The following is a 114021-nucleotide window of genomic DNA, read 5'->3' as shown; positions in this document are numbered from 1 at the left end:
AGGGGTGTAGGTGTACTGCCGCAGGTCGGTGGTGTCCGAGACGTAGGGTTTGCCGTCCGACTCGGCGGCCAGCCAGGTGCCGTCGGCGGACCAGCAGCGTTTGGTCTCCTGGCCCGGGTCGCCGACGACCTGCTTGTTGGCCACCACGTCGTAGAGCACGGACTGGCCGTTCTTCCGCTGCACCATCAGCCGGTCGTCGCCCTTCCACCGCATCGGCCGGGCGCCGAAACAACTGATCCCCTCCGCGAGGGTCGTCGCCCCCTTGTCTCCGACGGTGGCGATCAGCAGCACCCCGCTCGCGTTGTCGGTGCTGTCCTGCACCCAGACCACCCGCTTGCCGTCCGGCGAGACGCTGACGGTGTTGGACTCGCAGCGAGAGGCGGCCTCGTGGACGACCTCGTGGACCACCCGGTCCCGCGTCCCGCGGACCTCGTGGATCCGCGATCGGGTGGACGTCTGCTCCAGGTAGTAGCGGGTACCGGCGAGCGCCGACTGCGACTGGCCGGTGGCGGTACTCGCGTCGGGGGAGGGCGTACGGGACGGCTCGACCGGCGGGGCGGTGACTGTGACCGACGGGCCGGCCGGTGCGGGCGCCTGGCTGTTCGGCCGGATCGCCAGCGCGGTCCCGGTCGCGGCGGCCAGTACCACGAGCGCGGCGGCGGAGGTGGCGACGGCCCGCTGGATGCCGAGCCGCCGCGAGGTACGCAGCGCCCGGTCCCGCAGGTCGACCGGGGTGACCTCCTCGGCCAGGTCGGACAGGTCGAGACGCAGTCGGTCCTGGTTCATCGGGCGGTTCCTTCCGTGACGTACAGCTCGGCGAGCTCCGGGGCCACGCTGCGCAGCTTCGCCAGCGCCTTGGAGGTCTGGCTCTTGACGGTGCCGACGGTCACGCCGAGCAGGTCGGCGGCCTCGGATTCGGTGCGGTCCTCGAAGAACCGCAGGACCAGCACGGCCCGTTGCTTGGCGGACAGCCGGGCCAGCGCGGCCCGGAGAGCCAGCCGGAGCGTGGTCTGCTGGGCGTGGTCGGGGGCCGAGTCGCCTCCGCGCGGCTCGGGCATGTCGCCCGGCATCGACTCGGCCACCCGGCGGCGCCGCCACCAGGAGACCTGCAGGTGGTACATGGTCTTCCGGGTGTACGCCTCCGCGTTGCCGGTCTCGTGCAACCGGTTCCAGGCACGGTGGGTACGGGCGAGGGCGGACTGGACGAGATCCTCGGCCAGATGCTGGTCGCCGGTCAGCAGGTAGGCGGATCGCAGTAACGCGGGGGTACGAGTTCGGACGAACAGGTCGAACTCATTCAGGAGAGGGTCCACACGAGCCGGTCCTTGGGGTCAGGTGGTACATCAGCGTGACGCCTTCCGAGACGCCACCTGTGCACGCCATGGTTGCCGCCGCCGGTGACTCTTTCTCGACAGCCCTCGGCCGGACGTCAGCAGTCGAAGACCGACCAGCAGATGTCGTTGCGCAGGCGCTGGTCGTCCAGGACCAGGTCGCGGATCTCCGCCGGGAGCTGGTCGCGCTGCCACCGGCACTCGTCGCGCCCGGCCGCCTCGCCAAGACCGGCGGGTGCCGCCGCGCGTACCGCCTTGATCGCGTACGCGGCGGCACCGAGTTCGTGGGCGGCCACGTGGGCCACGACGGCGGCCTGACCGGCGGCGTACGCGGCGTTGCGTGCCGCCCCGCGCAGGTCCCGGGCCGCACCCATGGCGTGACCGCCCGCCGCACGCGCCTCCATCATCCTGACCTCGCCCCGCACCCAGGCCCGGGCGTGCTCGATCGCCTCGCGTGGGCGGCTGTCCTCCGGCCGGACCGCCTCGAACAGGCCGAGGACGTGCTCGGCGCAGATGGCGGCCCAGAGCGCCAGCAGGTGGTGGTGCTCGTCGGTGAGAGTGCCGCCCCGGCGGATCGTCGTGAACCGGGGATCGCGGACCTTCGGCAGGATCACGACGCGGCCTCCGGCCCGGCGGTGCCCTGGCGCAGGTCGTGGTCCAGAGTGCTCATCAGCCGGGCGACCCGGCTGCCGCCGCCGGTCAGCGGCGGATAGCGGCGGAGCACGTCGACGAGCACCGGCGTGGCGAGCCGTCGGGACCGGTCCACCTGCGAATCCCCGACGGCCTCGTCGCCGCCGGCCTCCAGTTCGGCGACGCGCGCGGCGTTGGCGGCCGCCCGCAGGATGTGACCGACCTGGGTGGCCTTCGCGATGGGGTGCAGGTACGCGGCCGCGGCGGCGTCACCCGCGGCCCGGGCGGCCAGGCGCGCGGCCTCGGTGGGCGCGGACCGGGCGGCCCGGTGCGCGTCGAGGGACGTGACCCGCTGGAGTCTCGTCCGGGCGGCGCCGCGCGCGAACGTCCAGGCCGCGTCGACAGCCGCGCGGGGACGCGGGTCACCGGGAACCGCCCGCTCGTAGACCGGGAGCACGTCCTCCGCGTGCCGGACCGCGTACCGCGCCACCTCGCGCAGCTCGTCCGTCGTCAGGTCGAAGTCCCCGGGCGCTGTCATGTCGCGGGCATCGTATCGGTGATGCTGCGCCGGTACGGGCCCCAGCCGACGAACCGCTCGAACAGCTCGCGCGGGGTCGGCCCGTCCTGCGGGTTGAGGCGGAACAGGTCGTGGGTGGCCTCGTGGTAGAGCCCGGACAGGTAGACGGCCAGGTCGACGGGGTGGTCCGCGTACTCGACCTTGAGCAGCAGGCGGGCCTGCGCGCAGGGCCACGGTCCGCCGCAGGCGCGGCAGAGCCAGAGCGGCCGGATCGGCAGGTGGGCCGGGTGGTCCGGCGGGTAGGGGCGGGTGCTCACCTTCACGCCCGACGCCTGGCGTGCCTTCGTCCGGCTCAGCGGGCGCCGCGCGTCGAGCTGATCAGCACTGTGTGCTTGCGTACCCGGAAGGCGCCCTCGGCGTCGATGCGGGCCTCGATCGCGGCGCGGGCGGCCGCCTCCTGCGCGGCGGGCAGCGGCCCGATCATGCTGGCGACGTACGCGAGGATCGGCTCCGCGGCGGGCACCACCAGCTCGTCCGGGTAGCGCTCGACCGTCACGTCGTCGAAGTGGGCGGCGACCCGGGCCGGTGTCGTCTCGGCGGTCACGTCGTTCCGGTCGTGGAACCGGACAGCCAGGTCGGGGCGCCCGATCACCGCGCCGAGCGTGTTCAGCTCGGCCATGTGGTCGCGGCCGTTCACGGCGACGGCGAGCCGCCCGCCGGGGCGCAGCACCCGGGCGAACTCGCGCAGCGCGGCGTCCGGATCGTCCAGGTGGTAGAGCATGCTGTTGGCGATCACCGCGTCGGCGACGCCGGTGCGGAACGGCAGGTGCGTGGCGTCGCAGCGCAGCACCCGCGCGCCGGGCACCTCGCGCAGCCGCGCGCACATGGCGGGCGAGAAGTCGGTGAGGGTGAGTCGGCCGCGACGGCCGACCCGGCGCCACAGCTCGCCGGTGCCGGCGCCCACCTCCAGCACGTCGCCGGACAGCGGCAGCCGCTCGCCGAGCCAGGCGAACCAGTCCTGCGGGTTGGTGCCGTACGAGTGCAGCGCCATGCGGGCGGTCAGGTTGCCCGTCGTCGTCGCGTACTGGCTCACGGCGCGAGCCGAAGGAGTGGTGGTCATCCGCCGAACTTAGAGGAAGCGGTTCTCCGGGATCCCCGGTATTAAGCGTTGCTAGCTACCGGTACCTAGTGTTACTTTCTACTGGTACTCAGCGACGCTCAATAGCGAGGGAACGAGGACATGGCCAACCAGATGACGGAGATGCTGAAGGGCACCCTCGAAGGCATCGTCCTGGCGATCCTGGCCCGGCGATCCGCGTACGGCTACGAGATCACCGCCTGGCTGCGCGACCGCGGATTCTCGGACATCGCGGAAGGCACCATCTACGCGCTGCTCGTCCGCGTCGAGCAACGCGGTTTCGTGGACGTGGAGAAGGTTCCCTCCGAGAAGGGGCCCCCGCGGAAGGTGTATTCGATCAACGCAAAGGGGCGGGATCAGCTCGCCGAGTTCTGGCGGACGTGGAGCGTCCTCGCGGAACGCATCGACCACCTTCGTGACGACGACGACCGGCACGACGAAGGAGCATGAGCATGGCCGCGAAGTGGATCGAGACGCTCGTCGGATCGCTCGACCAGAAGAAGCAGTACAAGCGGCACATGGCCCGCATGGAGGCCCTGCCGGAACCCCATCGCAGCGCGGCCAAGGCGCTCCAGCGGTACTTCATGTACCAGGGCGGGATCGTCGACGGGAACACACTCGTCGCGATGCTCGGCGACTCCGTGGACCTCTGGGAGCGCGCGGTCGCCGACAACACGCCCGTCCGCGCGATCGTCGGCGACGACCCGGTCGAGTTCGCCGAGACGTTCGTGTCCGCGTACTCCGGGAGGCAGTGGATGGACAAGGAGCGCGAGCGCCTCCGGAAGGCGATCGACGCCGCCGCCGGCAACAGCGGGGAGGAACGCTCATGACCACCGCGACGCGCGAACCCGCCATCCGGGTTCGGGGCATCACCAAGTCCTACAAGGACCTGCACGTGCTGCGGGGCGTCGACCTCGAGGTGACGGCCGGGAGCATCTTCGCTCTGCTCGGCTCGAACGGCGCCGGAAAGACCACGCTCGTGCGGATCCTGTCGACGCTGCTCAAGGCGGACACCGGCACCGCGACCGTCCACGGCTTCGACGTCGCTTCGGTTCCCGCCGAGGTACGCAAGTCGATCAGCCTGACCGGCCAGTTCGCCGCCGTCGACGAAGTGCTCACCGGCCGGGAGAACCTGGTCCTGGTCGCGAAGCTCCGCCACCTGAGGAATCCGGGTGCGGTCGCCGACGACATGCTGGCCCGTTTCTCCCTCACCGACGCCGGGAACCGCCGGGCGGGGACGTACTCGGGCGGCATGCGCCGGCGGCTGGACATCGCGATGAGTCTCGTCGGCAACCCGCCGGTCGTGTTCCTCGACGAGCCGACCACCGGCCTCGACCCGCAGGCCCGCATCGAGGTCTGGCGGACAGTGCGGCAGCTCGCCGAGGACGGCACCACCATCCTGCTCACCACCCAGTACCTCGACGAGGCCGAGCAACTCGCCGACCGGATCGCGATCCTGCACGAGGGAACGATCATCCAGAACGGCACTCTCGCCGAGCTGAAGCGGCTCCTCCCGACCGCGAAGGTCGAGTACGTCGAGAAGCAGCCGACCCTTGAGGACGTCTTCCTCGCCCTCGTGGGCCACACCGCCAGGGCCGCCGACAAGGCAGCCGTGCCCGCAGGAGAGGAATCCCGATGACCATCCACGTCCTCAGCGACACCGGAACCCTCACCGGCCGTTCCCTGCGGCACATCCTCCGCAGCCCGGACACCATCATCACCACGGCGGTCACACCCGTCGCGCTGATGCTGCTCTTCGTGTACGTGCTCGGTGGAGCCATCAACACCGGATCCGGCGAGTCGTACATCAACTACATGCTGCCGGGCATCCTCCTCATCACGATCGCGTCCGGCATCGCCTACACGGCGTACCGCCTGTTCCTCGACATGCAGGGCGGCATCTTCGAGCGCTTCCAGTCGATGCCGAATCCGCGGCCCTCAGTGCTCTGGGCGCATGTCCTGACCTCGCTCGTCGCCAACCTGGCCTCGCTCGTGATCGTCACAGGCGTCGCCCTGATCATGGGATTCCGGACGGGCGCATCGGTGGTCGGCTGGCTCGCCGCAGCCGGCATCCTGATCCTGTTCACCCTCGCCCTGACCTGGGTCGCCGTCATCGCGGGCCTGTCCGCCAAGACCGTCGACGGCGCGAGCGCCTTCAGCTACCCGCTGATCTTCCTGCCCTTCATCAGCTCGGCGTTCGTCCCCACCGACTCGATGCCCGGCCCGGTCGCCTGGTTCGCCGACAACCAGCCGGTGACATCGATCGTGAACACCCTCCGCGCGCTCTTCGCTCAGCAACCCGTCGGCAACGACGTCTGGATCGCGCTCGCCTGGTGCGCCGGCCTGCTCCTGGCCGCCTACGCCGCCGCGACGGCGATCTACCGCACCAAGGTCAGCTAGCCGGCCGTGGGAGCCGGTCACCCGTCACAGGTAGAGGCAGAACGGGTGACCGGCCGGGTCGAGGTGCACCCGGACGTCGTCCTGCGGCTGGAAGTCGGCCAGTGTCGCGCCCACCGACACCGCGTACGCCGAGGCGGCCTCCAGGTCGTCGACCTTGATGTCCAGGTGGGTCATCATCGGCGGGTCGCCGGGCCCGGCGGGCCATACCGGGCGCACGTAGGCCGGCTCGTCCTGGAAGGCCAGCCAGGTGCCGCCGTCCGGCGGAGCCAGCACCACCCAGTCGGACTCGTCCTCGCGACGGGACCAGCCGAGCAGCCGCTCGTAGAACGCGGCCAGGTCCTCTGCGGACGGCGCGTCCAGCACCGTGGTCGTCAGCTTCATCAGCGGTCGCTCAGCCATGCCGCATTCCTACCCGACCCCCGGGACGTTTGCTGGACCGTCCGCGCCAGCTCGGCGGGGTGGCGGTATCGACACCAGTCGGATGCCGCCACCTCGCCGAGCTGGCGACGATCGATCCGACACGAGCGCGGAAAGGGATCGCCCGGTCGTCCGCTCGCGCCATAAGCTGCGCCAATGCTGCTGCGCATGTCGACCCTGCTGCTCCGGACCCTGCGCGAGGACCCGGCCGACGCGGAGGTGCCGAGCCACCGGCTGCTGCTGCGCGCCGGTTACGTCCGCCGGGCCGCGCCGGGCGGCTACACCTGGCTGCCGCTGGGCAAACTCGTGCTGGACCGGATCACCGCGATCGTGCGGGACGAGATGACCGGAATCGGCGACCAGGAGGTGCACTTCCCGGCGCTGCTCCCGGCCGAGCCGTACCGGACCAGCGGGCGGTGGACCGAGTACGGGGACGACATCTTCACGCTCGCCGACCGCAAGGGCGCCGAGCACCTGCTCGCGCCGACCCACGAGGAGCTGGCCGCGCTGCTGGTGAAGGACCTGTTCACCTCGTACCGGGACTTCCCGGTGACGCTGTTCCAGATCCAGACCAAGTTCCGCGACGAGGCCCGGCCCCGGGCCGGTCTGCTGCGCGGGCGCGAGTTCCTGATGAAGGACGCCTACTCGTTCGACCTGGACGAGGCCGGGCTCCAGGCGGCGTACGACCGGCACCGGGCCGCCTACGAGCGCGTCTTCACCCGGCTCGGCCTGGACTTCACCACTGTCCACGCGATGTCCGGCGCGATGGGTGGGTCCGCCTCGGAGGAGTTCCTGGCCGCCACGCCGGTCGGCGAGGACACGTTCGTCGGCTGCACCGCCTGCGACTACGCGGCGAACACCGAGGCGGTGGTGACCCGCGCCCCGGCCGCCGGCGACCCCGACGCGTACCCGCCCGCCGAGGTGCACGACACCCCGGAGACGCCGACCATCGCTGCACTGGTCGAGCTGGCCGAGGCCCGGGAGCTGGGCGGGCGCACCGGCTGGACCGCCGCCGACACGTTGAAGAACGTGGTCCTCACCGTCCGACGGTCCGGCGCCGAACAGGGCGAACCGCTGGTGATCGGCCTGCCCGGCGACCGCGAGGTCGACCTCAAGCGGGTCGAGGCGGTGCTCGCCCCGGCCACAGTGGCGGTCTTCGAGGACTGGGACGCGCACCCGGAGCTGGTCCGCGGCTACATCGGCCCGCAGATCCTGGCCAAGCACGGCATCCGCTACCTGGTCGACCCCCGCGTGGTGCCCGGCACCTCCTGGCTGACCGGCGCGAACGAGCCGGGCCGGCACGCCACCGACGTGGTGTGCGGGCGCGACTTCGTACCGGACGGCACGATCGACGCCGCCGAGGTGCGGCCCGGCGACAGCTGCCCTGCCTGCGCCGACGGCGAGCTGACCATCCGGCGGGGCATCGAGATCGGGCACATCTTCCAGCTCGGACGCCGGTACACCGACGCGTTCGCGGTCGACGTCCTCGGCCCCGAGGGCAAGCCGGTCCGGCCCACGATGGGCTGCTACGGCATCGGCGTGTCCCGGGCGGTCGCCGCAGTGGCCGAGCAGCACCACGACGACCGAGGGCTGGTCTGGCCCGCGGCGGTCGCGCCGTGCGACGTACACCTGATCGCCGCCGGGAAAGGGCCGCAGCTCGATGCGGCGCTCGACCTCGGCGGGCGCCTCGCCGCCGCCGGCCTGCGGGTGCTGGTCGACGACCGCACGCACGTGTCCGCCGGGGTGAAGTTCACCGACGCCGAGCTGATCGGCATCCCGCGCGCCGTCGTGGTCGGCCGCCGCCTGGCCGAGGGGTACGTGGAACTGCGCGACCGGGCCACCGGCGAGCGCACCGAGCTGCCGGTGGAGGCCATCGTGGAGCGCCTGCGCGACGAGGCGGGCGCGACGCGCCGCGACGGGGTGTAGCGAGCGCGCCACCGGGTACCGCAGACGGATCGACCAAAGCGTTCGGAGGCTCTCATGTTCCGCGTCAGTGACGTGATGACCAGGCAGGTGGTCTACCTCTCGGCGGAGACCCCGTTGGACGAGGCGGCCCGGGTGATGAAGGAGTCGGACATCGGCGACGTGGTGGTGACCGACGGCGCCACGCTCGCCGGCATGCTGACCGACCGCGACATCGTGGTCCGGGCGGTGGCCGAGCGTGCCGACCCCGGCACCACCACGATCGGCTCGATCATCACCCGCGAGGTGGTGATGATTGAACAGCACTGCACGGCGAACGAGGCGGCGGCGCTGATGCGCGAGCGCAACATCCGCCGGGTGCTGGTGTGCGACAGCGACCGCAAGCTCGTCGGCATCGTCTCCCTCGGTGACCTCGCCATGCAGCTCGACCCCCACTCGGCGCTCAGCGACATCAGCGAGGCCGCGCCGAACGTGTGAGCGCGGGCTCCGCACGTGCGGCGGGGCCCCGCTCGGCACCGCCGGGTGGCGACGCCCGGCGGCGGATAGCCTCGACCCATGCCCGAGATGCCGACCAAGCTGGCCGAGATCGTCGACGAGTTCGCCGCCGCGCCCCGCGACGTCGTCCTGGAGATGCTGCTGGAGTTCGCGGACGTGATCCCGCCCCTGCCCGAGGGTGTGAACCGGGAGGAACTGGAGCAGGTCCCCGAGTGCCAGACCGCGTTCTTCCTGCGCGCCGAGGTGAACGCGGACAAGACCGTGAGCACTGTGTTCGACTGCCCGCCGGAGGCGCCCACCACCCGGGCGTTCGCCGGCATCCTCGCCGAAGGGCTGGCCGGGGCGAGCGCCGAGGAGGTGCTCGCCGTACCGGACGACCTCTACCAGCGGATGGGCCTGGCGCAGGCGATCAGCCCGCTGCGCGTACGCGGCGGCACCGCCATCCTGGCCCGGCTCAAGCGCCAGGTCCGGGAACAGATCTCCTGACCCGCGGGTTGTCGCTGGTCATGGACATCGAGATCTACGCCGACGTGGTCTGCCCCTGGTGCTGGATCGGCAAGCGCCGGCTGGAACAGGCCCTGGAGTCGTACGACGGCGAGGTGAACGTCCGGTTCCGGCCGTTCCAGCTGGACCCGACTCCGGTCACCGAGCCGAAGCCGCTGCTGGAGGCGCTCGGCGACAAGTTCGGCGGGCGGGACAAGGCCGAGGGCATGGCCGCGCACGTGACGGGCGTCGCCGCGGGCGCGGGCCTGGACCTGCGGTTCGACCGGGCGGTGGCCGCGAACACGTTCGACGCGCACCGGCTGGTGCGTTTCGCCACCGAGCACGGGCGCTCCGCCGAGATGGTCGAGCGGCTCTACCGGGCGCACTTCCACGACGGCGTCGACGTCGGCTCGATCGACGCGCTCGTCACGCTGGCCGGCGAGGCCGGGCTGGACGAGACCGAGGCGCGGCAGTACCTGGAGTCGAACCTGGGCCGCCGGGAGGTCGCCGCCGACCTGAGCACCGCCCACCAGCTCGGCGTCTCCAGCGTGCCGACCTTCGTGCTGGCCGGAAAGTACGCGGTCACCGGCGCCCAGGAGCCGGAGACGCTGCTCGCCGCGCTGCGCGAGGTGGCGCAGCGCGAAGCGGCAGCCTGATGTTTCACGTGGAACAAGATCGATGCGGATGAGGACCTAGGCCGGCCTGGCCAGGTCCTCCACCACCCTCGCCCCGGGCAGCGCGCCGAGCGCCGGCCCGGGCAGGGCGATCTTGCTGTGCCGTACGCCCGAACCGATGATCACGTGCGGCGTGGCGATCACCCGGGAGTCGACGAGGATCGGCCAGTCCGCCGGCAGGCCGATCGGCGTGATGCCGCCGTACTCCATGCCGCTCGACTCGACCGCCTCGGCCATCGGCGCGAAGCTCGCCTTGCGCACTTCGAGCAGCTTGCGGACCACACCGTTGACGTCGGCACGGGTGGTGGCGAGCACGACACAGGCCGCGTACCGGATCTCGCCGCCGCGCTTGCCGGCGACCACCACGCAGTTGGCCGACTCCTCCAGCCCCACCCCGTACGCCTCGCAGAAGGCAGCGGTGTCGGCCAGGTCGGCGTCGATCGGGGCGACCAGTACGTCGTCCACGTCCACCGGGGCCTCGGCCGGCCAATCCTGCAGGGCCGCGGCGACCGGCGGAGCCAGCAGGTCGAGCCGGGTTCGGGCCGGCTCCGTCTTCAGCGTCCCCATCATGCCGCGATCCTCGCACCCGCCCGGCGGATCGACCGGCCGGACCCCGCCCCCGCCCTTCAGTTGGGATTGGTGAGGAACGCGTTCTCCTGCGCGAAGTCCCGGCTCTCGGTCGTGGTGAGCTGCCGGCGGCGCAGCACCTCGGGACGGTTCGCCTCGGCGTCCTCGATGCCGTGCCGGACGCCGACCCGGATCACGCCGTAGAGGAAGACGAAACCGAAGACGTACAGGACCACTGTGGCGACGAAGACCAGCATGCGGTCACCGTAGGCCGGTGCGGACCCGACCGTTTCTCATCTTCCGGCGGTTCCCCCGTACGTGTCCGCGAGGTGGTCGGCCCAGGTCCGGGTGCCGGTCGGCGTGGCGGTCGTGGTGAGGCCGCCCGCGCGCAGCTCCCGTCCGAGCCGGCCGGGGATCCGGACCGGCAGCAGCGGACGGCGTACCCGCCGGGCCGCGAGCCAGGCGCGGGCCGCGTCTTCGTAGCGCAGCACCTCCGGTCCGCCGAAGTCCTCCACCCGGTTCGACGGCCCGGCCAGCAGCAGGACGGCGAGCCGGTCCGCCACCTCACCGGGGTCGACCGGCTGGGCGAGCACGGCCCGGTCCCCGATCACCGGGCCGAGGCGGCTCGCGCCGCTGAGCAGCCCTTCCAGGAACTCCGGGAACTGGGTCGCCCGCAACACGCTCCACGGCACCGGTCCGGCGGCCACGACCTGCTCAGCCGCGAGCTTGTGCCGGTAGTAGCCCAACGGCACCCGGTCGACGCCGACGATCGACACGAAGACCAGGTGACGCACCCCGGCGTGACCGGCCGCCACCGCGAGCCGGCGGGTGCCGAGCACGTCGATGTCGTGGGTGCGCCGCTGCGGCGACGAGGCCAGGTGCAGCACCGCGTCCACCCCGGCGACCGCCTCCGCCAGCCCGGCGCCGGTGGCCAGGTCGGCGGTCACCCACTCGACCCCGTCCCCGGTACGCGGTCCGCGGCTCATCGCGCGCAGCGTGAAGCCCTCGTCCCGCAGCCGCGGCACCGCCACTCGCCCGAGCCGCCCGGTCGCCCCGGTCACCAGCACCCGCATCGCCCACTCCTCCCGCCCACGCGCGACCGCCACACCGCGGCTCCCCGATTGGGACGGAACGCCGACCCGGATCGTGACAGCCGCCCGCCCCCGGCCCCTTTCACCCCGATCCTGCGCCCCCGAGGGCCACCTCGGCCCTGCCCTCCCTTTGTTGACCAAGGAGTTCGTGTCGGACGGAGGCTCGAAAACCGACCCGAACTCCTTGATCAACCGGCAGAGGGTGGGGAGGGGCGGGGGGCGGGCAGGGCGGTCAGGGGGTGGGGCGGAGGACCACCCGGCCGGCCAGCAGCAGGCCCAGCAGGCCGCAGGCGGCTGCCACGGCCAGCGTGGTCGCGAAGCCGGCCGGGCCGGGGGACGCACCGGCGGCCAGGACCGCGCCGGTGAGCGCCAGCACTGTGGCGGCGGCGAGCGAGTCGCCCAGTTGCAGCGCGGAGCTGTTGCGGCCCTGCTCGGCCGGGGCGGACTGCTCCAGGGTGAGCACCGACAGCGACGGATAGAGCAGGCCCATGCCCAGCCCGGCCACCGACCAGCTCAGCACGGCCGGCAGCACCGGCAGTCCGGGCACCAGCGCCGACGCCACGCCCGCCGTACCGATCGTGATGCAGGCCAGCCCGGCCCGGGGCAGCGTCGCCGCCGAGCGGGGTGAGCCGATCCGCCCCTGGATCCACGAGCCGACCGACCAGGACAGCGCCCCGACGGTCAGCACCAGGCCGGCACCGGTGGGCGAGAAACCGCGCTCCCGGGACAGCATCAGCGGGATCACCACCTCGGCGGCCACGAACGCCGCCGACGCCAGCGCGCGCAGGCCGATCACCGTCGGCAGTCCCCGCGCCGCGCGCAGGAACCCGGCCGGCAGCAGGTGCGGCACGCAGACGAACAGCCCGGCCAGCGCCCCGGCGATCAGGGCGGCGGCGAGCACGCCGCGCTGCTGCCCCCCGTAGTGCAGCAGTGCGGCGCTCGCCCCCGCCCCGCAGGCCCAGCCGATCCGGGCCAGGGCACCCGCCGGCGGGCGGGTCGCCACGGTGGCGGTCAGCGCCCGCAGCCCCGGCTGGACCAGCAGCGCCGCCGGGATCGCCACCGCCGGCACCGCGAGGAACACCCACCGCCAGCCCAGATGTTCCACGATCAGTCCGGCCAGGGCCGGTCCGACCAGCGACGGCACCACCCAGGCCGCGGCGAACGCGGCGAAGATCCGCCGCCGCAACTGCTCCGGGTACGCCTGCCCGACGACCACGTAGAGCGCCACCGAGACCAGTCCGGAGCCGAAGCCCTGCACCACCCGCCCGACGACCAGCACCTCCATGGTCGTGGCGGCGCCGGCCACCACGAGCCCGGCGACGAACCAGACGACACCGTGCCACATGGCCGGGCGCGGCCCGCGCGCGTCGCACCAGATGCCGGAGGCGACCATCGCCACCACGCCGGAGGCGAAGGAACCGCCGAACGCCAGCGCGTACAGGCCGAGCCCGTCGAGGCTGCGCGCCACGGTCGGCATGGCGGTGCCCACCGCCAGCGCCTCGAACGCGAGCAGGGACACCAGGGCGACACTGCCCACCGTCATCGCCCGCAGGCGCGGCGACCAGAGGTCGACGGGTGGATCAGCCGGAACGGCGGTGGTGCTGGTCATGGCGTTCAGCCTCGGACCTCACCCCCGGTTGAGGTCAACTGTGGCGCGCGTCTCGTCGGCCGGGAACGGCGGGGCGATGCCCGGAAACTTCTGCCGTCGGGGTGGCATAACGGACGCCGCGCCGGGAAGTCGGGCCGCCGGGACGAGACCGGGAGGCGAGATGGCGTACGGCTGCGACACCTTCAACCGACTGCCCGGCCGTACGACTCGATGACCTCGCTGGGACGGTTCGCCGGCCTCCTGCTGTCGCCGACGGTCGTACCGGAGACCGCCGCGCGTGTCGCGCGTACCGTCGGTTCGGCCCTGCCCACTGATGCCGTGCCGGCCCGGGTCAGCGAGGTGGCGGGCAGCGTCGGTACGGCGGCGGCCCGGCTGGCCCGCCTCACCGGGCTGACCAGCCGCCGCGTGTGGTCGCAGGACGGCCGCCACCACATCGAGGTGCACGGCGTGTGCCAGGACGGCGGCGACCGGCTGGCCCGTCAGGTCGAGGCGGCGCTGGAGTCGATGCCGGGTGTCGCCTGGGCGCGGGTGAACGCGCCGTCGGGCCGGGTGGTGGTGGCGACCGGGGATCCGGCGCCGAAGCTGCGCGACCTGATCGCCACGGTGGCGCGCGTGGAGCAGACCTGCCCGTACGAGCCGGACCCGGAGATCGAACCGCCGCAGCCGCCCGAGGACGGCCCGCGTACCGCGCGGACGTTCGGCGCGCTGCTGTCCGACGTGCTCGGGTTGAGCATCTCCGCTGCCACCCGTGTCCTGCCGCTCACTCCCATTCCCGCCGAGGTGGCCGGTCTGCTCGGCGCTGTCGACCTGCACCCGAAGCTGCACGCGCTGGCCGGTCTGGGCATCCGCGCCGACCCGCGCGCCGAGGTGCTGTTCCCGCTGGCCGAGGCGGTGGTGCAGGGTCTCACCGGCGGCTGGGCGGGCATCGTGCTGGACGGCGCGCAGCGGGTCGTGCAGTGGGGTGAGGGCGCCGCTCAACTGAACGCATGGCGGCGGGCCGAGCCGCACCTGACCGGTGACCCGGAACGGGCTGTGGCCCGGGTGCCCGACGGCGAGCGGCCCTGCCCGGTGCCGGACGGGCAGCCCGAGCGGTACGCCAAGCGGGTGCTTCCGGCCGGCGCGGTCGCCGGGGCGGCGGCGCTGCCGGTGCTGGGGCCGAAGCGCGCAGCCGCGCTGGCGCTGTCCTCGCTGCCGAAGGCGCCCGGCTCCGGCCGGGAGGGGTACGGCGCCCAGCTCGGCCGGATGCTCGCCCGGCGCGGCGTGATCGCGATGGACCGCAGTGTGCTGCGTGAGCTGGACCGGATCGACACGGTGGTGCTCGACGCGGCGGTGCTCGGTTCGGACCGGGGCGTCCTGGCCGATCTCGCGCCGCTGGCCGACGCCGACACCGGGCAGGTCGCCGCGCGCGCGTTCGCGTTGTTCGACCCGGCCGAGCCGGACGCGGTTCGCGCCGCCGAGGGCTGGCGGATCGGCCCGCTGGACCGCCTCGGCGCCGACGATCCCGGCGACACCCCGGACAGCGCCCGGCTGCGCGCCGACGGTGGACGGCTGCTCGGGCTGGCGGAGAACGGCCGGCTCGCCGCCGTACTGCGGGTCGAGCCGGAGCCCGCGCCGGGCGTGGACGCGCTGGCGTCGGCCGCACGGCAGGCGGGCCTGCGGCTCGTGGTCGGCGGCGCGGACGACGGCCGGTACGACTTCGCGGACCTGCTCGTACCCGGTGGTGCCCGGCTCGCCGACGCGGTGCACGACCTGCAACGCGAGGGCGCCGTGGTGATGGTGGTCTCCGGTGAGCGGTCGGCGCTCGCCGCCTCGGACTGCGGCCTCGGCGTGTACGGCCCGGACGACCTGCCGCCGTGGGGCGCGCACCTGCTGGTCGGTGACGACCTGCGGGTACCGGCCCTGCTCGTCGACGCCGCCGGGGTGGCCCGCCGGATGACCGAGCAGAACGTCCGGATCTCGATGGCCGGCAGCGGGCTCGGCGCGCTCGCCGCATTCACCGCCGACCGGCGGCGGCTGCCCCGCCCAACGCTCGCCGCGGTGAACGGCGCGGCGGCGCTCGCGTTCGCGCACGGCGTGTTCCGGGCACACCGGCTGCCGGACCGGACCGGCGCACCGATGCCCGCGCTCACCGCCTGGCACCTGATGCCGGCGCAGACCGTCCTGGACCAGCTCGCCACCGACCCGTCCGGGCTTGCCGAGGACGAGGCGGCCCGTCGCCGGCGCGTCGAGGTCGGCGACGAGCACGGCCCGGCCGGGCTGCTCCGCGCGTTCGTGGAGGAGCTGTCCAACCCGCTCACCCCGGTGCTGGCCGCCGGTGCGGTGCTCTCCGCCGCGTTCGGCTCACTCGTCGACGCGGCACTGGTGGGCGGCGTGGTGGGCGGGTCCGCTCTGGTCGGCGCGGTGCACCAGCGCAACACCGAACGATCGCTCGCCGAGCTGCTGTCCCGCTCGGCGGTCACCGCCCGGGTGCTGCGCGACGGCACCGAGCGGGTGGTGCCCGCCGAGGAACTGGTACGCGGCGACGTGATCACGGTCAGCTCCGGGGACGCCGTACCGGCCGACTGCCGGGTGCTGACGAGCGACGGGCTGGAGGCGGACGAGTCGTCACTGACCGGCGAGTCGCTGCCGGTGGCGAAGAGCCCGGAACCGGTGGTGGCGGCGGCCATCGCCGAACGGCACTCGATGCTGTTCGAGGGCACCACTGTGGCCGCCGGGCACGGCACCGCAGTGGTGGTGGCCACCGGTGCGGAGACCGAGGCCGGGCGGAGCCTCGCCATGGCCCGGCAGGCCCCGCCCGCCAGTGGCGTGGAGGCGCGGCTCGGCAGGCTGACAAGCAGCGCCGTACCCCTTGCGGCCGCCTCGGCGATCGCTGTCGCAGGCGCAGGGCTGCTTCGGGGCGTACCCCTTGCCGAAACGGCGGCGACCGCCGCGAACCTGGCCGTGGCGTCGGTGCCGGAGGGGTTGCCGTTCCTGGTCAGCGCCGCGCAGCTGGCGGCGGCGCGGCGGCTGGCCGAGCACGGCGCCCTGGTCCGCAACCCCCGGACCATCGAGGCGCTGGGGCGCGTCGACGTGCTCTGCTTCGACAAGACCGGCACGCTCACCGAGGGGAAGCTGATGCTGGCCGGCGTGGGTACGGGCGACGGCCGGTACGCCGCGCTGGACGACCTGGACGAGCCGCTGCGGTCGACGCTGGCCGCCGCGGTGCGGGCCACCCCTGCTGCGGCGGATCCGGACGAGTTGCCGCAGCAGACCGACCGGGCGGTACGCCACGGCGCGGACACCGCCGGGGTGGACGAGCGGACCGGAGCGGCGGACTGGACCGCCACGGCCGGGCTGCCGTTCGAGCCGTCCCGCGGCTACAGCGCCGCTGTCGGGCGTGCCGCCGGCGGGCTGCTGCTGAGCGTGAAGGGCGCCCCCGAGTCGGTGCTGCCGCGCTGCGCGTCCCGCCGAACCGCCGAGGGTGACCGGCCGCTCGACGCGGCCGGACGCGAGGAGGTGCAGGCCATGCTGGCCGGGCGGGCCGGTGCCGGGCACCGCATCCTCGCCGTGGCCGAGTGCCAGGTCTCCACCGAGCAGGTGAGCGACGAGCAGGTCGACGGCCTGGTCTTCGTGGGTTTCCTGACGCTCGCCGACGGGGTGCGGGAGAGCGCCCGGCCGGCGGTGGCCCGGATCCGGGCCGCGGGTGTGCACACCGTCATGATCACCGGCGACCACCCGGCGACCGCCGAGGCGATCGCCGCCGCGATCAGCCCGGACGACGGCGGGCAGCGCGTCGTCACGGCCAGCGACCTGGACCGGCTGGACGACGCCGCGCTCGCCGAGCGCCTGATGGCCACCGACGTGGTGGCACGCTGCACGCCCGCCCACAAGGTACGGATCATCCAGGCGTTGCAGCGCCAGGACCGCACCGTCGCGATGACGGGTGACGGCGCCAACGACGCCCCGGCGATCCGGCTCGCCGACGTCGGTATCGCGCTCGGTCAACGCGGCACTCCCGCCGCCCGCGCCGCCGCCGACCTGGTGGTCACCGACGACCGGCTGGAGACGATCATCGCCACGCTCGTCGAGGGACGGGCCATGTGGTCGTCGGTACGGCACGCGCTGAGCATCCTGGTCGGCGGCAACCTCGGCGAGATCGCGTTCAGCGTGCTGACCGCCGCCGCGACCGGCCGGTCCGCCCTCAACGGCCGGCAACTGCTGCTGGTCAACCTGCTCACCGACCTGGCGCCCGCGCTCGCCATCGCGGTCCGGCCGCCCGCCGACGACAGCGCCGACCACCTGCTGCGGGAGGGGCCGGACTCCTCGCTCGGCGTCACCATGACCCGGGAGATCGGGCTGCGCGCGGCGTCGACCACGCTGGGCGCGACCGCCGGCTGGACGATCGCCAGGTGGACCGGCACCCAGCGGCGTGCCAGCACCGTCGCGCTCGCCTCGCTGATCGGCACCCAGCTCGGCCAGACAGTGCTGGCCGGCGGCACCAGCCCCAGCGTGCTCGCCGCCACCGCCGCGTCGGTCGGCGTGCTCGTGGCTGTGGTGCAGACGCCGGGCGTCAGCCAGTTCTTCGGCTGCACCCCGCTCGGCCCGGTGGGCTGGACCATCGCCACCGGGTCGGCACTCGGCGCGACGTTCGCCAACGGTGCGCTGACCAAGCTGGTCGACCGCCTGCCGCAGCCGGGTTCGCATCGGCGACCCGACGCCGGCCAGTCCTAGCGCCAGGTGGCGGCAGCCCGGCGCAGCCGGTCGTTTATCGCTCGGCCCACGCCGGTCTCCGGCACCGGCTCGGCGACGATCTCGGTCACCCCGGCCGCGTCGAGCCGGTGCAGCGCGTCGAACAGGCGCGCCGCCGCCGCCGTCACGTCGCCGTCGGGCGACAGGACCTCCACCGCCGCCCAGTCGCCGTCCGCCGGTGGCTCCCGGAAGGCCAGGAAGCCCCGCCGGCCGCCGCCGGGCTCGGCCGCCGCGCCCAACCGCAACGGGGTACGCGGGGCGTAGTGCGCGGCGAGCGTCCCGGGCGCGACCGGCTGGCCGGAGCTGCCCTGGCGCACCTCGACCGGGCCGACCGCCTCGACGAGCGCCTCGACCGGCAGCGCGCCCAGCCGCAGCACCACCGGCCGCTCACCGCGCGCGTCCACGATCGTCGACTCGATCCCGCATCGGGTGGGCCCGCCGTCGAGCACCACGTCCACCGCGCCGCCCAGCCCGGCCACCACGTGCTCGGCCCGGGTGGGGCTGAGCTGGCCGAACCGGTTCGCGCTCGGCGCCGCCACCGGCACTCCGGCGGCGGCGATCAGCGCCCGCGCCGACGGCTCGTCCGGTACGCGTACCGCCATGGTGTCCAGACCGGAGGTGACGATCGGCGGGATGATCTCCGGACGGTCCACGATCAGGGTGAGCGGGCCGGGCCAGAACCGCTTCGCCAGCTCGGCCACCGCCGCGGGCACCTCGCCCACCAGCGCGGCCAGGTCGGCGGCGTCGGCCAGGTGGCTGATCAGCGGGTCGAAGCTGGGCCGCGCCTTCGCCTCGAAGATCCGCGCCGCGGCCCGGGCGTCGAGCGCGTTGGCGCCCAGCCCGTAAACCGTCTCGGTGGGAAAGGCGACCAGCCCGCCGGCACGCAGGACGGCGGCTGCCTCGTCGATGCCGCGCTCGGCCGGCAGGACGCGCGGGGATCCGATGCTCACGCTTCCGACGCTAGTCTGCCCGGTTCGCCGTCCCGGCAAGACCCTGCCGTCACGTGGTGGGGCCGTCAGTCGCGTGGGTCGGTGGCGGGTTCCGTGTCGGGGAGCGTGGGCGCGTCGGTGGGGTAGAGGCCGGCGGCGAAGCCGTACACCTGGTCGCCGGCGCGGGGGATCTGCGCGAACCGCCGGGCCAGCGCCTGCACCTCCGCCCAGAACTCGCGGACGTCCTCGATCGGGATGCGCGCGTGCACGAGCGTGCACCGCAACTCGTCGGCGGCGTGCGCGGCCGCCGCTTCGGCTGCCGCCTCGGCGAGCCCGTTGATCCGGGACACCACCTGCTTGTCCTCGGCCCGGCTGAGCGCGCCGACGTAGTAGGTGCGGGCCACCCGCCCGTAGAACCGCTCCTCGATGGCGCGTACCCGGCGGGTCCGCACCACGCGCAGCAGACCGGCGTCGACCAGTTGGTTCACGTGGTACGCCACGCTGCTCTTCGGCCGGTCGACGGCGCGGGCCATCTCGTTGACAGTGGCGGCGCGCTCCAGGAGCAGTTCGAGCAGCGTGCTCCGCAGCGGGTCGGCGAGCGCACGCAACTGCTCCGGAGCGGTGACCACGAGCAGGTCGTCGAGGTCGTAGTCCGGGATTCGCTCATTGACCGACATTTCTCGACCGTTCTAAGATTCTGGTTCGTTCGACAACTCTGGTCTGACAACTCAGGAGTGTAGTGATGGCCGAGATCGTGCTCTTCCACCACATTCAAGGGCTCACGGACGGCGTCCGCGCGCTCGCCGGCTCCCTGCGGTCCGGTGGCCACACAGTCCACGCCCCCGACCTCTTCGACGGCGAACGGCCGGCCACCATCTCCGACGGCGCCGCGCTGATCAAGCGGATCGGCGGCGACGTCCTCGACCGGCGCGCCGACGCGCTCGTCGCCGGCCTGCCCGCCGGCCTCGTCTACGCGGGCGTCTCCTGGGGCGCCGCCATCGCCCAGCGGCTCGCCCAGACCCGGGCCGGCGCCCGGGCCGCCCTGCTCTACGAGGCCTGCCTGCCGGTGACCGGCGAGTGGGCGATCGGCCCGTGGCCCGACGGGGTGGCGGTGCAGGTGCACGGCATGGAGCGCGACCCGTTCTTCGGGCTCGAAGGCGACGTCGACGCCGCGCGCGAGCTGGTGTCGATCGTCGGTCCCGAGCGCGGCGAGCTGTACGTCTACCCCGGCGACCGGCACCTGTTCACCGACAGTTCGCTGCCCTCGTACGACGCCGAGGCCACAGCGCTGGTGGTGAGCCGCAGCCGCGAGCTGCTCGACCGGCTCGGTTGACGCCTACTCGTCACCGCGCAGCCGCGCCAACGCGGCCGCGTACTCGGCGTCGGTCAGCACTCCACGCTCGTACTGCCTGGTCAGCGCGTGGATGTCGCGCCGCTGCGTGGCGCTCGGAGCGGGCCGCCGGATCTGCCCCGGCGGGTCCAAATGGTCGGTGCGGACCGGATCCGGCGCCGGGCTCGCCGCCGCGCGCTGCTCCGGGGGTCGGGCGTTGCGATGGCACTCCCGCAGGTTCGCGAGGATCTCGTCGTAGTGCTCCGGCCAGGTGACCAGCCGGGTCAGCTCCAGGCGGAACGGCCGGACGACGGCGCCGGACTGGATCGGCGTCTGCACCGGCTCGCCGTCGATCCGCTCGATGACGATCGCGTCGCGTCCCACGTCCAGGCCCACGATCGAACCCGTACCGCTGTGTATCTCCGCAACCGACGCCCACGGCACTGTGGTCGTGCGGAGCAGCGAGCGCGAGCGTACGCCGACAGGGCTCACCCAGACGCCGAGCATCGCGCGGCGGACCGCGACGGCGAGGCCGACGGCGTTCCACACGCCGAGGAACACCGCATCCCGTCCCGGCATCCTGCCGCTTCTGACCTCGAACACGAGGAGCACGAAGAAGCCGACCGCCAGCACCGCCACGACCATGAAGCCGGAGGTGGTCAGGTCCAGCGAGTACGGGCGCCGCCACACCGTCATGCGGCCAGAGTGACCGATCGTGTCCAGCGGTTCCGCGCGGAGTCAACGACCTCTCGCCAACTTCACGACCTCGGCGAGGCTCGCGACCCGGTCGCACTCGTCGTCGGTCAACGTGTTGATGAGTGCCTTGGCGGCCTGGGCCTGGGGAGTCGTGGGCAGGGCGCCGGCCAGCAGGTCCGGCAGGACCAGCTCGTAGCCGACCCGCGCCCGGGTGAGTAGCGGTGGCGGCTGCGGGTCACCGCCGTGGCGACGCGCAGCGCGTGCTCGTTGCCGGGCGGCACGTGCGGGCGGTCGCGCTCCCGGGCGCCGAACCGCATCCGGTGGCGGAACTCGCACGTCTCGCACGTCGCCGGTCCGGCGGTCAGCCGTGCCCCGCAGTCGGGACAGGTCAGCCGGTCCACCGCGCCGTCCACGGTCCGCCAGTCGTACGCCCCGGGGTCGTCGACGACGAGCCAGGCCAGCTCGCTCTCCTCGGGCGAGCCCGGCGCCACGTCCAGCTCACCGCGCAGCCGCGCCCAGGCGTCCCGGATCTCGTCCTCCAGGCGCGCCACCGCGGCCGCCAGCGCCGGGCTACGCCACGGTCCGGCCACTGTCGACCCGCTACCGGTACTGTGCGATCTGGATCAGGTTGCCGCAGGTGTCGTCGAACACCGCCGTGGTCACCGGGCCCATGTCGACCGGCTCCTGGGTGAACAGCACGCCGAGGCCCCGCAGCCGGTCGTGCTCGGCGGCCACGTCGTCCACCGCGAACTGCGTCAGCGGTATCCCGTCGCCCGCGAGCGCCTCCTTGAACGCCTTGGCGGCCGGGTGCGCGTCGGGTTCCAGCAGCAGCTCCACGCCGTCCGGGGCGTCCGGCGAGACCACAGTCAGCCACCGGTACTCCCCGGTCGGCACGTCTGTCTTCTTCACGAAGCCCAGCACCTCGGTGTAGAAGCGCAGTGCCTTGTCCTGGTCGTCGACGTACACGCTGGTGAGGTTGATTCTCATGGGTTCTCCTGGGTGGGTGCGTCGGACCTGAGCCATCGCTCGGTGATGGACCGCAGCGGCCGGGTGTCGAGGTGGTGGAACTTGTAGCGACCCTGCCGCCGCGTGACGATCAGGCCGGCGGCCTCCAGGACGTCGAGGTGCTGGGAGATCGCCTGCCGGGACGAGCCGACCTGGTGCTTGGTGGCCAGCCGGCCGCAGATCTCGAACAGGGTCTGACCGTCGCGCTCGGTCAGCTCGTCGAGGATCAGGCGGCGGGTGGGATCGGCCAGCGCCTGGTACAGATCGCCCACGTCACCCACCATATGCAAGTAACAGCTTGCCTATCAAGAGGCTGTCTGCCAACGGAGGACGTCATGCCCGGATTCATCCTCACCGGCGCTCCCGGCTCCGGTAAGACCGCGATCCTGCGCCACCTGGAGGTCGACGGCCATCCCGTCGTGGAGGAGGCGGCGACCGACGTGATCGCGCTGCACCAGGCGCTCGGCCGGCCCGAACCGTGGCGGGAGCCGGACTTCGCCGAGCGGGTGCTGGCTCTCCAGCGGAGGCGTCGGCGCCGAGCCGAAGCGCACGCCGGGGAGATCATCTTCCACGACCGCTCACCCGTCTGCACGCTCGCGCTGTGCCGCCACCTGGGGTCGACGCCGCCGTCCGCCCTGCTGGACGAGGTCGAGCGCCTGACGACGGAACGCCGCCACTACGAGCGGACCGTCTTCTTCGTACGGAATCAGGGCTTCGTCGAGGCGACCGCCGCCCGCCGGATCAGCTTCGAGGAGTCGCTCGTCTTCGAGCGCGTCCACGAACTGACGTACCGCGACGCGGGATTCGACCTCGTCGAGGTGCCCGCGGGACCGCTCGCGACGCGGGTGGCCGCGATAAAGCAGGCGGTCGATCGTCTGCGCGCCGCTAGGGTGCGGACATGACGTTCCGCGTTGTCTCGCCGCCACCGGTCACCCGGTAACGACGCCGTTCACCGAACCCGGCTTTCGATCCAGAGCCCGGGTGCGTTCGCGGTGCCCGGGCGGCGACGACAACGGAGAATCCCGTGCGCAGAAATCTGCCCCCGACCGTGGGGCGAGGAACCCTGTACATCCTCCTGGCGGCGATCGCCTGGGGCACCGGCGGCGCCGCGGCGGCCGTCCTCTACGACACCAGCGGGTTGGGCCCCGTCGCCGTCTCCGTCTGGCGGTTCGCGGGCGGCGTCCTGCTGCTCGCCGCCGGACACCTGACACGTCGGCGACCATCCTCGCGTATCCGGGTCGTCAGCACCCGGCTGCGCCACAGGTGGCGGCAGGTCGTAACGACAGGCGTAGGTCTCGCCGTCTACCAGACGGCGTACTTCGCCGCAGTGGGGTACGCCGGTCTGGCCGTCGCCACCATGGTCACCCTGGGCGCCGGGCCGGTCCTCATCGCCCTCGGTTCACGCCTGGCCCTCGGCGAGCGACTCGGCCGATCCGGCGGAGTCACAGTCGTGACAGCACTCGTCGGCCTGGTCCTGCTGCTGGGCGGTGGTAGCGCCGGCAGCGCCCCGGCGCCGCTGCTGGGATTGGCCTGCGCGCTGCTGTCCGCGGCCGGGTACGCAGCCGTCACCCTGCTCAACCGGAAGCTCGGCCGAGACGGCGGCTGGCACACTCCGCTGCTGGGCGGATTCGCCGTCGGAATGATCTGCCTGCTTCCGCTGGCCCTGCTCGAAGGGATCCTGCCCACAGCCGGTGACACCCGTCAGACAGTGGGCCTGCTCGCCTTCCTCGCCGTGGCGCCCACCGCCGTGGCGTACACCCTGTTCTTCGCCGGGTTGGCCTCGGTCCGGGCGACCACCGCGTCGGTCATCGCGCTCGTGGAGCCGGTGACGGCGGCGCTCATCGCGGTGCTCCTGCTCGACGAACGGCTCACAGTGACCGCCGTTCTCGGGTCGATCGTGCTGCTCGCCGCGGTGGTCACGCTGATGCTCGGCGAACCCGGGCCGGCGCCGTCGTCGACTGCGGCGCTCAGGGACCGTGACGCCGACATGCGGAACCGCCGCCGGCCTCGACGAGCGAGGGCCGGCGGCGGTGTGGCGACGCGCCGTCCGGGGTGACGGATCAGCCGGCGAGCTGGCGCCGCACCGAGTCGGTGTCCATCAGGTACGACATGAACTTGAACTTGACGTCCTGGACCCCCTCCTGGGCGTTCTGGAGAACCTGTTCCACGCGTTCGGCCGCGACGGGCACGAGATCGTCTTCGTCTTCGACTGCCGGCTCGCCGACCAGTCCTCTACGAGCGGGATGCCGTCGGTGAGATACGCGACGACGCGGGCACGAAGGTGATGTGGCGGCCGCTGAACAGCTTCGACGCAGGGAGTCCGCTCTACCCCGTCGGCCTCGCCGAGCTGCTTCGCGGAGAAACCCGTTGTCGTAGGTAGTGCCGCCCGCCCACCATGGCCGCTGTGAGCCGAAGCCTCCGAACAGACCCCCGTTCGCGCCAGGCACTCCGGCGCGCGCCCCGGCTCGACCGGCTGCGGATCCACGTTCACGCACCGCGATCCGGATTCGCGCACCCGGCAAGCGGGCAAGACGTGCGCGACGTGCTGGAGACCCTCGGGCCCTGGGCGTGGTACGGGTTACGCGGCATCGAGCTGCGACAGAGGGAGGATTTCCGGCCCGGATTCGTCGTCTACGGCAGAACCAGGGTGCCGGGCGAGATCGTTCTCTACGAGCAACCGCTACCGGAGGCCGCGTCGATGCGGGACTTCATGCGGTTCGACGTACTGCTGCACGAGCTAGGGCATCACGTGCTCCAACACCGCAGCCGGAAGGTCGGCCGGGTGCAACGCCGATCAGATCATGAACGGTTCGCCGAGGCTTTCGTTGATCGATGGAAGCCGACTGCCGAGGCGGCACGCGATACAGCAGCATCGACAGACGCTGATGATCCGGCGAAATGATGTGGTGGAGCCCAGGGGACTCGAACCCCTAACCCCTGCCTTGCAAAGGCAGTGCTCTGCCAGTTGAGCTAGGGCCCCGTGACGGCGTTCAGCGCAGGTCGGGCGCCGTGGTCGCCTCGTGCCACAGGGCGCGCTCGTCGTTGGAGGCCTTGACCTTCTTGGCCACGACGGCGGCCACACCGACGATGCCGGCCAGGATCAGGAGCTTCTTGAACATGTGCTTGACCCCTCGCGCTCGACTGTCGTCGGACGATGTGCGGTGGGGCTAGCTGGAATCGAACCAGCGACCTCAGAGTTATCAGCTCTGCGCTCTAACCGACTGAGCTATAGCCCCGCGTAGCGACGAGCTAGGTTAACCCATCGCCTCCACCGCGCCCAAATCGGGGGTCCGTGGTGGGAAGCACCCGCGCCACCTCGAACCTACCCGGACGCACGACGCCGGGGCGACCGCTTTACGCGGTGCCCCGGCGCCGGTCGATCAGTCCCGCTCGGCGAGCGTCAGCTCGATCCCGCCGACCAGGTCGGCGCAGACGTTGTAGACGAACGCGCTGAGCGTGGCCAGCGCGGTGAACAGCACGACGTTCACCAGGCCGATCAGCGCCGACGTCAGGATCACGCCCTTGGCGGTGATCCGGAAGCCGCCGCCACCCTGGCCGCCGCCGGCGTTCACCAGGTCGGTGAGGCTGTCGTTGACGCTCTTGAACACACCCATGGCGTCCAGCGCCAGGTAGAGCACCGACGTCGCCACGACGACCACGATGAAGAGCACCACTGACACCGCGAAGGCGAACTTCATCACCGACCACGGGTCGATCCGCTTCAGGTTCAGCCGGGCCCGTCGCGGTCCGCGCGACGCGGCCGAGCTGACCGAGGTACGCGCGGCGCGTACCGCCTCACCCACGCGCGCGGCGCCGACGGCTGCCGCGCCGCTGATGCCCGGCGGTAGGCCGCCGCCGTTGGCGGGCCGGGCCTGGGCGCTCGCGGCGCCGCTCGGGCGCGAGCCGTCGGGCGACGTCTTCGGGGCGGTGCCCAGGCCGGCACCGATCCGCGGCTGCGTGCCGGTCGTCCCGGTGGAGGCCCGGCCGGCGGCCGACGGGGTCTTGATCGGCTGGGTGCTCGTGGCGTTCGCGGGCTTGGCGGCCGGAGCGGCCAGACCGTCGGCCGATGTCGGCGCGTCGACCTTGGTCTCGGCCGAGTCCCGGGAACCGGAGTCCTCGGCCGGCTTGTCCGGAGGCGGGGCCATGCCGGGAGCCCGGGTGAACTTCGGGGCAGGCGCGTCGGCGGGAACCGTGGCCCGGCCCACAGCCGCGCGGCCGGTCGCTGGTGTGCCGCCCTGCGCGGCCTCCTCCTCGACCGGAGTGGCCGAGGTCCCCTTGTTCCCCGACTTCGCCTGTGTCTCCGTCATCAACTAGTCCTGTTCGTCAGGCTCGTCGGCATTGCGAGCAATCGCCACGATAGTCACGCCGTCCGGGAGGTCCATCAGCTTGACCCCCATTGTGTTCCGGTCACGCGTACGGCGTACAGGCTTCACCGGAGTCCGGATGACGCCGCCGTTGCTCGTGATGGCGAACAGCTCGTCCTCCGGATCGATCACGACCGCGCCGACCAGGCCACCGCGTCGCTCGGTGATCTTCGCGGTCAGCACGCCCTTACCTCCCCGGCCCTGGACCGGGTATTCCTCGATCGGGGTACGTTTCGCGTAACCCCCGTTCGTCGCGACCAGAACGTCCAGACCCTCTCGCACCACCTCGACGGCGAGCAACTCGTCCTCGCCGCTGAAGCGCATGCCGATCACACCGGAGGTGGCCCGGCCCATCGGACGCAGCGCCTCGTCGGTGGCGTTGAAGCGGATCGCCTGGGCGTTCTTCGACACGAGCAGCAGGTCGTCCTCCGGAGCGACCAGTACCGCACCGACCAGCTCGTCCTCATCGCGCAAGTTGATCGCGATGATGCCGCCGGAACGGTTGGAGTCGAACTCCTCGAGCCGCGTCTTCTTCACCAGGCCGTTCTTCGTGGCCAGTACCAGGTAGGGGGCCACCTGGTAGTTCGGGATTTCAATGATCTGCGCGATCTGCTCGTCGGGCTGGAACGCGAGCAGGTTGGCCACGTGCTGGCCCTTGGCCACCCTACTGGCCTCGGGAAGCTCGTACGCCTTCGCCCGGTAGACCCGACCCTTGTTCGTGAAGAACAGGATCCAGTCGTGGGTAGAGCATACGAAGAAGTGGCTGACGATGTCGTCCTGGCGGAGCGTCGCCCCGCTGACGCCCTTCCCGCCACGCCGCTGCGACCGGTAGAGATCGACCTTGGTCCGCTTCGCGTATCCGGTGCGGGTGATCGTCACCACCACGTCCTCGCGGGCGATGAGGTCCTCCATCGAGACCTCGCCGTCGAACGGGACGATCTTCGTACGCCGGTCGTCGCCCCACTTCGCGACGATCTCGCCCAGTTCCTCCGAGACGATCCGCCGCTGCCGCTCCGGCTTGGCCAGGATGTCCTTGAGGTCGGCGATCTCCACTTCGAGCTTCGCCAGGTCGTCCAGGATCCGCTGCCGCTCCAGGGCGGCCAGCCGGCGCAGCTGCATGTCCAGGATCGCGGTCGCCTGGACCTCGTCGATGTCCAGCAGCCGGATCAGGCCCTGCCGTGCGTCCTCCACAGTGGGCGAGCGCCGGATCAGGGCGATCACCTCGTCCAGCGCGTCCAGCGCCTTGGACAGGCCGCGCAGGATGTGCGCCCGCTCCTCGGCCTTGCGCAGCCGGAACGCGGTCCGCCGCCGGATCACCTCGATCTGGTGCTCGACGTAGTAGCGGATGAACTGGGCCAGGTTCAGCGTGCGCGGCACGCCGTCGACGAGCGCCAGCATGTTGGCGCCGAACGTCTCCTGGAGCTGGGTGTGCTTGTAGAGGTTGTTCAGCACCACCTTGGCGACCGCGTCGCGCTTGAGCACGAGCACGATCCGCATGCCGGTACGCCCGGAGGACTCGTCGCGGATGTCGGCGATGCCGGCGAGCTTGCCCTCCTTGATCAGCTCGGCGATGCGCTCGGCGAGGTTGTCCGGGTTGACCTGGTACGGCAGCTCGCTGACCACGAGCGCCGGCCGGCCCCGCTTGTCCTCCTCGACCTCGACCACGGCGCGCATGCGGATCGAGCCGCGCCCGGTCCGGTACGCGTCCTGGATGCCCGCCTGACCGACGATCAGGCCGTGGGTCGGGAAGTCCGGACCCTTGACGATCTCCAGGAGGGCTTCCAGCGTGGTGGCCTCGTCGGCCTCCGGGTGCTCCAGGCACCACTGCACGGCCGCGCCGATCTCGCGCAGGTTGTGCGGCGGGATCTTGGTGGCCATGCCGACCGCGATGCCCTCGGAGCCGTTGATCAGCAGGTTCGGGATACGCGACGGCAGGATGGTGGGCTCCTTGGCCCGGCCGTCGTAGTTGTCCTGGAGGTCGACGGTGTCCTCGTCGATGTCCCGCAGCATCTCCATCGCCAGCGGGTCGAGCTTGCACTCGGTGTTGTGGCTGACGAAACCGTCGGAGACGAACGAGTGGTCCTCGGTGTCCACCCGGATGCTGTAGACCGGCTGCACACCGGCGTCGGTGACGTCGGTCACCTCGGCGTAGTAGAAGCGGCCGTCGACGAGCGGTTCGACCACGTCGAGGATGCCCGGCTCGGTGATCCGGGCGGCGATCTCGTCGCGGTCCCGCTCCCAGCGCTCGATCCGGTCCACGTTGTGCCGGCGCAGCCAGTCACGCTCGGTCCAGCGGCTCGCGCCGTGCTCGCGGACGAAGTCACCGACGAACGGCACGTGATCGCCGGAGAGCGCGGTGCTGCTCGCCGGCACCTGGGCCAGCTCGGATTCCAGCTTGGCCTGCTTGCGGCCGAGGAATCCGACGTGAGCGGCGAAGATCCGGGCGTCCCGCCGGTTGGTGACGACGACCTTGATCTCGCCGTTGTCGTACCGGCACTGCCGGCTGACCACGCCGAACTCCAGCAGCAGTTGCTGCACCTCGCGGGCCAGCCGCTCGCTGCGGGTCGAGTAGGAGACCTGGATCGTGTGGCGGGGCAGCAGCGACGACGAGCCGTCGCCCTCGAACAACGCCTGGAGGAAGGCCCGCTTGACCGCGGCCGGTCCGCGCCAGACGAACTCCGGCACGAACTTGTCGGCGCTCCGCGCGCCCACCATCTCGCCGAGTACGCTCGCCCGCAGTGCGGCGAGGTTCTGTACATCGAGTTCGTGCAGCGTGCTGCCGGAGTCGATGACCCGCTCGGCGACGTACCGGGGGCCGCCGACCGCGAGGTCATAGGCGGTGAGGACCCGGACGAAGAACTCCCGGTCCACGTTGTTGAAGCCGGCCCGCTGCTCGGACACCCACCCCTCGGACACGAACGCGCCCGCGAACACGGCTGCCTCGACGTGCTCCAGCATCGGGTAGCCGATCTCGTCCGGCACGGTGCGCTGGAGGGCCACCCGGTCGCCCGGGGCGATCTCGGCAAGCAGCTTCCACAGCAGGGTCGGCACACCGGCCACGTTCACCAGGCAGAGCACCGGGTGGTTGTGGGTGCCGGTCAGCTCGTACCCCTCACGGGTGCGCAGCCGCAGCGTGGGGTGCTCGCCGGAGTGGAAGAACCTGCTGGCACGGACCAGGTCGCCGTTGCGGTCACGGACCTTGAGGTCGACGTCGGTCTCGCTGCTCGGCGCGGCGTCCGGCACGACGTCGCCGATCCGGACGGTGCCGTCGACGGTACGAACCCGGACATCTGCCGCAAGGCAGTACCTCATGGCCGCAGCCGGATCATTTCCCGGCGAGCCGAAGTTGCCGTTGCCGTCGACCAGCGGGTAGCGCAGCGACCACGGCTGCGCCATCCGGACCAGCGCGTCGTAGATGGCCGAGTCGCCGTGCGGGTGGAACTGGCCCATCACGTCGCCGACGACACGGGAGCACTTCACGTACCCGCGGTCCGGCCGGTAGCCGGAGTCGAACATGGCGTAGAGGATCTTGCGGTGGACCGGCTTGAGCCCGTCCCGGACGTCCGGCAGGGCCCGCCCGACGATGACGCTCATCGCGTAGTCGAGGTACGAGCGCTGCATCTCGACCTCGAGGCCGACCGGCTCGATCCGGTCGTGCTGGACGACCGCCGCCAGTGGTTCCGGGGTCTCCGGCTCGTTCGGGGTGGACTCGGGAGTATCGGTCACTGTTAACCCTTATCAGACTCAGAGTCGTGGTCTCGCTGTGGATAACGGCTGTGGAAAGCGGCCAGACTGTGGATAACTCTGTGGACCGCCGGGCCGGCCGGTGGATCGCCGGCCGACCCGGGCGCGTCCGTCAGATGTCCAGGAACCGCACGTCCTTGGCGTTGCGCTGGATGAACGACCGGCGAGCCTCGACGTCCTCACCCATCAGGACGCTGAACAGCTCGTCCGCGGTGGCGGCGTCGTCGAGCGTGACCTGGCGCAGCGTACGCGTGGCCGGGTTCATCGTGGTCTCCCACAGCTCGGGGTAGTTCATCTCGCCGAGACCCTTGAACCGCTGGATGTCGTCCGGGCGGGCGTTGGGCTTCTTCTGCTGGCGCAGTGCGATCAGCCCGTCGCGTTCCCGGTCCGAGTACGCGTACTGGGCGTCGTCGCCCTTCTTGTTCCACTTGATCTTGTAGAGCGGCGGGGCGGCCAGGTAGACGTGCCCCAGCTCGACCAGCGGCCGCATGAACCGGAACAGCAGCGTGAGCAGCAGCGTCTGGATGTGCTGGCCGTCGACGTCGGCGTCGGCCATCAGCACGATCTTGTGGTAGCGCAGCTTCTCGATGTCGAAGTCGTCGTGGATGCCGGTGCCGAGCGCGGTGATCAGCGCCTGCACCTCGTTGTTCTTCAGCACCCGGTCGATCCGGGCCTTCTCCACGTTGAGGATCTTGCCGCGGATCGGCAGGATCGCCTGCGTACGCGGGTCGCGGCCCTGCTTGGCCGAACCGCCGGCCGAGTCGCCCTCGACGATGAAGACCTCGGACTCGCGCGGGTCGGTGGACTGGCAGTCGGCCAGCTTGCCGGGCATCGAGCCGGACTCCAGCAGCGACTTGCGCCGGGCGAGCTTGCGCGCCTGCTGGGCGGCGATCCGGGCCCGGGCCGCCTGGGAGGCCTTCTGGATGATGATCTTCGCCTCGGCCGGGTTGCGGTCGAACCAGTCGACGAGCGACTCGTTGCAGACCCGCTGCACGAAGCCCTTGACCGGGGTGTTGCCCAGCTTGGTCTTGGTCTGACCCTCGAACTGCGGGTCGGTGAGCTTGACCGAGATGATCGCGGCCAGGCCCTCGCGGATGTCCTCACCGGAGAGGCGCTCGTCGCCCTTGAGCAGCTTCTTCTCGGCGCCGTAGCGGTTGACGACGCTCGTCAGCGCGGCCCGGAAGCCCTCCTCGTGGGTGCCGCCCTCGTGGGTGTTGATGTTGTTGGCGAAGGTGTAGACCGACTCGCCGTACGACTCGTTCCACTGCATGGCGATCTCAACCGACATGCCCGTCTCCTCGGCGCCGAACTCGACCACCGTCTTGTGGATCGGGCTCTTGGAGGCGTTGAGGTGCCGGACGAAGTCGGCGATGCCGCCCTCGTAGTGGAAGGTGACCTCGCGGGTCTTGCCGTCCTCGTCCTCCGGCACCCGCTCGTCGAGCAGGTGGATGGTGAGACCCCGGGTGAGGAAGGCCATCTCCTGGAGGCGACGGTAGATCGTGTGGAAGTCGAAGTCGACGGTCTCGAAGACGTCCGGGTCGGGCCAGAAGGAGACAGCCGAACCGGTGCGGTCGGTCGCCTCGCCCTTCTCCAGCGGCGTCGGCTTGGAGTGGTGGTACTGCTGGCGCCAGACGAAGCCGTCCTTGTGGATCTCCACAGCCATCCTGGTGGACAGCGCGTTCACCACGGAGACGCCGACGCCGTGCAGGCCGCCGGAGACGGCGTACGCCTTGCCGTCGAACTTGCCGCCCGCGTGCAGCACGGTCAGGGCGACCTCGACACCCGGCTTCTTCAGCTTGGGGTGCAGGTCGACCGGGAAGCCACGGCCGTTGTCGGTCACCCGGACACCGCCGTCGGCCAGCAGCACCACGTCGATGGTGTCGCAGTGCCCGGCCAGCGCCTCGTCCACCGCGTTGTCGACGACCTCCCACACCAGGTGGTGCAGACCGCGCTCGCCGGTGGACCCGATGTACATACCGGGCCGCTTCCGGACCGCTTCCAGGCCTTCGAGAACGGTGATGGACTCGGCACCGTACTTCTTGTTGTCCTCCGCTGCCACGCTCGGCCACTTTCTCGCACCGGCCGCGCGTGGGCGCGGGGCGCGGGTTCGGCGGACAGGACGCGACGTCGGCGCGCATGGACCGCCCCTGGGATCGCCAGGCTCGGATCATGTACGCCGGGCGCCGCGGTTGCCCGCGGATCGCGATCGGCTCGGACCCGATGCGGGACTATGATCGAGGGCTCATGCGGGCCCCTGTCCGTCGCTCCGTCTCGGGTCTTTCGTCTCGCCCTCAATCTTACTGTGCGGAGCCGACCAAACCGCCACTCGGCACCCTCTCCGAGGCGGCTGAGAATGCCGTAGCCGGACGAACCGCGTTGCCCACGACTCCCCCTACACGCCATTGGGGCGGTACCGCGCCACCGGCCACCGTGAGCCACGACGGTCATCCGACCGGTGATCGGCGGCTGCCCCGACCGGGGGTCGCGGCCGGGCCCGGCGTGCCGTAGCTTTTGCGGCGCCGCCGTTGCGGTCTTGATCTTTCGCGCCCGGAACCGGGACGATCGTCGGAGATGGTCCGAAAACGCTTGGTGAGAGGTGACGCCAGATGGGGCTGGACAACGTCGCGGTGCACTGGCCGCGGACCGGCCGCTTCTACGATCCGGTCGCGCCGGCTGAGTTCGTGGACTTCGGCGAGATCGTGGACATGCCCCGAATCTCCGCGCCGACCGCGGCGCTCGCCGAGCTGATCGCGAAGACCGGCACGGTACGCGCGACCGCGTACACCGAATTGGTCGATTTGATCCTCGGGCTGGAGAATGTGCTCTACGCCACGGAGAACGCGGTCGAGGACGAGGACCCGGTGATCGACCCGGACGGCTGCTCCTGGATCGCCGAGGGCGTGGAGAAGTTCGTCGCACGGCACCGGCCGTACGGCGAGCCGGTCACGTTCGAGTCGGTGAGCGAGGTGCTGCGCGCGCTGCTCGGCGACGGGCGGCTGGCCGAGCAGCAGCTCCGCTGGCTCGACAGCCGGCTCGACCGGCTGCGGGACGAGAGCGGCGATCCGCCGCAGTGGAACTTCACCTGCGCCGAGCTGAGCGTGCTGGCGGCCTTCTACCGGCGCTGCGCGGAGCGGGGCTTCGCGGTCTACGCCGACGCCTGACCGGGCGCCGCAGCGCCCGAAGAAGACGTGGCCTGGTTGGCTGCCGCGATCACCTCGGTCAGCGCCGCGTGCAGGTGCCGCAGGTCGGCCAGCGGCAGGCCGAGGCGCTGCACGATGGCCGGCGGGATCCGCTCGGCCTGCGCCCGCAGCGCCTGCCCCTCGGCGGTGAGCGAGACGGCCAGGCTGCGCTCGTCGGCGGCGTCGCGTTCCCGCCGGATGTAGCCGGCCGCCTCCAGCCGCTTGAGCAGCGGGGACAGCGTGCCCGGGTCGAGCTGGAGCAGCCGGCTCAGATCCCGGCCGGACAGCGGCGCGTGCTGCCAGAGCGCCAGCATCACCAGGTATTGCGGATGAGTGAGCCCCATCGGCTCCAGCAGCGGCCGGTAGACAGCGACGACGCTCCGGGCGGCGACTGAGAGCGCGAAGCAGACCTGCTGCTCCAGCGCCAGGGGGTCCTCCTCGATGCCGCCGGTCACCCGCGTCCTCCTCGTCGTCGTTGCGATCCTAGCAACGATTGGTGTACCAATGGTTTGCACCAAACAGAGAGGCGGCGGGATGAGCGACGACGAGCAGGTGGGCGACGCCTCCGGCAAGGGTGGCCGTCTGCTGGGCTGGGTGTTCCGCAACCTCGCCGGCCCGTCCCAGGTGCAGGGCGCGGTGCAGGGCGGCTCGAAGCTGGCCCGCGACGCGTGGAAGGAAGACCTGGAGCGCCGCAAGCAGTGGAGCCGCGAGCAGCGCGAACTCAAGCGCGCCCGGCGGGAGGCGCGGCGTTCGGGCGGTGTCGGTCAGCCGTAGGTGTCGCGAGGGCCGCGCCCGCGTACCCGTCGGGGACCGCGCGCCCACGACGGCGCCGCCGGCCCGTGGATGTGCAGCTTGCGCACCACGTTGTGGCCGACCTCCCGGGCGATCTGCTGCAACAGCGAGCCCGCCAGCAGGCGCAACTGGGTCGCCCACGCCGTCGAACGCGCCTCCACGGTCAGCTCGCCGTCCTCCAGCTTGACCGGGCGACTGTGCTGCGCGACCTCCGGGCCGACCACCTTCTCCCACGCGCCGAACACGGTCGCCTCGGCGGCCGGCTGCTGCCAGCCGCGCGCCTTCATCAGCTTGTCCAGCACCGCGCCGAGCGGCTGCGGATCGCGCGGGTCCGGCCCCGGGCCGGAGTAGCCACGCAGCCGCTTCTCGCCGTCGCCGCGGACCGTGCCGCGCCGTCGCGGGGCCGCCGCCTGCCGCCGGGCCTTCGCCGCGTCGAGCACCGCCCGCGCCAGCTCCGGCCCGGCCGTGCCCTCCGGCAGCTTCGCGGCCGGCTCGCCGTCCGCGGGCTTCCCCGGGGTACGCGCGTCGCGTCCCGGCCCGAGCCGCGCGGGCGGGAGCTGCACCTCGTCATCCGGCACGTCGCACCGTCCCCTCGCCCACCGCATACCGGGTGCCGCGCAGCGTCGCCGGCACGTCGTCGTCCACCGCACAGGTGACCAGGAGCTGGCTCGCGCCGCCGACCAGCTCGGCCAGCCGCTCCCGCCGGCCGGTGTCCAGCTCGGCGAAGACGTCGTCGAGCACCAGCACCGGCTCGATCCCGTCGGCGCGCAGCAGGTCGTAACCGGCCAGCCGCAACGCCAGCGCGTACGACCAGGACTCGCCGTGGCTCGCGTACCCCTTCGCGGGCAGCGGGCCGAGCGTCAGCGCCAGGTCGTCGCGGTGCGGGCCGACGAGCGTGGTGCCGCGCTCGATCTCGGCGGCGCGGTTCGCGGTGAGCGCGGCGGCGAGCGCCTCCGCCAGCGCCGCGCGGTCGGCGCCGGGTTCGGGCAGCTCGACCGAGGGCCGGTACGCGATGCCCGCCGCGCCGCGGCCGGCCGCCACCGCGTCGTACGCCTTCGCCACGTGCGGGGTCAGCGCGGCCACCAGCTCCAGGCGGCCGGCGAGCAGGTCCGCGCCGTGCTGCGCCAGATGCGCGTCCCACACGGCCAGCGTCGACAGGTCACCGCCGCGTGTGCCGCCGGTCTTCCGAGCGAGGTACGACGTACGCAGCAGCGCGTTGCGTTGCTTGACCACGCGTTCGTAGTCGGCGCGGACACCGGCATAGCGGGGCTGGCGGGTGACCAGCAGGTCGTCCAGGTAGCGGCGGCGTTCAGCCGGGTCGCCGCGGACCAGTTCCAGGTCCTCCGGCGCGAACAGCACCAGGCGCAGCGCGCCGAGCACGTCCCGGGCGCGGCGGGCCGGGGACCGGCCGAGCCGGGCCCGGTTGGCCTTGCCCGGGACGATCTCCAGCTCGACCAGCAGCTCCCGGCCCTCGTGCACCACGGCGCAACGGATCACCGCCGAGGCGGCGCCCATCCGAACCAGCGGGGCGTCGGTGGCGACCCGGTGCGAATCCAGGGTCGCCACGTAGCCGAGCGCCTCGACCAGGTTGGTCTTGCCGACGCCGTTGGCGCCGACGAGCACGTTCGGACCCGGCTCCAGGTCGACGCCGACGCGCTCGTACGAGCGGAAGTCGACCAGTTCGAGCCGGCGGACGTACACAGCCTGTGGATACCGGTCAGCGCTTGTGGACGGCGTGGCCGCCGAACTGCTGGCGCAGCGCGGCGACGGCCTTCATCGCGGGCGAGTCGTCCTGCCGGGAGGCGAACCGGGCGAAGAGCGACGCGGTGATGACGTTGAGCGGTACGGCGAGCCGGACCGCCTCGTCCACGGTCCAGCGGCCCTCGCCGGTGTCCTCGGTGTAGCCGCTCAGCTCGGCCAGTTCCGGGTCCTCGTCGAGTGCCCGGTCCAGCAGGTCGAGCAGCCAGGAGCGCACGACGGTGCCCTCGCGCCACGACTTGAACACGCCGGGGACGTTCGTCACCAGCTCCGAGGCCGCAAGCAGCTCGTAGCCCTCGGCGTAGGCGTGCATCAGGCCGTACTCGATGCCGTTGTGCACCATCTTGGCGTAGTGGCCGGCGCCGACCGGGCCGGCGTGCACGAAGCCGAACTCGCCCTCGGGCTTGAGCGACTCGAAGATCGGCATGAGGCGCTCGACGTGCTCCTGCGCGCCGCCGACCATCAGCGCGTACCCGTTCTGCCGGCCCCAGACGCCGCCGGAGACGCCGACGTCGATGTAGCCGATGCCCTGCTCGTTCAGCCGCTCGGCGCGCGGGGCGTCGTCGCTGAACCGGGAGTTGCCGCCGTCGATGATGATGTCGCCCTCGCCGAGCACACCGGCGAGCTCGTCGATGGTGGCGTCGGTGACGCCGGCGGGGACCATGACCCAGACCGCGCGGGGCGACTGGAGCTTCTCGGCAAGCTCGGCCAGGCTCGCGGCGTCGCTGATCTCCGGGTTGTGGTCGTAGCCGACCACCTCGTGCCCGGCGGCGCGCAACCGCTCCCGCATGTTGCCGCCCATGCGGCCGAGTCCTACCAGGCCGAGCTGCATCTGCTCCTACCTCCGTACGTCAGGGTCGTGCTGCCTGCGATCAGCGGGACACGCGGATCGGCATGATGAGGTACCGGTACCCCGGGATGACCTCGCCATCCTCGCCTGCCGGGGAGATGACCGCGGGCTTGAACGCGTCGACGAACCGGAGCAGGGCGTGCTGCGCGCCCAGGTTGGCCAGGCCGTCGATGAGGTACTGCGGGTTGAACCCGATGGTCAGCGGCTCGCCGCTGAAGGTGGCCTCCATGGCCTCGCTGGCCCGTGCCTCCTCGGTGCCGCCCGCCTCGACCACGAGACCGTCGGCGCTGAAGCTGAGCAGCACCGGGGTGGTGCGCTCGGCGACCAGCGCGACGCGCTTGACCACCTCGATGAGCGCGGCGACGGCGACGCGGGCCTCGGCGTTGTGGTCGGCCGGGAACAGCGAGCGCACCGGCGGGTAGTTGGCGCCGTCGAGCAGGCGGCTGGTGGTCCGGCGGGTGCCACCGGAGAAACCGATCATGCCCTCACCGGCGCCGCCGGAGGACAGCGCCATGGTGACGTGGCCACCGAGTGGGCCGAGCGCCTTCGCGGTGTCGTGCAGCGTACGGGCCGGCACCAGCGCGTTGAGGCTGATCTCCGGGTCGTCCGGGTTCCACTCCATCTCGCGCAGCGCGAGGCGGTAGCGGTCGGTCGCCAGCATGGCCATCGTGCTGCCGCTCAGCTCGATCCGTACGCCGGTCATCATCGGCAGCGTCTCGTCGCGGCCCGCGGCGACAGCCACCTGGGCCACGGCGGAGGCGAAGGCGGCGGCGTCGACGGTGCCCGCGCTCTCCGGCATCTCCGGCAGCGTCGGGTAGTCCTCCACCGGCATGGTGGGCAGCGTGAACCGGGCGCTGCCGCAGACCAGTTCGAGGTGGGCGCCGACGGCGGCGATGTCCACCGGCTTGGCCGGCAGGGCCTTGGTGATCTCGGCGAGCAGGCGGCCGGAGACCAGGGCGGCGCCGTCCGCGTCACCCTGCACCTCGACCGTCACCTGGCTGGAGACCTCGTAGTCGAAGCCGGAGACCTGCAGGTTGCCGTCGGTGACGCGGAGCATCACCCCGGCCAGCACCGGTACGGAGGGTCGGTTGGGCAGGCTCTTGGCGGTCCACGCGACCGCCTCGGCGAGCGCGTCGCGCTCCACTCGGAACTTCATCAATGCCTCCGCGTCGACGTCAGCGACAACTCTCTCATGCCGACCGCTGCCACCCGTCCCGCCCGACCGTGCGGGTACCCATCGCACCTTAAGGCGCTGGGACATCGGCTGTGCGCCCGACCCCGTGGATCCAGGTGCCCCGGGCGACTGCCGACGGCAGTGCTCCGGCCCGATCCACAGGAAGTCCAACGGTGATGATTGGTTTTTGTTGTTTAGAAGAGATAACTCATCGTCTTCATCGCACCTGTGCAAACTGTGGAGAACCGGCGTCCGCGCAGGTCAGACACGTTATCCACCGGTGGTTTGGCTGTGGAGAACCAGGGGTAAAACTCGTGTCCCGGTCCACAGCCCTCGCCGGCCGCCGGGTTTTCCACGGCTGTCCACCGGTTGTCCACCGGTAATCCACCGGTTTTCTCCCCAGCGCTGTGGACAACGCCGACAGGGTCGAGAGCCGTCATCCCCAGAACCTTCAACAGCTCGCCCACAGGCAGACCGTCGTCTGGGGATGACGACTGCGTTGTCCCCAGGCATCCACAGCGTCGTCCCCAGGAGTTGTCCACAGTCTGTGGGTAACCGGCCGGGTGCAAAGCGTGGTTGTCCACTGCCTGTGACACAGGGGCTGTGGACAACGGGTACGAGCTGTGGACGAGCACACGACAGATCCTGGGCCCTCCACCGGGTCGAGGGTCAACCGATCCCCGCTGTCGGCTACTTGCCACCCGCCCGAGCCCGTCGCGTCGGCGCCGAAATGGTCACCTTGGTCACCCCGCCCCTCCCGCGATTCCGCCCGCCTCGCCCCGCCCTGCACGTGTCGACCATGAAGTTGGCGGCATCTGGCGTCCGGTTTGTCGCCGCTAACCTCATGATCGACGCGAACGGTCGGCCGGTGAGGGTGGGGACCGGTGGCTGCGTTCAGGTCACGCGTGAGGTGTGACGTTCAGCTCTGGCGAGATCTTGGTAGGAAACGGCCCCTATGAGGGCGCCAAGCTTCCAAGATCTGCGGGGACGTCCGCGGCGGGAGCGGTGAGGGAAAGAGGCAGCGCGAGCAGAGAGACGGTCAGGTGTTCTGCTTGATGCGGTTCGTCAGCTCGGCGATCTGGTTGTAGAGCGAGCGCCGCTCCGCCATCTGCTGGCGGATCTTGCGGTCCGCGTGCATCACCGTCGTGTGGTCCCGGCCGCCGAACGCCTGCCCGATTCGGGGCAGCGACAGGTCGGTCAGCTCGCGGCACAGGTACATGGCCACCTGACGCGCGTTCACCAGCACCCGGGAGCGGGAGTGGCCGCGCAGGTCCTCCAGGCTCACGCCGAAGTAGTCGGCCGTGGACACCATGATCTGGTCCGCGGTGATCTCCGGGCCGGCGCCGTCCGGGATGAAGTCCCGCAGCACCTCCTCGGCCAGCGACAGCTCGACCGAGGATCGGGTGAGGCTGGCGAAGGCGGTGACCCGGATCAGCGCCCCCTCCAGTTCGCGGATCGAGTTCGACACCCGGGACGCGATGAACTCCAGCACGTCCGGCGGGGCGAACAGCCGCTCCTGCGCCGCCTTCTTCTGCAGGATCGCGATCCGCGTCTCCAGGTCCGGCGGCTGGATGTCGGCGAGCAGACCCCACTCGAACCGCGTACGCAGCCGGTCCTCCAGCGTCGCCAGCTGCTTCGGCGAGCGGTCGGACGTGATCACGATCTGCTTGTTGGCGTTGTGCAGGGTGTTGAAGGTGTGGAAGAACTCCTCCTGCGTCCGCTCCCGGTTCTCCAGGAACTGGATGTCGTCGATCAGGAGGATGTCCACGTCCCGGTAGCGGCGCTGGAACGCGCTCGTCTTGTCGTCGCGCAGCGAGTTGATGAAGTCGTTCGTGAACTCCTCGGTCGAGACGTACCGGACCGAGCGCGCGTTGCCGAGCGTCGTGGCGTAGTGCCCGATGGCGTGCAGCAGGTGGGTCTTGCCCAGCCCGGAGCTGCCGTAGATGAACAGCGGGTTGTACGCCTTCGCCGGCGACTCGGCCACCGCCACGCTCGCGGCGTGCGCGAACCGGTTGGACGAGCCGATGACGAAAGTTTCGAACATGTACTTCGGGTTGAGCCGGTTACCGCCGCTCTCCGTACCGCCGGGGAGCCTGCGATCGGCCTGGCCGCCGCCGCCCGGACGGTGGTGGTCGGCGCCACCCCGGCCGGGGCCGTTGTCGGTGGCGCCGTCGCGCGGCAGGCCGCGCATCGGCGCGGGGTCGGCGGGCGGACTCTCCCGGTATCGGGGCTCGTATCCGCCGGCGTCGGGCACGGGCGGCTCGATGCGGGTGCGCTCGTCGAAGGCGCGGCGCTCGGGCGCGGTGCGTACCGGCTCGGCGAACGCAGCGCTGAAGAGCGTGTCCTGCGCGTCCCGGCCGGCCGGAATGAGGTGCGGGCGGCCGCCGCCGTCGGCGGTCCGCTGGCGCGGCGCCGGCTCGTCGAGCGGCTGCTCCGGGCGCGGTTCGGCGTACCCGGCCTCGGCGTACCCGGGTTCCGGGCGCGGCGACGGGAAGGCGGACGCGGGCTGGTCGAAGCCGGGCAGCGGGGCGGCGGCGTCGTGCTCGGGCAGCGGCTCCGGGCCGCTGCGGTAGACAGTGCCGGCCGGGCGGGCGCTCGGGTCGTCGGAGACCCGCACGGTGACGGCCACCTGGATCGGCCGGCCGAGCCGGCGGCTCAACGCCTCGGTGATGGCCGGGCGGAGCCGGGACTCGATCACGTCCCGGGTGAAGGCGTCCGGCACCGAGAGCAGCGCCGTGTCCTCGACGATCGCCCGCAGCCGGGTGAGCCGGAGGTACGCCCGTTGCTGCGCGGAGATGATCTCGTCGGCGAGTTCGTCGGTGGTCGCCGTCCACACCGCGGCAAGGTCGGTCGCTCCGGTCACCGTCGTGCCACCCCCTCGCCTGCTCCTTCTCACGCCCGCCCGGACGGCTGACCGGTCGTCATCCACAAGTTATCCACAGCCTGTGTACCGACCGATTGTGGCCGCCCACCGGACGCGGGTCGGACCTGCCCCCCTCGATCCGGGGAGGCGTTGAAGCGGGTTCACCGTGCCGAACGATTCAACAGCGTGTCCGGTCTTGCCGATCGGCGACAAACCCCGGACCCCCGACGCCGACCGCAATCGCGCACGCTAACAGCGCGGACCCCACAGCATCAACCGGCGACACCCTGACGACCTTGGCAACATCAGTGAAAACCGCCCCTTCGGTCGCGCTTGCGCGCAGGTCGGACGCCCGAGTGTGACGTTTGACGGTCATTGCGCCCCTGCGTAGGCTGGAGCGGCTGCTCTCTCGCCCTCTGCTAGGGTGATTGATGCTTGCTGTCCGTGGCTGTCACCCCGCATCGCCGGGGAGCGTGTCGCGGCAGCGCCGATCGGAGGTCACCGACAGGTGATCTGGACCAGCACACGACCCCGGGCGATCCGCCGCGCGGGGCGTACGACAACGGAGAGCCTGACGTGAGCAAGCGCACCTACCAGCCGAACAACCGCCGGCGCGCGAAGACCCACGGCTTCCGGCTGCGCATGCGCACCCGTGCCGGCCGCGCCATCATCTCGACCCGTCGCTCCAAGGGCCGCGCCCGCCTGTCGGCCTGACGCCGACAGGTCCGGTCCGGGGACGTGGGCAGTCGTGCTGGCCGCCGCGCAACGACTGCGGCGCAGTAACGACTTCGCCGCAGCGGTTCGCGGTGGCCGACGCGTCGGCCGTGGCGCCGTCGTGGTCCACCTGACCCTCCCCGAGCCGATCGGCACCACCGCGACACTCTCGCCGGAGCCGGCGCGAAGCCTCGGTGCGGAGACCTCCGCACCGAGCCGCGCCGGCTTCGTCGTGTCCAAGGCCGTCGGCGGCGCTGTGGTCCGCAACAAGGTCCGCCGCCGGCTCCGGCATCTGGTCCGCGAGCGGCTGGGCGAGCTGCCCGCCGGCACCACCCTCGTGGTACGCGCGCTGCCTGCGGCCGCCGACGCGACGTACGCCCGGCTCGGGGCCGACCTGGACGCGGCCATCGCCGCCGCACGGGCCCCCCGGGGACGGCGGTCGCGGTGACCGGCCCGACGACGACTCCGTCGCCCACAACCGGTGCCCGCATGCTGCTGGCACCCATCATCGCGTACCGTCGGTGGATAAGTCCGGCACTGCCGGCCCGCTGCCGGTTCTACCCGTCGTGCAGTGCCTACGCCGTCGAGGCGGTGTCCCGGCACGGTGCGCTGCGGGGAGCCTGGCTGACGGTCCGTCGGCTGTCGCGCTGCCACCCCTTCCACCCTGGTGGACACGACCCGGTTCCGGAGCCGGGCGACCGCCGCCGTTCCGACGTGACTGGAGCCTGAGTGTTTAGTCTCGACTGGATCTACTACGCGATCTCGTGGATCCTGCTGACCTGGCACTCGGCCTGGGACGCCATCGGAGTTCCGGTCGGGGCCGTGATCGGTACGAACTGGGCCTGGATCCTCGCCATCGTCTTCCTGGTGGTGACGGTCCGGGTGATCCTGTTCCCGGTCTTCGTCAAGCAGATCAAGTCGCAGCGTGCCATGCAGGCGCTCCAGCCGAAGGTCAAGGAGCTCCAGGAGAAGCACAAGGGTGACCGGGAGACGCTCCAGAAGGAGATGATGGAGCTCTATCGGAAGGAAAAGGCCAACCCGCTCATGGGCTGCCTTCCGATGTTCCTCCAGATCCCGGTCTTCCTGGGCCTGTTCCACACGCTGCGCCGCCTCAGCCCCGACAACCAGGGCAAGACCCTGTACGGCTGGACCGTCGACCAGTTCAACAGCGCCTCCAACGCGACGCTGTTCACCGCGCCGATCTCCGGCAAGTTCGGCTCCACCGCTGACGAGCTGAGCCGGCTCGGAGCGAGCACCGGCACGGTCAAGGTGGTCGCCGGCATCCTGGTGATCATCATGATCGCCACCACCTACCTGACCAGCCGTCAGATGATCCTCAAGACCGGGTGGGCCGAGGACCCGCAGCAGCGCATGGTGCAGCGGCTGATGCTCTACGGCATCCCGCTGTCGCTGCTGATCTCGGGTGCGATCTTCCCGATCGGTGTGATCATCTACTGGGTCACCAACAACCTCTTCACGCTCGGCCAGCAGCAGTGGGTGCTGCGGAAGTTCCCGCCGCCGCCGACCGCGAAGAGCACCAGCGCCGCCAAGAGCACCTCCGGCAAGGGCCCCGTGCAGCCGGCCAAGGCCGGTGGCCTGTTCGGCCGCAAGGCGGCCCAGCCGCCGGCGAAGGCTCCGGCCGTCGCGCCGAAGGTGGCCGGCCCGAAGCCTGGCGCCAAGCCGGTCAACCCGAAGAAGGGTGGCAGCAAGCCCGCCAAGCGACAGGGCTGAGCCCACAGGGCCACCGTCGCGACGTCGGCGGTGGCCCGTTCCGGCCGCGTGCTGCCATCCGAGGAGTCGGCGCCGGGCCGGAATCGCCGCGCGGAGCGCGGACACGGGCGAAACTGGCCCGTACAGACGTGCCCGAGGGCACCCGGCGAACCTCCCGCCGGCCCCGGGAGACCAGCGGACCCCCGACGGTCCGGCCGAGCGAGTACGGAGATGAGACCCGTGACCGAGACCAGCATCCCCAGCGCCGACCAGTCCCTGGACGAGGAGACCCCCGTTACCGCCGCCACCGAGACCGAGGACGCCGTGGGCGAGGCCCGGGAGAAGAAGGCCCCGGCCGACAGCGACCTGTTCCGGCAGAGCGAGATCGCCGCCGACTACGTCGAGGGACTGCTGGACATCCTCGACTACGACGGCGACATCGACGAGCTGGTCTCCGGCGGCCGCCCCGTCGTCGAGGTCGTCGGCGGCCGGCTCCAGAACCTGGTCGGCCAGCGCGGCGCGACCCTGGAGGCGCTCCAGGAGCTGACCCGGCTGGCCGTGTTCCGTCAGACCGGCACCCCGAGCCGGCTGCTGCTCGACGTCGGCGGCTACCGGGCCGCCCGGCGCAAGGAATTGGCCGCCGTGGCGAAGAACGCGGTCGAGAAGGTCAAGGAGCACGGCGAGCCGGTGCGCCTGGAGCCGATGTCCGCGTTCGAGCGCAAGTGCGTGCACGACGTGGTGAACGCGATGAGCGGGGTGGAGAGCGAGTCCGAGGGCGTCGAGCCCAACCGCCGCATCGTCGTCCGGCCGGTGGCGGACTGAGGTCTGTGATCTCCGACGAGACGACGGCAGGAGCCGTGACCGGCCCGGGCGGTACGCCGCCCGGGCCGTCGGCTGCGCGCCCCGACAACACAGTCGACCCGGTCTTCTCCGATGACGACGGGCCGGCCGACCCGGCGTACCCGGGAAGGGCCGTGACCGACCCCGGCGAGCCCGCCTTCTCCGGCGAGCCGGCGGTGGTGACCGGGATCGAGCCCGCCGACCCGGCGGTGGACGTGACACCCGCCTTCTCCGGCGAGCAGGCGGCGGACGTGACGCCGGCCGACCCGGCCGCGGTGGCCGACCCGGTCTTCGCGGAGCCGTCGGCGGACGCACCGTCCCTCGTGGACGGTGACGACGTCCCCGACCCGGCGACGGCGACGCTGCCGCCCGAGCTGGCGGAGGCCGCCCGCGCGTTGTTCGATGACCGGCTCGACCTGGCCGCCGCGTACGCCGAACTACTCGCCACCGACGGCGTGGTCCGCGGCCTGATCGGCCCCCGCGAGACGCCGCGCCTCTGGGAGCGGCACCTGCTCAACTGTGCGGTGGTGGCGGAGCGGATCCCGGAGGGCGCCAGCGTGATCGACGTCGGCTCCGGTGCCGGGCTGCCCGGTCTGGTGCTGGCGATCGCGCGTCCCGACCTCACCGTGACGCTCGTCGAGCCGCTGGCCCGGCGGACCGCCTTCCTGATCGAGGCGGTACAGCGTCTCGGCCTGACCCGGGACGTCCGTGTGTTCCGTGGGCGGGCCGAGGAGGCGGCGGCCGGCTCGCGTGACCGGGAACCACTGAGCGCCGACATCGTGACTGCCCGCGCGGTGGCGCCGCTGGACCGGCTCGCCTCCTGGTGCCTGCCGCTCGTGGCCCCCGGCGGACGGCTGGTCGCGCTCAAGGGCGCCTCGGCGGCCGACGAGATCACCGAGCACACCGAGGCCGTGATCCGCCTCGGCGGCGCGACCCCGGAACTGCACCGCTGCGGCGAAGGGGTGATCGACCCCCCGGCGACTGTGGTCGAGGTGGTCCGGGAGCGCGTGATCAACCCGCGCCGTCCGAAGAAGCCGAAGCGGTCGCGTGGCGGTCGCCGCCGCGGCGACCGCTGAGCCGGTACGCCATTCCGCACGCCCGATCCGGTCGTTGGACCGGTGGGCGTGACGCGATCGATCGCAACCCGACATGGACCCACCGCGCCCGTCGGCCGTAGGCTGACCGCGCGTCGATAGTGTGGAACGGCGGTGCCGGGCGGCACCCGAACCTGACGGTTCCCGCCGAACCGACGGCGCCGTGCGAGGCGCGGACGCGATTCGACGGGTGCGGACCGACCATCCGGAGCGGGTAGGGATGACAGGTGCATGACGACGGCAGGTACGACGATCCACGGTTGACCGGACCAGGAGGCGAGCCCTCCGCCGACCCCGTTTCACGTGAAACCAACTACCAGGAGTGGACGGTGAACGAGCCCGGCGAACCGTCCTCCCCGTACCCGGCTCAGCCGTCCAAGCGACGGGAGCCGTCGGCCGGCGGGCCCGTGCGGCCCGTGTCGTCCGTGCCGGCGAACGTACCGCCGGCCCGCGACCCGCTCGACCCGGCCGACGGTCCGGTGAACGCACCGACTCCGCGCCCGCCCGCGGTGCGGGCGAACGCCGCGGTACCCACCCGCTACGAACCCCAGCCGCCCGTCTCGGCCGTGCCGTTCCAGGCCGTCCCCGAGGTCACAGCGGCGCCGTCCGACACGCCACAAGCGGACGGGTACGGGGACGAGGTAGACGCCAGCACGTACGTTTCACGTGAAACCCCGACGCGCGAAGAGGATGATCCACCGTTGGCTATGGAGGCGATGCGCGCCGTGCAGATCCTGAATCCCAGTGGCGAGGTCACCATGCCGCGCCCCGACCGGACCCGGGTGATGTGCGTCGCCAACCAGAAGGGCGGCGTGGGTAAGACGACCACCACCGTGAACCTCGCAGTGGCACTCGCGCTGCACGGCAATCGGGTGCTCGTGGTCGACCTTGATCCCCAGGGCAACGCCTCCACCGGTCTGAACGTGCCGCACCACACGGGCGTGCCCGACGTGTACGACTGCCTGATCGACAGTGTGCCGCTGGAGGAGGTGGCCCAGGCGGTCGAGGGCATCCCGAACCTGTGGTGCGTACCGGCCACGATCGACCTGGCCGGCGCCGAGATCGAGCTGGTTTCGGTGGTGGCCCGGGAGTCGCGCCTGGCGCGGGCCATCGCCGCGTACCCCGGCCACTTCGACTACGTCTTCATAGACTGTCCGCCGTCGCTCGGCCTGCTCACAGTCAACGCGCTCGTGGCCGCGCAGGAGGTGCTGATCCCGATCCAGTGCGAGTACTACGCACTGGAGGGCCTCAACCAGCTGATCAACAACATCAACCTGGTTCGTCAGCACCTCAACCCGAAGCTCGAGGTCTCCACGATCCTGCTCACCATGTACGACAGGCGTACCCGGCTGGCTGACGCGGTGGAGCAGGACGTCCGGAACCACTTCGGCGACAAGGTGCTCCAGGCCGTCATCCCCCGCAACGTGCGTGTCTCCGAGGCACCGAGCTACGGCCAGTCGGTGATGACCTACGATCCCGGTTCGCGGGGGGCCACGAGTTACTTCGAGGCCGCCCAGGAGATCGCGGAGCGAGGCGTCAAGGAGCCGGTGAGCCGGAATGCGTAGTGCGGAGATGTCGCTGGGAGGCGTCGCATGAAGAACCGTCCCCGCGGCGGACTGGGCCGAGGGCTCGGCGCCCTCATCCCCACCGGACCGGTACCGGGCGCCGAACCGGCTGCCACCGAACCGGAATCGTCGGCCACTGCCGCGTCGCCGTCGGCTCCGGTCGCCGGCGCGACCGCCGCCATCACCGGCGGCGTCGGGAGCACCCCGCCTCCGGCCGTCGAGCCCGAGCCCCAGCTGAGCCCGGTGCCCGGCGCCCGCTTCGCGGAGATCCCGGTCGACGCGATCGTGCCGAACCCGAAGCAGCCCCGGCACGTCTTCGACGAGGAGGCGCTGGAGGAACTGAAGACCTCGATCCAGGAGGTCGGCTTCCTCCAGCCGATCGTGGTCCGCCAGCTCGACCCCGAGAAGTTCGAACTTGTGATGGGTGAGCGGCGCTGGCGTGCCGCCCAGGCGGTCGGCCGGGAGACCATCCCCGCCATCGTCCGGGACACCAAGGACGACGCGATGCTCCGGGACGCGCTCCTGGAGAACATCCACCGCGCCAACCTCAACCCGCTCGAAGAGGCGGCGGCGTACCAGCAACTCCTTGAGGAGTTCGGTGCCACGCACGAGGAACTGGCCCGGCGGATCGGCCGCAGCCGCCCGCAGATCTCCAACACCATCAGGCTGATGAACCTGCCACCCGCCGTGCAGCGCCGGGTCGCCGCCGGTGTCCTCTCCGCCGGCCACGCCCGGGCACTGCTCAGCCTGGACAACGCCGAGGCGCAGGAGGCACTCGCCGAGCGGATCGTTCGCGAGGGCATCACGGTCCGCGGCGCCGAGGAACTGGTGCACCTGGCGCTCGCCGAGGAGCCGGCGAAGACGGCCGCCGCCAAGCGCCGGCCGAAGCCGCACGCCCCGGCGCTCACCGATCTCGCGGACCGTCTCTCGGACCGGTTCGACACCCGGGTGAAGGTCGACATCGGCCGCAGCAAGGGCAAGATCACGATCGAGTTCGCCACCGTCGACGACCTGGAGCGGATCGTCGGCATCATCGGCGTGGGCGAGGACGGGCAGCCCGAGGCGTAGCCCTTTTCTCCGGTGTCGATCCGGCCGCATCCCGACGAGGGGATGCGGCCGGATCTGTGTCCGGGTCGGTTCGGTGCCGTTCGTCGGGCATAGCGGTTCGTTGGGTCACGGCTACTCGGTCGACGGGGACCGGCCCCTCCGAAGCCGATGCCGTCTCCGACGAGGGGCTGGGCCGTCTGGTGCCGGTGGTGCTCACCGATGCCCTAGCGTCCTTCCGCGCTGATGCGGTCGAAGCGGGAGCATCCTGGGTCGCACCGGCTGTTGGGCTGTCGTGCCTCGCCCGTCGTTTCACGTGAAACGGGGGCAGGCGACTGGGTGGTGGCGGTGAATCTGCTATCCGCGTTACTGATCGGCGGCAGGGCCGCGCGTCCGAGCGCTGGAGGGCTGAGTACGCGAGGGCCGAGTGCGCAAAGGTTCCGAAAGAGCCGCCGTTCGGCGTTGACGAGTCGGTGCGCGCCCACTCCGCTGGTCTGGCAGGAGGGCTGGCGGCGACGGCTCAGACGGAATCCGTTGCTTGGTGACTCGCTCGTTCCGCGTGACACACTCGTCTAGCCGCCGGCTGGTGCCGCCCACCGATCGCACGCACGCGAACCGGTTATCCGCCGGAAAGCCATTCGGGCTGCCGGGCTGCCGGGCCGTCGGGCTGCCGGGCTGCCGAGCCGCCCTGCCCGGGCCAGCGTGCCGCGGCGTGCCCCGGACCGGCGTGCCGACTGTCCCGGGCGGCAAGCCCTGAGCTAGGGCAAGGGCGATCGGAGGATGACCATGCTGACGGGCCAGAGGGTTGAGCACACCCGGCCGTGACGACCGCGCAAGAGCCGTCCTGCCGACCCCCTATCCGATCATCCGGGCGCCCGCGTAGGGCACGCCGCCGCAGCGCCTGTGAGCGATCCAGGCGCATTGAGCCGCGCCCCGCCGAACCGGGGAGCACCTGAGCGAGGGTCGCTGAGCCGAGCAGTGCCGAACCGAACACTGCCGAACCGGGGAGTGTCGAACCGGCGAGCGGCCGAGCCGGGAGCGCCGAGCCGGGAGCGCCAGTCGCGAGGAGCCCGGCCAGCGGGCCGAGCTGTGCGGCCCGGCTCAGCATCCCTGGGCCGGATGATGCTGACTCGTTCGCGCCGCCGTCGATGACCCGGGATCGCTCTCCGGGGCGGCCAGGTGGTCGCACGCCTCCAGGGTGGTGGCGAGCCCGATCAGCGATCGAGCGGCAAACCCGAGGCCCGGCAAACCCGAGGCCCGGCAAACCCGAGGCCCGTGCGGCCAGCTCGGGATCGGCCTGTCGGCTCAGACGCGCCTGCTGTTTCACGTGAAACGCGGCGACCGACCCGACCCTCATCCGATCGAGTCCCGGCTGTGCCGGGTACAAGCGATGCGGCGCGGCGCCGGCCACAAGTCGAGCGGTGGTCGGCGCGGCTCGGTATCCGCGCGGCCCGGCGCGCTCCCAACGAACAACCGCCGGATGGCTTGCCTCGCGACTCACCTGTCGCCGTCGCCCGGAGGCGCCTCGTTCGATCCGAGGACCAGTCACGGAACAAGGCCAGTCGACGCCAGCGAGCCGAGCGACCGCGCCGAGATGCGGGCCGACGCATCCGCCGTTTCACGTGAAACACGCACGAGAAGAAGCCGTCGGCACCCGGTGCGGATCGGTCACCGGATCGTTGGAAGAACGGGCCCAGACGCACCCCGAGTTATCCACAGCGGTTGTCCACAGGCACTCCCCGTTTCACGTGAAACAAAGCGAGGAAACCCTTGCTGAGCAGTGCATGACGCGCTGTGCTGGTGATCTCGGCAGCCTGTGGACAACGCGGTGGACAACCGGTGGGCGGCCAGTGGAACAGGTAGGGACAGGCGTCGCCAACTCGGTTAGGGTCAGCGTCGTGCCGGACACCCCTCCCTCAGTTCCCGACTTCACCCAGTGGCCGTCCTTCCCCTTCGAGGGCGATCTCCGCGTCAAGCAACTCGACGAGCCCGTACCGTTCGAACCTCCCCGCCGCGGCGAGGCGGACCGGGAGTGCACCGCCTGCAACGCGCCCGACGAGGCGTACATCTGGGTCGGTGAGCGGTGGCGCGTCCGCGCCATGGACCGGCCCACCGGCCTGCCGATGGTCCTGATCCTTGAGTCCCGTTCCCACCTGGATCTGGGCGACCTGCCGAACCTGCTCGCCGCCGAACTGGGCGTGATGACCGTCCGCCTGGAGCGGGCCGTCCGCTCGCTCGACGGGGTGGCCCGCGTCCACGTGAACCGGTGGGGCGACGGCTCGGCGCACCTGCACCTGTGGTTCCTGGCCCGGCCGTACGGTCGACTGCAGCTGCGGGGCACGTTCCTGTCGCTGTGGGACTCGATCCTGCCCCCGATCTCCGAGGAGAAGTGGCGGGAGAACCTCGCCATGGTGGCCGCGTGGCTCGCCGAGTTCGGCGGCCGTCCGTTGGCCGAGCCGCCGCGCATCCACTGGCAGGCGCCGTCGAGTCTCTCCCCGACCTCGCCCGCGAACGCCGCTGAGGAGCCCGAGGACGAGGCCGTGTCGGTGATCGAGGCAGCGGACGAGATCCCCGAGTCCGACGCGGCAGCGGGCCTCTCAGACCCCTCGGCGGGCCCGTCGGAGCCCGACCCGGCACCGCAGGCCGGCCCGGCGCCGGAACACGCAGGGGACAGTGCCCCGGACAGCGAAGACGAGGACGAGGCCGGGCCGGACGACGCCGCGGACGACCGGCCGGACGCAGCGCGTACCCGGGAGAGCTGAGGTCAGCGACGCCGTGCGGCGGCCCGGGTCACGAGCGTGCCGAGGACCCGGCCGAAGTCCAGCCCGGCGGCCTGGATCGCCAGCGGGAGGAGCGACGTCTCGGTCATGCCCGGTGAGACGTTGACCTCCAGCACGTGCGGGTCGCCTCCGGCGTCGACGATCAGGTCGACCCGGGACACGTCGCGCAGCCCGAGCGCGGTGTGCGCGGCGAGCGCCACCTCGGTCACCCGGGCGGTCGTCGCGGCGTCGAGCCGGGCCGGCGCGTGCCAGGTGGTGCGCCCGGCGGTGTAGCGGGCCGCGTAGTCGTAGACGCCGTTGCGCGGCACGATCTCGACCGGGGGCAGGGCCTGCGGGCCCTTGCCGAGGTCGAGCACGGAGACCGCCACGTCCATCCCGGGTACGTAGCGCTCCACGAGCGCGGTCTGGTCGTACGCGAAACAACCCACCATCGCGGCCGGCAGCGACGCCGCCTCCCGGACCACGGCGGCGCCCAGTCCGGAACCGCCCTGCGCGGGCTTGACCATCAGCGGCAGCCCGAGGCGGTCGACGATCCGGTCCAGGACGGCCACCGCGCCCAGCTCGGAGAAACGGTCGTGCGGCAGCGCCACCCAGTCGGGTGTGGGGATACCCGCCTCGCGCAGCACCGCCTTGGCGGACGGCTTGTCCCAGGCGAGGCGGGACGACCGGGCGTCGCAGCCGACGTAGGGCACGTCCCAGAGGTCGAGTACGCCGCGCAGCGAGCCGTCCTCGCCGGTGGCGCCGTGCAGGGCGATCACCACGGCGTCCGGCGGGTCCGCGGTCAGGGCGGGCAGCAACGCCACGTCGGCGTCGCGCAGTTCCGCGTCGACGCCGACGGCCCGCAGCGCGTCGAGCACCCGGCGGCCCGACCGCAGTGAGACGTCCCGTTCGTAGGAGAGGCCGCCCGCGAGCACGAGCACGTGCAGCTCGTCGGCGGCGGATCCGGTCACGGGAGGCGGTGCGGCGGGGCTGTCGGACATGCGGGCATCATGCCAAGTCGGGACCGGGCGCGTCCGAGCCGCCCTGGCGACGGCGGGGTCCGGCGCCGCCGACCGCGCCGAAGACCTTGCGCATGGCGATCTCCTGCTCCATCACCCCGGCGAGCCGGCGGACGCCTTCGCGGATCCGCTCCGGCGTCGGGAAGGAGAAGTTGAGCCGCATGTTCCCGGTGCCGGTGCCGTCGGCGTAGAAGCCGGTCCCCGGCACGTACGCGACGCGGGCGGCCACGGCGCGCGGCATCATCGCCTTGGAGTCGAGCCCGTCGGGCAGCGTCGCCCAGACGAACAGGCCGCCGCGCGGTGTGGTCCAGGTGGTGCCCTCCGGCATCAGGTCGGCCATCGCGTCGAGCAACGCGTCCCGGCGCTCGCGGTAGACCTCGCGGTAGACCTTGAGCTGCTGCCGCCAGGGCATGGTGCCGAGGTACGTCGAGACGGCCGACTGCGCGTAGGCGCTCGGGCAGAGGATCTGCGCCTCGCTGGCGATGACCAGCTTGTCGCGGACCGCGTGCGGGGCCAGGATCCAGCCCACCCGCAGGCCCGGCGCGAACGTCTTGGAGAACGTGCTCAGGTAGAAGACCCCGTCGCGCCGCCGGGCCCGCAGCGGCCTGGGCGCCTCACCCTCGAAACCGAGCTGACCGTACGGGTCGTCCTCCACCACGAGCAGCCCGGCGCGCTCGCAGATGTCGAGCACCCGTTCGCGCCGCTCCTCGCTCAGCGTCACACCGGCGGGGTTCTGGTAGGTGGGGATGGTGTAGAGGAACTTCACCCGCCGGCCTGCTCGGGCCAGGTCGGCGATGGCCGTCTCCAGCGCCTCCGGGATGAGCCCCTCGTCGTCCATCGGCACGTGGGCCACCTGGGCCTGGGCGGCCTGGAACACCCCGAGCGCGCCGACGTACGTCGGGCCCTCGGCGAGCACCACGTCACCCGGGTCCAGGAAGAGACGAGCGACCAGGTCGAGGGCCTGCTGGCCGCCGACCGTGACCACCACGTCCTCCGGTGAGGCACCGCAGGAGGCGTCGATCCCGGACAGGGACATCACCTCGCAGATCCGCTCGCGCAGCTCCGGGGTGCCCTGGCCGATGCCGTACTGGAGGGTGGTGGCGCCGTGCTCGGAGCCGAGCCGGCCGAGCATCTCGCCGACCGCGTCCAGCGGCAGCGCCGCGATGTAGGGGGCCCCACCGGCGAGCGAGACGACCTCCGGCCGGCTGGCCACCGCGAAGAGTGCCCGGATCTCCGAGGCGGTCATTCCGCGGACGCGCCGGGCGTACCGGTCGGTGTAGTCGTCGAGCGTCGTGCCGGTCATGGACATCACCTCGATCGGGTGTCGGCGGGGCTGCCGCCCGGTGTGGTACCCGCGATGCCGACATCCATTGGCGGCGGGGGCCGGTTGGTCGATCGTAGTCCCCGGTGACGGTCGCGGCACCGGCCGTGTGGACACGTCCACATCCCGGACCCGCCGTCGGCCGTCCGGGCGAGGGCTCGCGCGTTCACTCCCGTACCGCCGGACGGGGGCGTACGATCGCTCGTCGGGAGCAGGAGGGCGCGGGACTCACCGGCGCTCCGAGCCTAGTGGTGGGGTGCGCTCATGTCGCGACGTCTGGTCAGCCTGACCCTGGACACGCTGGAGGACCTGCCTCGATCCTGCCGGAGCTGCGTCTACTGGGAGCTGGATCCGGTCTCCGCCGAGCGGGCCTGCGCGGCAGGCGACCCGGGCCTGGAGAAGGAGGCGTGGGTCTCCCAGACGCTGCTGGAGTGGGGTTCCTGCGGCAAGCTCGTCTACGTCGACGGCATGCCGGCCGGTTTCGTCATGTACGCCCCACCGGCGTACGTCCCGCGCTCGATGGCGTTTCCCACCTCACCGGTCTCGGCGGACGCGGCTCTGCTGATGACGGCGCACGTGGTGCCCGCCTTCGCCGACGGCGGCCTGGGCCGGATGCTGGTGCAGGGCGTGGCCCGCGACCTGACCAAGCGCGGCATCAAGGCGATCGAGGCGTTCGGCGACGCCAAGTTCGGCGACGACGCGGACGACCCGGCCCGCGCGTGCGTGGCACCCGCCGACTTCTTCCTCTCGGTGGGCTTCAAGACGGTCCGGCCGCACCCGCGCTACCCCCGGCTGCGGCTGGAGTTGCGGACGGCGCTGAGCTGGAAGTCGGACGTCGAGTACGCGCTGGAGAAGCTGCTCGGCTCGATGAGCCCGGAGACGCTGCTGCGGCCGGTCCGCCCGGCACCCGCCACCCGCTCGACGAGCTGAGCCGCGGGTCAGTCGACGACGGTGCCGGCGGCCACGATCGCCCGCAGTTCGCTCACGTCGATCGAGCCGGTCGGCACGTCCCGCTCGATCGGCAGGTACATCCGCTGCACGCCGGCCACGATGGCCTCGACCACCCGGTCCCGGAAGCGCGGGTCGACGAGCCGCGCCCGGTCGTCCGGTGAGGTGAGGTAGCCGACCTCGACGCGTACCGCGGGCATCCGGGTGAGCCGGAGCAGCTCCCATGCCTTGGCGTGGGTACGGCAGTCGCGCAGCCCGGTGCGGGCCACGATCTCCCGCTGCACGAGCCCGGCCAGGCGCTCGCCGGTCGCCGACGTGACGCCGTTGTCGGTGCCGTAGTGGTAGGTGGCCACACCCTCTGCCTCCGGGTTGGCGTGCCCGTCGGTGTGCAGGGAGATGAACACGTCGGCGCCGAGCGAGTTGGCGAGCTGGGCCCGGTCCGCGTCCGGCAGGCAGTCGTCGGGCGACGGACCCCGGGTGAGCTGCACCCGTACGCCGGCGGCGGCGAGCCGCCCTTCCAGCCGGCTGGCGAGGTCGTGCACGAGGTCCGCCTCGCTCCAGCGCAGCGTGCCGTCGGGCACCACCACGCCCGGGTCGGTGCCCCCGTGCCCCGGGTCGATCACCACGGTCCGCCCGATGAGCGTCGGCCCGGCCTGCCGGATGGCGTCGGACTCGCGCAGCCACTGCGGGCGCCCGCCGACCACCTTGCGGCCGAGGCGGCGCAGCGCGTTGACGGTGTGCGGCCCGCACGAGCCGTCCGGTTTCAGGCCCATCTCCCGCTGGAACTGCGCCACCGCGCGGGAGGTGCGGATGCCGTAGATGGCGTCGGCGCGGCCCACGTCGTACCCCATCTCCAGCAGGCGTTCCTGGAGCGAGCGGACGTCCTCGCCGGTCAGCGGCTCGGGGACGGCGTGGTAGAGCGCGCGGGCCCCGAACCGCCAGCGGGCCGCGTCGAGCGCCCGCCAGGTCTCGGCGCCCACCCGCCCGTCGACGCTGAGGCCGCGGGACTGCTGGAAGGCCCGTACCGCGCGTTCGGTCTGTGCGTCGTAGTCGTCTCCTCCGGCCTCGGCGGGAAGAAGTTCCAGGCCGGCGAGGACGGTACGGATCTCGGCCACCGCCGGTCCCTGGTCACCGGGTCGGATCGGACGCACGACGACCCCCTCTGCACGGACGTTGGCGGACCGGAACTCCGACGGATGCTTACGGAGCGTACCGTGGGCGATACCCGGCGGGTTCGTGTTCATGCAGGTCAGGAAAGCCGCAACCCCCGCCACCGGGCGTGGTGACGGGGGTTGCGGCGGTGCCGGTACGGCTCAGAGCGCCGACTCGATGAGCTTGACCAGCTCGCCCTTCGGCTTGGCGCCGGCGATCGACTGCACGGGCTGGCCGTTCTTGAAGATGGTCAGCGTCGGCACCGACATCACCCGGTAGGCGCGGGCCGTCTCCGGGTTCTCGTCGATGTTGAGCTTGACGATGGTGACCTGGTCCTTCATCTCGCCCGCGATCTCCTCCAGCAGCGGCGAGACCTTGCGGCAGGGGCCGCACCACTCCGCCCAGAAGTCGACCAGAACCGGCTTGTCGGACTGCAGCACGTCACTGACGAAGCTGGCGTCCGTGACCGCCTTGGTTGCTCCCACTATGAACTCTCCTCCTCCGAACCTTGCTCGTGGAACTCTCAGCCCTGAATGGTGGCGATGAACCGCTCGGCGTCCAGCGCGGCGGCGCAGCCGGTGCCGGCCGCCGTGATGGCCTGCCGGTAGGTGTGGTCGACGAGGTCACCCGCCGCGAACACGCCGGGCACGCTGGTACGGGTGCTGGGGGCCTGCACCTTCACGTACCCCTCGTCGTCCAGCTCGACCTGACCGCGGAACAGCTCGCTGCGCGGGTCGTGCCCGATCGCCACGAAGACGCCCGTGACGTCGAGCACCTTGCTCTCGCCGGTGTGCACATTGCGCACCCGTACGCCGTTGACCTTGCCGTCGTCGCCGAGGATCTCCTCGACCACGGAGTTCCACTCGACCTTGATCTTCTCGTTGCCCAGCGCCCGGTCCGCCATGATCTTGCTGGCGCGGAACGAGTCGCGGCGGTGGATGATCGTCACCGACTCGGCGAAGCGGGTGAGGAAGCTCGCCTCCTCCATCGCCGAGTCGCCGCCGCCGACCACCACGATGTGCTGGTTGCGGAAGAAGAAGCCGTCACAGGTGGCGCAGGACGACACACCGTGGCCGAGGTATTCCTGCTCACCCGGCACACCCAGCGGACGCCAGGCCGAACCGGTGGAGAGGATGACGGCGTGCGCGCGGTACGCGGTCTCGCCCACCCACACGGTGCTCACCGCGTCGGAGCCGATCTCGCCGGTGTCCTTCAGCTCGACCCGCGTCACGTCGTCGGTGAGGAACTCGGCGCCGAAGCGCTCGGCCTGCTTGCGCATGTTGTCCATCAGCTCGGGGCCGAGGATGCCGTCCGCGAAGCCGGGGAAGTTCTCCACCTCGGTGGTGGTCATCAGCGCGCCACCCGACTGCACGCCCTCGATCACCAGGGGCTTCAGGTTGGCGCGGGCGGCGTAGACCGCCGCCGTGTAGCCGGCCGGACCGGAGCCGATGATGATCAGGTTGCGGACCTCGTCCACTGCCGTCTCCCGATGTGTGTGTTCGTCACCGGTCGCACCGATGTCGATCCCGAGTGCCGACGGCTCAGGGGCGCCGGCGCCTGACTTGCAGAACGTCATCGTACGAAGCGGGGATTCCCGAGCCGGTCATCCGGTGGGTCAGGTCACGTGGCGGGACAAGCGTCGTGACCGCGTTTTCACCCTACCCGCGTCCGGAACCGCGTGTCCGCGCCGGACCCGGGTACTCCGCACTCCGGCCCGCTCACCCAGCCCCAGCGGGCGCCGCCCGCGTCCGCGAACGTCACCACGAGCGCCGGTGCGCCCTGGAACCGGGCGTAGTCGACCATGTTCACGGTGAGCGGCCCGGAACCGTGCTCGACCCCGATCGCGGTGAGGCACGCGGCGAGGTTCTCCGGGCGGGTCAGCCGGTCCAGCCCGCCGAGGCCGCTGAGGCGCTGACTGTCCATGGACAGGGGCGTCTCCGCGCCGTCCTTCGCCGCGCCGGACGGACCGGCCATGTCTCCGGGGATCGACTTCGCTCCGGCGGGCGCCCGGGCGCCGGCGAGGCGTTCCGGCGTCCAGTCGGTGCCGCTGCGCACTGCCGGTCCGGTGGTCCGGTACGGCGCGGCGGCCATCGGCGCCGCCTCCCGGGCCGCCTGGTCGGCCGTACCGCCGTCGCCCGGGTCGGCCAGCCGGCCGACACCGAGCCCCACCGCGGCGACCGAGGCCGCGGCCAGCGCCACCGGCCCGGCGATGCGGGCCCAGCGCCGGGGACGACGACCGGGGCCGCTGTGCCGGTCGGGACGGGGTGCCGTGCCGGGTGGCCGGCTCGCGCCGCCGGACTGCGCCGGCACGAGCGGCGTACCGTCGCGCAGCGCGGGGCCGGCGCCGGCGAGCGCCGCGGTGATCCGGTCGGCCACCGCCTGCGGCATCTCCGGCGCGGGGGCCGCGGCCCAGTCGGCCAGGTCGGCGCCGACCAGGTCGATCGCGTCGGCGAGATTCTCGTACGCGGCACGCCACGTCGGGTCCTGCTCGACCAGCCGTGCCACTGTCGCCTGCTCGGGGGTGCCGTCCAGCGCCCCGCCGAGGTAGTCGGCGAGCAGGTCGTGGTCGACCTCGCTGAACTCCCGGGAAGTCACGGCTCCTCCTGGCTGACGGCCTGACGGGACGCTCCCGACGAGGATCCGACGCCCTCGGGGCGTCTGCGGTTCCCGGAGGTGAGCCGCGGCACGTCGGCGGCCGGTGCGTCGGTGCCGGTACGCAGGTGCCCGAGCAGCACGGCGAGGCGGGCCCGGCCGCGGGCGCACCGGCTCTTGACCGTGCCCTCGGCGACCCCGAGCATGGCGGCGACCTCGGCCACCGGGTAGCCCTGCACGTCGACCAGGACCAGCGCGGCCCGCTGTTCGGCGGGCAGTGCCGCGAGCGCCTGCCGGACCACGAGCGCGGTGTCGTGGTCGTGGGCCGGCGCGGCCGGTTCCGGACCGCCGGTGTGCCGGCCCGGTTCGCCGTCGGTGTGCACGCCGTCGGGCAGCGGGACGGTGGCGTGGGTCTGCCGCCGCCGGATCCGGTCCAGGCAGGCGTTCACCACGATGCGGTGCAGCCAGGTGGTGACCGCCGAGTCGCCCCGGAACCGGGCCGCGGCACGGTGCGCCGACAGCATGGCGTCCTGGAGGGCGTCGGCGGCTTCCTCGCGGTCGCCGATCGTCCGCAGCGCGACCGCCCAGAGGCGGTCCCGGTGCCGTCGGAACAGCTCGGTGAAGGCGTCCCGGTCGCCTGCCGCGTGTGCCCGGAGCAGCTCCAGGTCGGAGCGGCCGGGCTGCGCGCCGTCGCGTTCCGCCATCACCACATCCGGCGGAGGTGGCGCGGCGGGGACGGCGGCCGGGTCACGAGCCCTGGACCACGATCTCCTGGACGCCGAGCTTCCAGCTGTTGCCGCTGTCCTTCGCCGGCAGCTTGGTGATCCAGAACAGCAGGTACTGGTACTTCTGGTCCGGCTCGAAGGCGTTGAAGATCATCTTGGTGCCGCCGTCCTCGTTCGCCGGCCCGATCAGCGTCGAGTAGGCGTTGACGAGCTGCTTGTCGCCGGAGGAGCTGGACGGGAAGTCGCCGCGGGCGCCGGTACGCAGCTCCACGGTGGCACCGGTGGCCGAGAGCGTCGCCTCCAGCTGCTTGACCGTGTGCGGGGCGCCCAGGTCGATCCAGACACCCATGCCCTTCTTGAGGCCGCCGAACTTGCCGTTGTTGCGGTAGCTGTTGGTCTCCCAGCCCTCGTCGTCGTTCCCGTCGATCACCTTCTCGGCGTTGCGCACCTCGGCGCGGTCGCCGTCCGGGTCGATGATCCGTACGTCCTGGATGGTGAGCTTGCGGACCTGCGCGGCGGGCTCGGCGCCGCCCCCGGTGGCCGGCGCGCTGTTCGACGGCTGGGCGACCGGCTCCTTGTCGCCGTCGTCGCCACCACCGAGCGCGTTGATGCCGATGAGCAGCCCGACCAGGGCGACCGCCAGCAGACCGGCGATGCCGATGGCGACCTTGCGACCGCCGGCCGCGGCCAGCGGTGAGGGTTCCTCGCCGGGCTCGGCGGTGAAACGCAGCGGACCGGCCTGCTCCAGGAACTGCTCGTCGGCGGGGATGTCGAGCCGGCTCAGCTCGGCGGCCAGCACGTCCGACGACGGCGGAGGGATCTCCGCGTCGAGCAGGTCCATGGTGAGGTCGTCGAGGTAGGCCGGCACACCGGCGCGCATCTGCCGTGGCGCGGCGATGGCGCCGCCGGCGTCCCGGACGGCGTCCGGCAGGGCGGCGCGGCCGTGCCCGGCGGTGGCGCCGTGCAGCGGGGCCTCGCCGTGCGGCCAGTGCCCGGTCAGGGCGAAGTAGAGCACCCCGCCGACCGCGCGCAGGTCGTTCTCCTGGCTGTCCGCGCCGTCGGTACGCGCGTCGGCGAGCACCACGCGGCCGTCGTCGCTGATCATGACGGTGCCGGGGTGGAGGTTGCCGTGCACCATGCCGGTGGCGTGCACGGCGGCGAGGGCGCTCGCGACGGCGTTGCCGATCGCGGTGGCCCGGGCCGGGTCCAGCGGCCCGTCGGCGGCGACCAGCTCGCGCAGCGACTGCCCGTCGACCCACTCGCGGACCACGTAGGCCCGGTCGTCCTCGTCGATCGCGTCGTAGACGCCGACCAGGTTGGGGTGGATGACGCGGCTCGCGGCGACCGCGGCCTGAAGCATCTCGGTGGCGGAGTCGCCACCCGGGTAGCGGAGGACCACGGCGACGGGACGGCGGAGCACCACGTCGACACCGCGCCAGACCAGCCGGCCCGCGCTGTCGTTGTTGATGTGCTCGACCAGTTCGTACCGCTCCGCGAGCAGCTCACCGACAGTGGGAGCACCGAAGGTCACGACCGCAGGAGAGGTCTCCTCCGCTTCCTGACCCTCGCCGACCTGGGTCACCCGTCCTCCCTCGGTGATCGCGTCGATCGATGGACCCGTGCTGCTGGGCATGTGGCTTCCCGCTCTGCCTTCGGTGGAACGGCCGGCGGTCTCGACACCCGCGCCGATCCCGGTCGTACCCGTCGAGAGCGACCTTACCCGGGATGCCCGGTTCTCCGACATGTCATCTTCCCGCTGTGACCGGCCGGAAGGCCAGTCGCCACGGGCCCCGGCCGGGTCGCCCGCCCACCCGGCGGGCGAGCCGGACACGCACCGTCAATCTAAAGGTTGGCGGCAACGAGGCGGCACAGGGGCGTACCGGTGCGGAGACGGGGAGGTTTTCCCCGCCCCGGCCTGCGCTCCCTCGTCCGTACGGTTGGTTGTCCACAGGCCGAGAGGCCCATTGGACGGCGGAATTCCAAGTTATCCACAGCCGTATCCCCAGCCTGGTGATCCTCGTTCACCGTCGGTCACCGAGGGGGTCAACGCCCGAGGCGCCGCCGGACCATCCCGACCACCTCGGTGATCTCGCCGATCCGCAGCACCATGGCGAGCCCGAGATAGGTCGCGCCGATCGCCGCGCCGCCGATCACCAACTGGACCGCCGCGGCGAGCCAGCTCAGGCTCGCCGGGTCGCCGGGGAGCACGGCCACCACGAGCACGCCGACGAGCGCGGCGCCGAGCGCCGCCACGACCACCCGGCCGAGCGTCCGCATGATCCCGCCCAGTCCGATCCGGCCCACCCGGGGCCGCAGCAGCATCGCCGAGATGATCGCCGCCGCCAGGTACGACACGGCGTTGCCGAGCATCATCCCGGCGGCCGCGAACGTGTTCGAGAAGAGCAGGAACAGGCCCACCTGGAGCAGGACGCGCAGCGCCACCACCGGGATGTTGATCAGAGCCGGGGTACGGGTGTCCGGCAGCGCGTAGAACGCGAAGGTGAAGAGCTGGCTCACCGCGAACGGCACCAGGCCCAGCGCCGCCACGAGCAGCACGGTCGAGGTGGCCACCGCGTTGTCGCCGGTGAACGCGCCGTACCGGAAGACCACCACCGAGATCGGGGCGGCCAGCACCGCGTAGCAGACCGCGATGGGCGCGAGCACCGCGGTGACCATCCGGGTGCCGCGGGACAGGTCGGCGGTGACGTCGTGGAACCGGTTCTCGGCCGCCGCCGCGCTCATCCGGGGCATCAGCGCCGTGATGATCGAGACCGCGATGATGCCGTGCGCCATCATCAGCAGCAGGAAGACGTTGTTGTAGATCAGCAGGCCGGCGTTCTCGCCGTCCCCGCCGCTGGCCCGGTTGAGCAGGTTGACCACCACGAAGAGGCCGAGCTGGTTGACCGCGACGTAGCAGAACATCCAGGCGCCGAGCCGGGCCAGCTCGCGCAGCCCCAGCTCGCGGAAGTCGAACCGCGCCTTCCACCGGAAGCCGACCTTGCGCAGCGCGGGCAGCAGGCCGATCGCCTGCACCGCCACGCCCAGCAGCGTGCCGCCGCCGACCAGCAGGATCCGGTCCCAGCCCACCTCGTCGGGCCGGAGGCCGGTCGCGCCGAAGACGACGATGTACAGGCCGAACGTGCCGATCGACACGAGGTTGTTGAGGATCGGCGCCCACATCGGGGCGGCGAAGTGCCCCCTGGTGTTCAGCACCGCGGCGATCAGCGCGCTGATGCCGGTGAAGAACAGCATCGGCAGCATCAGGTACGACAGCCGGGTGACGAGCTTGGTGTACGCCGGATCGTCGCCGCCGGCCGCGTACACGGCGGTCAGCACCGGGGCCAGCAGCACCGCGATCAGCGCGGTCGCGGCGAGCGCCAATACCGCGAGCGTCAGCAGGCGCTGCGCGTACGCCTCGCCCCGGTCCGCGTCGATCTTGCGGCGGCGCACCAGCACCGGCACCAGGACGCTCGTCAGCACGCCGCCGAGCAGGAACTCGTACACCTGGTTGGGCAGGAACTGGGCGGTGGTGAACGCGTCGCCGACCATCGTGCCGAGCGCGGCGCCGATCATCAGGTTGCGGATGAACCCCGTACCCCGGCTCACCAGGCTGCCGATCGCCATCACCGCGCTGTTCGCCGCGGCGCTGGTCTCGGCGACCACCTCCTGCGGCGGTGCGACGGCCTCGACGCCGGGCTGGTTCAGGGGCTCGGCCGAGATGAAGGTGGCGCCGTCGTCCGGCGGCAGGCCGCCGCCGTGCGCGTTCGCGCTGCGGTAGAGCCCGCCGCTCATCTGCCAGCCTCCAGGGGGTACGTGGCGATCGGGCCCGGCCGGCCCCGCCCAACCGGAACCTTAGTCAACCCGGACCCGTTACCCGCGCCCGGCGCGGTCGATCCACCTCCGGCCCGATAGGCTGGCGATCCCATGTCCGAAGCCTCCGCCTCCCACGCCGCCGACCGCCGCGAACTGACCGCCGCGCAGCGCAACGCCGTCGCCGAACTGCTCCGAGTCTCACCGGTCGCCGACGAGCTGGGCCGGCGCTTCGCCCAGGCCGGTCACGAACTGCACCTGGTGGGCGGATCCGTCCGCGACGCGCTGCTCGGGCGGCTCGGCAACGACCTCGACTTCTGCACCGACGCCCACCCGGACGAGACCATCAAGGTCATCCGCGGCTGGGCCGAGTCGATCTGGGAGACCGGACGCGAGTTCGGCACCATCGCCTGCCAGCGCGACGGCCTCAACCTGGAGATCACCACGTTCCGCGCGGAGGTCTACGACCAGGTCAGCCGCAACCCGGTGGTGCAGTACGGCACCAGCCTGACCGAGGACCTCAAGCGCCGCGACTTCACAGTCAACGCGATGGCGGTCAGTCTTCCGGACCACCGGTTCACCGACCCGTACGGCGGACTGGCCGATCTGGCCGCCAAGATCATTCGTACCCCGGGAACGCCGCAGGAGTCGTTCCGCGACGACCCGCTGCGGATGCTGCGCGCGGCCCGGTTCGCCGCGCAGCTCCGCTTCGCCGTCCACCCGGACGTCCGCGCGGCGATGACCGAGATGGCTGCGGACCTGGACCGGATCACCGCCGAGCGGATCCGGGACGAGTTCACCAAGCTCCTCTGCGGTGCCGACCCGATCACCGGGCTGCGCCTGCTCGTCGACACCGGGCTGGCCGAGCGCTTCCTGCCCGAGCTGACCGGGCTGAAGCTCACCATCGACGAGCACGCCCAGCACAAGGACGTCTACGAGCACACGCTCACGGTGGTCAGCAACGCCATGTCGATGGAGTCCGACGGTTGCGACTTCGTGCTGCGGATGGCCGCGCTCATGCACGACATCGGCAAGCCCGCCACCAAGGCGGTCGGCGCGGACGGCCGGGTCAGCTTCCACCACCACGAGGTGGTCGGTGCCCGGCTGACCAAGAACCGGATGAAGGCGCTGCGCTACTCCAAGGAGATCACCTCCCAGGTGGTCAAGCTGGTCGGGCTGCACCTGCGCTTCTACGGGTACGGCCGGGGCGAGTGGACCGACTCGGCGGTCCGCCGGTACGTCACCGATGCCGGTGACCTGCTGTCCCGGCTGCACAAGCTGACCCGCTCCGACTGCACCACCCGCAACCGGCGCAAGGCCGCCCAGCTCGCGGCCGACTACGACGCGCTGGAGGAGCGGATCGCCCGGATCGCGGCCGAGGAGGACCTGGCCCGGGTCCGCCCCGACCTGGACGGCAACGCGATCATGGAGCTGCTCGGCGTACCGCCGGGGCCGGTGGTCGGTCGCGCCTGGCAGTACCTCAAGGAGCTGCGGCTGGAACGCGGGCCGCTGGACCGCGACGAGGCCGAGGCGGAGCTGCTGCGCTGGGCGCGCGACGAGGGCATCACCGGCTGAGGCCGGCGCCGCGGATCTGACGACGATACGCCGGCGTGTCGACCGAACGGTTGACCCGCTCCGGTCGATGTCTCCCGCATGATGAGTCATCGGCAGCCGCCGAATCGACAGATGCGGCTGTTCTGATTCATCCGCCCGTCCGATCCGGACGGTCGCTGGACACGGGGAGACAATTCGTGACACGTCGTGGCGGCTTGCGCCGCTCCGCCCTCGTGGGGCTCGCCCTCACCAGCGCCACCTCCATCCTCTGCGCCACCGTCGCCGGGCCGGCCCTCGCCGACCCGAAGCGACCGTCGGTCCGTGGCGCCGGCACGGCCGAGGCGGTGCCCGGCCGCTACATCGTGGTCCTCAAGAAGGGCAAGACCACCCCGGCCAAGGTGAAGTCCGCCGCGTCCGCGCTGGCCGGCGAGCACGGCGGCACCGTCCGCCGGGTCTTCGGCAAGGCGCTGAACGGCTACTCGGCCACCATGGACGCCCGGCAGGCCGCGCGGCTCGCCGCCGACCCGGACGTCGAGTACGTCCAGCAGGTCCAGCGCTGGAGCACCGCCGGCACCCAGACCACCCCGCCGTGGGGCCTGGACCGCATCGACCAGCTCAAGACCCGGACCGACGGCAGGTACACCTACCCGTCGACCGGCGCCGGCGTGACCGCGTACGTGATCGACACCGGCATCGACATCGACCACCAGGACTTCGGCGGGCGCGCCCGCAACGGCTACGACGCGGTCGAGCAGGACGACGTCGCGCAGGACTGCGACGGGCACGGCACGCACGTGGCGGGCACGATCGGCGGTACGACGTACGGCGTCGCGAAGGCCGTCGACCTGGTCGCCGTCCGGGTCCTCGACTGCTCCGGCCAGGGCGACACCGAGCAGGTGATCGCCGGCATCGAGTGGGTCACCACGAACGCCACCGGGCCGTCCGTGGCGAACATGAGCCTCGGCGTCGACCGCGTCGACCAGGCGGTCAACGACGCGGTCGCCCGCTCGATCGCCTCCGGCATCACCTACGCGGTAGCGGCCGGCAACAGCATGCAGGACGCCTGCGGCTCCTCGCCGGCGAGCGTGCCCGCCGCCATCACCGTCGGGGCCACCGACCGGGTCGACATGCGCGCCTGGTTCTCCAACTACGGCCGCTGCCTGGACCTGTTCGCCCCCGGCACCGGCATCGTCTCGGCCAAGGCCGGCACCAGCGCCGGCTCGGAGTCGATGAACGGCACCTCGATGGCGTCCCCGCACGTGGCGGGCGCCGCCGCGCTGCTCCTGGAGGAGCACCCGGGCTGGTCGCCGCAGCAGGTGCGCGACTCGGTCGTGACCACCGGCATCGGCGGCGCGGTGCACGACATCATGGGCTCCACCGACCGGCTGCTGCACATCGGCTCGGCCGTGACGGCCCGCGGCTCGTACGGGCTCAAGGCCCGGGTCAACGGCCGCTACGTCACCGCGGAGAGCGCGGGGACGAAGCCGCTGATCGCCCGGGGCACCTCGATCGGCGCCTGGGAGAAGTACGACGTGGTCGACGCCGGCGGAGGCCTGTTCGGCCTGCGGGCGCGGGTCACGAACAAGTTCGTCACGGCGGAGAGCGCCGGGGCGAAGCCGCTGATCGCCCGCTCGGCCACCATCGGCGCGTGGGAGAAGTTCCAGATCGTCGACAACACCGACGGCACGATCAGCCTGAAGGCGGCGATCAACGGCAAGTACGTCACCGCGCCGAGCGCCACCTCCCCGCTGATCGCGAGCAAGACCGCGATCGGCACCGCCGAGAAGTTCGACTTCGACGCCCCGGCACCCCTCGTGAGCATCAAGTCGGTGGCCAGTGGCAAGTTCGTGACGGCGGAGAGCGCCGGGGCGAAGCCGCTGATCGCCCGCTCGGCGACCGTCGGCGCCTGGGAGAAGTACGAGCTGGTGAACGTGGGTGACGGCTACGGCACCTTCGGTCTGAAGGCCCAGATCAACGGCAAGTTCGTGACGGCGGAGAGCGCCGGGGCGAAGCCGCTGATCGCGCGGGGCGCCTCGATCGGCGCGTGGGAGGGGATGTCGTTCCTCGACTACAACGCCGACGGCTCGGTCTACCTGTACGCGAACATCAACGAGAAGGCGGTCACCGCCGGCAGCGCCGGCACCAGCCAGCTCATCGCGAGCCGGACCATCGACTGGAACAGCCCGACCCTCGGCCTGGGCGCCGGCGAGAAGTTCGTCGTCGCCGTGCTCTGACCCGTACCACCGCACGACGCCCGCCGGCTCCCGAGGGGAACCGGCGGGCGTCCGTCGTCACGGGGTGACCGTGGTGCCGTCCACTGTGGTCTTGCCGTTGTGCTGGGCGCTGCTGCCCAGCCGCGCCAGCAGCCCGGCCAGGTCGATGCCGGTCAGGTCGCTGCCGAGTTGGAGGCCCTGTGCGACGTTGCCGGCCACGGACTTGGTCAGCGACGACGCCCCGTCGGTGGAGATCACCGTCATCTTGTCGATCGCGCCGATCGGGGCGCTGGCCGCACCGACCACCTCGGGCAGCACCTTGACCAGCAGGTCCAGCACGGCCGCCTCGCCGTACGCGGCGAACGCCTCGGCCTTGCGGGCCATCGCGTCGGCCTCGGCCTGACCCTTGGCCAGGATGGCCGCGGCCTCGGCCTGGCCCTCCCGCTCGACCGCCTCGGCGATCGCGGAACGACGGCGCTGCTCGGCCTCGCCCTCCTTGGCGCCCTCGATCGCGTTAGCCTCGGCCAGCGCGGCCCGCCGGGCCCGCTCGCCCTCACCGGTGAGGCGGGCCTGCTCGGCGGAGGCCTGCGCGGCGGCGATGGTGGCCTGCCGCTGCGCGTCGGCGTTGAGCACCGCCGCGTTGCGGGCCGCCTCGGCCTCCTGCTCGACCTTGTACCGGGCCGCGTCGGCCGGCTTGCGCACCTCGGTGTCGAGCTGGCGCTGCTTCAGCTCGGCGTTGCGCTCGGCCACCTTCTGCTGCTCGGAGAGGATCGCCTGGTCCCGCTCGGCCTGCGCGAGCGGCCCGGCCGCCGCCGACTTCGCCTTCGCCGCGTCGATCTCGGCCTGGATGCCGGCCTGCTTGAGCGCCAGGTTCCGGTTCGCCTCGGCGATCGCCTCCTCGGCGAGCAGCCGCTCCTGCTCGGCCTGCTGCCGGGCCCGCGCCTCGGCGATGGCCGCGTCCTTGAGCACCCGGGCCGCCTCCGGCCGGCCCAGGTCCTGGAGGTAGGAGCCCTCGGCCGAGATGTCCTGGAGCTGGAACGTGTCGAGCACCAGGCCCTGGTTGGTCATCGAGTGCTCGGCCTCCTCGGCGACCGCGCTGGCGAACGCCGCCCGGTCCCGGATGATCTCCTCGACGGTGAGCCGCCCGACGATCGAGCGCAGCGCGCCGGCGAGCACCTCGCGGGTGAAGTTGTCGATCTCCTCCTGCTGGTTCAGGAAGCGCTGGGCGGCGGCGCGGATCGCGTCCTCGGTGCCGCCGACCTTCACGATCGCCACGCCGTGCAGCTCGGTGCGGATGCCCTGCTTGCTCACCGCGCCGCGGATGCTGACATCGATCCGGCGGCTGGACAGGTCGAGCGACTGGAGCTTCTGCACCACCGGCAGCACGAAGACCGAGGCGCCGAGCACGACCTTCTGGCCGGACATGTCGGTGGAGCGGGCTCCGTCGGCGGACTGGGTGGTGCGGCCCTTGCGGCCGGTGACGATGAACGCCTGGTTCGGCCCGGCCACCTTGATCCGGGACAACACGAAGAGAACGAGGACGACGGCGAGGAGGACCGCGCCGCCGATGGCGACGAGCAGGGGCATGGGCGTTCCCGTCTGTGTGGTGGTGTCAGTAGGTTTCGACGTGCACGCTGGTCTCGCTCAGTGCTTCGACCACGAAGATCCGGGTGCCGACCGCGATCGGCCCGTCGGCGCGGGCGTTGAGCTTCACCGGCTGGCCGGCGAGGCGTACCCGCACCTCGCCGTAGCCGCCGCTGGGGATCGGCGTCACCACCAGGCCGATCGCGCCGGCCAGGTGGTCGCGGGTGGGTGTGGCGTCCGTGCGCATGTTGCGGGCCGCGCGGCTCAGCCGCGCCGCCAGCCAGCCGGTGGGCACGGCGGCGAGCGCGCCGCCGGCCACCGCCGCCGCGATCATTCCGGGGGTACGACCCCCGAGCAGCTCGTTGACGATCGCGCCGCCGAAACCGAACGCCCCGGTGAACCCGGCGGCCGCCTCCAGCGACACCGGCCCGTCGACGTCCGGCTGGCCGAGGTGGAGCACTCCCGAGCCGAGCAGGGCGAGGGTCAGCACGCCGACACCGATCCCGCCGATGATCAGGAAGATGAGCGTCCCGGTGGCCATGACCTGCACGGTATCGACGCCGTGCAACATCGACTTCGCTCAGCGGTCGTCCAGCCCGCCCTCAGGGAACCGGCCGGGGAGAATGTCGGCGTGGGCGCGACAATGGGTGGCATGCGCTGGACCGTGCTCGACTCCCCGATCGGCGAGTTCTCCGTCGGCACCGACGACGACGCGGTGCGCGGCGCGCACTTCGGCCGGGTGGACGGGGCGTCAGGCGAACCCGGCGACGCGGTGGCCCGGCTGGCGGTGGCGGAGCTGCGGGCGTACTTCGCCGGTGAGCTGACCGAGTTCACCGTGCCGGTGTCGGCACCCCGGGGCTCCGAGTTCGAGCGCGCCGTGTGGCGGGAGATGACCCGCATCCCGTACGGGGAGACGAAGACCTACGGCGAGGTGGCGAAGGCGGTCGGAGACCCCGGAGGCGCCCGGGCGGTCGGGGTGGCCTGCAACCGCAATCCGGTGCCGGTGATCGTGCCCTGTCACCGGATCGTCGGCGCAGGCGGCAAGCTGGTCGGCTTCGGTGGCGGGCTGCCGCGCAAGGTGACGCTGCTGGAGCTGGAGGCGTCGGTGGCCCTGCGGCGAGCCTGGTCCTGACGTACGCGAAGAAGGAAGGCCGGGTCCGCGCGGACCCGGCCTTCCTTCTTGTGCGTGTCAGCGCGTCAGCGCTCGATCTCGCCGGCGATGAACGCCTCGACGGCGGCGTGCGCGTCGTGGTCGGCGTACTGCTCCGGCGGGGACTTCATGAAGTACGAGGAGGCGGAGAGGATCGGGCCACCGATCTTCCGGTCCAGCGCGATCTTCGCGGCGCGGACGGCGTCGATGATGACACCGGCCGAGTTCGGCGAGTCCCACACCTCGAGCTTCAGCTCCGCGTTGAGCGGGGTGTCACCGAAGGAGCGGCCCTCCAGGCGGATGTACGCCCACTTGCGGTCGTCGAGCCACGGCACGTGGTCGGACGGGCCGATGTGCACGTCGCTCTTGCTCATCTCGTGCGGGATCTGGGAGGTCACCGACTGGGTCTTCGAGATCTTCTTCGAGACCAGACGGTTGCGCTCCAGCATGTTCATGAAGTCCATGTTGCCGCCGAAGTTGAGCTGGTACGTGCGCAGCAGCTCGACCCCGCGGTCCTCGAAGAGCTTCGCCAGGGCGCGGTGCACGATGGTGGCACCGACCTGGCTCTTGATGTCGTCGCCGACGATCGGCAGGCCGGCGTCGGTGAACTTCTTCGCCCACTCCGGGTCGGAGGCGATGAAGACCGGCAGGGCGTTCACGAACGCGCAGCCGGCGTCGATCGCGGCCTGGGCGTAGAACTTGTCGGCCTCCTCGGAGCCCACCGGGAGGTAGGAGACGACCACGTCGACCTGCGCGTCGCGCAGCGCCTGCGCCACGTCGACCGGCTTGGCGTCCGACTCCTCGACGATCTCGCGGTAGTACTGGCCGAGACCGTCGAAGGTCGGGCCGCGCTGCACGGTGACGCCGGTCGGCGGCACGTCGCACAGCTTGATCGTGTTGTTCTCGCTGGCGACGATCGCCTCCGCGAGGTCCATGCCCACCTTCTTGGCGTCCACGTCGAACGCCGCGACGAACTTCACGTCCGAGACGTGGTAGTCGCCGAAGGTGACGTGCATGAGACCCGGGACGCGGTCGTTCGGGTCGGCGTTCCGGTAGTACTCCACGCCCTGTACGAGGGACGAGGCGCAGTTACCCACACCGACGATGGCGACGCGGACGGAGCCCATAGCGTCTGCCTCCTTCTTCTTCATCACGGCCGCTCTTTCCTGGACGTTCCAGGCGTGGGCGGGCTGTCGTTGTCTCCTCGGCCACCGGCCGTCCCGGGTCGCGGGTCGGCGGGGGCCCGGCCGGAGCGCTCGTTGGCGATGAGCTCCTCCAGCCAGCGGACCTCGCGCTCACAGGCGTCGAGCCCGTGGCGCTGCAGTTCCAGGGTGTACGCGTCGAGGCGCTCGGCTGCCCGGCCGAGCACGTCACGAAGACCTTCGCGACGTTCCTCGATCTTGCGGCGACGACCTTCCAGGATCCGGAGCCGGGTGGCCTGGTCGGTCCGGGCGAAGAACGCGAAGTGCACGCCGAAGCCCGTGTCGTCGTACGTCTCGGGTCCAGCCTGCGCTATGAGCTGGGCGAAGCGTTCCTTGCCCTCCGCGGTAATGGTGTAGACCACCCGACCGCGTCGGCTGGTCAGCGCGGGAACCTCCTCGGCGGTCGCGGGTGTCTCGGCGGCTTCGGCGATCCATCCCGCCGCCTGCAGCCGACGCAGGGTCGGGTAGAGCGAGCCGTAGCTGATCGCCGCCCGGATGGCACCGAGCTTGGCGGTCAGCTCCTTGCGCAGCTCGTAGCCGTGCATCGACGCCTCCTGCAGGAGGCCGAGGATGGCGAGCTCGAGCACGGGCCATCCCCTCTTTCCCCCTGCGCGGAGCGCTAACCACCGCGATGTATCGAACCGATACATCGCACGTTAGCGGAGAGGTGAGGATGGGGCAAACCCCTGCTTACGCGACGCGATCATCACGCATCGTGACCATGGTCGCCTGGGTTCGCGGGAGCGCGTACCCTTTGCCGCATGCGTACGCAGCGCCAGGTCGTCGACTACTCGCTTCAGAAGCGAGCTGTGCTGCGTGAACTGCTCGCCGGGCGGATCGGCACGTACGACGTCTGCGACGCCTCGCCGTACCTGAAGAACGCTGCTCGCTTCCACGGCGAGCCGACCGACCACCGCTGCCCGATCTGCCGCAGCGAGAACCTGATCCACGTCCACTACATTTACGGTGACGAACTCAAGCAGTCGGCCGGCCAGGCGCGTACCCGGGCCGAGTTGCCCGTCCTGGCCATGACGCTGCGTGAGTTCCAGGTGTTCGTGGTGGAGGTCTGCCCCGGCTGCGACTGGAACCATCTCGTCGAGCAGTTCCTGCTCGGCCGGGACGGTCTCGCTGGCGAGGCGGAGGACGCGGACGAGTCGGTCGCGGCCAACGGCTCCACCCCTCGGCGAAGGCGAGAGGCGCAACGGTGAACGCGGCTGTCCCGATCGCTGCCGGCCCATTCCCCGGGCGGCAGGATCGACAGCCTTTACGCGTAATTGGTCCGAATAGATCGGATTTGACGGGCGATCGCTGGCACGGCCGGCGGGTAACGTCCCGTGTTCCAGCTCACGGCAACCCGGTGGCGGCGCCCCCGCGCCCCACCGCGACCGGCAGGGTGTGAGGAATGAACTACGGCGATCCCAGTTCTTCGCGTGGGCGGGCCCAGATCCCGGGCCCGAACGGCGACCCCGGTTCCGAAGGGAGCCGGGGCGGGAACGGTTGGTCCGGCGCGGCTGAGGGCGGCGCCTCGGCGCGCGCCTCCGCGACACCGTACGGCGCGGGCGGCCGGGCCTCGGTCGGTGGCGCTCCGGCGCCGCGCGGGGCGGCAGGCTCGGCCTCGGTCGGCCGGGCCGGCGCGGGCGGCCGGGCCTCGGTGCCCGTCTCGCCGGCACCCGGCGTCTCCGGACGCGCGGGCGCCGGCCGGGCGTCGGTGCCCGTCTCCCCGGCCGCTCCGGCCGGACGCGCCTCGGTGGGCGCGGCGAGCGTCGGCGCGGCCGGCGTCGGCGGGCGTGCGAGCGTGGGCGGACGCGCGAGCGTCGGCGCGGCGGCCGTCGGTGGCCGCGCCCGGGTGCCCGGCGCCGCCGGCGGCGGCCCCGGTGGTCCCGGCGGTCCGGCCGGCCCCGGCCGGCGTGGCCGCGGCGAGGACCCGGCGCGCGCGAAGAAGCGCCGCCGGATCAACATCCTGATCGCCGGCTTCGCCGTGTTCATCATGCTCGCCGGCATCGGTGTGGTGAGCTTCACCTGGTACTCCACCAAGGTGGTGCTCCCGGAGGACACCATCCCGCCGCTGTCCACCACCATCTACGACTCGAGCGGCCAGGCGATCGCCCGGATCGGCGACCAGAACCGCCAGCTGGTCACCATCGACCAGATTCCGGAGCACGTCCAGCACGCGGTCGCCGCGGCGGAGGACCGGAACTTCTACAAGCACTCCGGTGTGGACTACAAGGGCATCGCCCGGGCCGCGTGGAACAACCTCACCGGCGGCGACAAGCAGGGCGCCTCGACCATCACCCAGCAGTACGCGCGCAACGCGTTCGAGAACCTGAACCAGGACACGTACGGCCGCAAGGTGAAGGAGGCGATCCTCGCCTCCAAGCTGAACGACAAGTACGACAAGCGCGTGATCATGCAGCACTACCTGAACGTCATCTACTTCGGCCGTGGCGCGTACGGCATCCAGGCGGCGGCGCGGACCTACTTCGGCAAGGACGTCAAGAGCCTGACCGTGGCCGAGGCCGCGGTGCTCGCCGCACTGATCAAACAGCCGGAGCCGAGCGCCACCCACCAGGGCTACGACCCGGCGATCAACCCGACCGCCGCACTGGATCGGTGGAACTACGTGATCAACGGCATGATCACGGAGAAGTGGCTGGACGCGCCGAACACGCCGCAGCACCCCACCGAGTACCCGAAGAACATCGCGAAGCCGTCGAAGAACAGCGGCGGTGGCTTCGGCATCGACACCCCGTACGGCAACATCGTCAACTACGTCTCGCAGGAGATCCGCGAGATGAACCTCTGCACCGACAACGAGGCCGAGGCGACCGAGAAGAAGCCGCTCTGCGCCAAGGCGCTGAGCCGGGGTGGTTACAAGATCACCACCACGATCAACCGGAAGATGCAGGAGGCGGCGCTCGCCGCGGCCCAGCGGGCCAAGAAGGGCTCCGAACTCGCCGGCCAGCCGCCGAACCTGATGGCCGCCGTGGTGGCCATCGACCCGAAGACCGGCCGGGTGCTCGCCTACTACGGCGGCGACAACGGCACCGGCACCGACTACGCCGGGAAGAACGTCGACAACGGCGTGGTCAGCGGCGGGCACTCGCCGGGCTCGAGCTTCAAGATCTACACGCTCGCCGCGGCCCTGAAGGAAGGCATCTCGCTCAAGTCCCGGTGGAAGGGATCGGCGTTCACGCCGAAGGGCACCAAGTTCAAGGTCAGCAACGCCGGCGCGGACAAGGTCTCCTGCGGTGACTCCTGCACGCTCGAACTGTCGACGCTGAAGTCGCTGAACGTTCCGTTCTACTACATCACCGAGAAGATCGGCCCGGACAAGGTGCTCGACATGGCCAAGCAGGCCGGCGTCACCACCATGTGGCAGACCGACACCAACCCGGCCAAGGCGCACGACCTGACCAAGGCCGACCCGAAGGACCTGGCTCCGTCGCCGTTCTTCCACGTCCTCGGCTACGGCCAGTACCCGATCACGGTGCTCGACCACGCCAACGGCGTCGCCACGTTCGCCAACCAGGGCGTCTACCACAAGGCGCACTTCGTGAAGCTGGTGCAGAAGCAGAACCCGGACACCGGTAAGTGGGACACGGTCGGCGGGGAGAAGCTCAAGGGGCAGCAGCGGATCGACAAGGACATCGTCGCCGACGTGACGTCCGTGCTGAAGCAGTACCCGGGCCAGATCAACAAGAAGCTCGAGGAGGGCCGGCAGGTCGCCGAGAAGACCGGCACCTGGGAACTCGGTGACAAGACCACCCGCAACGGCGATGCCTGGATGATCGGCTACACGCCGCAGCTCGCCACCGCCGTCTGGGTCGGAAACGTCAAGGACCGCAAGGCGATCAAGTACAAGGACGGCCGGGACATCAGCGGCGCCCGGATGCCGGGTGACATCTTCCAGCGCTTCATGAACGACGCGCTCAAGGGCAAGGACAAGGAAGAGTTCCCGCCCGCCGCGAACGTCGGCGACGACGAGGCCGGCAACGGCGAGGTGCCGCCGCCGACGAACGAGCCCGGCCAGCCGGGCGGCCCGAACTGCGACCCGCTGGGTCTGTTCTGCCCCGGCGGCACGCCCGGTGGCGGCAACCCCGGCGGCGGCGACCAGGGTGGCAACAACCCCGGCGGGGGTGGGCTCCCCGGAGGCGGCGGACGCCCCGGTGGTGGCGGTGGCGGCGGTGGGCTGCTGCCGAGCACACCACCGACACGGCAGAACTGACGCGTACCACCTGACGGCGGCGGCCGGACCCGAGCGGTCCGGCCGCCGCCGCGTTTCGCGTACCGGAATTTCTCCGCGCGCGACGGGACGGCGACCCCCGGTGTACGGCAGGATGCCTCTCCATGAGCACCCAGTCGCCCGCAGGCATCGATGAGCCCGGCGCGTCCGAGGCGGCGCCACGATCCGCAGAGACGGTGGACCACCCGTCCCGCTCGGACTGGTTCGTCCGGGGCGCCTCCGGTCTGATCGGCGGGCCGCTCGGCGACCACGCCGCCGCCCTGGACCGGCCCGCCGGCCGGGAGAGCCGGTTCTGGACCGCCGGCCGGATCGTGCTGGCGCTGGTGTGCCTGACGCTGGCCCTGCACTGGGTGCAGAAGTCGCCCTGCCAGGACGGCGCCTGGCAGAACAACGTCCAGTACACCCGGATGTGCTACACCGACGTGCTGGCGCTCTACTACGCCGAAGGGCTCAACGAGGGCAAGGTGCCCTACGCCGACCACCCGGTGGAGTACCCGGTGCTGACCGGGTACTTCATGGGCGCGCTCGGCCTGCCGGTGCACGCCCTCGGCGCCGACAACCCCGCCATCAACCAGGGTCAGTGGTTCTACAACCTGAACGCGCTGGTGCTCGGCGCGCTCGCGGTCGCCACCGTCGCCGTGATCCTCAGCCTGCGCCGACGACGACCCTGGGACGCCGCGTTGTTCGCGCTCTCCCCGGCGCTGGTGCTCACCGCCACCGTCAACTGGGATCTGCTCGCCATCGGCCTGGCCGCGTTCGGCCTGCTGGCCTGGGCGCGCGCCCGGCCCGACCGGTACGCGCTGCTGCTGCCCGGAGTAGCAGGCGTCCTCATCGGACTGGGCGGCGCGGCCAAGATGTGGCCGCTGTTCATCCTCGGCCCGATCCTGGTCCTCGCGTTGCGCGCCGGGAAACTGCTGGCCGGGCTCGTCGCCACGGCGACCGCGCTGGTGACGCTCGTGGCCGTGAACCTGCCGGTGGCGATCCCGTACCGGGAGAACTGGGAACGCTTCTTCGACCTGAACACCACGCGCCCCATCGACTGGGGCACGCTCTGGTACATCGGCCGCTACCTGGACGGCCGGATCAGCCCGTCCTCACCCGGCCAGCTCGGGCCCTTCGAGTGGCTCAACGCGAACATCCCCACCCTCAACTGGCTGTCGTACCTGCTCTTCGGCCTGGCCTGCCTCGGCGTGGCCGGGCTGGCGCTGCTGGCGCCGCGCCGCCCCCGGCTGGCCCAGCTCGCCTTCCTGGTGGTCGCCGCGTTCCTCATCTTCAGCAAGGTGTGGTCCCAGCAGTTCGTGCTCTGGCTGCTGCCGCTCGCGGTGCTCGCCCGGCCGCGCTGGGGCGCGTTCCTGGCCTGGCAGGTCGCCGAGGTCGGCTACTTCGCCGCGTTCTACGGCGAACTGCTCGGCACGGCCATGTCCCGGCCGGTCTTCCCCGAGGGCGTCTTCGTGCTGGCGTCGAGCCTGCGCCTGATCACCGTGGCGGTGCTCTGCGGATTCGTCATCCGGGACATCATGCGGCCCGAACTGGACGTCGTCCGGCACACCTACGCCGACGACCCGGACGGCGGGGTGCTCGACGGCGCGCCCGACGCGCCCTGGCATCAGCGCTGGCGGGCGCGCGCCGCCGAACGGCCCGCCGAACCCGTTCCGGTGTGACCGAGACGGTCGTGTTCCGGTCTACAGCCGGAACACGACCGCCTCGCCGACCTGCTCCCGGGTCACGCCCAGCGCGTCGACCGGCCGGTCGAGCATCCCCTCCCACGGGGTGCCCTCCAGCTCGTCGCGCAACACGACCACGTTCTTCACGCCGATCTGCCGCAGGTAGTCGACGCTCGCGTAGTCCGGGAAGCTGACTGTCGCCTCGCGGATCTGGGCCTGCGAACGCGGCGTGAAACCGCTGCCGCCGTTGACCATCGGCTGGAACCGGTCGGTGGACCACAACATCACCGGCTGATCGAGGTTCTGGCTGCTCGGCAGCACCAGCATCGGGCCGTCCACAGTCCGCATCGCCGCCGGCTGCCGCGGCACCACCGGCTGCGGCGTGGCGTTCAGCCCTTCCACGAGCACCAGCGCCAGCGGCAGCAGCGTGGCCAGGCGCAGCCACGGGCCCGGCCACGGCGGCACCCGCTCGGCGGCCAGCTCGCGTACCCGCATGCAGAACGCGGTGACCGCGCCGGCCGCGAGCAGACCCAGCAGCAGCGTGGTCCAGAGCATCATCCGGCCCGGCGTGCGCAGCCCGCTCCAGCCCGGCACGTAGTCGAACAACGGCACGTAGGTGAACCGGCCGCCGAAGAACCGGGTGCCCATCGCCAGCGCCATCGTCACCAGCACGCCGGCGAGCAGGAAGATCCGGTGCCGGACCCGCCAGACCGAGAAGAACAGACCACCGGCGGCGAGCGCGTAGAGCACGAAGCCCGGCAGCAGCGTCATCTCCGGATGCCAGGGCAGCACGGCACGGGCGCCCTCGTGCAGCCCGCCCCAGACCCGGGACTCGGCCGGCGCGGTGAAGAACCCGCTCGCCGGCGGCGAGTAGAGCCCGATGTCGCCGAGCGTCCGTTCCGCGTTCGGGTGCAGCTCGGCCACCCTGAAGTACGGCACCGCCAGCGCCGCGCCCACCGCGGCGAAGGCGAGCCCGCCGAACACGTCGGCCAGGAACAGCCGCCGCCCGAACGGACGCTTCACCCGGCGCCGTCGCACGAACCACAGCACCACCGCGACCAGAACGGTCCCGGCCAGCATGTACGCGAACGGCAGCCCGATACCGAACCCCAGGCTGAGCTGCCACGCGGCCACCAGCCACCCGGCGAACGCCCAGCCCGCGTGCCGGCGGCGCGGCCGGTAGCCGTACCGCAGCGACCAGCCGTGACCCCGCGCCAGCATGGCCAGCGCCAGCGGGATGCCGCCGTTGGAGAGGATGTGCAGGTGCCCCGCCTGGGCCAGCAGCCACGGCGCGTAGGCGAAGCTCGCCCCGGCCACCGCGCCGCCGATGCGGCCCGCGCCGAGCTGCCGGGCCAGCACGTACGCGCCGAACGCGGCGAGCGCGTGCGCCAGCACGAACATGATGTTGTAGCGCAGCACGGCGTGCTCCGGGCCGACCCCGATCAGGCCGGCCGGGGCGTACCCGAGGAGCGTGTCGGAGAACGCGAAGCTCCAGTTCTCCGGATAGAACGTGTTCGCGTGCCACAGCATCGCCGGGTCGGTCCGCAGGATGTGGCCGGACCACGCCATCTGCCACGCCTGCAGGCTCGGATCCCAGTAGTCCTGCGGCAGCGTGTGCCGCGGATAGCGCAACGTGGGCCAGGTCATCGCCGCGGCCAGCGCCAGTGCGGCGACGGCGGCGAGCGTCCACTCGTGCACCAGGAACCGGCCGACCGCGCGGACGGCCCGGCGGGCCCGGCCGAGCACCGGCTCCGGCGCGGGCCCGAACGCGGACCAGGGATCGGCGGCCTTGTCGTCGGCCGTACCCGTTGTGTTCTCGTCTCCGGCGTCGGCCTTGTCGGCGGCGGTTCCGCCGTCGCCGCCGTTCGTCCGGGCGTCGTGGGCGTCGCCCTCGGCGGCGGCCTCGTCCCGGGCCTCGGCCTTCTTCCCGGCGGTGTCGTCCGTGCCGGATCCGCCCCCGGCGGTCCCACCCTCGCCGGGCGGGGCCGTCCCGGTCGCGTCGTCCGGCCGGTCTGGTGCGGTCGGGTCGCCGTCGCCGTCCGGACGGGGCTCGGCGCCGGACCGGCGGCCGGTCGTTCCGGACTGCTCGGTCGTCACGCCGCCGCGCCCAACTGCCCGCGCAGGAACGCGATGTCGGCGGCCTGGCCCTCGACGCCGCCGGGGGTCTCCACGATCACCGGCGCGCCGGCCGCGCGGATCACCGCCACCAGCAGCTCCGGGTCGATGGTGCCGCCGGTCAGGTTGTCGTGCCGGTCCTGGCCGGAGTTGAACGCGCCCTTGGAGTTGTTCGCGTGGATCAGGTCGATCCGGCCGGTGATCGCCTTCACCCGGTCGACCAGGCCCAGCAGTTCCTCGCCGCCCGCGTACGCGTGGCAGGTGTCCAGGCAGAAGCCGACCTCGTGGTCGCCGAGCGCGTCCCAGAGCCGGGCCAGCGAGTCGAGGTGCCGGGCGCAGGCGTTGTCACCGCCGGCGGTGTTCTCGATCAGCACCGGCAGCGGGAAGCCGCCGGAGTCCGCCGCGTACGCGAAGGTCTTGCGCCAGTTGTCGAAGCCGACCGCGACGTCGTGGCCGGCGTTGACGTGGCCGCCGTGCACGATCAGCCCTCTGGCCCCGACGTCCGCCGCGGCGGACGCGTGGGCGAGCAGCAGCTTGCGGCTGGGGATGCGGATCCGGTTGTTGAGCGTGGCCACGTTGATCACGTACGGCGCGTGCACGTAGAGGTCGACGTCGGCGGAACGCAGGCGCTCGGCGTCCTCGCGCGGCTTCGGGGCCTTCCAGCCCTGCGGGTCGGCCAGGAAGAACTGGACCGCCTCGGCCTGCCGGGCGGCCGCCTCGGCCAGCGGGTCGGTCGGGTCGACGTGGGCTCCGATTCGCATGCAGGGCAGCCTACGTCGCGCCTGCGACGGTCGGCGCGCTCGCGGGAGGCGCCCGGCGGGTCGGCCGCGTCACCACCCGGCCCGGCGGTCGTTGTCCGAGGTGGGATCGATGGTCGACGCTCCGCCCGCACGTGGTCCACAGCACGGACGGGCGAGGGTGGACCCCCGGAAACGGGACGCCCCGCCGTGCGGCCCGGCACTGCGGGGCGGGATCCGCTCGTCATCCCGGTACGGGAGGCCAGCAGTAGGACCAATTCCTCCATTTACCCCAAGTGGTGACGAGAGCCATTGTATGGTCAGACCAGGTGACAACACGATAAAGCTCCGCGGGGCGTCTTCGATCCAACCTCATCGGTGTGGTCGTTCCTCCCCAGGTCCCACCCAAGGAATGCGGACGGGACGCCCCGCGGTCCCGTGGACAGGGGTCCACCTGCCGGCTCGCCGGAGGTGGGCCCCTGTCGCCGCACCCGGCACACCGGGACCACCGGCCCGGCCATGATCGTCCGGACCGGCTATCCTGGTCCGGTTGTCCGTGTGTCCGGCCGGGTTCCCCCGGCACCGGCGCGGGCAACGACGCACGACCTCCTGCCACGGAAGGACCGTGGCCGCTTAGCCCACAGGAGGTGAGCACGTCTTGCGTCATTACGAAGTCATGGTGATCCTCGACCCCAGCCTCGAGGAGCGCACCGTCGCCCCGTCGCTCGACACGTACCTGAACGTGATCCGGACCGCGGGTGGCTCGGTGGAGAAGACCGACGTGTGGGGCCGCCGGCGCCTCGCGTACGAGATCAACAAGAAGGCCGAGGGCATCTACGCCGTCATCGACCTCCAGGCGACGCCGGAGGCCGTTGGCGAGCTGGACCGTCAGCTCCGACTCAACGAGTCGGTGCTGCGCACCAAGGTCATCCGCCCGGAGATGCGCTGAGCATCTAGACCCGGCACGTCCGGATCACAAGCCTCATCCACGCTGTCGTACGGCTCTGAGAGCCTGACGGCACAAAGATGAGTGCGCGAGGAGATGGTCATGGCAGGAGACACCACCATCACGGTCATCGGCAACCTGACCGATGACCCCGAGTTGCGATTCACCCCCTCCGGCGCGGCGGTCGCCAAGTTCCGGGTCGCTTCGACGCCCCGCTTCATGGACAAGGCCTCCGGCGAGTGGAAGGACGGCGAGCCGCTGTTCCTCTCGTGCACGGTCTGGCGCCAGGCCGCCGAGAACGTCGCCGAGTCGCTGCAGCGCGGCGCTCGCGTGATCGTGTCCGGCCGACTGCGCCAGCGGTCGTACGAGACCCGCGAGGGTGAGAAGCGCACCGTCATCGAGCTGGAGGTCGACGAGATCGGCCCGTCGCTGCGCTACGCCACGGCGAAGGTGCAGAAGATGTCCCGCTCCGGTGGCGGTGGCGGCGGCTTCGGTGGTGGTGGCGGCCAGGGCGGCGGCGGAGGCAACTTCGACGACCCCTGGGCCTCTGCTGCCCCCGCCCCCTCCCGCGGTGGTTCGGGCGGCAACTTCGACGAGGAGCCTCCGTTCTGATGGCGCCGAGCGCCCGCGATCGCAAACCAGGAGCACGAGCAATGGCTAAGGCTGCGGCCCTTCGCAAGCCGAAGAAGAAGGTGAACCCGCTCGACAAGGACGGGATCACCTACATCGATTACAAGGACACCGCGCTGCTGCGCAAGTTCATCTCCGACCGCGGCAAGATCCGCGCTCGACGGGTGACCGGCGTGACCTCGCAGCAGCAGCGGCAGATCGCCCGTGCGGTCAAGAACGCCCGCGAGATGGCGCTCCTGCCGTACACGGCCACGACCCGCTGAGAGGAGGCACGGACATGAAGATCATCCTCACTCAGGAGGTGTCCGGCCTCGGCTCTCCGGGCGACATCGTCGAGGTCAAGGACGGCTTCGGCCGTAACTACCTGCTGCCGCAGGGCTTCGCGATCGCCTGGACCAAGGGCGCGGAGAAGCAGGTCACGGTCATCAAGCGGGCCCGCTCGGCCCGCGAGATCCGCGACCTGGGCCACGCCACCGAGGTCAAGACCCAGATCGAGGGTCTGAAGGTCAACCTGAAGGCCCGCGCCGGCGACGGCGGGCGGCTCTTCGGCTCGGTCACCCCGGCCGAGATCGTCGACGCCGTCAAGGCCGCCGGCGGCCCGACCCTGGACCGCCGCCGGCTGGAGCTGCCCGGCCACATCAAGGCGCTCGGCTCCTACCCGGTCAGCATCCGGCTGCACCCCGAGGTGACCGCCAAGTTCGACCTGAACGTGGTCAAGGGCTGACACCCGAAGCACGACGCGAAAGGCCCGCACCGGTCGCCGGTGCGGGCCTTTCCGCATCCCCGCCGCTCAGCCGAGCGGATTGCCGGTCACCGCGCTGATCACCACGGTGGACAGCCCACCACCCACCACCGCGGCCGCCAGCGCCACTGTCGCCGACCGCCACGTCGTCCCGACCTGCCGCAGCAGCACCGCCACCACCAGACTGCTCACCATCGCCAGCCCGAACCGCGGCGCCGCCGACACCAACGACTCCAGCGCGTGCGCACGCGGCGAGTCACAACCACCGCCGGTGATGTCCGTGACGCACCCCGCCGGAGGCTGCCCGCTCAGGAACAGCAGGCCGACCACGAGCAGCACCGCCGGAACCAGATAGCAGGCCGCCGTGTAGACCAGCGGCCGCAACGGACCACCCGGATCCGGGTCCAGCAGGTCGTCCTCCAGCCGGCGACCCCACGAACCGCCGCCGATCGTCTCCACCCGCCGCCGCAACGTCGACGCCGCCGGCTCCACCGGGCGACGACGAGGCGCGGTACGCGGCCGCGGCGCCGAGTACGCCACCGCGGGCGAACGCGGAGCAGTCGACGGTGTCTCCATCCACCGGGGGTCGTCACCGGAGAGCCGGGTACCCGACCAGAACGCCTCGGCCCGCGCCGGCGACGCCCAGCCCTCCCGCACCGGCGGCGCCGAACGGTCCCACGGATCGGCCTCCGCGTACCGGTCGTCGGTGTCCCGCACCGGCTCCAGGAAACCGGTGTCGGTGAACCGGTCCCACTCACCCGTGTGCTCCGTACGGTCCCACCGGCTCTCCGCCCGCTCCCAGCGGCTCGCGGGCACAGGCCGGTCCCAGGCGTGCACGCCCGACGCGTCCCACGGATCGACGGCGGGCGGCTCCACCGGCTCACGCTCGGCGCTCCGGCGGCGCTGCCACGGATCCGCCGCCGGCCGCGACCGCGCCGACTCCGATGGCGTCGCCCGCGACCAGGCCGGCTCCGACTCGGACGCCGTCGCCCGTCCCCAGGCCGGCTCCGACTCCGCTGCCGACGACGCCGGCGGGCCCGCGTCCGACGCCGCCGCCGGCCACGAGGCATCCGTCCCCGAGCGGGACCACGCGCCGTCCGAGGCCGCCGACCGCGACCATGCGGAGTCCGACCCCGCCGGCGGCGGCCAGGAGGAACCCGACGCCGACCGGCGACGCCGACCCGCCGGCCGTTCACCGTCCGATCCGGCCGGCCCCTCGCTCGTACCCGCCGACTCCGGCAGCCCGGACCAGGTCACCTGCGGCCGGCGCGTCGCCGCCCGGCGCGGGCGACTCCGGGGTGCCGCCCCCGACACCGGCTCGTCGTCCTCGTCCGCCCGCCGGTTGCCCACGTACCCCCGCTCCTGCGGGGCGTCCATCGTCCACTCGGCGGTGTGGTCCGACAACGGACCCGCACCGATCGCGCGCAGATCCCGCCGGCCGGCACCTGAGGCCGGCGCCTCCACCTCGTCGTCGTCGGGCGCGGCATGCCGCCCGCCGCCGTCCGCGCGACTCACCCCGGACTCCAGCGCCCAACGGGGAAGGTACGTCTCCACCGGCTCGTCCTGGCCGCGCTCGATCGCCCGCCGCCGGCTCGCCGTGCGGTAGCCCTCCGGCGCGTACGAGTCGACCCGGCGCGGCCCGGCGGGCTCGTACGAGTCGACCCGGCGCGGCCCGGCGGGCTCGTCCCAGGAACCGCTCGGCCGTCGCTCGCGCGGGCTGTCCTCCCCGCTTCCCCAGTCCCGGTGTCTCACGGCCGGAGCGTGACCTCTCTCAACCCGAAAGTAAACCCGCTGTCCCAGGTGTCGCCGTTTCGCAGCGATAGTACGGGACGAACGACGACAAAGCTCGGCCGGAAATCTTCCGTCCACAGGGTGGGGATAGTAAAAGCCCAGGTCAGAGGCGATAAGCCCGGAATTCCCCATCACTTTTCCACACCCCTGTGCACACCCTGCGCACATGCCTGTCCCCAGGCGTCCACAGGTTGTCCCGAGGCTCATCCACCGGCCTTGTTGAGCGGTTGACCTCGGGTTCCGTATCGTGGTCCACCGACCGCCGGGCGATGACCCCCGATCGACCGGAGGGTCGGCGGAGAGTTGTCATACCCCGGCGATACAGCTGGACTCGATCCGACGCAGCGAGGGGGGGAACCCGTGTCGGTCACCGACGAGACGCGTGCGGAACGGACCGGGGGATCATCGCCCGAGCCGCCGCCGCGCGAATCTGCGTTCGAGAAGACACCACCCCAGGACGTCGCCGCCGAGCAGTGCGTACTCGGCGGCATGCTGCTGTCCAAGGACGCCATCGCGGACGTCGTGGAGATCCTGAAGACAAACGACTTCTACCGCCCGGTCCACGCCACCATCTTCGACGCGATCCTGGACATCTACGGTCGCGGCGAACCCGCCGACCCGATCACCGTGGCGGCCGCGCTCGCCGACTCCGGTGACCTCGCCCGGATCGGCGGCGCCCCCTACCTGCACACGCTGATCGCCAGCGTGCCCACCGCCGCGAACGCCGCGTACTACGCCCGAATCGTCGGCGAACGGGCGGTGCTGCGCCGGCTGGTCGAGGCCGGCACCCGGATCGTGCAGCTCGGCTACGGCACCGGCCCGAGCGGCAGCCGCGACGTCGACGACATCGTCGACCTCGCCCAGCAGGCCGTCTACGAGATCACCGAGAAGCGCGTCAGCGAGGACTTCGCCGTCCTGGCCGACATGCTCCAGCCGACGCTGGACGAGATCGAGGCGGTCGGCGCCCAGGGCGGGGTGATGACCGGTGTGCCGACCGGGTTCACCGACCTCGACCGCCTGCTGAACGGCCTGCACGCCGGCCAGCTCATCATCGTGGCCGGCCGGCCTGGTCTCGGTAAGGCGCTCGCACTCGACACCCCGGTGCCCACCCCACAGGGCTGGACCACCATGGGTGAGGTGCGCGTCGGCGAGCAGCTCCTCGCCGCGGACGGCATCCCGACGACGATCACCAACGTCTTCGACGTGATGTACGACCGCCCCTGCTACGAGGTCGAGTTCTCCGACGGAAGCGTCATCGTGGCGGACGCCGAGCACCTGTGGAAGACCACCACCCGGGCCAGCCGACGCCAGCCGGAGGCACGTCGGCGGCACCACTGGGCCGAGCCGGCGTTGGCGAAGGTACGGGCGGCCGAGATGGCTGCATCCGCCGAACCGCACCGCCTGGTCACTCTCGCCGAAACCCTGGAACAGGTCGGCCCGGAATTCCGCAACGTGCTTCACACGGTGGCGCAGACAGTGGGTTCCAACGGCCGGGTCGCCCGCCCGGTGACCTGGGCCGGCAAGACACGCAACCGGACGGCTCCTGGCTACCCGGTGGGCGCGTTGATTTCCGGCCTCCGTGCACGCGCGGAACGACCGGTGAACGCCGGCAGCCGTGCCGAGCATGACGGGATCGTCACGACGGCGCAGATCGCGGCCACGCTACGTACCGAGACGGCCGACCGCCGTCTCAACCACGCCGTGCGGAACTGCGCGCCGCTCCGACTTCCGGAACGCGACCTGACCGTCCCGCCGTACACCCTCGGGGTGTGGCTCGGCGACGGGCACACCGGGGCCAGCCGCTTCACCACCGCGGACGCGGAGATGCTCGACCTCGTGGCCCAGGACGGCTTCCTGGTGCGCCCGAGTGGGCCCATGGTCTACAGCGTGCATCTGCCCACGCCGGCCAGGACGGCGGACCGCACCTGCGTCGACTGCGGCGGCTCCACCCGTGCCCTGCGGGAGAACCCCGCAACCCGCCGCTGCGCCGAGTGCCACGAGCGGAACGGCTCCTTCCTGGCCCTGCTCCGCCGGGTCGGGGTGGCCTACGACAAGCACATTCCGGACGACTATCTACGCGCCTCCGAAACCCAGCGCCGGGCGTTGCTCGCCGGTCTCATGGACACCGACGGCACGGTGGCGCCGACCGGGAACCTGCAGTACACGTCCACCTCGCGGCGCTTGATCGACGGCGTACGGGAACTCGTCGTCAGCCTGGGCTATCGGTGCACCATGACCGAGCGCAAGGTGCGCGGCCGTACCGAGGAATCGTCGATCGCGTACACGCTGAACTTCTCCACCCCGGACACGGTCTTCCGGCTGGACCGGAAGCGGACCGCCCATGCGGCCCGGCGCCGGACGTCCTCGGACGTCCGCTCCCACTCGCGGTTCATCGTGGACGTCCGTCCGGTGCCGAGCGTTCCGGTGCGCTGTGTGACTGTCGACAATCCCGACCATCTGTATCTGGCGGGCCGCTCGATGATCCCGACGCACAACAGCACGGCGAGTATGGACTTCGCCCGAAATGCCGCGATTCGCGCCAACCAGGCGTCGGCGATCTTCTCGCTGGAAATGAGCAAGGTCGAGATCGTCATGCGACTCCTCTCGGCCGAGGCGCGCGTGCCGCTGCACGTCCTGCGCAGTGGCCAGCTCTCCGATGACGACTGGACCAAGCTGGCCCGCTGCATGGGTGAGATCAGCGAGGCGCCGCTCTTCGTCGACGACACGCCGAGCATGAACCTCATGGAGATCCGGGCGAAGGCGCGGCGGCTCAAGCAGAAGCACGACCTGAAGCTGATCGTCGTCGACTATCTCCAGCTGATGACCTCGCCGAAGCGCACCGAGAGCCGGCAGCAGGAGGTCGCGGACCTGTCCCGTGGCCTGAAGCTGCTGGCCAAGGAGGTCGAATGCCCGGTGATCGCGGTGAGTCAGCTGAACCGTGGCCCCGAGCAGCGCACCGACAAGCGACCACAATTGTCCGACTTGCGAGAATCAGGCTCAATTGAGCAGGATGCGGACGTTGTCATTCTTCTGCACCGCGACGATTACTACGACAAGGAGTCGCCGCGAGCGGGCGAAGCAGACTTTATTGTTGCAAAGCACAGAAATGGTCCTACCGACACGGTCACCGTAGCGGCCCAGCTGCACCTGTCGCGCTTCGTCGACATGGCCATCGTCTGAGCGACGTCAGCCGAGCAGCGGGAACCAGCCGGCGGCCTCGCCCAGTTCCAGCCGGTCCCGGTCGGTGAGCGGCACCCGCCCGGCGGCCTTCAACAGGTAGTCGTGGTCGTCCCAGCCGGCCGGCCGTACCGCGTCGTCGCTGAGCAGGCCGTCCATCGTGGTCACCGCGACCCGCGTCGGGTCCGCCGCCGGCCGCGGCGCGTCCGGCAGGTCCACCACCAGGTCCAGGTGATGGATGACCGCCTCGGTGGTCAGTGTGGCGAGCAGATGGGGTACGCGCAGCACGTGCCCCTGTGTCGTCACGTACCCGTCGGGGTCGGCCGCGGTGGCCGCGCGGACGGCGGCGGGCGCGGTGTCGGTCCAGAGCCGGACCACGCCTGTGGGCCGGTCGAAGGCGGCGGCGGAGCGGCGTGCCCACCAGGCGTGCCCGGCGCTCGCGTCGTCGTCGCCGGGGGTGAACGCGCGCCAGTAGCTGACGTCGTCCACGTCGGCCGGTCCGGGTGCGGGGCTGGCCAGGGCGACGAGTGCGCGCTGGGCGTCGCAGAGCACGTGGAACAGCAGGTCGGCGACGACCCAGCCGCGGCACCGGGTGGGCCGCTGCAGGCCGGCGTCGTCGAGCGGGGTGACCACGGCGGTGATGCCGTCGTACGCCTGGGCCAGCGCCTCGTGCTGCCGGATCGGGCTCATGTCGAGCAGCCTGCCACGGTGCGGCAGGCGCGGCACGCCGACGAGCGCGCCGGGTCGATGCGGTGCACCGGCCCGGCGTGCGCGTTGCCGGCGGTCAGTCGAACAGTTCGCCGAGGAAGCCGTGCTTCTTCTTGCGCCGGTAGTGGCCGTGGTAGCCGTGGTGCTGCTGACCGTGGCCGTACGCGGGCTGCGCGTAGCCGTGGCCGGGCGGCGGCGGAGGGGGCGGGGGGACGGCGCCGTAGCCGGGCTGGTGCGGCGCGGCGGCGGGCGGGGGCGGCGGAGGTGGCGGGTAGCCGGCACCGGACGGCGCGGCCTGCTGCGGGGCGCCGCCGTGCTGCCGGTTCCAGTTGGCCTCGGCATCGAACAGCTTTTCCAGCTCGCCGCGGTCGAGGAAGATGCCCCGGCATTCGCCGCACTGGTCGATGACTACTCCGCTGCGCTCGTACTGGCGCATTTCTCCGCGGCACTTGGGACAGGTCATCTGCATGACAACGACGGTACCGGGTGTTTTCACGCAGTGGCGGTCAGCGCCTGCGTGACCTCGTCGTCGGAGACCTCGTGGAAGTCCTCGTAGTACGCCCCTACGGCGGCGAAGTCGGGCGGGAGTTGGCAGCTCACGACCGTGTCGGCGTCGGCGGCGAGCATGTCGTACGCCTGCTCGGATCCGACCGGGACGGCGACCAGGACGCGGACGGCGCCGAGGTGGCGGGCGACCTGGACGGCGGCGCGGGCGGTGGCGCCGGTGGCGAGTCCGTCGTCCACGATGACGGCGGTGCGCCCGGTGAGGTCGAGCGGTGGGCGGCCGCCGCGGTAGCGCTGTTCGCGGCGTTCCAGTTCGGCCTGTTCGCGGCGGCGGACCTGGGCCCTGTCGTTCTCGCTGATCCGGCCGGCGACCATCTCGTTGAGGACCTGCACGCCGCCGGGGCCGAGCGCGCCGTACGCGACCTCGGGTGCCCAGGGGCACGCCGAGCTTGCGGACGACGAGGACGTCCAGTGGTGCGCCGAGCCGGTCGGCGACCACCCGGGCGACGGGTACACCGCCGCGTACCAGGCCGAGCACGATGACGTCGGGCCGGCCGGCGAGGTCGGTGAGTCGTTCGGCGAGTTCGCGTCCCGCCTCGGCCCGGTCGCGGTAGGTGGTCATCCCTCAGGTGTACGCCTTCCGGCCGGATCGCGCGGGGCGGTTGCCGGGAATGCCGCCCTGTCGTCCGGTCGGGTGAGCGCCAGCGCGGGGGCGAGGACGAGCAGGGCTGCCGGGTAGAGCAGGTACCCGAAGCGGGTGGAGGGCATCAGCAGGATCGCGGCGAGCAGTCCGTACCCGCAGATGATGGCCGTGGCGGCGGCGGTGCGGGGCGGACGGCGCAGCAGCCGGACGGCGATGGCTCCTCCGGCGGCGACGAGCAGCGCGGCGGCGACGGCGCGGCCGGCCGGGAGTGTCTCGGCGATGAGGTGCCCGGGGAACGGCGACTGGGCGGGGCTGGTGACGAGGCCGTGGCCGAGCGGGAAGCGCAGCACGTTCTCGACGAGGGCGTCGCGGTCGACGAGGAGTACCGGGACCAGGGCGAGGACGGGTAGGCCGATGGCGCCGAGGGCGGTGCGGGTCGCGGACCGGCGGGTGGCGGCCCAGCAGATCAGCACGACGGCGACCGGCCAGGCGAAGAGCTTCAGGGCACCGGCGGCGCCGACCGCGAGGCCGGCCCGGCCGGGTCGGCCGGCGGCGGCGAGCGCGAGGGCGAGCAGGCAGAGCGCGAGTACGGGGAGGTCGTCGCCGCCGGTGGCGAGGGTGAGCGCGCAGACGGGCAGGACTGTGGCGGCCTGGACGGCGCGCAGGACGGCGGCGTCGCGGCGGGGTGCGCCCGGGCTGCCGCTTGCGCGCAGCGTGGCGACGAGGGCGACGAGGGTGAGTGCGGTGACCACGGCGAACCAGACGCGGGAGTCGGTCCACCAGGCGTCGACGGCGGCACGGGGCAGCCCGAACAGCGCCATACCGGGCTGGTAGGGGGTGTAGCCGAGGAGTTGCTCGCCGGGGGGCAGGGCGGCGATGGCGTCGGGTCCGAGGTAGGGGGTGCCGTGCTCGGCGAGGCGGGCTCCGGCGTGTTCGACGACGATCACCTCCTCCTGGGCGCGGTCGGTGCGTCCGCCGGCGCGTTCGACGCTCTGCGTGACGATCGGCAGCAGCGCGGTGGCGGCCCAGGTGAGACCGGCGACGGTCCAGCGTGCGGGCAGGCCGGCCAGGGGGGTGCCGGGGTGGCGGCGGCGGGCGAGCAGCTGGGTGGTCGCGGCGAGCGCGGCGAGCGCGTACCCGATGGTGGCGACGGCGCCCCAGGCGCGGTGCGGCGGGAGGGTGGAGGTGGCGGCGGTGATCGCGGCGAAGACGGTGGCGGCGGCGTAGAGGCCCAGGTCGAGGGCGAGGCCGCCGGCGGCGGTGTCGAGTGCCGACCAGCGGCGGGAGACGGGGGTTGCCGGGTCGGCTTGGGCGGTCACGCGGGCCAGTGTGGCAGACCGGCGGGGTGGCCCGGCCGGGTCAGGGTTGCCGGGCGTCGGTGGCGGCGGGGGGTGACGGGCGGGTGCGGCCGGTGCGGCGGCCGGGGAGGCGGATGACGGCGCCGGCGTCGTGCAGCGCGGGTGCGAGCGCGCCGGTCCGGCCGCCGTGGCCGCGCTGGAGGGCGGCGAGGAGCGCGGCTGCGGGCAGTGGCCGGGCGAACAGGTGGCCCTGCCCGGCGGCGCAGCCGAGTTCCCAGAGCGCGCGGCGTTGCGGTTCGCTCTCCACGCCCTCGGCGACCACGGTGAGGTCGAGGCTGCGGCCGAGGTCGAGGGTGGAGCGGATCACGGCGGCGGCTTCGGGCGCGGTCTCCATGGCGCCGACGAAACTGCGGTCGATCTTCAATTCGTGTACGGGGATGCGGGAGAGCAGGGAGAGCGACGAGTATCCGGTGCCGAAGTCGTCTAGTGCGAGCCGGACGCCGGAGTCCCGCAGCCGGCTGAGGACGCGGTCGACGACGTCGAGCTGGCTGAGCGTGAGCGTCTCGGTCAGTTCCAGCACGAGCCGGTCCGGCGGGAGGTCGTGGGCGCGTAGCCGGGCCAGCACGGCGCCGGGGAAGCGGGCGTCGAGCAGGCTGCGCGGGGACACGTTCACCGAGACGGGCAGGTCGAAGCCGGCGTCGCGCCAGGAGCCGGCGGCGATGAGGGCCTGGTCGAGGATCGCCTCGGCGAACGCGGGGAGCAGCCCGGAGCGTTCCACCGCTTCGAGGAAGCGCAGCGGGTCGATGAGCCCGTGGGTGGGGTGGTGCCAGCGGGCGAGTGCCTCCGCGCCGATCACCTCGCCGCTGCCCAGGTCGACGATGGGCTGGAAGTTGACGGTGAACTCGTGGTCGGCGACGGCGCGGGGCAGTTCGCCGCCGAGGGTGAGCCGGCTCAGGTCGGCGGTGTCGCGGGCCGGCGCGTAGGTGGCGACCCGTTGGCCGGCGCGTTTGGCCTGGTACATGGCCACGTCGGCGCGGCGCAGCAGTTCGGCCATGCCGCCGGTGGCGGGGGCGACGGCGATGCCGCCGCTGGCCTCCACGCTGATCCGCATGCCGTCGAGGTCGAGCGGGTCGTGCAGCGCCGCGAGCAGGGCCTCGGCGCGGTGGGCGGCGACGGCCGGTGCGGGCAGGCCGCGCAGGAGTACGGCGAACTCGTCGCCGCCGAGCCGGGCGACCAGGTCGTCGGGGCGGGCCGCGCCGCGGAGTCGTTCGGCGACCTGGATCAGCACCTGGTCGCCGGCGCCGTGCCCGAGGGTGTCGTTGACTTCCTTGAAGTGGTTGAGGTCGATCAGCACCAGGGCGGTGACGCCGTCGGCGTGCCGGCTGGTGAGCTGGGCGCTGCCCTCGTCGAGCAGGTGCCGCCGGTTGGACAGGCCGGTGAGGGCGTCGTGGGTGGCGGCGTAGGCGTGGTCCTCGGCGATGCGGGCGAGTTCGGCGTACGCCTGGGCGTTGCGGACCGCGGTGCAGAGGGCGGAGGCGAAGGTACGCAGGGTGTACTGCTCGCGTTCGGAGAGTTCGACCGGGCCGGCGAACCGCAGCCGCAGCACGCCTACGTCGTCGGTGCGGTCGTGGCCCTCCAGCGGGACCGGCATGACCTGACCGTCGACGGCGCTGGGCCGGGGGGCTGTTCCGTCGTACGCGATGTCCGTGCCGTTGCCCCGGACGGTGCGTTCGCCGTCGCGCAGCTCGATCTCGACCTCGTCGGCGGAGAAGAGTTCGCTGGCCTCGGTGACCGCTGTGGTGAGCACCTGGTCGAGGTCGACCACGTTGAGGGCGTCGGTGGCGCGGGCCAGGCGCTGCCATGCCTGCTGCTCGGTGCGGGTGCGGATGCGGCTGGAGTAGGCCAGGTGCAGGCTGAGCACCAGCGCCGGTACGGCGAGCAGCAGGCGGGGGTCGACCCGCAGGATGAGCACGGTGCTGGCGGCCACCAGGAAACGCAGGCCGAAACCGGCGATCCGCAGGTCGAGGTCGTCGCGGAACTGCTGGAGGATCGGTGTGCGGGAGGCGAGCGCGATGACCGGGATCGCGAGGACGTCATCGAGGACCGCAGCCACCAGGTAGACGAACCCCAGCAGGACGACGATGCCGAGTGGCTCCCGAGGCGGCCAGGCGCTTCCCAGCAGCAGGGTGGCGACAGTGGCTCCGCCGGCCACCAGTGTGTGCTTCGCGATGGCGAATGCCACCTTGATGGGGGCCAGGCGGGTGACTGATCCGCACGCCACGCCGATCCCGGTGGCCAGGACGACCCACGAGGGCGGAGCGACGGCGAGGCCGATGACGATCGCGGTCTCGACCCAGGCGAAGTAAAAGGTGGTGGAGCGGATCCGCAGACGGGTCTTGATGACGGTGGCCAGGGTCACCGTCACGACGAGAGCTGTGACGGTGACGAAGTCACGTACGGAGTCAGGGTGTTGTGTACGGGCGGAGTAGATCGCGGTGAGGGCGACGATCGTCGCCCCCGCGACCAACGTGTAGACGATCCCGCGCAGGTGTGGGTCGACAGCCGTTCGGCTTTCCGTGGTTCGGCTCAACCCGAGTCACCCGCCGCTCACCGTCGGTATGCGATGAGCGGCAGCCTACCGCTTCACCCGGGTCCGGGAAACTCATCCCCATTCGGTGCTGCGCATTGTGCTGCCCTCCTCGGATATCGCTTCGGGGCGGAATGGTCACGGACTGAAGTCGTTACTTCGATCCGCTGCCGCTCATTGCCGCCGGCGCCCTGTGCCTTCTTTGCGCGTATCCGCGCCTTGCTGACTGAAGGCAGATTAGGGGATATTCGAGTTGGTCTGAAAGAATTAATGTCGGTATGCGCAATATAAGTAACTATTGCGGGTTAAATGACGTTCTGTCCATGGCCTGCTTGCGGAGCGAAGCCGACTGTCTCCTTTAGGTACCCGGGCCGTCGCTGAGCGCATCGAATAGCGCGATACCACTCGGTCCGTGTGTAGCGTCGCTGCGGCGGCGAAACATTACAACCGTGCTTCGGGTGACTTCGGCAGACGTGTCGGACGACGGCGGCGACCAGCGCCTGAGCCCGGGGCGACGCCTCTGTGACGAATCGATTACGCTGTCGCTTCGTGGTGGGCGGGTGCCCACTGAGGCTGGAACAGCAGCATGGAAATCCGGGTTCTCGGGGGCTTGGCGGCGCGACTCGGCGCCGTGGACCTTCCGCTTGGAACGCCCAAGCAGCAGTTGGTGTTCGCGCTACTCGTCGCGCGGGCCAACCGGCTGGTCACGGTTCATGACCTGGTGGACGAGCTGTGGCCGGACGCTCCACCACGGTCGGCGATCGCAAACGTCCGGACCTACGCCGCCAATCTGCGGCGGAGTCTCGGCTCGGGTGCGGACGACGAAGCGAGGATCGTCCGTGAACCGGGCGGCTATCGACTTCTCATCGACGAGAAGCTGATCGATCTGCATCGACTGAACGTGCGCTCGCGCCGCGCCCGGGAGTTGATGCGGGAGGGGCGGTCGGCGCAGGCCGTCCCGGTGCTCGTCGAGGTGGTCGGCGCGGCGGCCCCACTGCTCGCAGGGTTGGCGCTGGGGCCGGCACTCACCGTTCAGCGCGAGGCCGTGAGTCAGGAACGGCAGGCGGCGCTGGAACTGTTGACAGAGGCATATCTCAACCTCGGGCGCCCCGAATCAGCGGTGTCGTTACTGCGTGACCACGTCTCGCATCAGCCGCTGCGCGAGCGGGCGCAGTGTCTCCTGATGCGCGCGCTCATCCAGACCGGCGACGCAGGGGGCGCCCTGGCCGTCTACCGCGCCACTCGCGAGGCGTTGTCCGATCAGCTCGGGGTGCCACCCAGCGCGGAGATGGAACGACTTCGTGTGGCGGCCACCCGGGCGCGACGCCGGATTCCGGAATCGGCGCGCGAGGTGGAGACGATCCGGAGTGGTGCTCATAAGCGCAATTGGTTGCCGCGGACGGTGATGGATTTCGTCGGCCGGGAGGAAATGGTCGATCGATTGTTGTGCGAAGTGCGGGAGGCATCCGGGCAGGGTCCGACGATCCGGGTGATCGACGGCATGGCGGGCTGCGGCAAGACGACCCTCGCCCTGCATGTGGCCTCCCGGTCGGCCGAGCGCTTCCCCGACGGGCAACTTTTCGTCGACCTGCGGGGACACAGCACGCGAACACGGATGCGGCCCACGGTGGCCCTGGACACGCTGCTTCACCAACTGGGTGTGCCGGCCGGCCGGATACCGCTGGAACTGCCCGGCCGGCAGGAGATGTGGCGGCGCGAACTGGCCGCGCGTTCGGTGCTGGTGGTGCTCGACAACGCCGCCGACAGCCGGCAGGTCGAGCCGCTGCTACCCGTCTCCGGATCGGCCGTCGTCCTCGTCACCAGCCGGCGGCGCCTGCTGGCACTCACCGAACGACCGCCGGTGTCCCTCGCCGTCCTCGCCGAGGCCGAGGCGCTCGAACTGCTCGCCACCCTCATCGGGAGCGGCCGGGTGGCGGCCGAGCCGGAGGCCGCGCGACAACTGGTCGCCATCTGCGGCTGCCTCCCTCTCGCTGTCGGACTGGCCGGCACCCGGCTGGCACATCGGCCCGACTGGCGGATCGCCGACCTCGTCGACAGGTTGAGCCACAGGTCGATCTTCCTCCCCGGTCTCCGCGCCGAGGCGCGAAGCGTGGTGGAGGCGTTCGCCGAGTCGTACGAGCCGCTCGACGAGGCGTGCCGGAAAGCCTTCCGATCCTTCGGGCTGGCGGCCGGGAACCACCTCGACACCGCCATGGTCGCCGCCCTCACCGACCTGCCCCTGCGGGACGCGGCGGACGTCCTCGACGAACTGGTGGACCGCCACCTCGTGCAGGAGACCTCGGCCGGCCGGTACCGCCTGCACGACCTGATGAGGCGTTACGCCGCCGAACTGGCCCGGCAGGAGGACGAGCCGACGACCGGGCGACCGGCGATCCGGAACCTGCTGGATCACGTGTTGCACTCGGTGGTGCGGGCGTCCGCGTCGATCGAGGACGGCCGGGTGCTCGCGCAGCACCTGCGGCTCGGAGAACCGCTTCGACCGGATCTGCTCGCCGGACGCGTCGACCGCGACCTGGACTGGCTGGAGGAACAGCGGTCGAACCTGGACGCCTTCGTCCGTCAGGCGGCTGACCAGGGCCATGAACCGATGGCGTGGCGTCTGGCTCGCGCCGGTTGGCGGTTCTTCTACATACGCGGTTACTTCGACGACATATCGGCCACGCACGCGGTGGGTCTCGCCGCCGCCCAGCGGTGCGGGGACCGGCACGCCGTGGCCCTCATGCACAACTATCTCGCCTCGGCGTGCGTACGCACCGGCGCCTACCAGGACGCCTCGGCACACCTGCACGAGGTCGTGTCGATCCTCACCGGGCTCGGTGACGAATCGGGCGCCCAGCGGGCACGGTTCAACCTCGGCGCCGTGCACTGGCTGACCGGGCGGCTCCACCAGTCGCTCGAAGCCAACCGCATGACGCTGCGCAGCTGTGCGCTGGACACCCTACCGGTCCTGCCGAACCTCGGCCTGACACTGCGCTACCTCGGTCGTTACGACGAGTCGACGGCGGTTCATCGGCTGCACCTCTTCGCCGCCCGGATCAAGCAGGATCCGTTCCACATGTCGAACGCACTGGGGCATCTCGGTGGCCTCAGATGCCGCCTGGGACAGAACGCGGCGGCGGAGCGCCTGCTCCGAGCCTCGCTCGCGCTCCGGGATCGCACCGGCAACGGCTTCGGCCGTGCCGAGACGCTCAGCGACCTCGCCGGCACCTACCGGCAACTCGGCCGCTACGACGACGCGCTGCGGCACCACGAGGCCGCCATCGAGGCCGCCGCCGCATCCGGCGAGCGGCACGTCCAGGCCCAGGCACGCAACGAGCTGGCCGTCACCCTGGGAGCCACGGGGCGAGCCGACGAAGCGGTGGCCGTCTTCGAGGAGGCACTCGCCATCGCCACCCGGATCGGCCATCCGTACGAGCAGGCCCGCGCCCTGGACGGCCTGGCCGGACATCTTGCGGAGAAGGAGCCGGCGCAGGCGCGACGGTACCGGCAGCGCGCGCTGGCGATCTTCGAGCGGATGGGTGCGCCCGAGCGCCACGACCTGCGCCGGCAGCTCGTCGAGACGCCGGCCTGAACCGGCTTATCGATTTCTTATCGCGGCGTTCGTTAGCGTCCCCGGCATCGGCCACGGGGAGGGTTCAGCGCCAGAGCGGACCCGGCCGAACGAGGCCCCCACCGTCAGTTCCCCCCAGCGAATCGGCGGTGGGCAGGTGAGGGAGGGGCGTCGTGCACCGGCACCCGACACGACGCTCCTCCCCGCCGCAGGCCGCGGCACCCGGGCAGGCCGGAGCACCCGCGTCGTCGTACCCGGCGGATAGGGTCGGGCCGTGACCGAACCCGCGCACCTCACCCACGTCGACCCGGCCGGTGCGGCCCGGATGGTCGACGTCTCCGCCAAGCCGGTCTCGGGCCGGCTCGCGGTCGCCGCCGGCCGCCTCCGCACCACCGCCGAGGTGGTGGAGTTGCTGCGCCGCGACGGCCTGCCCAAGGGCGACGCGCTCGCCGTCGGCCGGCTCGCCGGCATCATGGGCGCCAAGCGCACGCCCGACCTGATCCCGCTCTGCCACCCGATCGCGTTGCACGGCGTCACAGTCGACCTCGACCTCACTGCCGACACGGTGGAGATCACCGCCACCGCGAAGACCGCCGACCGCACGGGCGTGGAGATGGAGGCGCTGACCGCCGTGGCGGTCGCCGGGCTCGCCCTGGTCGACATGGTGAAGGCGGTCGACCCCGCCGCCTCGGTGGACGCCGTCCGGGTGCTCCGCAAGGAGGGCGGCAAGACCGGCGAGTGGGTCCGGCCGGAGGACCGGCCGTGATCCGGGCCCGGGTGATCGTGGCGTCCAACCGGGCTGCCGCCGGGGTGTACGAGGACACCAGCGGCCCGCTGCTCGTGACCGGGCTGCGCGAGCTGGGCTGCGAGGTCGACGCTCCGGTGGTGGTGCCCGACGGCGAACCGGTCGGCGACGCCCTGCGTGCCGCCCGCGCAGACGGCGTCGACGTGGTGCTGACCAGCGGTGGCACCGGCATCACCCCGACCGACCGCACGCCCGACGTGACGCGCGCGCTGCTCGACTACGAGATCCCCGGCATCGCCGAGGCGATTCGCGCGCACAGCCGCGACACCGTGCCGACGGCTGCGTTGTCCCGCGGGCTGGCCGGGGTGACCGGCCGGACGCTCGTGGTCAACCTGCCCGGCTCACGCGGTGGCGCCCGGGACGGTCTGGCGGTGCTCGGCCCGATCCTGCGGCACGCCGTCGACCAGCTTCGCGGCGGCGACCACTGAACCCGCGCGGCACGTGCCCCGGCGTTAGGCTCGCCGGATGAGCACGGAAACCGAAGCCGCCGCGGCCGAGGCCGGCACGCCACCACCGGCCGGGTGGGAGGAGGCCCGCTCCCGGGTGTACGCGGTGGGCCTGTCCGCCGCGCTCCCCGCGGTGGCCCGTCCGCTGGCCGAGGCCGACGGGCACACCCTGGCCGAGCCGCTGACCACGCGCACCGACCTGCCGGCGTTCCCCACCTCCAGCGTGGACGGCTGGGCGGTGCGCGGCGCGGGGCCGTGGCGGGTGGTCGGGCGGGTGCTCGCCGGGCAGACCGCGCCTCCGCTGGAGGCCGACTGCAGCACGGTGGAGATCGCCACCGGCGCGATGGTTCCCGAGGGCACGACGGCGATCCTGCGGATCGAGGAGTCGACGCGTACCGCGGACGGCCTGGTGTCCGGCACGCCCCGCCCGGCGCCGGAGTGGCGGGAGCCGGGCGAGGAGGCGCACCTCGGGGAGGTACTGCTGCCCGCCGGCACGCCCGTGGACCCGGCGGTGATCGGCCTGGCCGCCTCCTGCGGGCACGACACGCTGCGGGTCCGCCGCCCGCCCCGAGCCGCGCTCCTGGTCTTCGGCGACGAACTGCTCACCTCCGGTCCGCCCGGCGCCGGGCGGGTCCGTGACGCGCTCGGTCCGTCGGTGCCGGCCTGGCTGCGCCGCTACGGCTGCCAGGTGCGCGCGGCCGACGTGGTCGGCCCGGTCGCCGACACGCTGCCCGCGCACGTGGCGGCGCTGCGGGGCGCGCTCGCCAACGCCGACCTGGTCTGCACCACCGGCGGCACCATGCACGGTCCGGTCGACCATCTGCACCCGACGCTGGAGGCGCTCGGCGCCGACTACGTGGTGAACACCGTGGCGGTGCGCCCGGGTTTCCCGATGCTGCTCGCCCGGCTGGTGGACGGCGACGGGCGGGTGCGGTTCGTGGCCGGTCTGCCCGGCAACCCGCAGTCGGCCGTGGTGGCGCTCGTGTCGCTCGTCGCGCCCCTGCTCGCCGGTCTCACCGGCCGGCAGATGCCGGTACTGCCGCACGTGACACTGGCCGAGCCGATTCCCGGGCGCGGCGACTACACCCATCTGGCGCTGGCCCGCTGGGACCGCGTCGCCGGCACCGCGTACCCGGTGCGGCACGTCGGCTCGGCGATGCTGCGTGGGCTGGCCGGCGCGGACGGGTTCGCGATGATCCGGCCCGGCACCAGCGGCGCGGCCGGCGACCGGGTGCCGCTGGTGCCGCTGCCACTGACCCCCGGGGAGCGATTCGGGTGAGCGCGACGAACGAGCCGACGGGAGACGTCGTGACAGTGGAAGCAGGCGTGGTGCTCGGCGCGGTGACCGACCGGCCGCTCGACCTGGCCGCGCACGAGGCGGCGGTCGCCGACCGCCGTGCCGGCGCGGTGGTGTCCTTCCAGGGCGTGGTCCGCGACCACGACCACGGGCGGGCGGTCACCCGGCTGGAGTACGAGGGCCACCCCACCGCCGAGGCGGTGCTGCGCGAGGTGGCGGCCGAGGTGGCGGCCGACCCGCAGGTGTACGCGGTGGCGGTGTCGCACCGGATCGGCCCGCTGGAGATCGGTGACGTGGCACTGGTGGCGGCGGTCAGCACGGCGCACCGCGCGGCCGCGTTCGCCGCCTGCGCCCGGCTGGTCGACGAGGTGAAGGCGCGGCTGCCGATCTGGAAGCGGCAGGTCTTCGACGACGGCACCGAGGAATGGGTGAACTGCCCCTGAGGGCTCAGCGCCGGGCGGCGAGCGCGGCGGTGCGGCCCAGCCGCTCGTGGTAGAACGCCGGCTCGGCGCCGGGACGCCACGGCAGCGCTGCGACGAGCACGATCAGCGCGATGGCCAGGGAGTTCTCCATCAGCGCGCCGAACAGGCCGTCCTGGTAGTGGGACACTTCGGGGAGCTGGTGCTCGTACGGCCAGATCGGTGAGATCAGGAACAGCAGGTAGAGCCCGAGCGCGCCGACGCCGTGGCGGAGCCCCGTCAGCGTCGGGTACCAGATCGGCGGGCGCAGTGCCGGCACACCGTTGGCCGAGGGACCGCCGGTGCCGCGCGGGGGCAGGCCGCGGCTGGCTTCGCGGCGGCGTACCGCGGCGTCGGCCAGCACGATGATCGCCGGGATGACCCAGATCAGGTGGTGCGACCAGGAGATCGGGCTGATCACGTTGGCGGTGAGCCCGACCAGCGTGAACGCGGTCAGCTCGTCGCCGTCGGCGCGGGCGCTCATCGCCCGGGACAGGCCCAGCGCCAGGATGAGCACCGAGAACGCCAGCCAGAGCAGGCCGGGCGTCTCGATCGAGTCGTAGAGGCGCGCCAGCAGACCGGCGAGGGACTGGTTGGCGGTCATGTCCGCCGCGCCGACCCGCTCGGTCTGCCAGAGCACGTCGGCGAAGTACGCGCGGGACTCCTCACCGAGCACACCGAACGTAGCGATGGTCACGCCGATGGCGGTGCCGACAGCGGTGAGCGCGGCCCGCCACTGCCGGGTGAGCATCAGATAGGCCACGAACAGCGCCGGGGTGAGCTTGACCGCTGTGGCGAGCCCGATGCCCACACCGGCCCAGGCGCCGCTGTAGACGAACCGGGCCAGCGGCGAATCGGCCGTCTCGTAGTGGGTGCCCCGCTTGGCCCGCCAGCGCAGGCCCACCATGTCCGCCATGATCAGCGCGAACAGCAGCAGGTTGACCTGCCCGTAGCCGAGCGTCTCCCGGGACGGCTCGATGGCGACTGCGAGCGGGGTGGCGATGCCGACGGTGAACCAGAGCGGCCAGCCGAGCCGGTCCACGATGGGGCGTAGCAGTGCCGCGAGGACGACGGCGAGCGCGCCGATGCTGGCGAGCGCGTTGACGAAGCCGGCGCCGTCGACCGGCAGCCACGACATCGGCAGCATGACCAGGGCGGCGAACGGGGGGTAGGTGAAGCCCAGCGTGGTCGAGGGCGCGACGAAGTCGTACAGCTCGTTGCCGCCGGCCCACCACAGCACCGCGCCGTGGTAGATCTTCATGTCGAAGAAGTTGTACGGCCGTCCGAAGGCGCCGATGGCGAGCCACGCGGCGTACGACACGGCGGCGACGACGCCGAGGCGCACCACGATCCGGCGGTCGACGCGGGAGGTCGGGGCGAGGCGGTTGGTCCGTCTACCGACTGTCGTCGGCATGGCGTGGCCACCCCCGTACCAAGGTCGTCGTACCCGTCCAGGTCCAGAACGGAGCCTAGAACGGCGCCTCACGTTGCTGCCTCCCGCGTTACGCGACCGTGTCCGATCCCACACGTGTTTTTGACATTTCCACCGCGTTAACGGGTCTCGGACGGTTCAGGTGATTGGTGGCCTTGCGGGGGGTGGTAGGCCGTACAGAGTGCCTGGTCAGCCAGGCATGCGGCGGGCGGTCGCCGCGGAGCGTACGGCGATCTTCGTCTCGCGGCGCGCCGTGCGGACCGCGCGCTTGACCGACCGGCGAGAGTGGTCGATCCGGTGGCCGGCGCGCCAGCGCAGCCCCGGCTTGCCCTCGGTGTCGGCGGCGGCGAGGAGGAGGCCACCGAGCAGGCCGAGGTTCTTCAGGAAGTGGATCTGGTTGTTGTTGCGCGCGGCCGGGTCGTCGTTGTTCCAGAAGGCGTGCCCGGCGGCGGTGGTCGGGATGAGCGTGCCCGCGAGCACCAGCGCGGCCGGACGGGTGAACCGGCCGGTGGCGAGCATCAGGCCGCCGACCAGCTGGGTGGCGGCGTTGGCCCGGATCAGCGAGACCGTGTCGGTGGGGATGCGGGGGTGCACGTTCTGGATCAGCGGGGCGACCTTCCCGGTGACCGGTTCCGCTGCCTGCACCAGGCGTTCCGGGTTGCGCAGGTTGCGGGCGCCGCTGACCACGAAGATGCCGCTCAACATGACTCGGGCGAGGGAGCGCACGGGCTTCATGGCTCAGTCTTACCCCGTCGGGGGCGTCGTCATCCCCGCAACACACGAAAGGTATCGGCCGACGTGGACGTCCGAACGGTATCGATTTCAGCGACCGTCGCGGATGGACCGGTTGCGTTCGGTAAGGTCGCGCGGGTGACGACGCTGCGACTGCGCCCCGAGGGCCCCGCCGACGAGGCGCCGGTGGCCCGGGTGCTGGCCGCCGCCTTCGCCCGCCCCGACGTGGCCACCCCACCGGAGGTCGGCCTGGTCGAGGAGCTGCGGCACAGCCCGGCGTGGATCCCGGAGCTGGCCATGGTCGCCGAGTACGGCGGCGAGGTGGTGGCGTACGCGCTGCTCACGCGCGTCGGCGTACGCACCGAACGCGGCACCTGGCCGGCGCTGGCCCTGGGTCCGGTGGCGGTGGCGCGGCACCGGCAGCGGCTGGGGCACGGCACGGCGGCGGTGCAGGCGGCACTGGACGCCGCGACCGAGCTGGGCGAGCGGCTGGTGGTGGTGCTGGGCGACCCGGCCTACTACCGGCGGTTCGGGTTCGGCCCGGCGGACCGGCTGGGCCTGACCAGTCCCTGGTCCGGGCTGGGGGAGCCGTGGCAGGCGCTGGTGCTGCCGCCGTCGGCGAGCGGAGAGCCGTCACCGCCGTCCGGCGAGGTGGTCTTCCCGCCACCGTGGTCGCGGGTCTGAGCGGTCCGGATCGCGGCCGAGCGGCCTGAGACCGCGCGGCCCGAGCGGCCTGAGCCGTCAGGCGGGCTGGGTACGCAGGTAGCGGCCGAAGTGCGGCACTGTGAACGCCACAGTCCCCCGCTCGCCGGAGTAGATCAGCCCCTTCTTGATCAGCGCATCACGCGCCGGGGAGAGGCTGGCCGGTTTGCGGCCGAGCGCGCGGGCGATCTCGGCGGTCGGCACCGCCGCGTCCATGTCGTCCCGGCCGCCCTCCTCGCCGTCCACCAGCGCCAGCGTGGCCATCGCGCGCATGTACTCGCGTTCGGCAGGCGTGGCCCGCTCGAACCGGGAGCCGAAGAACCCCACCGCCAGTTCGGCCTCCGCCTCGGGCGCGGCGACCCGGACGTCCGCCGCGGTGATCGGGGAGCGGGGTGCGTGGTCCCAGGTGGCCTTCCCGTACGCCTGGACGAAGTAGGGATAACCACCGGACTTCTCGTAGAGCAGGTCGAGCGCCTTCTGCTCGTATTCGACCTCCTCCCGCTCGGCCGGCGCGCAGAGCGCCTGGTCGGCGGCGATCCGGTCGAGCCGGTCGATGCGCTGGTAGCGGTAGAGCCGCTCGGAGTACGACTTGGCGGCGCTGAGCACGGCCGGCAGGTGCGGCAGGCCCGCGCCCACGACGATGAGCGGCGCGCCGAGCTGGGACAGCTCGTGGCAGGCGGCGCAGAGCGCGGAGACGTCCTCGGCGCCGACGTCCTGCATCTCGTCGATGAAGATCGCGATGCCGGTGCCGACGTCGGTGGCGACCGCCGCCGCGTCGCTGAGCAGTTCGACCAGGTCGATCTCGATGTCGCCGGAGTCGGCGCGCCCGCTGCTCGCCGGTACGTCGATGCCGGGCTGCCAGCGGTCGCGCAGTTTGGGTGCCGCGCCGGCCCGCCCGGTGGGGGTGGAGCGTTGCGCGAACGCCTTGAGGACGCCGAGGAACGCGTCGATCCGGTCCGGGGCGCGGTGCCGGGGCGCCAGTTCGCGGACGGCCATGTGCAGCGCGGCGGCGATCGGGCGGCGCAGCGACTGGTCCGGCCGGGCCTCGATCTTGCCGGTGCCCCAGAGGTGGTTGATCGCCTCGGAGCGCAGCGTGTTGAGCAGGACCGTCTTGCCGACTCCCCGCAGGCCGGTGAGCATCAGGCTGCGTTCGGGGCGACCGCGGGCGATCCGTTCCAGCACCACGTCGAAGACGTCCAGTTCCCGCCCCCGCCCGGCGAGTTCGGGCGGGCGCTGGCCGGCGCCCGGTGCGTACGGGTTGCGGACCGGATCCACGAATCGCACAGTATCGGGTTCTCTAGCGACCAGGCTAGATGCGCGTAGAGGCGGCTACCGCGTGTCGGCCTCGATACAAAACTAGGGCTGTCTAGCATCCACGCTAGATAGCCCTAGTTTTGGTTACCGACAGGCGGACAGGGTCAGCGGCGCTTCAGGCAGAGCACGAAGTCGAGCGTGTCCAGCTCACTGTCGAAGAAGTACCAGTCGGTGTAACCGGCCACCTTCCCGCACTTCGCCTCCGCGTCCTTCTTGCCGCTCGTCGCGCCGTCGATGCGGCGCAGCACCTCGTACGTCTTCGGGGCGCAGTCGGCGATCACCAGCTTCGGCTGGCCGCCGCCACCCTCGTTGGCGACGCACTGGCCCGCCTTGACGAAACGCGGATCGGTCGACGAGGCCGGGGCCGCCGTCGTGGGCGTCGTGTCGGCCGGTTCGCTCGGCGGCGCGGCCTCGCCCGTCGGATCCGCGGCCGGCTCGGTGGCAGCTGTCGTGCCGCCGGTCGGGCTCTGCTCGTCCCGGCCCAGCATCCAGTACGCCCCGGCGCCGCCCAGCAGCAGCACGGCCAGCACGATCACCACCACCAGCAGCGGGCCCTTCCCGCGCTTCGGCGGCGTCGGCTCGGCGTACGGCGGCTGCCCGCCGCCGTACGGCGGCCCGGCATAGGGGTCACCCGGGTGGCCCTGCTGCGGCGGCCCGGGTGACCAGGCCGGTCCCGGCTCGTAGCGCTGCGTCGGCGGCCCGTACTGATCGGCCGGCGGGCCGTAGCGGTCGCCGGAACCGTACTGCTGGGCGGGCGGGCCGTACCGGTCGGCGGGGCCGTACTGCTGGGTCGGCGGGCCGTACTGCGGGTCGGGCTGCGGGGCGTAACGCGGGTCGCCCGGCGGGGCGTAGCGGGGATCGGGCTGCGGGGCGTAGCCGTCGTCGGGCCGTCCCCAGGGCTCGGGAGAGCCGCCGCCCGGTGGACCGAAGTTCGACATGAACGCCTCCTGCGTACGCCAGTGCTGAGAGGCCGGCCACCAACTGGGGACGCCGACGCCGTGGTCACCGTAGCGTGGTCCCACGATGAGCTCACGCCCTACGAGTGCGACGAACGTTGTCGATTCCGCGACGCCGCCGGCCCGCACCGCGCTGATCTGGACCGCACTCGTGCTGGTCTACCTGCTCTGGGGCTCGACCTACCTGGGCATCCGGGTCGCTGTCGAGTCCCTGCCGCCACTGATCTCCGCGGCGATGCGGTTCGCCGCCGCCGCGGTGGTGCTCGCCGTGGTGCTGCGCCTGCGACGTGGACCCGGCGCGTTGCGGGTGCCCGCACGCCGCGTCGGCTCCGCCGCGCTCGTCGGTGTGCTGCTGCTCGCCGGCGGCAACGGCCTGGTGGTGCTCGCCGAGTCCGGCCCGGCCGGGACCGCCGTACCGTCCGGGGTGGCGGCGCTGCTCGTCGCCACCGTGCCGCTGCTCGTGGTCCTGCTGCGGACGGCAGGTGGGGACCGGCCGCGACCGTGGACGTTCCTCGGAGTGGCACTCGGCTTCGCCGGTCTGGTCCTGCTCGTGCTGCCCCGCGACGGGGTGGACGGCGTGCCGGTGGCAGGCGCGCTGACAGTGGTCGCCGCGGCGGCGAGCTGGTCGGTCGGCTCGTACCTGTCCGGGAAGATCCGGATGCCCGCCGACCCGTTCGTGGCCACCGTCTACGAGATGGTCGCCGGCGCTGCGGTGCTCGCGCTCGTCGGCGTGGCCCGAGGTGAGCTGCGCGGCTTCTCCTTCGCGGACGTGACCGGACGGTCCTGGGCGGCGATGGCCTACCTGATGGTGGCCGGTTCGCTGGTCGCCTTCACCGCGTACGTCTGGCTGCTCGCCCACGCGCCGATCTCGCTGGTCTCCACGTACGCGTACGTGAACCCGGTGGTCGCGGTGGCACTCGGCGCCTTGTTCGTCGCGGAACCGATCACCTCGCAGGTGCTGATGGGCGGTGCGGTCATCGTGGTCGGCGTGGCGGTGGTGGTGAGCACCGAGCGACCCCGCCGGTCCCCGCCACCAGCCGTCGACGGGACGGCCGGGGAGCCGGCCGGGCGGTAGCGTCCGGCCCGTGTCGGCGCTGCTGGTGACGGGGGTCGCGCTGCTGGGCGCGGCGGCCGGGTGGGCGGCGGTCCCGGCCGGGCGGTCCTTCGTTCCCGACACCGACGGCCGGGTCCGAACTCCGAACCGGAGTGTGCTCGCCCTCGTCGGCGCCGTGGTGTTCGGCGGGCTCGCCGCCGCCCGGGGCGCCGATCCGGCGCTGGCCGCGCTGCTGCCGGTCGCCGCCACCGGGTTGGTCCTCGTAGTCACCGACCTGACCGCGCTGCGGCTGCCCGACCCGCTCGTCGGCCTGGTCGCGCTCGGCGGCGGGCTCGGACCGGCCGCTGCCACAGCGACGACCGGCGAACCGCGCCACCTGGCCGTCGCGGTGGCCGGGGCCACACTCTCCTTCATCGGGTACGCGCTGCTGGCGCTGCTGCCCCGCGCCCGGCTCGGCTTCGGCGACGTGAAGCTCGCCGCCGCGCTCGGGCTGCCGCTGGGCTGGCTCGGCTGGCCGGCGCTGCGGCTCGGGCTGATCCTGCCGCACGTGCTCGCCGGAGTCACGGTGCTGGTCCTGCTCGCCGCCGGCCGGATACGCCGGGACACGCCGGTGCCGTTCGGCCCGGCGCTGCTCGGCGGCGCGTGGCTCGCCGCCGTCCTCGGCTGACCTGCGCGCTCGGCCCGTGCGCCGCGGGCGGTCAGATCAGACGGAGCTGGTGGTCCTTCGGACGGCGGGGCTCGGTCGCGTCCAGACGCTCGAACAGCGCCGGGTCGATCACGTCGAGGAACGGCGACGGGCGGGTGTCGCGTTCCGCGCCGTGCCGGGCGCGGCGGCCCGCGTGGCTCACATAGAGCCGGTCCTGTGCCCGGGTCAGCCCGACGAAGAACAGCCGGCGCTCCTCGGCCACCGCGTCGTCGTCCGGCTCGGATCCGGGCCAGCGCAGCGGCAGCAGCCCGTCCTCGGCGCCGACCAGGAACACCACCGGGAACTCCAGACCCTTCGCGGCGTGCAGCGTGAGCAGCGTGACCGCCTCGGCGCGCGGGTCGAGCGCGTCCACCTCCGCGCCGGTGGCGAGCTGGTTGAGGAACAGGTCGAGGTCGTCGCCGCAACGCCGGGCCAGCGGGGTGAGCAGGTCCACCGCCGTGCGGACGTCCTCGGGGCGTACCGCGCCGGAACCGTCGAGCGTGGGCACGGCGAAGCGCTCGGCCAGGATCTGCCCGGCCTGCCGTACCCGGGCCGCGAGCGAACCGTCCAGACCGGCGTGGCGCAGCTCGCGGGCGATTGCGGGCACGCCGGGACGGTCGCGCAGCCGGTCGTGCGAGCGCTTCTGCACCGGGATGTTCGCCCGGGCCAGCGCGTCCACGATCGGTGCGGCCTGCGCGTCGGTCCGGTAGAGCACCGCGATGTCGGAGAAGGACAGCGAGGTGGTCCGCCCGTCGATCCGACCCGAGTCGAGCGAGCGGTGGGACAGGCCGCCGACCAGCTCGTCCACGGTACGGACCACGAAGTCGGCCTCGTCGTAGGCGGAACTCGCCGCGTACCGGCCGACCAGCGGCGCCTCCGGGTCGAGCCGGGCCGGGTCGAGACGCCGACCGCGCACCAGCGACGACGGCGCGATGGCCTGCACCGCGGCGGCCAGGATCGGCGCCGAGGAGCGGTAGTTGCGGTTCAGCCGGACCAGCCGCGCGTCGGTGAAGTCCTGCGAGAACCGCAGGAAGTAGCCCACGTCGGCGCCCCGGAACGAGTAGATCGCCTGGTCCGGGTCACCGATCGCGCACAGGTTGCCGTCCGGCGGGCTGAGCAGCCGCAGCAGCTCGTACTGCACCGCGTCGACGTCCTGGTACTCGTCAACGAAGATCCACTTCCACCGCTCGCGGTACTCGCGGACCAGCTTCCGGTCACCCTTCAGCAGGGCCACCGGCAGCGTCAGCAGCTCGTCCAGGTCGACCAGGTCCCGCTTGCGCAGCAGTGCCACGTACCGCTCGTCGTCGTCACCGGCCTCGGCGCGCGCCGCCGCCCGGTCCGCCTCGTCGGCGATCCGGAAGTCCGCCGGCAGCCCGGCCGCCGTCGCGTTCTCCCGCAGCACGGTCAGGCCGAGCGAGTGGAACGTACCCACCGTGACGTCCTCGGCGACCGGGCCGAGCAGCCCGTCCAGCCGGTGCCGCAGCTCCTCGGCCGCCCGCCGGGTGAACGTGATCGCCAGGCACTGATCGGGGAAGACGTTCAGCTCCGCACACAGATACGCGATCCGGTGGGTGAGCGTCCGCGTCTTGCCGGTGCCCGGACCGGCCACGATCAGCAGCGGGCCACCCGGCGCCGACGCGGCCACCCGCTGCATCGCGTCCAGCCGGTCCAGCAGGCCGGTGCCGACCTCCTCCATCCCGGCGAGCATCGGCTCGAACGGCTCGTGCGGAGACGGCGGCGGCGCGATCGGGGGCGCTGGCGGCGGCGTCCGCTTCGGCTCGGGCCGGGCCGGCGCCGGGCGCTTGGCCTTCGGCTTCGGCGCCGACTCCGCCGGCCGCCGCTGCGCGGGCACCGGTACGTCGAACAGCGTCTCCTGCCCGGCCCGGGCACCCCCGGCGCCCAGTTCCGCCGGGTCGAACAGCGTGATCACGCCGTACTCCCCGTCGTAGCCCGGCACCCGGCGCACGTCGCCGCGGCGCAGCCGGCCGATGCCCTCCGCGAGCAGCTCGCCGCCGACGCGGCCGATCTCCTCGATCGGGGTACGCGTGAGGATCTCCAGCTCCGGTCCGAGCGCGGCGATCAGCTCGTTGAGCTTGCCCTCGACCTTCTTCGACCGCGCGCCGACCCGGTTCAGCTCGCCCAGGATCTCGGCCAGCGGCACCAGATGGGTCACCTCGCGGGCGTGCGCCGGCCGGTGCCCCGCCGCGCGGTCCGCCAGCTCCTCGACCCGGCTGAGTACGCCCACAGTCAGCGGCTTGCCGCACTCCGGGCAGCGTCCGCCCGCCTCGCGGGTCCGCTCCGGCGACCAGTTCACGCCGCACAGCCGGTGCCCGTCGGCGTGGTACTTGCCCTCCTCCGGGAAGAACTCGACGGTGCCCGCGAGCCCGTCGCCGGTCCGCAACGCCTCGCGGATGGCGAAGTAGTCGCGGGCCGCGGTGAGGACCGTGGCCTCCCGGGCCAGCGCGGGCGGCGAGTGGGCGTCCGAGTTCGACACCAGCTGGTAGCGGTCCAGGCTGCCGACCCGCCAGTTCATCTCCGGATCGGACGACAGGCCGGTCTCCACCGCGAAGATGTACTCGGCCAGGTCGGCGTAGCAGTCGGCGATCGCGTCGAAGCCGGACTTCGAGCCGAGCGCGGAGAACCAGGGCGTCCAGATGTGCGCGGGCACCAGGTAGCCGTCCGGGCTCGCCTCCAGCGTGATCTCCAGCAGGTCGCGGGAGTCCAGCCCGAGGATCGGCCGGCCGTCCGAGCCGAGGTTGCCGATCCGGCCCAGCGCGGTGTTGAACCGGGCCACCGCGTCCAGGTCCGGCAGGTAGATCAGGTGGTGCACCTTGCGCGTCCGGTCGTCGCGCTTGTAGATCGTGGAGATCTCCACGCTCAGCATGTACCGGACCGGGTCGGCCTCCGCCTCACTGGCCAGCCGGGGCGGCAGCCGCCGGGCGACGTCCCGTTCCGCCTCGGGTGAGAGCCGGTACAGGCCCGGCTCGGCCGGGTGCAGCGTCTCGCGCAGGTGGTCGTACCAGGCGGGATGGGTGAAGTCGCCGGTGCCGAGCACGCCGATGCCCTTGCGCCGGGCCCACCAGGCCAGGTTCGGCAGGGTCAGGTCGCGGCTGCACGCGCGGGAGTACTTCGAGTGGATGTGCAGATCCGCGACGTACGGCGGGAGGCCACCGGGGGGTGCGGCGCTGAACGGAGGCACGCCGCATCCTGTCACGTCCGGTCCCCCGCCCGCCCGTCGCCACGCGTACGGGTGACCTGAGCAATGCGGTGCTGGACTCGGCGGCCCATGCACGCTATTGAGCGCGCAGCTCGACGAGCGTCACCTGGGGAGGCGCGCCCACCCGCACCGGCGGGCCCCAGAAGCCGGCGCCGTTCGTGACGTAGACCTTCGTGCCGTCGACCTCGCCGAGACCGGAGACCACCGGCTGTTCGAGCTTCACCGCCAGGTTGAACGGCACCATCTGGCCGCCGTGCGTGTGCCCGGAGAGCTGGAGGTCGACGCCGAACTTCGCCGCCTCCTGCGCGGCCACCGGCTGGTGCGCCAGCAACACCACCGGCCGGCTCGGGTCGCGGTCGCCGAGAGCGGCGGCGTAGTCGGCGGGCGCGGCCACCCCGGTGCCGGCGGCGCTCACGTCGTTCACCCCGGCGAGGTCCAGCACGCCGCCCCGGGCCTGGATCTCCTGCCGCTCGTTCTGGAGCACGCGCAGGCCGAGCCGGTCGACCTCGCGGACCCACTCCTCGACGCCCGAGTAGTACTCGTGGTTGCCGGTCACGAAGAAGCTCCCGTACCGGGACCGCAGGTCGCGCAGCGGCTCGGCGGCCTCGCCCAGTTCGGCCACCGTGCCGTCGACGAGGTCACCGACCACGGCGACCAGGTCGGCGTCCATCCGGTTGATCATCGCGACGATCCGCTCGGTGTGCGCCCGGCCGCGCAACGGCCCGATGTGGATGTCGGAGACGGTGGCGATGCGCAGTCCGTCCATGCTGCGGGGCAGCTTGGCCAGCGGGATCTGCACCCGGTCGAGCTGCGGCGGACCCATCGCGTTGCGGACGCCGTACCCGGTGACACCGGCTGCGGTGAGCCCGGCGAAGATCGCCGCCCCGCGCGCGAGCAGCAGCCGCCGGGAGGGGTCGTGGTCCGGCGCGTGGGTGCCGGCCGGCGGCGCGTCGGTGGGGTCGACCGGCGGCGGCGTCGGACCGTCCGCCGTCGCCGCGCCCACGAGCGCGGGCTCGGGCTCCGGGCCGGCGGCGACCGCCGAGCGGGCCCGCCGACGCAGCACGAGCCGGACCACAGCGGTCGGCACCTCCAGCACCAGCAGCAGCACCAGCAGGTAGAACATGAGCGCGACCCAGAGGTAGCCGGGCCAGGCCAGCCAGTACCAGCCGTTGCGCGTGCCCGCCATGGTCACCGGTACGAGCACCGCCAGCGCCGCGATCGTCACGCCACCGGCCCGGCGCCACCGCCCGGGGCGCGTGGTGTCCCGGACCAGCCGCTTCCACAGGTAGAAGTGGATCAGGCCGATCACGAGCACGACGAAGCCCAGGAATGTCGCCATGGCCAGCACGTGTGCCCCCCTCAGCCGCCCGCGAAGGGCGGCAGCACGTCCACCGTCACCCCGGCCGGCAACAGTGCCCGTCGATCATGACAGGCCACGCCGTCGACCAGGAAACTCGCCGCCTTCAGCACCACCGCGAGGCGTTCGCCGTGCCGGGCGGCCAGGTCATCGAGGAGTTCGTCCAGGGACCGGCCGGCGGATGCGGTCTCCTCGGATCGTCCCGCGGCCGCGCGGGCCCCGGCGAAGTAGCGGACTGTGAGCTCCACCCTCAGCCTCCGATCGCCGACATCGAGCGCGCGGGCTGGAGGAACGTCGGGTCGTCGATGCCGTGCCCGGCCCGCTTGGCCCACATCGCGGCGCGCCAGCGGCGAGCCAGCTCCTCGTCGTCCGCGCCGTCGCGCAACGCGCCGCGCAGGTCCGACTCCTCGGTGGCGAACAGGCAGTTGCGCACCTGGCCGTCGGCGGTGAGCCGGGTGCGGTCGCAGTCGCCGCAGAACGGCCGGGTCACGCTGGCGATCACCCCGACCCGGGCCGGCCCGCCGTCCACCAGCCACGTCTCGGCCGGTGCCGCACCGCGCTCGGACGGGTCCGGCGTCAGCGCGAACGCGGCGTGCAGGGAGGCCAGGATCTCGTCGGCGGTGACCATGGTCGAGCGGTCCCAGCCGTGCTGGGCGTCGAGCGGCATCTGCTCGATGAACCGCAGCTCGTAGCCGTGCGCGAGCGCGAACCGGAGCAGCGCGGGCGCCTCGTCGTCGTTCGTGCCGCGCATGAGCACCGAGTTGATCTTCACTGGGGTCAGCCCGGCTTCCGCGGCCCCGGCCAGCCCGGCGAGCACGTCGGCGAGCCGGTCGCGGCGGGTCAGCGCGGTGAACCGGTCCCGGTCCAGCGTGTCGAGGGAGACGTTGACGCGATCCAGCCCGGCGGCACGCAGCGCCGGCGCCATGCGGGCCAGACCGATGCCGTTCGTGGTCAGCGAGATGCGCGGCCGGGGCGTGAGCGCGGCGACCGCGGCCACGATGCCCGGCAGGCCCGGCCTGATCAGCGGCTCGCCGCCGGTGAAGCGCACCTCGGTGATGCCGAGCCGGGAGACCGCGACACCCACCAGCCGGATGATCTCGTCGTCGGTGAGCAGCTGCGGATTGGCCAGCCAGGGCAGGCCCTCCGCCGGCATGCAGTAGGTGCAGCGCAGGTTGCACTTGTCGGTGAGCGAGACCCGTAGGTCCCGGGCGACACGGCCGTACCGGTCGGCGAGGACGCCGTCGGCCGTCCGGGGGGCGCTCATCCCTCGACCGTAGCGCGGTCGGGCCCCCGGAGGGCGGCACGGGCGGTGGAGCGGACCGCGTCCGCGTACGCCGCGCCGAAGATCGCGGTGTGCACGAGCAGCAGATGCAACTGGTGCAGCGGTACACGTTCCCGCCACCCGTCGGCGAGCGGCCACGCCTCCCGGTAGGCGGCCGTGATCCGGTCCAGGTGCGGCGGACCGCCGAACAGCGCGAGCTGGGCCAGGTCGGTCTCGCGGTGGCCGCCGTGCGCGGCCGGGTCGACCAGCCAGACCCGGCCGTCGGCGCCCCAGAGCAGGTTGCCGGGCCAGAGATCGCCGTGCAGCCGGGCCGGCTGATCGTCACCGCCGAATTCGCCGATCCGCTCGACGACCTGCTCGACGAGCGCCGCCCCGGCGCCGTCGAGCGCGCCGCCGTCGACCGACATGCGCAGGTAGGGCAGCAGGCGGCGCCGGGCGAACCAGTCCGGCCAGGGACCGGGGTCGGGCGTGTTGTCCTGCGGCAGCGCGCCGATGAACCCCGGCCAGTCCGCGCCGAACGCGGGCGCCCCGGCGCGGTGCAGCCCGGCCAGGTCGCGGCCGAACGCCTCCGCGGCCTCCGGCGTCGGCCCGCCGGGCTCCACCCAGTCGAGCGCCAGCAGGTCGGGCAACGCGACGAGCACATCCGGTACGGGCACCGGGCCGGCCTCGCGCAGCCAGCGCAGCCCGGCCGCCTCGGCGGCGAAGAAGCCCTCCGGCAGCGGACGCGCCGCCCGTTCCGGCCAGGTCTTGGCGAACACCGAGTGCCCGTCGTCGAGCGTCAGCCGGGAGGCGGCGCAGATGTCACCGCCGGAGACCGGGGTCTCCCGGATCCGCTGGTGGGTCAGGAAGGTCGGCAGGTGCTCCGGGTGTGCCCGCAGGTACGCCAGGTCCATGTGCGCAAGGTAGCGGTTACCCCGGACATCCGTGTGCCGAGCGGCACCGCCGATCGCCGCTGACCTGGACCGATACGCTCCGTATCTGTGGACGGACCGCGTGTCGTCCACAGGGGCGGACGCGGTGACGCGCGACCGCCCACGCTCCCGGCATGAACTCCACCGAGCCAGCGCGCCTCTCCGTCCGCTCGCCGGCCGACATGGTCGCGGCCGTGCCCTACCTGCTCGGCTTCCATCCCGCCGACAGCGTGGTGGTGGTCGCGGTACGCGGCCGCCGCGTCGTCTTCGCCGCCCGTGGTGACCTGCCCGCACCGGGCACCGACCCCGGTCCGGCGGCCCGGCACCTGGCGCAGGTGGTGGCCCGGCAGGACGCCGACGCCGCCACAGTCGTCGGCTACGGTCCGGCCGCCCGGGTGACGGGCGTCGTCGACGCGATCGGCGACGCGCTGACCGCCGCCGGGCTGGTGGTGCTCGACGCGCTGCGGGTCACCGAGGGCCGCTGGTTCTCGTACCTCTGCGTCGAGCCGTCCTGCTGCCCGCCCGAGGGCACCCCGTACGACCCGGCCGCCAGCCAGGTCAGCGCGGCGGCTGTGTTCGCCGGTCAGGTCGCGCTGCCCGACCGGGCCGCGCTCGCGGCGCAGGTGTCCCCGCTCGACGGGCCGGTCCGGCTCGCCATGCGCCGGGCCACCGGTCGGGCACGCCTCCGCCTGGCCGCGCTCACCGGACGGCCGTCCACGCCGTCGGCAGGGAGCCCGGCCGGAGGCTTGCCAGCCGACAGTTCGAGGGCGGGTGCGGAGCCGCCGGTTCCGGCGGACGGTGCTGGGCCGGAGGGGGAGTCGTCGGTCCCGGTTGGCGGGCCCGGGTCGGGCGGCAAGTCCCAGGTGCCGGCAGGTCGTGCCGGATCAGGTGGGGAGCCGCGGGCCGTGCGGACGGCGGGCACGGCCGCGGTGCGAGCGGCCTTCCGCCGGCAGCGGCGCGGTGAGCGGCTGGACGACGACGAGGTGGCCTGGCTGACAGTGCTCCTCACCCACGTCGCGGTACGCGATCGCGCCTGGTCCCGCACCGACGGCCGGGACGAGGACATCAGCCTCTGGACGGACGTGCTGCGACGCGCCGAGCCGGACCTGATCGCCGCGCCGGGCTGTCTGCTGGCGTTCGCCGCGTGGCGATCGGGGCACGGGGCACTTGCCGCTGTCGCCCTGGAACGGGTGTTGTCCGCCCACCCCGGCTACTCGCTCGCGGTGCTGCTCGACGAGGCGCTCCGGCGGGGAGTCGCCCCGTCGGCACTGGACGGGTGGCCCGGTTCCGACGACGGCGCGGTGCTGCGGCGCCGCCGACGCAGGCCACGCCGATGAGCGGTCACCCCGCCGGGCGGTCATCCGCCTACCGGGCCGCCGACGGCCGCCACGCCGGTGAGCGGTCACTCGCCGATGCGCGCCGCCCCGGCGTAGACGTTCATGGTCGGCCCGCGCAGGAAGCCGACCAGCGTCATCCCGGCCTCCTCGGCCAGCTCGACCGCGAGCGTGCTCGGCGCGGACACCGCCGCGAGCAGCGGCACGCCCGCCATCCACGCCTTCTGGGTGAGTTCGAAGCTGGCCCGTCCGGAGACCAGCAGGACGTGCCCGGCCAGCGGCAGCCGCCCTTCCCGGGTGGCCCAGCCGAGCACCTTGTCCACCGCGTTGTGCCGCCCGACGTCCTCGCGCAGCACGACCAGCTCCCCGTCGGGGGTGAAGAGGCCGGCGGCGTGCAGGCCGCCGGTGCGGTCGAAGGCGCGCTGCGCGGCGCGCAGCCGGTCCGGCAGCCCGGCCAGCAGTTCGGCGGTGACCACCAGCGGGTCGTCCCGCACCGCGAACTGCGAGCGGGTGCGTACCGAGTCGATGCTCGCCTTGCCGCACACGCCGCACGAGCTGGTGGTGTAGAAGTTGCGCGACGGGTCGGTGACGGGCTCCGGCACACCGGGCGAGAGCACCACGTCGACCACGTTGTAGGTGTTCGGGGTCTCCGCGCCGGCGCAGAGCTGCGCGGTGTGCACGTCCTCCGCCGACCGGATCAGCCCTTCGGTGAGCAGGAAGCCGATCGCCAGGTCCAGATCGTCGCCGGGAGTACGCATCGTCACCGCCAGCGGCCGGCGTCGTCCCGGACCGGCCGCGCCGACGCGGATCTCCAGCGGCTCCTCCACGGCCAGGTTGTCCTGCCGGCCGATCCGCCCCCGGCCGTCCCCGGCCGCGTCGAGGTCGATCCGCAGCACACCACGCCGATCCGTCGCCCGTCCCATGCCGCCATCCTCCCCGGGCGCCCCGCCGCCCGCACGTCGCCCCAGGTCTTCCCGCCCCCACCCACCCACCCACCACC

At 72.3% G+C, this 114021-nt stretch carries 104 protein-coding genes, 2 tRNA genes and 1 pseudogene (1 of these 107 only partly in view); 45 read left to right on the top strand and 62 right to left on the bottom strand.

Annotation, left to right across the window (positions count from 1 at the left end; genetic code table 11):
• The 6 genes from IF06_RS0106570 to IF06_RS0106545 all read right to left on the bottom strand — a co-directional run.
• A protein-coding gene (locus IF06_RS0106570) for a hypothetical protein (RefSeq protein WP_030269606.1) crosses the window boundary here: on the bottom strand, positions 1-786 show its 5' portion. The gene continues 321 nt to the left of window position 1, outside the view; the window shows 786 of its 1107 coding nt (coding positions 1-786); it begins with the start codon at positions 784-786; its stop codon lies off the left edge, out of view.
• Positions 783-1313: a SigE family RNA polymerase sigma factor gene (locus IF06_RS0106565; protein WP_030269604.1), complete on the bottom strand. Its 531-nt coding sequence runs from the start codon at positions 1311-1313 to the stop codon at positions 783-785. The genes IF06_RS0106570 and IF06_RS0106565 overlap by 4 nt, the downstream gene beginning before the upstream one ends.
• 116 nt (positions 1314-1429) lie before the next feature.
• A complete protein-coding gene (locus IF06_RS0106560) occupies positions 1430-1945 on the bottom strand; it encodes a putative immunity protein (protein ID WP_030269603.1) in 516 nt (171 codons plus the stop codon).
• A complete protein-coding gene (locus IF06_RS0106555; protein WP_030269600.1) occupies positions 1942-2499 on the bottom strand; it encodes a putative immunity protein in 558 nt (185 codons plus the stop codon). The genes IF06_RS0106560 and IF06_RS0106555 overlap by 4 nt, the downstream gene beginning before the upstream one ends.
• On the bottom strand, positions 2496-2801 hold the full coding sequence (locus tag IF06_RS0106550) for a hypothetical protein (RefSeq protein WP_036310341.1): 306 nt from the start codon (positions 2799-2801) through the stop codon (positions 2496-2498). The genes IF06_RS0106555 and IF06_RS0106550 overlap by 4 nt, the downstream gene beginning before the upstream one ends.
• A gap of 29 nt (positions 2802-2830) precedes the next feature.
• Entirely contained in the window at positions 2831-3598 is a 768-nt protein-coding gene (locus IF06_RS0106545) for a class I SAM-dependent methyltransferase (RefSeq protein ID WP_030269597.1), read from the bottom strand.
• 120 nt (positions 3599-3718) lie between these two features.
• Between IF06_RS0106545 and IF06_RS0106540 the strand changes: the two genes are divergently transcribed.
• From IF06_RS0106540 to IF06_RS0106525, 4 genes are read left to right on the top strand one after another with little or no spacing between them, the layout of a single operon-like run.
• Positions 3719-4066, top strand: coding sequence for a PadR family transcriptional regulator (locus IF06_RS0106540; RefSeq protein WP_013283262.1), 348 nt, complete (start codon positions 3719-3721; stop codon positions 4064-4066).
• A 2-nt stretch (positions 4067-4068) separates the two neighbouring features.
• A complete protein-coding gene (locus tag IF06_RS0106535; protein ID WP_030269595.1) occupies positions 4069-4446 on the top strand; it encodes a DUF1048 domain-containing protein in 378 nt (125 codons plus the stop codon).
• Positions 4443-5255 (top strand): ABC transporter ATP-binding protein, encoded by an 813-nt coding sequence (locus IF06_RS0106530; RefSeq protein ID WP_030269593.1) that lies wholly within the window; start codon positions 4443-4445, stop codon positions 5253-5255. The genes IF06_RS0106535 and IF06_RS0106530 overlap by 4 nt, the downstream gene beginning before the upstream one ends.
• Positions 5252-6016, top strand: coding sequence for an ABC transporter permease (locus tag IF06_RS0106525; RefSeq protein WP_030269591.1), 765 nt, complete (start codon positions 5252-5254; stop codon positions 6014-6016). Before IF06_RS0106530 ends, IF06_RS0106525 begins: the two co-directional genes overlap by 4 nt.
• Positions 6017-6040: 24 nt before the next feature.
• Here IF06_RS0106525 and IF06_RS0106520 read toward each other — a convergent pair whose 3' ends face one another.
• On the bottom strand, positions 6041-6415 hold the full coding sequence (locus tag IF06_RS0106520; RefSeq protein ID WP_013283258.1) for a VOC family protein: 375 nt from the start codon (positions 6413-6415) through the stop codon (positions 6041-6043).
• 174 nt (positions 6416-6589) lie between these two features.
• On the opposite strand from IF06_RS0106520, the gene IF06_RS0106515 reads away from it, so the two are divergent.
• From IF06_RS0106515 to IF06_RS0106500, 4 genes are all read left to right on the top strand, one after another.
• The gene (locus tag IF06_RS0106515) at positions 6590-8359 is read left to right on the top strand and encodes a proline--tRNA ligase (protein ID WP_030269587.1); all 1770 of its coding nucleotides are present in this window, start codon (positions 6590-6592) and stop codon (positions 8357-8359) included.
• A 54-nt stretch (positions 8360-8413) separates the two neighbouring features.
• The gene (locus tag IF06_RS0106510; protein WP_013283256.1) at positions 8414-8833 is read left to right on the top strand and encodes a CBS domain-containing protein; all 420 of its coding nucleotides are present in this window, start codon (positions 8414-8416) and stop codon (positions 8831-8833) included.
• 78 nt (positions 8834-8911) lie between these two features.
• Entirely contained in the window at positions 8912-9337 is a 426-nt protein-coding gene (locus tag IF06_RS0106505; RefSeq protein WP_013283255.1) for a SufE family protein, read from the top strand.
• 20 nt (positions 9338-9357) lie between these two features.
• Positions 9358-9990 (top strand): DsbA family oxidoreductase, encoded by a 633-nt coding sequence (locus tag IF06_RS0106500; protein ID WP_013283254.1) that lies wholly within the window; start codon positions 9358-9360, stop codon positions 9988-9990.
• A gap of 36 nt (positions 9991-10026) precedes the next feature.
• Here IF06_RS0106500 and IF06_RS0106495 read toward each other — a convergent pair whose 3' ends face one another.
• The 4 genes from IF06_RS0106495 to IF06_RS0106480 all read right to left on the bottom strand — a co-directional run bounded on the left by IF06_RS0106495 (position 10027) and on the right by IF06_RS0106480 (position 13275).
• On the bottom strand, positions 10027-10575 hold the full coding sequence (locus tag IF06_RS0106495) for a YbaK/EbsC family protein (protein ID WP_030269584.1): 549 nt from the start codon (positions 10573-10575) through the stop codon (positions 10027-10029).
• A 59-nt stretch (positions 10576-10634) separates the two neighbouring features.
• Positions 10635-10832: a hypothetical protein gene (locus tag IF06_RS0106490; RefSeq protein ID WP_013283252.1), complete on the bottom strand. Its 198-nt coding sequence runs from the start codon at positions 10830-10832 to the stop codon at positions 10635-10637.
• Between the two features lie 36 nt (positions 10833-10868).
• On the bottom strand, positions 10869-11681 hold the full coding sequence (locus IF06_RS0106485) for an SDR family oxidoreductase (protein ID WP_232236629.1): 813 nt from the start codon (positions 11679-11681) through the stop codon (positions 10869-10871).
• Positions 11682-11898: 217 nt separating this feature from the next.
• Positions 11899-13275, bottom strand: a complete 1377-nt coding sequence (locus tag IF06_RS0106480) for an MFS transporter (protein ID WP_030269581.1) — start codon at positions 13273-13275, stop codon at positions 11899-11901.
• 210 nt (positions 13276-13485) lie between these two features.
• Here IF06_RS0106480 and IF06_RS0106475 point away from each other — a divergent pair, with 210 nt between their 5' ends.
• Positions 13486-17985, top strand: coding sequence for a cation-translocating P-type ATPase (locus IF06_RS0106475; protein WP_030269580.1), 4500 nt, complete (start codon positions 13486-13488; stop codon positions 17983-17985).
• Here the strand turns inward: IF06_RS0106475 and IF06_RS0106470 are convergent.
• Positions 17982-18929, bottom strand: a complete 948-nt coding sequence (locus tag IF06_RS0106470; RefSeq protein ID WP_030269579.1) for an L-threonylcarbamoyladenylate synthase — start codon at positions 18927-18929, stop codon at positions 17982-17984. The genes IF06_RS0106475 and IF06_RS0106470 overlap by 4 nt on opposite strands.
• An 89-nt stretch (positions 18930-19018) precedes the next feature.
• The gene (locus tag IF06_RS0106465; protein ID WP_013283247.1) at positions 19019-19609 is read right to left on the bottom strand and encodes a winged helix-turn-helix domain-containing protein; all 591 of its coding nucleotides are present in this window, start codon (positions 19607-19609) and stop codon (positions 19019-19021) included.
• 65 nt (positions 19610-19674) lie between these two features.
• Here IF06_RS0106465 and IF06_RS0106460 point away from each other — a divergent pair, with 65 nt between their 5' ends.
• Entirely contained in the window at positions 19675-20265 is a 591-nt protein-coding gene (locus IF06_RS0106460) for a dienelactone hydrolase family protein (RefSeq protein ID WP_030269578.1), read from the top strand.
• Between the two features lie 3 nt (positions 20266-20268).
• Here IF06_RS0106460 and IF06_RS0106455 read toward each other — a convergent pair whose 3' ends face one another.
• The 4 genes from IF06_RS0106455 to IF06_RS0106440 form a co-directional block, all read right to left on the bottom strand.
• The gene (locus IF06_RS0106455) at positions 20269-20958 is read right to left on the bottom strand and encodes a PH domain-containing protein (RefSeq protein WP_030269576.1); all 690 of its coding nucleotides are present in this window, start codon (positions 20956-20958) and stop codon (positions 20269-20271) included.
• Positions 20959-21065: 107 nt separating this feature from the next.
• Positions 21066-21548, bottom strand: coding sequence for a hypothetical protein (locus IF06_RS32010; RefSeq protein WP_232236628.1), 483 nt, complete (start codon positions 21546-21548; stop codon positions 21066-21068).
• A 10-nt stretch (positions 21549-21558) separates the two neighbouring features.
• The gene (locus tag IF06_RS0106445; protein ID WP_013283243.1) at positions 21559-21945 is read right to left on the bottom strand and encodes a VOC family protein; all 387 of its coding nucleotides are present in this window, start codon (positions 21943-21945) and stop codon (positions 21559-21561) included.
• Positions 21942-22247, bottom strand: a complete 306-nt coding sequence (locus IF06_RS0106440; protein ID WP_013283242.1) for an ArsR/SmtB family transcription factor — start codon at positions 22245-22247, stop codon at positions 21942-21944. The genes IF06_RS0106445 and IF06_RS0106440 overlap by 4 nt, the downstream gene beginning before the upstream one ends.
• A 51-nt stretch (positions 22248-22298) precedes the next feature.
• Between IF06_RS0106440 and IF06_RS0106435 the strand changes: the two genes are divergently transcribed.
• Entirely contained in the window at positions 22299-22865 is a 567-nt protein-coding gene (locus IF06_RS0106435; protein WP_030269574.1) for an AAA family ATPase, read from the top strand.
• A gap of 122 nt (positions 22866-22987) precedes the next feature.
• On the top strand, positions 22988-24019 hold the full coding sequence (locus tag IF06_RS0106430; protein ID WP_030269572.1) for a DMT family transporter: 1032 nt from the start codon (positions 22988-22990) through the stop codon (positions 24017-24019).
• A 4-nt stretch (positions 24020-24023) separates the two neighbouring features.
• Here the strand turns inward: IF06_RS0106430 and IF06_RS34705 are convergent, their stop codons facing one another.
• Entirely contained in the window at positions 24024-24152 is a 129-nt protein-coding gene (locus IF06_RS34705; RefSeq protein ID WP_269635817.1) for a hypothetical protein, read from the bottom strand.
• A 344-nt stretch (positions 24153-24496) separates the two neighbouring features.
• Here IF06_RS34705 and IF06_RS0106420 point away from each other — a divergent pair, with 344 nt between their 5' ends.
• The gene (locus tag IF06_RS0106420; RefSeq protein WP_030269570.1) at positions 24497-24865 is read left to right on the top strand and encodes an ImmA/IrrE family metallo-endopeptidase; all 369 of its coding nucleotides are present in this window, start codon (positions 24497-24499) and stop codon (positions 24863-24865) included.
• A 2-nt stretch (positions 24866-24867) separates the two neighbouring features.
• On the opposite strand, the gene IF06_RS0106415 is transcribed toward IF06_RS0106420, so the two are convergent.
• From IF06_RS0106415 to gyrB, 6 genes are all read right to left on the bottom strand, one after another.
• A tRNA-Ala gene (locus IF06_RS0106415) sits at positions 24868-24943 on the bottom strand.
• 10 nt (positions 24944-24953) lie between these two features.
• A complete protein-coding gene (locus IF06_RS34235; protein WP_013283222.1) occupies positions 24954-25082 on the bottom strand; it encodes a DLW-39 family protein in 129 nt (42 codons plus the stop codon).
• Between the two features lie 43 nt (positions 25083-25125).
• Positions 25126-25199: transfer RNA gene (locus IF06_RS0106405), tRNA-Ile, on the bottom strand.
• A gap of 144 nt (positions 25200-25343) precedes the next feature.
• Entirely contained in the window at positions 25344-26270 is a 927-nt protein-coding gene (locus tag IF06_RS0106400; protein WP_013283221.1) for a DUF3566 domain-containing protein, read from the bottom strand.
• Positions 26271-26273: 3 nt separating this feature from the next.
• Positions 26274-30053: an intein-containing DNA gyrase subunit A gene (gene gyrA, locus IF06_RS0106395; protein ID WP_157551453.1), complete on the bottom strand. Its 3780-nt coding sequence runs from the start codon at positions 30051-30053 to the stop codon at positions 26274-26276.
• A 130-nt stretch (positions 30054-30183) separates the two neighbouring features.
• A complete protein-coding gene (gene gyrB, locus IF06_RS0106390; protein WP_013283219.1) occupies positions 30184-32130 on the bottom strand; it encodes a DNA topoisomerase (ATP-hydrolyzing) subunit B in 1947 nt (648 codons plus the stop codon).
• Between the two features lie 547 nt (positions 32131-32677).
• Between gyrB and IF06_RS0106385 the strand changes: the two genes are divergently transcribed.
• Positions 32678-33232: a hypothetical protein gene (locus IF06_RS0106385; protein WP_013283218.1), complete on the top strand. Its 555-nt coding sequence runs from the start codon at positions 32678-32680 to the stop codon at positions 33230-33232.
• Here IF06_RS0106385 and IF06_RS0106380 read toward each other — a convergent pair.
• Positions 33217-33705: a MarR family winged helix-turn-helix transcriptional regulator gene (locus IF06_RS0106380; RefSeq protein WP_030269566.1), complete on the bottom strand. Its 489-nt coding sequence runs from the start codon at positions 33703-33705 to the stop codon at positions 33217-33219. The two genes, IF06_RS0106385 and IF06_RS0106380, sit on opposite strands and share 16 nt — an antisense overlap.
• Before the next feature lie 79 nt (positions 33706-33784).
• Here IF06_RS0106380 and IF06_RS0106375 point away from each other — a divergent pair, with 79 nt between their 5' ends.
• The gene (locus tag IF06_RS0106375) at positions 33785-34024 is read left to right on the top strand and encodes a hypothetical protein (protein ID WP_013283216.1); all 240 of its coding nucleotides are present in this window, start codon (positions 33785-33787) and stop codon (positions 34022-34024) included.
• Here the strand turns inward: IF06_RS0106375 and IF06_RS0106370 are convergent.
• The 6 genes from IF06_RS0106370 to dnaA all read right to left on the bottom strand — a co-directional run bounded on the left by IF06_RS0106370 (position 34015) and on the right by dnaA (position 40687).
• Positions 34015-34620: a DUF721 domain-containing protein gene (locus tag IF06_RS0106370; protein ID WP_030269564.1), complete on the bottom strand. Its 606-nt coding sequence runs from the start codon at positions 34618-34620 to the stop codon at positions 34015-34017. The two genes, IF06_RS0106375 and IF06_RS0106370, sit on opposite strands and share 10 nt — an antisense overlap.
• A complete protein-coding gene (gene recF, locus IF06_RS0106365) occupies positions 34610-35743 on the bottom strand; it encodes a DNA replication/repair protein RecF (RefSeq protein ID WP_030269563.1) in 1134 nt (377 codons plus the stop codon). Before recF ends, IF06_RS0106370 begins: the two co-directional genes overlap by 11 nt.
• A gap of 16 nt (positions 35744-35759) precedes the next feature.
• Complete coding sequence (gene gnd, locus IF06_RS0106360; protein WP_013283213.1) at positions 35760-36632, bottom strand: phosphogluconate dehydrogenase (NAD(+)-dependent, decarboxylating); 873 nt, start codon at positions 36630-36632, stop codon at positions 35760-35762.
• 40 nt (positions 36633-36672) lie between these two features.
• On the bottom strand, positions 36673-37806 hold the full coding sequence (dnaN, locus tag IF06_RS0106355) for a DNA polymerase III subunit beta (protein WP_013283212.1): 1134 nt from the start codon (positions 37804-37806) through the stop codon (positions 36673-36675).
• Positions 37807-38018: 212 nt separating this feature from the next.
• Entirely contained in the window at positions 38019-38291 is a 273-nt protein-coding gene (locus IF06_RS33535) for a hypothetical protein (protein WP_141722578.1), read from the bottom strand.
• Between the two features lie 572 nt (positions 38292-38863).
• Positions 38864-40687 carry a chromosomal replication initiator protein DnaA gene (gene dnaA, locus IF06_RS0106350; RefSeq protein WP_013283211.1) on the bottom strand — a complete coding sequence of 608 codons (1824 nt, stop codon included), beginning with the start codon at positions 40685-40687 and terminating at the stop codon, positions 38864-38866.
• Between the two features lie 576 nt (positions 40688-41263).
• Here dnaA and rpmH point away from each other — a divergent pair.
• From rpmH to IF06_RS0106305, 9 genes are all read left to right on the top strand, one after another.
• A complete protein-coding gene (gene rpmH / locus IF06_RS0106345) occupies positions 41264-41401 on the top strand; it encodes a 50S ribosomal protein L34 (protein WP_013289388.1) in 138 nt (45 codons plus the stop codon).
• Positions 41402-41435: 34 nt separating this feature from the next.
• Positions 41436-41849 carry a ribonuclease P protein component gene (gene rnpA, locus IF06_RS0106340; RefSeq protein WP_030269559.1) on the top strand — a complete coding sequence of 138 codons (414 nt, stop codon included), beginning with the start codon at positions 41436-41438 and terminating at the stop codon, positions 41847-41849.
• 41 nt (positions 41850-41890) lie between these two features.
• Positions 41891-42130, top strand: a complete 240-nt coding sequence (yidD, locus tag IF06_RS33015; RefSeq protein ID WP_013477538.1) for a membrane protein insertion efficiency factor YidD — start codon at positions 41891-41893, stop codon at positions 42128-42130.
• On the top strand, positions 42131-43132 hold the full coding sequence (yidC, locus tag IF06_RS0106335) for a membrane protein insertase YidC (protein WP_013289386.1): 1002 nt from the start codon (positions 42131-42133) through the stop codon (positions 43130-43132).
• Between the two features lie 210 nt (positions 43133-43342).
• Positions 43343-43933: a protein jag gene (locus tag IF06_RS0106330; RefSeq protein WP_013477537.1), complete on the top strand. Its 591-nt coding sequence runs from the start codon at positions 43343-43345 to the stop codon at positions 43931-43933.
• Between the two features lie 341 nt (positions 43934-44274).
• Positions 44275-45027, top strand: a complete 753-nt coding sequence (gene rsmG, locus IF06_RS32005) for a 16S rRNA (guanine(527)-N(7))-methyltransferase RsmG (RefSeq protein WP_420063435.1) — start codon at positions 44275-44277, stop codon at positions 45025-45027.
• A gap of 245 nt (positions 45028-45272) precedes the next feature.
• Positions 45273-46610 (top strand): ParA family protein, encoded by a 1338-nt coding sequence (locus tag IF06_RS34700; RefSeq protein WP_082171330.1) that lies wholly within the window; start codon positions 45273-45275, stop codon positions 46608-46610.
• Positions 46611-46637: 27 nt separating this feature from the next.
• Positions 46638-47678, top strand: coding sequence for a ParB/RepB/Spo0J family partition protein (locus tag IF06_RS0106310; RefSeq protein ID WP_030269552.1), 1041 nt, complete (start codon positions 46638-46640; stop codon positions 47676-47678).
• 1874 nt (positions 47679-49552) lie between these two features.
• Positions 49553-50416 (top strand): hypothetical protein, encoded by an 864-nt coding sequence (locus IF06_RS0106305; protein ID WP_013477532.1) that lies wholly within the window; start codon positions 49553-49555, stop codon positions 50414-50416.
• A 2-nt stretch (positions 50417-50418) separates the two neighbouring features.
• Here IF06_RS0106305 and IF06_RS0106300 read toward each other — a convergent pair whose 3' ends face one another.
• Positions 50419-51414, bottom strand: coding sequence for a D-alanine--D-alanine ligase family protein (locus IF06_RS0106300; RefSeq protein WP_013477531.1), 996 nt, complete (start codon positions 51412-51414; stop codon positions 50419-50421).
• Between the two features lie 7 nt (positions 51415-51421).
• The gene (locus IF06_RS0106295) at positions 51422-52735 is read right to left on the bottom strand and encodes a PLP-dependent aminotransferase family protein (protein WP_013477530.1); all 1314 of its coding nucleotides are present in this window, start codon (positions 52733-52735) and stop codon (positions 51422-51424) included.
• Between the two features lie 282 nt (positions 52736-53017).
• Between IF06_RS0106295 and IF06_RS0106290 the strand changes: the two genes are divergently transcribed.
• Positions 53018-53683 carry a hypothetical protein gene (locus IF06_RS0106290; RefSeq protein ID WP_013289377.1) on the top strand — a complete coding sequence of 222 codons (666 nt, stop codon included), beginning with the start codon at positions 53018-53020 and terminating at the stop codon, positions 53681-53683.
• 8 nt (positions 53684-53691) lie between these two features.
• Here IF06_RS0106290 and IF06_RS0106285 read toward each other — a convergent pair whose 3' ends face one another.
• The 7 genes from IF06_RS0106285 to murJ all read right to left on the bottom strand — a co-directional run bounded on the left by IF06_RS0106285 (position 53692) and on the right by murJ (position 61962).
• The gene (locus tag IF06_RS0106285; RefSeq protein ID WP_030269549.1) at positions 53692-54852 is read right to left on the bottom strand and encodes an N-acetylmuramoyl-L-alanine amidase; all 1161 of its coding nucleotides are present in this window, start codon (positions 54850-54852) and stop codon (positions 53692-53694) included.
• A 162-nt stretch (positions 54853-55014) separates the two neighbouring features.
• Positions 55015-55338 (bottom strand): thioredoxin, encoded by a 324-nt coding sequence (gene trxA, locus IF06_RS0106280; RefSeq protein WP_013289375.1) that lies wholly within the window; start codon positions 55336-55338, stop codon positions 55015-55017.
• Between the two features lie 38 nt (positions 55339-55376).
• The gene (gene trxB, locus IF06_RS0106275; protein WP_030269547.1) at positions 55377-56330 is read right to left on the bottom strand and encodes a thioredoxin-disulfide reductase; all 954 of its coding nucleotides are present in this window, start codon (positions 56328-56330) and stop codon (positions 55377-55379) included.
• Positions 56331-56506: 176 nt separating this feature from the next.
• Positions 56507-57448, bottom strand: a complete 942-nt coding sequence (locus IF06_RS0106270; protein ID WP_030269545.1) for a hypothetical protein — start codon at positions 57446-57448, stop codon at positions 56507-56509.
• Positions 57445-58149: an RNA polymerase sigma factor SigM gene (sigM, locus tag IF06_RS0106265; protein WP_030269539.1), complete on the bottom strand. Its 705-nt coding sequence runs from the start codon at positions 58147-58149 to the stop codon at positions 57445-57447. The genes IF06_RS0106270 and sigM overlap by 4 nt, the downstream gene beginning before the upstream one ends.
• Positions 58150-58192: 43 nt before the next feature.
• Positions 58193-59803: a protein kinase family protein gene (locus IF06_RS0106260; protein ID WP_030269537.1), complete on the bottom strand. Its 1611-nt coding sequence runs from the start codon at positions 59801-59803 to the stop codon at positions 58193-58195.
• A gap of 410 nt (positions 59804-60213) precedes the next feature.
• Positions 60214-61962, bottom strand: coding sequence for a murein biosynthesis integral membrane protein MurJ (gene murJ, locus IF06_RS0106255; protein ID WP_030269535.1), 1749 nt, complete (start codon positions 61960-61962; stop codon positions 60214-60216).
• A 132-nt stretch (positions 61963-62094) separates the two neighbouring features.
• Between murJ and IF06_RS0106250 the strand changes: the two genes are divergently transcribed.
• Entirely contained in the window at positions 62095-63555 is a 1461-nt protein-coding gene (locus IF06_RS0106250) for a CCA tRNA nucleotidyltransferase (protein ID WP_013289369.1), read from the top strand.
• Between the two features lie 176 nt (positions 63556-63731).
• Positions 63732-65768: a S8 family serine peptidase gene (locus IF06_RS0106245; RefSeq protein ID WP_013289368.1), complete on the top strand. Its 2037-nt coding sequence runs from the start codon at positions 63732-63734 to the stop codon at positions 65766-65768.
• 57 nt (positions 65769-65825) lie between these two features.
• Here the strand turns inward: IF06_RS0106245 and IF06_RS0106240 are convergent, their stop codons facing one another.
• Both IF06_RS0106240 and IF06_RS0106235 read right to left on the bottom strand, forming a co-directional pair.
• Positions 65826-67334, bottom strand: coding sequence for a flotillin family protein (locus IF06_RS0106240; RefSeq protein ID WP_013289367.1), 1509 nt, complete (start codon positions 67332-67334; stop codon positions 65826-65828).
• A 25-nt stretch (positions 67335-67359) separates the two neighbouring features.
• On the bottom strand, positions 67360-67902 hold the full coding sequence (locus IF06_RS0106235) for an NfeD family protein (RefSeq protein WP_013289366.1): 543 nt from the start codon (positions 67900-67902) through the stop codon (positions 67360-67362).
• Positions 67903-67983: 81 nt separating this feature from the next.
• On the opposite strand from IF06_RS0106235, the gene IF06_RS0106230 reads away from it, so the two are divergent.
• Positions 67984-68463, top strand: coding sequence for a methylated-DNA--[protein]-cysteine S-methyltransferase (locus tag IF06_RS0106230; protein WP_030269532.1), 480 nt, complete (start codon positions 67984-67986; stop codon positions 68461-68463).
• Positions 68464-68528: 65 nt separating this feature from the next.
• On the opposite strand, the gene IF06_RS0106225 is transcribed toward IF06_RS0106230, so the two are convergent.
• Positions 68529-69608, bottom strand: coding sequence for an inositol-3-phosphate synthase (locus IF06_RS0106225; RefSeq protein WP_013289364.1), 1080 nt, complete (start codon positions 69606-69608; stop codon positions 68529-68531).
• Between the two features lie 23 nt (positions 69609-69631).
• Positions 69632-70270, bottom strand: a complete 639-nt coding sequence (locus tag IF06_RS0106220; protein ID WP_013289363.1) for a PadR family transcriptional regulator — start codon at positions 70268-70270, stop codon at positions 69632-69634.
• A 174-nt stretch (positions 70271-70444) separates the two neighbouring features.
• On the opposite strand from IF06_RS0106220, the gene IF06_RS0106215 reads away from it, so the two are divergent.
• The 3 genes from IF06_RS0106215 (at position 70445) to IF06_RS0106205 (ending at position 75587) form a co-directional block, all read left to right on the top strand.
• Positions 70445-70891: a DUF5318 domain-containing protein gene (locus tag IF06_RS0106215; RefSeq protein WP_013289362.1), complete on the top strand. Its 447-nt coding sequence runs from the start codon at positions 70445-70447 to the stop codon at positions 70889-70891.
• A gap of 194 nt (positions 70892-71085) precedes the next feature.
• Positions 71086-73908, top strand: a complete 2823-nt coding sequence (locus tag IF06_RS0106210; protein ID WP_013289361.1) for a transglycosylase domain-containing protein — start codon at positions 71086-71088, stop codon at positions 73906-73908.
• 122 nt (positions 73909-74030) lie between these two features.
• Entirely contained in the window at positions 74031-75587 is a 1557-nt protein-coding gene (locus IF06_RS0106205; protein WP_013289360.1) for a glycosyltransferase family 87 protein, read from the top strand.
• A gap of 21 nt (positions 75588-75608) precedes the next feature.
• On the opposite strand, the gene IF06_RS0106200 is transcribed toward IF06_RS0106205, so the two are convergent.
• Positions 75609-77687 (bottom strand): hypothetical protein, encoded by a 2079-nt coding sequence (locus IF06_RS0106200; RefSeq protein WP_030269529.1) that lies wholly within the window; start codon positions 77685-77687, stop codon positions 75609-75611.
• The gene (locus IF06_RS0106195; protein WP_013289358.1) at positions 77684-78466 is read right to left on the bottom strand and encodes a deoxyribonuclease IV; all 783 of its coding nucleotides are present in this window, start codon (positions 78464-78466) and stop codon (positions 77684-77686) included. The genes IF06_RS0106200 and IF06_RS0106195 overlap by 4 nt, the downstream gene beginning before the upstream one ends.
• A gap of 634 nt (positions 78467-79100) precedes the next feature.
• On the opposite strand from IF06_RS0106195, the gene rpsF reads away from it, so the two are divergent.
• The 4 genes from rpsF (at position 79101) to rplI (ending at position 80742) form a co-directional block, all read left to right on the top strand.
• Entirely contained in the window at positions 79101-79391 is a 291-nt protein-coding gene (gene rpsF / locus IF06_RS0106190; RefSeq protein WP_013289357.1) for a 30S ribosomal protein S6, read from the top strand.
• An 81-nt stretch (positions 79392-79472) separates the two neighbouring features.
• On the top strand, positions 79473-80000 hold the full coding sequence (locus tag IF06_RS0106185; RefSeq protein WP_018788497.1) for a single-stranded DNA-binding protein: 528 nt from the start codon (positions 79473-79475) through the stop codon (positions 79998-80000).
• Between the two features lie 41 nt (positions 80001-80041).
• Positions 80042-80281 carry a 30S ribosomal protein S18 gene (gene rpsR / locus IF06_RS0106180; protein ID WP_013289355.1) on the top strand — a complete coding sequence of 80 codons (240 nt, stop codon included), beginning with the start codon at positions 80042-80044 and terminating at the stop codon, positions 80279-80281.
• Between the two features lie 14 nt (positions 80282-80295).
• Positions 80296-80742, top strand: coding sequence for a 50S ribosomal protein L9 (gene rplI / locus IF06_RS0106175; RefSeq protein ID WP_013289354.1), 447 nt, complete (start codon positions 80296-80298; stop codon positions 80740-80742).
• Between the two features lie 66 nt (positions 80743-80808).
• Here rplI and IF06_RS0106170 read toward each other — a convergent pair whose 3' ends face one another.
• On the bottom strand, positions 80809-82512 hold the full coding sequence (locus IF06_RS0106170) for a hypothetical protein (protein ID WP_030269526.1): 1704 nt from the start codon (positions 82510-82512) through the stop codon (positions 80809-80811).
• A gap of 399 nt (positions 82513-82911) precedes the next feature.
• Between IF06_RS0106170 and dnaB the strand changes: the two genes are divergently transcribed.
• Positions 82912-85731: a replicative DNA helicase gene (gene dnaB / locus IF06_RS0106165; RefSeq protein ID WP_030269524.1), complete on the top strand. Its 2820-nt coding sequence runs from the start codon at positions 82912-82914 to the stop codon at positions 85729-85731.
• A 6-nt stretch (positions 85732-85737) separates the two neighbouring features.
• Here dnaB and IF06_RS0106160 read toward each other — a convergent pair whose 3' ends face one another.
• The 5 genes and pseudogenes from IF06_RS0106160 to IF06_RS0106140 form a co-directional block, all read right to left on the bottom strand.
• Entirely contained in the window at positions 85738-86418 is a 681-nt protein-coding gene (locus IF06_RS0106160; RefSeq protein ID WP_030269523.1) for a maleylpyruvate isomerase N-terminal domain-containing protein, read from the bottom strand.
• A gap of 94 nt (positions 86419-86512) precedes the next feature.
• Positions 86513-86905, bottom strand: coding sequence for a zf-TFIIB domain-containing protein (locus tag IF06_RS0106155; RefSeq protein WP_013477518.1), 393 nt, complete (start codon positions 86903-86905; stop codon positions 86513-86515).
• A 23-nt stretch (positions 86906-86928) separates the two neighbouring features.
• Positions 86929-87562, bottom strand: a pseudogene (locus tag IF06_RS32000) (phosphoribosyltransferase).
• Complete coding sequence (locus IF06_RS0106145) at positions 87559-88902, bottom strand: glycosyltransferase 87 family protein (RefSeq protein WP_030269522.1); 1344 nt, start codon at positions 88900-88902, stop codon at positions 87559-87561. The pseudogene IF06_RS32000 and the gene IF06_RS0106145 overlap by 4 nt, the downstream one beginning before the upstream one ends.
• Before the next feature lie 40 nt (positions 88903-88942).
• Positions 88943-91471: a putative bifunctional diguanylate cyclase/phosphodiesterase gene (locus IF06_RS0106140; RefSeq protein WP_396852466.1), complete on the bottom strand. Its 2529-nt coding sequence runs from the start codon at positions 91469-91471 to the stop codon at positions 88943-88945.
• 583 nt (positions 91472-92054) lie between these two features.
• Here IF06_RS0106140 and IF06_RS0106135 point away from each other — a divergent pair.
• From IF06_RS0106135 to IF06_RS0106115, 5 genes are all read left to right on the top strand, one after another.
• Entirely contained in the window at positions 92055-95060 is a 3006-nt protein-coding gene (locus IF06_RS0106135) for an AfsR/SARP family transcriptional regulator (RefSeq protein WP_030269520.1), read from the top strand.
• 253 nt (positions 95061-95313) lie between these two features.
• The gene (gene moaC / locus IF06_RS0106130) at positions 95314-95805 is read left to right on the top strand and encodes a cyclic pyranopterin monophosphate synthase MoaC (RefSeq protein ID WP_030269519.1); all 492 of its coding nucleotides are present in this window, start codon (positions 95314-95316) and stop codon (positions 95803-95805) included.
• A complete protein-coding gene (locus IF06_RS0106125; protein WP_013477514.1) occupies positions 95802-96272 on the top strand; it encodes a MogA/MoaB family molybdenum cofactor biosynthesis protein in 471 nt (156 codons plus the stop codon). The genes moaC and IF06_RS0106125 overlap by 4 nt, the downstream gene beginning before the upstream one ends.
• A 37-nt stretch (positions 96273-96309) precedes the next feature.
• Entirely contained in the window at positions 96310-97569 is a 1260-nt protein-coding gene (locus IF06_RS0106120; RefSeq protein WP_030269517.1) for a molybdopterin molybdotransferase MoeA, read from the top strand.
• 35 nt (positions 97570-97604) lie between these two features.
• A complete protein-coding gene (locus IF06_RS0106115) occupies positions 97605-98030 on the top strand; it encodes a molybdenum cofactor biosynthesis protein MoaE (RefSeq protein WP_176921779.1) in 426 nt (141 codons plus the stop codon).
• A 4-nt stretch (positions 98031-98034) separates the two neighbouring features.
• Here IF06_RS0106115 and IF06_RS0106110 read toward each other — a convergent pair whose 3' ends face one another.
• Together IF06_RS0106110 and IF06_RS0106105 are read right to left on the bottom strand one after the other, a co-directional pair.
• Positions 98035-99459 (bottom strand): glycosyltransferase 87 family protein, encoded by a 1425-nt coding sequence (locus tag IF06_RS0106110; protein ID WP_013289341.1) that lies wholly within the window; start codon positions 99457-99459, stop codon positions 98035-98037.
• A gap of 207 nt (positions 99460-99666) precedes the next feature.
• A complete protein-coding gene (locus tag IF06_RS0106105) occupies positions 99667-100212 on the bottom strand; it encodes a DoxX family protein (protein ID WP_013289340.1) in 546 nt (181 codons plus the stop codon).
• A 135-nt stretch (positions 100213-100347) separates the two neighbouring features.
• On the opposite strand from IF06_RS0106105, the gene IF06_RS0106100 reads away from it, so the two are divergent.
• Positions 100348-100893, top strand: coding sequence for a GNAT family N-acetyltransferase (locus tag IF06_RS0106100; RefSeq protein ID WP_013289339.1), 546 nt, complete (start codon positions 100348-100350; stop codon positions 100891-100893).
• A gap of 57 nt (positions 100894-100950) precedes the next feature.
• Here IF06_RS0106100 and IF06_RS0106095 read toward each other — a convergent pair whose 3' ends face one another.
• Positions 100951-102186 (bottom strand): ATP-binding protein, encoded by a 1236-nt coding sequence (locus IF06_RS0106095; RefSeq protein WP_030269512.1) that lies wholly within the window; start codon positions 102184-102186, stop codon positions 100951-100953.
• Positions 102187-102329: 143 nt separating this feature from the next.
• On the bottom strand, positions 102330-103163 hold the full coding sequence (locus IF06_RS0106090) for an LppU/SCO3897 family protein (RefSeq protein WP_030269511.1): 834 nt from the start codon (positions 103161-103163) through the stop codon (positions 102330-102332).
• An 85-nt stretch (positions 103164-103248) separates the two neighbouring features.
• Between IF06_RS0106090 and IF06_RS0106085 the strand changes: the two genes are divergently transcribed.
• Together IF06_RS0106085 and IF06_RS0106080 are read left to right on the top strand one after the other, a co-directional pair.
• On the top strand, positions 103249-104256 hold the full coding sequence (locus tag IF06_RS0106085) for an EamA family transporter (protein WP_232236626.1): 1008 nt from the start codon (positions 103249-103251) through the stop codon (positions 104254-104256).
• A 10-nt stretch (positions 104257-104266) separates the two neighbouring features.
• A complete protein-coding gene (locus tag IF06_RS0106080; RefSeq protein WP_030269508.1) occupies positions 104267-104902 on the top strand; it encodes a prepilin peptidase in 636 nt (211 codons plus the stop codon).
• Positions 104903-104933: 31 nt separating this feature from the next.
• Here the strand turns inward: IF06_RS0106080 and IF06_RS0106075 are convergent, their stop codons facing one another.
• From IF06_RS0106075 to IF06_RS0106055, 5 genes are all read right to left on the bottom strand, one after another.
• A complete protein-coding gene (locus IF06_RS0106075; protein WP_030269506.1) occupies positions 104934-108119 on the bottom strand; it encodes a UvrD-helicase domain-containing protein in 3186 nt (1061 codons plus the stop codon).
• Between the two features lie 94 nt (positions 108120-108213).
• On the bottom strand, positions 108214-109476 hold the full coding sequence (locus IF06_RS0106070) for a metallophosphoesterase (RefSeq protein ID WP_420063434.1): 1263 nt from the start codon (positions 109474-109476) through the stop codon (positions 108214-108216).
• Positions 109477-109496: 20 nt separating this feature from the next.
• The gene (locus IF06_RS0106065; RefSeq protein WP_013289332.1) at positions 109497-109742 is read right to left on the bottom strand and encodes a MoaD/ThiS family protein; all 246 of its coding nucleotides are present in this window, start codon (positions 109740-109742) and stop codon (positions 109497-109499) included.
• Positions 109743-109744: 2 nt separating this feature from the next.
• Positions 109745-110758: a GTP 3',8-cyclase MoaA gene (gene moaA, locus IF06_RS0106060; RefSeq protein ID WP_013477506.1), complete on the bottom strand. Its 1014-nt coding sequence runs from the start codon at positions 110756-110758 to the stop codon at positions 109745-109747.
• The gene (locus tag IF06_RS0106055) at positions 110755-111669 is read right to left on the bottom strand and encodes a fructosamine kinase family protein (RefSeq protein WP_030269501.1); all 915 of its coding nucleotides are present in this window, start codon (positions 111667-111669) and stop codon (positions 110755-110757) included. Before IF06_RS0106055 ends, moaA begins: the two co-directional genes overlap by 4 nt.
• A gap of 152 nt (positions 111670-111821) precedes the next feature.
• Here IF06_RS0106055 and IF06_RS0106050 point away from each other — a divergent pair, with 152 nt between their 5' ends.
• Complete coding sequence (locus IF06_RS0106050; RefSeq protein WP_030269500.1) at positions 111822-113024, top strand: DUF4192 domain-containing protein; 1203 nt, start codon at positions 111822-111824, stop codon at positions 113022-113024.
• Between the two features lie 65 nt (positions 113025-113089).
• Here IF06_RS0106050 and fdhD read toward each other — a convergent pair whose 3' ends face one another.
• Complete coding sequence (gene fdhD, locus IF06_RS0106045) at positions 113090-113944, bottom strand: formate dehydrogenase accessory sulfurtransferase FdhD (RefSeq protein WP_013477503.1); 855 nt, start codon at positions 113942-113944, stop codon at positions 113090-113092.
• Positions 113945-114021 lie beyond the last annotated feature (77 nt).

It is taken from the genome of Micromonospora globosa (assembly GCF_000717585.1).
GTDB classification, from domain to species: Bacteria; Actinomycetota; Actinomycetes; order Mycobacteriales; family Micromonosporaceae; genus Micromonospora; species Micromonospora aurantiaca.
This window is presented reverse-complemented; position numbering and strand designations above follow the sequence as displayed.

Coding starts and splice junctions, on each gene's coding strand:
- IF06_RS0106520 (WP_013283258.1), bottom strand. CDS start 6,415: ATGGCTGAGCGACCGCTGATGAAGCTGACGACCACGGTGCTGGACGCG.
- IF06_RS0106375 (WP_013283216.1), top strand. CDS start 33,785: ATGAGCGACGACGAGCAGGTGGGCGACGCCTCCGGCAAGGGTGGCCGT.
- IF06_RS0106225 (WP_013289364.1), bottom strand. CDS start 69,608: ATGGGCTCCGTCCGCGTCGCCATCGTCGGTGTGGGTAACTGCGCCTCG.
- IF06_RS0106195 (WP_013289358.1), bottom strand. CDS start 78,466: ATGCGAATCGGAGCCCACGTCGACCCGACCGACCCGCTGGCCGAGGCG.
- IF06_RS0106120 (WP_030269517.1), top strand. CDS start 96,310: ATGAGCACGGAAACCGAAGCCGCCGCGGCCGAGGCCGGCACGCCACCA.
- IF06_RS0106535 (WP_030269595.1), top strand. CDS start 4,069: ATGGCCGCGAAGTGGATCGAGACGCTCGTCGGATCGCTCGACCAGAAG.
- IF06_RS0106105 (WP_013289340.1), bottom strand. CDS start 100,212: ATGAAGCCCGTGCGCTCCCTCGCCCGAGTCATGTTGAGCGGCATCTTC.
- IF06_RS0106300 (WP_013477531.1), bottom strand. CDS start 51,414: ATGTCCGACAGCCCCGCCGCACCGCCTCCCGTGACCGGATCCGCCGCC.
- IF06_RS0106050 (WP_030269500.1), top strand. CDS start 111,822: ATGAACTCCACCGAGCCAGCGCGCCTCTCCGTCCGCTCGCCGGCCGAC.
- IF06_RS0106465 (WP_013283247.1), bottom strand. CDS start 19,609: ATGTCGGTCAATGAGCGAATCCCGGACTACGACCTCGACGACCTGCTC.
- gnd (WP_013283213.1), bottom strand. CDS start 36,632: ATGCAGCTCGGCCTGGTAGGACTCGGCCGCATGGGCGGCAACATGCGG.
- IF06_RS34235 (WP_013283222.1), bottom strand. CDS start 25,082: ATGTTCAAGAAGCTCCTGATCCTGGCCGGCATCGTCGGTGTGGCCGCC.
- yidD (WP_013477538.1), top strand. CDS start 41,891: ATGCTGCTGGCACCCATCATCGCGTACCGTCGGTGGATAAGTCCGGCA.
- IF06_RS0106090 (WP_030269511.1), bottom strand. CDS start 103,163: ATGTCGAACTTCGGTCCACCGGGCGGCGGCTCTCCCGAGCCCTGGGGA.
- fdhD (WP_013477503.1), bottom strand. CDS start 113,944: ATGGGACGGGCGACGGATCGGCGTGGTGTGCTGCGGATCGACCTCGAC.
- rpsR (WP_013289355.1), top strand. CDS start 80,042: ATGGCTAAGGCTGCGGCCCTTCGCAAGCCGAAGAAGAAGGTGAACCCG.
- IF06_RS0106070 (WP_420063434.1), bottom strand. CDS start 109,476: ATGGCGACATTCCTGGGCTTCGTCGTGCTCGTGATCGGCCTGATCCAC.
- IF06_RS0106385 (WP_013283218.1), top strand. CDS start 32,678: ATGGGGCTGGACAACGTCGCGGTGCACTGGCCGCGGACCGGCCGCTTC.
- IF06_RS0106505 (WP_013283255.1), top strand. CDS start 8,912: ATGCCCGAGATGCCGACCAAGCTGGCCGAGATCGTCGACGAGTTCGCC.
- IF06_RS0106260 (WP_030269537.1), bottom strand. CDS start 59,803: ATGCCCAGCAGCACGGGTCCATCGATCGACGCGATCACCGAGGGAGGA.
- IF06_RS0106290 (WP_013289377.1), top strand. CDS start 53,018: ATGTCGCGACGTCTGGTCAGCCTGACCCTGGACACGCTGGAGGACCTG.
- IF06_RS0106515 (WP_030269587.1), top strand. CDS start 6,590: ATGCTGCTGCGCATGTCGACCCTGCTGCTCCGGACCCTGCGCGAGGAC.
- IF06_RS0106240 (WP_013289367.1), bottom strand. CDS start 67,334: ATGCCCCTGCTCGTCGCCATCGGCGGCGCGGTCCTCCTCGCCGTCGTC.
- IF06_RS0106235 (WP_013289366.1), bottom strand. CDS start 67,902: ATGTTGCACGGCGTCGATACCGTGCAGGTCATGGCCACCGGGACGCTC.
- IF06_RS0106500 (WP_013283254.1), top strand. CDS start 9,358: ATGGACATCGAGATCTACGCCGACGTGGTCTGCCCCTGGTGCTGGATC.
- IF06_RS0106460 (WP_030269578.1), top strand. CDS start 19,675: ATGGCCGAGATCGTGCTCTTCCACCACATTCAAGGGCTCACGGACGGC.
- IF06_RS0106555 (WP_030269600.1), bottom strand. CDS start 2,499: ATGACAGCGCCCGGGGACTTCGACCTGACGACGGACGAGCTGCGCGAG.
- IF06_RS0106490 (WP_013283252.1), bottom strand. CDS start 10,832: ATGCTGGTCTTCGTCGCCACAGTGGTCCTGTACGTCTTCGGTTTCGTC.
- IF06_RS0106210 (WP_013289361.1), top strand. CDS start 71,086: ATGAACTACGGCGATCCCAGTTCTTCGCGTGGGCGGGCCCAGATCCCG.
- IF06_RS0106250 (WP_013289369.1), top strand. CDS start 62,095: ATGTCCGAAGCCTCCGCCTCCCACGCCGCCGACCGCCGCGAACTGACC.
- IF06_RS0106475 (WP_030269580.1), top strand. CDS start 13,486: ATGACCTCGCTGGGACGGTTCGCCGGCCTCCTGCTGTCGCCGACGGTC.
- IF06_RS0106110 (WP_013289341.1), bottom strand. CDS start 99,459: ATGCCGACGACAGTCGGTAGACGGACCAACCGCCTCGCCCCGACCTCC.
- IF06_RS0106440 (WP_013283242.1), bottom strand. CDS start 22,247: ATGGTGGGTGACGTGGGCGATCTGTACCAGGCGCTGGCCGATCCCACC.
- IF06_RS0106525 (WP_030269591.1), top strand. CDS start 5,252: ATGACCATCCACGTCCTCAGCGACACCGGAACCCTCACCGGCCGTTCC.
- dnaN (WP_013283212.1), bottom strand. CDS start 37,806: ATGAAGTTCCGAGTGGAGCGCGACGCGCTCGCCGAGGCGGTCGCGTGG.
- IF06_RS0106330 (WP_013477537.1), top strand. CDS start 43,343: ATGAGACCCGTGACCGAGACCAGCATCCCCAGCGCCGACCAGTCCCTG.
- IF06_RS0106510 (WP_013283256.1), top strand. CDS start 8,414: ATGTTCCGCGTCAGTGACGTGATGACCAGGCAGGTGGTCTACCTCTCG.
- IF06_RS0106310 (WP_030269552.1), top strand. CDS start 46,638: ATGAAGAACCGTCCCCGCGGCGGACTGGGCCGAGGGCTCGGCGCCCTC.
- IF06_RS0106455 (WP_030269576.1), bottom strand. CDS start 20,958: ATGACGGTGTGGCGGCGCCCGTACTCGCTGGACCTGACCACCTCCGGC.
- IF06_RS0106435 (WP_030269574.1), top strand. CDS start 22,299: ATGCCCGGATTCATCCTCACCGGCGCTCCCGGCTCCGGTAAGACCGCG.
- IF06_RS0106295 (WP_013477530.1), bottom strand. CDS start 52,735: ATGACCGGCACGACGCTCGACGACTACACCGACCGGTACGCCCGGCGC.
- IF06_RS0106085 (WP_232236626.1), top strand. CDS start 103,249: ATGAGCTCACGCCCTACGAGTGCGACGAACGTTGTCGATTCCGCGACG.
- IF06_RS0106215 (WP_013289362.1), top strand. CDS start 70,445: ATGCGTACGCAGCGCCAGGTCGTCGACTACTCGCTTCAGAAGCGAGCT.
- IF06_RS0106230 (WP_030269532.1), top strand. CDS start 67,984: ATGCGCTGGACCGTGCTCGACTCCCCGATCGGCGAGTTCTCCGTCGGC.
- IF06_RS0106495 (WP_030269584.1), bottom strand. CDS start 10,575: ATGGGGACGCTGAAGACGGAGCCGGCCCGAACCCGGCTCGACCTGCTG.
- IF06_RS0106155 (WP_013477518.1), bottom strand. CDS start 86,905: ATGCAGATGACCTGTCCCAAGTGCCGCGGAGAAATGCGCCAGTACGAG.
- murJ (WP_030269535.1), bottom strand. CDS start 61,962: ATGAGCGGCGGGCTCTACCGCAGCGCGAACGCGCACGGCGGCGGCCTG.
- IF06_RS0106400 (WP_013283221.1), bottom strand. CDS start 26,270: ATGACGGAGACACAGGCGAAGTCGGGGAACAAGGGGACCTCGGCCACT.
- IF06_RS0106160 (WP_030269523.1), bottom strand. CDS start 86,418: ATGAGCCCGATCCGGCAGCACGAGGCGCTGGCCCAGGCGTACGACGGC.
- IF06_RS0106540 (WP_013283262.1), top strand. CDS start 3,719: ATGGCCAACCAGATGACGGAGATGCTGAAGGGCACCCTCGAAGGCATC.
- moaA (WP_013477506.1), bottom strand. CDS start 110,758: ATGAGCGCCCCCCGGACGGCCGACGGCGTCCTCGCCGACCGGTACGGC.
- IF06_RS0106205 (WP_013289360.1), top strand. CDS start 74,031: ATGAGCACCCAGTCGCCCGCAGGCATCGATGAGCCCGGCGCGTCCGAG.
- IF06_RS0106135 (WP_030269520.1), top strand. CDS start 92,055: ATGGAAATCCGGGTTCTCGGGGGCTTGGCGGCGCGACTCGGCGCCGTG.
- IF06_RS0106480 (WP_030269581.1), bottom strand. CDS start 13,275: ATGACCAGCACCACCGCCGTTCCGGCTGATCCACCCGTCGACCTCTGG.
- sigM (WP_030269539.1), bottom strand. CDS start 58,149: ATGGCGGAACGCGACGGCGCGCAGCCCGGCCGCTCCGACCTGGAGCTG.
- IF06_RS0106445 (WP_013283243.1), bottom strand. CDS start 21,945: ATGAGAATCAACCTCACCAGCGTGTACGTCGACGACCAGGACAAGGCA.
- rplI (WP_013289354.1), top strand. CDS start 80,296: ATGAAGATCATCCTCACTCAGGAGGTGTCCGGCCTCGGCTCTCCGGGC.
- IF06_RS0106530 (WP_030269593.1), top strand. CDS start 4,443: ATGACCACCGCGACGCGCGAACCCGCCATCCGGGTTCGGGGCATCACC.
- IF06_RS0106055 (WP_030269501.1), bottom strand. CDS start 111,669: ATGGACCTGGCGTACCTGCGGGCACACCCGGAGCACCTGCCGACCTTC.
- IF06_RS0106545 (WP_030269597.1), bottom strand. CDS start 3,598: ATGACCACCACTCCTTCGGCTCGCGCCGTGAGCCAGTACGCGACGACG.